Raw genomic sequence first — 115,343 nt, 5'->3', positions numbered from 1 at the left:
GTCGTTAACCACAATCCCAGCCAACGAGATAAAGCCCATTATGGACGGCATCGACATACTGTGCCCCAGCAAAAAATGCCCCCATAGCACACCAATTAAAGCCAAAGGAATAGCGGTCATGACCACAATGGGCTCTAAGTAACTTCTGAATTGAACACTGAGAATGGCAAACAAGCCAAACAAGCCAATAACAAAGCCTTTGCCTAGGCTGGAGCCTGTTTTCTGGCTTTCTTTAGCGGCGCCTTCAAAGTCAACTCTAAGTCCGGCATACTGTTGTTGCAGTTGTGGTAATAGCTCTCGAGTTAATTGTGCAAGCACCTCAGCGTTGTTGGTGGTGCCATAGTCCACATCTGCCATGACACTGACGCTGCGAAGACCATCTATCCGCTGAATACGAACGAAGGAGCGCTGGTGGTCAATGTTGGCAATGGCTGATAACGGTATCTGCTCGCCGTTCGGCAGTATAATAGGGAAATTTGCGAGTTCGGCGAGGCTGCCGGCTTGTTCTTTATTGAGCCTAACGTCTATTTCTAGGTTCTCTGGCCCGACTTGGATTTCATCGGCAATTCGTCCAAAATAGGCGCCCCGCAATTGCTCCGCAATGGTCTGGCCGTCAACGCCAAAGCTTTCAGCTCCACCTTTAAGGGTTACCAATACTTCCGGTTTACCCGGTCGCATGTCGTCCATGATCCCGTATACGCCATCAAACTGTGCTAAATACTTTTGTATGCTCAAAGACGCGCTTTTCAGTTCTTCTAAGTTGTCGTGCAACAGTCGCACTTCAATGTCGCGGCCAGCCGGCCCCATCGTTGGTTGTTTGAATACCAATGATAACGGCTCACTGAATTGGCCGCTGTTGGCTCGCCAGTCATTTATAAACTCATCAATGACCGTATTTCGGATCTCCGCCGATAATAGATCCAATCGCACCGTTGCGATGTGAGGCCCTTTTTCACCGGCGTCTGCATTGAAATTCGTCTGAGCGGTAATGTCTTGAATTAACGATTCTGGCTCTCCCATTCTTTGTTCATATTCGCGCCCTGTTTGCTCTGCGGCAGTAATGATCTTAGCCATAACCGCCTTGGTTTCAGCCAGCGTAGAACCGGGCGGTAAAATGATGCGAGCTTCAGCGATGTCGCCATCGAGTTCGGGAAAGGGGACAAACTTCAAGGCACCGCCGGCCAGCAAAGCAAAGGATGCTAATAACAACCCAAGGGTTCCGCCAATGGCGGCGTATCGCCATTTGACTACGAACGTCACCGCATCCACCAACTGCTTATCTCTAAAGCGTTCGAATCGCTCTAAAAAGGCCGCTTTAAAACGCCAAGCAGGGCGTTCGCTGCGAGCGTGACTTAAGGAGTGGTGCAAGTGGGCCGGCAAAATTAAAAAGGCTTCTATGAGGCTGATGGCAAGTACCAAAATAAGCACCATGGGCACCACTTTTAACACCGCACCCATTTGTCCATCGAGCCACAACAGACTACCCAATATGAATATTGTGGTCATAAACGAAGAAAGTACGCCCGGTGCGACCTTTTTAACGCCGTTAACCACCGCCTGATCAACGCTTTCACCTTTTTCAATATGAGATGCAATGGACTCGGCGATGACAATGGCGTCGTCCATCATAATGCCAATGGCCATGAGTAATCCCACCAGGCTCATGATGTTGATTGAGAGCCCGAGCAAGTTCATTAAGAAAATGCCACCCATAAAGGCCACCGGAAGCCCAGCAGAAACCCAGAAACTGTATCGCAGTGAGAAAAATAGCCACATGGCAAAGAACACTAAAACAATACCTTGCAGGCCATTCTTGACCATCATTTGCAAGCGGTCGCGAACCAATGACGACAAATCATTGGTTAATGTGAGCGTTACCCCATCGGGAGCTAACAGACGCTCTTTTTCCACAAAGGCTTCGACACGATCCTTAATGACCAGGGCGTCGTCAGCTTTGTTTTTCTGAACCTTCAAAATGGCTGCGGGCTGTCCATTAAAGCGAACGCGCTCCTCATCCAATTCAAAACGATCCTCTATGGTTGCTATGTCCTTAAGACGCACTAAGCTGCCATCGTTACTCGACGCAATAACAGTCTCGCCTAAGGCCTGCGGAGTGACTTTGCGTTCATCAAAACGGATCAATAGGTTCTTGTCGGATAACTCGATGTTCCCTGCAGGCATTTTGACATTTTGACGACCGAGTTTGTCGGATATCTCGGCGATGGTGAGACCGAGTCGACGCATGGCTTGTTGATCAACTTCTACCCGCAGCTGATGATCAGAGAACCCTGCAACGGTAACTAAATCGACACCAGCATCAATTTTTAAGCGACGCTTAACATCTTCTGCGTACGCCTTTAAATGAGGCCAACTGGCGTTTGCCGACAATGCGATGTCTACCACAGGTTCGGCCCAATCGAGCTCTTTTACAATGGGCGGCTCAATTTGCTGTGGAAAATCTTTAATGGCGTTAATTTGAGTTTGAACATCCAGAAGAATGCGGCCGATATCCGCTGCACTTTCCAACTTTAACGTCATGCTCGCAAGCCCTTCTTGAGCATCACACGTCACTTCTTCAATATTCGCCAAACCTTCAACCGCATCCTCCATGCGCAGACAAATGCTTTCCTCAACTTCTATTGGGGAAGCGCCGGGATATACCACAGAGGCATTAATGTAAGGCGGGGCATACTCGGGAAAGGTTTCCCGTTTTAACGATGAAATACTGGTAAGGCCGAGCAGCAGTAAACCCACCATCAGCATATTGGCTATGGTTGGGTGGCGCGCAAAGTAACTCAGCATTATTGCGTCTCCATCAATCGCAGCCCCATGCCCTCGATGGCCGGTATCAAGTCGTTGATTATTAGTTGCTGATCTTGTTCGAGCTCACCTGCTATGGCCACTCCACTTGCTGTTCGGTAAAGTACTTTTATCGGCACAATATTGAGCTTCTGCTGCTCATCTAAGAGGTAAATTTTATCTCCGTGCAAGGCTTTTTCTGGAATCACAAATTGAGGGCTAGGATAGCCGTCGATAATGGCAGTTAGAAACATGCCTTTGGTTAATGGTGGGCGGCTTGGTAGTTGCAACTCGCGGAAGTTTTGCTCAACTTCAAGATAGACGCCAATGGTGGCCTGCTCGGGATTCACTGTATCGGCGATGCGGGTTACTTTTGCTGGCCAGCTAAACTCGTCGCCAAAGCTTTGCAGTTTCAGGTGTGCGCTAAGCCCTAAAGATTCGAAAGACGGCAGCTGACCGTCACTGTTAAACCGACCAATGCTGTTGATTAACGCACGTAAATCGTCCAGCGAAAGCTCGGCTTTAACCTCTACGGTGCCAAGCTTTTGGGCTGTAAGCATCACCGAATTTAATCCAACGACTTGGTCGAGCTCCACATTAACTTCACCAATACGAGCATCAAATGGCAGGGTTAACTGGGTTTTATCCAGTTTACGTTGAGCGTCGTTTAGTTGCGCTTTAGCAATGTTTAATTGTGCCTCGGTGACCCGCCGGGTATCAGGCATAAGCTTAATGTTTGAGCTCATGTCTTGAACCAGCTTTTGCTGAGCAATCAAGGTTTGTTTTTGCGCTTCTACATCGGATTGAGCCACCAGGTTTTTGGCTAATAGATCTTGTTGGCGCTTATACTCTTGCTCAACCAGCGTTAATTTTTGCTGTTCCAGCTTATAGGTGGTTTGTAAGTTGGAAAATTCTTGGTCTAACTTATCCAGTTCAATCTCAGTGGAGCTCACATTCGCTTGAGCTTGAGCTAAGGCTAATTGGTACTCGAGGGGATCAATTTGTAGGAGAGGCGTTCCTTTCTCTAACAGTCTGCCGGGTTCGAGGTGTTCATTTTTTTCGATCAAACGACCGCTGACCTCAGCCACGGCCTGCCATTCATTTTTAGGGGCTACCCGACCATAACCGATTACCTGAGGCGCAGACTCTTGCATCACTAAAGGCTGAACACTCACCAAGCGGCGATTGTCATAGTCATCGAGCGCTTGAGGGTTTGGTTTCAACATTGTGGCGATGGCAATAAGGCCAACGCCCGCGATGACTCCTGGAATCAACAATCTTTTTCTTGGAATCATTTTATTATCCTTTATGGAACGCAATGTTTAACCACATTATGCCCCGATAAAATATTATCGCTAGTCGTTGCTGATTTCTTTGCGATTATTTACAACAGCTGGTGCCGTTTTGACAGGCTTTTGGCTGTGCCAACACAACCTGCACCTTGCTGACTAAGGCGGCAATTTTGGCAATTGTTGAAGGTACTTTTATGGGTGTTGTAGTAGCTTGCGACCAACGCCATAAGGTGTTCATAGTGTTCGCGAGTCAAGGGTGTTTGCCAGCGATAGAAGGACATGGTTTTGGATATGTGCCGATAAAAGGTTTCGGACAAAGACGATTTATGTTGGTTATTTAACAATTGGCTTTCTGTTTCGCTGATGGCGCCACTGAGTATAAAGTTAATGGCTTGAACAAGCTCTGTTACTTCCTTCGCCGACGCGTCAAGTTCACCCTCCTCTACCGCATTTGTAAGTGGAACAATGATTTCATCTCTAAATAGATTAACTCGAGATTTTATAAGCTTGATTTTTTCTTCACTGGCAAGCTGCCAAATTAATGGATTTATTGAGATCGAGCGCAATACATACAATGAACGATGGGATTTTATGGCGTGCAGGGTAAACAAAAACGGCAGCAGGGCTTGGTCTTGCTAGCTTAGGCTCTTATGTTGCTGGATAAATCTCGGCAGGTGAGAGGCAATACTGCTGCGCAGGAATAAGCAAACGAGAACGTCTTCTTTGTTTTTAAACCACTTATAGATGGTACCAGTAGAGCTGCCAACGTCTTGTGCTAACTGAGAAAATTTGAAAGAAATGATGCCTTGCGTATCAATTAAGTTTTCAGCTGCATCGAGAATTTGGTTGCAGCGAATAATTTCTAAGGGTTCTGTGGGACACTTCATGATGACAATAGCAAAAAACAAAAGAATACAGGTGAACAATACTTTCCAAATCCTGGCTAAATAAAATGGTTAAAAACATCAAACCTAGATAGCCATCACGAAACCCATGGCCCATTATGCAAGGTTGTGATCCACGTTAAACTTTTCATTAAACATCACATAAATTAATCGATTTCACACTTATTTCTTCATTTTTTGTGCTGCTAACTTTATGTTTTTATTGGCTAATGACTGTATTTGATCGCGATCACGAAGAACTTTACTCACCCTTTTCTTGCGTGATCTAACTCGATTTTTCAAGGTGCTCTCAGGACTATTGTTCAGCCTCAACTGAATTAACAGGCAGACCTATGAACGATAGACGTAGTTTCCTAAAACTGAGCGCAAATACAGCGTTAGCAGGTGTAGCCGCTGCAGCCATTCCTGGCACCGTAACAGCTAAAGAAAAGGGTATTGAATGGGACGAGTCCGCTGATGTGGTTGTGATTGGATCCGGGTTCTCTGGGTTATCCACGGCGTTAAACTGCGCTCGTCAAGGCGTTGAGAAAGTGCTGGTGCTTGAAAAAATGCAGGTCATTGGCGGTAATTCAGCGGTTAATGGCGGCTGGTTCGCTGTTCCGAAAAACCCCATTCAACTCGCCCAAGGCATCACAGACGACTCCCCTGAAGAGCTGGTAAAGGATCAAATTAAGTCAGGTCGCGGCATGCAAAATGAAGCAATGCTGCGCCAAATTGCTGAACATGCGCTCGACGCTTACCACATGTGCATTGATGCGGGTGTTAAATTTAAAGAAGGATTCAATATCCAAGTTGGCGGACACAACAAGGCACGTGCCATTCGGACCGAGCATGGTGTCGGTGGAGATATCACCACCAAACTGTTTAGAGCCGCGAAAGAGGCAGGTGTTGATTTTCGGATGCAACACTACATCGAAGATTTCGTCATGGATGGCAAAACCATTCTGGGCGTTAAAGTGCGCCAAAATTACCGTTTTCCAAACCTCAAGACCGGTAAAACCATTTACATCAAGGCCAATAAAGGGGTGGTGCTAGCCAACGGTGGCTTTGCGCGCAACATGGAATTGCGTCAAATTGTAGACCTTTCTTTGGACCCTACGCTTGATTGTACCAATGCTCTAGGAGCAACCGGCGAAGTCACGCTTACCGCAATGGCACATGGTGCCCTACCGGTACACATGAACATGATTCAAACCGGCCATTGGGGCTCCCCGGATGAAGGCGGCTTTGGTTGGTCTAATGCTCTGCTTTCCATTGGTTGGCATCAAGGCATTTCGGTCAGTGTGTTAACCGGCAAACGCTACATGGATGAACGAGCCGACCGCAAGACCTGCTCTGAAGCCATTATGAAAAATCGCTACGCAGATAATTCACCGGCGTATCCAGTGGTTCTCTTTAATTACGAACCTTACAAAGACGATCATAGGGTCACTCGTGCTTTGCGGGACAAAATGGCCTGGAAAGTCGATAGCTTAGATGCGCTTGCGCACCAGTTCAACATTCCCGCTGAGCAATTAAAAGCCACGGTAGCCAATTGGAATAAACGGGTAGGCGAGCGCCAAGATCCCGACTTTAATCGAAAAATGGATACCGCTGAGGTGCTCAAAGGGCCGTTCGTTGTGTCTCGCGTTTGGCCAAAAGTGCACTACTGCATGGGCGGTCTTAAGACGGATCTCGGCGGGCGGGTGCTCGAATCAACGTCCTTGCAAGCGTTTAACAACCTATACGCCGTCGGTGAGGTTACCGGAGGGGTGCACGGCGAGACTCGGTTGAGCTCTACGTCTTGTCTTGAATGCCTCGCTATGGGGATTGTCACCGCAAAAACCATCGTCAGTGATTTTAGAGGATAACATCATGAAGCACTTCATTCTTACGTTGTTGATTGGGTTAACTCTGTCGAGCACTGCGATGGCCGGCGATCTGGTCAAAATGAAAGGCAACCTCGAAGGACGCACTAACCACGAATTTCTTTATCAAGAAGGTTGTAATAGCTGTCACCAAGGATCCGGTCTAAAAAATGCCAATGACGAGGCGTGCGTGGCTTGTCATGGAGACATCAACTCCATTGAAACCGATGCCAGCAAATTACCCATTCCTGAGGCGGATCCTCATCAGTCCCTCCACTACAACGATGGCGCTAGTTGTTTAGCGTGTCATGCCGAGCACCAAAAGAAACAGCCCGCGTGTACCGAGTGTCATCGCTCGTGGTTCGAAAAAATGTAATTCAGAATTTTTGTTTTAGGCACGACTGTGCAAATAGGTAATGATATGAAACACACAAATAAGTTTATCTTGTCCTTGGTGGCGGGTGCTGTGGCGCTAGCAAGCGGTACCGCGTTTGCGGCCGATCAGCAACAAGATGGTATAAAAATTGGCGGCTCTGTACGCGTCAATTATGGTATGAAGCTTTACGACGATGCATCAAAGGATAAGGGCGGTGACCTAACGTTCGATACCGCAACGTTGAAGTTTGATGGTAAAAAAGGTAACTGGGGGCTTTCTTCCGAGTACCGTTTTACCTCATCAACCAACTACATTAAGTATGGATACGCGTACTACGACTACAACCCTGAATGGCAAATCCAGTTTGGTATCAACAAGGTACCTTTTGGGAATCGCGATTTTATTTCTAACAGCTGGTGGTTTGGTATTCCTTATTATCTTGGATTTGAAGACAACTATGATGTAGGTATTAAAGCCGTTCGTGAAAGCAACGGCTGGCATACAGACTTGGCTTTCTATAAAAACCCTGAATACGGTCCAACGGAAAACAAACGCTACGCAGCGGATTTGTATACCGGAACCATTGCCGCCAGTGGTGTTGAGTATCACAACGAAGAAACTAACCAGTTGAACCTTCGTCAAACCTACACCTTTGAGCATGAAGGCGGGTCTACAACGGTGGGCGCTTCTGCTCAATATGGCCAAATCGTCAACAATCAAACTCAAAACACGGGTGACCGTTACGCTGCTGCCGTTCACCTAGACAGTAAATACGAAGGCTGGAACTTGCAATTGCAAGCGATGCAGTACGAGTTTGATGCACCGGATGCGGCTGATCCAAACAAAATCGCTATGTCCGTAGTGGGTTGGCAGTATGAGGTGGCTTCAAAAGGGCAAATCTATAACGCCAATCTATCAAAAACCATTAAAACAGGGTTTGGTAGCGTTAAGTTCTACAACGACTTTGGGGTCATGACGCCAGATGTTGACGATAGCAGCTATGCCAACAGCTACCAAAACGTAACCGGTTGCGCGATATCTGCCGGTCCAACATACACCATGGTCGACTTTGTAATGGGTCGCAACATGACATTCTCAACCGCTAATAACGACCACGTTGGTTTGCCGGAAGTAGGTAGTGATTGGGATAAACGCATCAACATTAACTTTGGTTATTACTTCTAAATAGAGAAGTTAACAACAGATTCAATTTATGCAGCCATCAGCATGGCTGCACTGAAAATCGATAGGAAATTATTATGAACTCAAAAACTTTATTAAGCCTTGCCGGACTTGGCGTCGCCGCTGCTTTAGCTAGCAGTGCAGTATTGGCAGATAGCAATCAATACCCAAATGCTCAGCGTCCTTATCAACAAATGACGCCAGTGCCTTATGACAGTTCGCCTTACGCTCCGCAAGATACTATGCCTGAGCAGTGTCGCGATCCTCAAGTAGAGGCCTACATTGCCGACTGGGAAGCTGGAAAAGTTGACTTTAATAGCATCCAAGCCAACGAAAGCATTGACCCAAGCCAGCGTTTTTGTAAGACCATGGATGACGACGGCAATATTTTAGAAGCTAAAAACTGCGATCTAAAAAATGCGCCGGTGGGTTACTTATGGAAAGAGCTATCGGATAGCCCAGTGGTAATCGGTATTACTAACGGTGGCAAGTCGGATCATAACCCTCACTTCCACGGTCAGCCAGAGTGCTATTACGTGGTTAATGGTGAAGGCATGACTTTGGCACAGAATAAATTCTGGCCATTGAAAAAAGGTCAATATTTCTATATTCCTGGCGCGACGATTCACAATACCCCAATTATGAAAGATGAAGGTTTGGGTGTTATGTACTGGTATCCTAAGAATGCTCATTTTGATGGGTTTAAGTACTACTGGCGCAACGATGTTAAGTACTTAAAAGTTGCTGAAGATGCGTTCGACCGCGTAGACAAAATTCGTAAACGCGATCTTAATTTAGGGCCATACGGTACCAACCAAGACGTTTTTGGTAAGTAAGTTTATGAAGCCAGTTAGCGCTGCTAACTGGCTTTTTTTCAATGCCAAAATAAGCAACACCTTGTTAATGGTTTGTGCTCAGAAACAACGCATTGGCTACATTTTATCAACCAATTCGCCACCCCGAAAGCCAGCCTTGATCACAGTTTTTGCTTCTTTATAAGCTAGGTATCACTGCAATCCTATCAGGTCGATTCTTGCGCACACTCAAGCTTGTCTCCTTAATCATCTATCCCTAAACTCCCCGCCGCCGGATGCTAGTCACTCTCTATCGCAAATATTAACAGGCAGCATAGTCTGAGCTCCAAAGAGGCCTGCTAAGCGTCAAGGCAAAACTATAAAAGCATTATCATATTTGGGTGAGAGTAGGTTAAATCTATGAAACAAGCGAAACCATATTTGGTGCAAGCGCTGGCGGCTGCAATCGCGTTAACGGGTACAGCAACAATTGCCGCTGAAGGTAACAAAGACCAATTAAACTTTAACGGCTCGGTTCGAGTGAACTATGGCCTAGCATTATTTGACGAAGCATCAAAAGAAAAGGGCGGCGATCTAAAATTTGATACCGCAACCTTTGGTGTTGACGGAAAACACGGAGACTGGGGTCTTTCAGCCGAATACCGCGTTAAAGCGGATTCCCATTTCATTAAATTCGGTTACGCCAGCTATCAATTCGACCCTGAGTGGGAAGTACACTTTGGTATCCATCACGTGCCTTTTGGTAACCGTGACTACATCTCACACAGCTGGTTCTATGGCGTACCTTATTACCTAGGTTTCGAAGATAACTACGATAACGGCATTAAGTTTATTCGTAACGAAGGCAGCTGGCACACTGATTTGGCGTTTTACAAAAATGCTGAGTATGGCCCAACCGAAACCAAGGGTTTTGCGCCAAACTTGTTCACCGGTGAAATTAATGGCACTCAATATAATAACGAACAAACTAACCAGTTTAATTTAAGACAAACCTACACTTATGATCACAACGGTGGCTCGACTACTTTGGGTGGTTCAGCGATGTGGGGTCAAATCTTAAATAATGACACCAACAATTCTGGCGATCGCTATGCTATCGCTCTGCATGCAAATACCAACTACTTTGGTTGGGGTCTTCAGTTGCAAGCCATGCAATATGAATTTGATGCAGCAGATGCCGCGGACGCTAACAAGATTGGTATGGCCGTTATGGGCGGTACCTATGAAGTGGCAAGCAAAGGTCAAATCTACCAAGCTAACTTGTCTAAGACCTTTAATACCGACTTTGGTAGCGTGCAATGTTACAACGACTTTGGTGTGCTAACGCCTAACGTCTCTGACTCGAACTACGACAACAGCTACCAAAACGTTACCGGTTGTACCGTATCGGCCGGTCCTACCTTCTCGATGATCGACTTCGTTCTCGGTAAGAATATGGTGTGGGCAACCGAATTTGATGAGCACGTAGGTCTACCTGCAATTGGTAGCGGTTGGGATAAAACCATTAACCTTAACTTTGGCTACTACTTCTAATCAGCAACGCCGTTAGCATTTAGGTTTTAAAAGCCAGTCACTTTAAAGTTGACTGGCTTTTTTGTTTGAGAGCCAGCGGGCTCTCAAGCTGCTGTTGCTACCTTATAAGCATAGCGATTGTTGGGCTGTGTGCTCGAGTTCTTCCTCAATTTCCAGCAGCAGGTTACCTGCCGCTTGCTCTCCAGAGTATTGCAGTTCGTTAAAGTATGTTCGTGCCTGTTGTGCGCTCAATACTGGGTTGTTGAGGGTACTAAACGCTTTAGTTGCATTGGACATTAATGCGTCAGCTTTGGCCGCCATTTCATTAGCTTGAGCGAGTTCACCAGCATTCATGTGCAGCGTTTTTTGTAAGTTCATGCCAATTAAATTAGCAATAGCGGTGCCATTGGCCGACTCAAGACGTTCACCCATTTGTTGACAGGCGACTCGCGAGGCTGGAGAGCGCTCAGCACTTTTGCAGTAATCGACTAATAGGCGATAGTTTGGCAGAGGTAGATGAGCTTGAAAGAGAGTGACCGCCTGCAAAAAGTGTTCAGACATGCCTGATTGCTCAAATGCAGCATCAAAGTGCTGATGATGCTCTCCCCAATAGTCGTTATAGTGTGGAGCATTGGCTGCCGCTATCAATAACTGCTCACCGGCTTCATCGTCACCAAGCTTAAATTGGTTCATGGCCAAGAGTAATAGCGATGCACTGTTTTGTTCTTCAATGAGGGCGATATCGGCCAACATCTCTTTTGAGCATTCAGCACTAGGGTTGGTGCAGTAAGACAATAGATTATAAGCGGCTATTGGGCTGGTTTCTTGCGTGCTGTTTTGGTGCAGTACTGCCAGTTTATCCTGCACACTGTTGTTGCTTAGCAGTGAATGTACGATGCGGCTGTCGTCGGTATCGCTTTGGGATATGGCGTCGGTGACTTGTTGTTTAAATACGAGTGGGTCAATGCTTTGTTTTGGCGTTGCTTCAATGCATTCTTTTGGTGAATTAGCCGCTGTTACGCTTGGCTCGGCTAATGCGGCTTTTGCGCTTAATTCGGTTGCAGCTAGGGCGGTTTTGCTGGTTAACAGGTGCTCACTCGCGGTGGAGTTTGAAGCCTCAGAAGTAGAGGGGGGAGTTCGCAAAGAAGAGCCGTTAAAAAAGTACAGTGCGCCCGCAATCAGGGCGATACTGGTAATTAGCAAAATTGGTCGGTAATTTGCGCGAGAAGAATCGCCCATAATAAATTCCTTTTTAGGAGCGCCTTATCTGGCTATATTAACGTACTCCCAACCCACACGCCACAGCGCTGCTCCACGCCCACTGAAAGTTAAATCCGCCCAGCCAACCCGTTACATCCACCACTTCTCCAATGAAATATAAGCCGGCAACCTGCTTGGCTTCCATCGTTTTAGATGACAGCTCATCGGTATTTACTCCACCTAGGGTCACCTCGGCTGTGCGATAGCCCTCGGTGGCATTGGGTTTGAACTGAAAAGCATGCACGCATTGTTCTATCAGTGCTTTTTGCGCATTAGAGAGCTGATTCAATGCGGTGTCTTGCAAGGCGGAGTCGTCAATGATGGTTTCAACTAAGCGCTTTGGTAACACTCTCGCGAGCGCATTTTTTAAGCTTTGCTTAGGCTTTTTGATGCTCAGTTGCTCGAGCAGTGACAACGCATCGGTTTCGGGCAAAAAGTTAATGGATAGCGACTCCCCAGGTTGCCAATAATTGGATATTTGCAGTGCCGCGGGGCCCGATAAACCACGGTGGGTAAACAGCAGGTCGCGAACAAATTTCACCCCATTTTGAGCACTAACTTCTACCGGTAAACTCACTCCCGATAACGGCTCAAAGCGCTGTTTGTCATGATCGTGTAAGGTGAATGGCACCAGACCTGCTCGAGTTGGAGCAACCGAAATACCAAACTGCTCAGCAAGCTTATAGCCAAAAGGCGTGGCTCCAAGTTTTGGCATAGACAAACCGCCGCTGGCAATTACCAAACTGGCGCAGCTAAAATCCCCTTGGTTAGTGGCTAGGGTAAAGCCGCTGTTGTGGCGTTCAATCTCGATAATTTCATGGCGTAGTCGAATGTCGACTTGAGCCCACTCGCACTCGGTGAGCAACATATCGACGATGTCCTTCGCGGAATGCTGGCAAAATAATTGGCCGTGATCACGCTCTTCATAATCAATTCCATGACGCTCAACCAGTTCGATAAAGTCGCTGCTTGGATACCGAGCTAGAGCGGATTTTACGAAATGAGGGTTGTTACAAATGAAGTGCTGAGGCTCCACTTTAACGTTGGTGAAGTTACATTTTCCGCCCCCCGCTATCAAAATTTTTCGACCGGCTTTTTTGGCGTTATCCAAAACCAATACGCGCTTGCTGCGATAGCCGGCGGTGCTGGCACACATCAGTCCAGCGGCACCAGCGCCGATAATAATGACATCAAATTCTGTAGGTTGGGTTGAACGGGTCACAAACTAAATTCCTTGATAAAACCGCAGCCAGTATAACAGCCGGCTAGTTTAATGACTGTGATCCGTCTGTCTAGGGTAAATTTTGCACTGAGCATTGGGGTTGTTATGATGGGGTAACTGCTCAAGGGAATGGAATATCAATGTGTCTGGCAAATACAACCTGCGCAATGGATTAGTAAGCTTGCTATTGATCTGCTTAGTTGTGCTGCTGGTGGTGGATCACGTATACGAAAAAGAGCAGGCAAAAAATTTTTACATCAGTCAGCAGCAACAAATGCTTGAGCGCTACATTCATGGGTATACCGAAGAGCTGCGATCAGCCTTTAGCGAAATGGACGAGCAACGCATTCGCTGGGTGATCGAAGCGGTTGCTCAAGAAAAAGACGTCCGTCAAGTTTTGGTTATCAATGATAATGGCATGGTAAGCTACGGTAACCGCGCCATTTGGGAAGGCAATCAAGTTGAGTTAATTGCGCCTGCGTTTCAGCCGAAGAATCAATATTTCGCCTACCAACAAATCGGCTTTCTAAGCAGCTTTAACGATAAGCGTAACAGTCTACAAGTATATTATCCGTTAACACCTCTAACCGACAAGCAAGGCCCCATTTTGTTTGTTGAATATGACTTTAGTGCAGCCATGGACAGCGTAGCGGCCAATGCTTGGCAACGCTTGTTGCGTTTGTCGGTTATTGGCGTTTTGCTCATTGCGTTGGTAGCCTTCGTCGCCACACTTTTGGTGAGTCGACCACTGTCGATGATCGATCGCTTTTTACAAACACGCAGTCATGCCGAGCTAAAACCACGCCGCTGGTGGGCGGTGGATTTACAAAAATTAGCTGCGCTCTTGAATCGGCAAAAACGCCACTTGTCGTTGTTGCAAAAGGAAGTGGATGACCAACAGGATCGTTGGCAGTATTTGCTCGATGCCGGTGAGTTGGCACTCATCGATTGGCGATTAGGCAGTAACGACATGGTGTTGTCGCCTGGCTGCTACGAGATGTTGGGGGTGGGTGAACTCGAGTTATTGCCGCAAATTTCCAGTTTTAAGCAAAGGCTTCATCCGCAAGACATTGAGACCTTCGAGGCCGGCCTACTTGAGCTAAAAAACGTAGAGCAAGATCAACATCAATTGCATTATCGACTAAAGCACAAACACGGTCATTGGCTGCCCATACTTCAACGTAGCTTGGTTGTTGAACGCACGGGAGCTGGCGAAGCCAAACGCGTACTAGCCATCATTGCCGATTTGTCTCATACCAATAAATTGAAGCAAGCCTTGGCTCATCAAGCGCGACATGACGGGCTCACCAACTTGAGCAACCGAAGCGCTTTTCTGGCGGATTTAACAGCCCAATGTCGTTCGCTGCAGCAACCGCAACAGCGGCTAGCCTTAATGCTACTGGACATCGATAACTTTAAAGCTTGGAACGATGCACTAGGGCATGTGCAAGCCGATGAACTGCTGCTTAGAGTGACAGCTCGCCTCTCTGGTCACTTTCCTCAATATCAAGTGGGCCGGTTAAGCGGTAATGAATTTGGGATTTTAGTGGATGATTTGGATTCAGCGTCAAACATTGACCACCGCTTAGCCGGACTTGCAGAGCAAGTGCGACAACTGTTGGCGGATGAATACGAATACGGTGCATTTGAGCTGCATTTGACGGTATCAATTGGGGTCAGTGTCATTCAGGGTAACCATGGACTGGTTATGTCGGAATGGTTGCGCCAAACGGAAGTGGCCTTGCGCTACAGTCAGCAGCAAGGTGGCGATCAATACACGGTATTTTCGGACCAATTAGAGCAGACTCAGCAGCATCAACAATGGCTGCTGAGCCAATTGCGAGTCGCGCTGCGCCGCAATCAACTGAGTGTTTATTACCAACCTATATACAACCGCCATCGGCAGTTAGTTGCGGTGGAAGCTTTGGTGCGCTGGCAGCATCCTGAAATTGGAGACATCAGTCCTGCTCAGTTTATCCCTGTAGCGGAGCAATCAGGACTTATCAATGACCTTGGTGAATTTGTGGTGGAGCGCAGTTGCAAAATGCTGTCGCTATTAGCCGAACAAGGCATTCGTCAGCCCTTGGTTTCGATTAACGTGGGGGCAAAACAATTAGATATGGATGAGTTTTCGCAGCGAATGTTAAGCCAACTGCAGCATCACCAAGTCGATCCGTCGCTTATTCAGCTGGAGCTTACCGAATACGTATTGTTGCAAGAGAGCCAATCGTTGCAGCCACGCTTAAAAGCCTTAGTGGATGCCGGCATATCGATTGCAGTAGACGATTTTGGTACCGGTTACTCTGCTTTGAGTTATCTCACCGAGTTGCCCATCGATAAACTTAAAATTGATGGTAGCTTTGTTCAACAACTCGAGGGCAACAGTAAAGCCGAAGCTCTGCTTAAGTCGGTGATTGAATTGGGTCATAACTTGAGCCTAGAAGTGGTTGCGGAGGGCGTTAGTAATGACGCCCAATTGCGCTTGTTGACGCAATTAAACTGCGATTACTATCAAGGTTTTTGGTTGCAAAAGCCCTTGCCAAAAGTGGACTTAATGTTAGTGCTTAAGCGTGAGCAAGTGCCTGCTCAAAGTGAGCGGTAATCAATTCAATCGCTTGACTACGCTGAGGATCTTTTTCCATTAACAATTCGTGAAAAGCCCCGTCAATTTGTTGGTAATGGCAATGAACACTGTGCCGCGAAAATTGCTGAATCGACTTGGTATCCACTATGGTATCGAGTTCTGCACCAAGCAGTAACGTAGGAATCGAAACCCAGCTGGCTTGAGCTCTTAGTCGCTGACAGTGGCTAATGGCTTTTGCTAGCCAATGATTACTCGGTGAGCCCAACTGAACTTGAGGCACCTGTTGGTACCATTGACGGAACCTTGCGTAGCGTTCTGGACTGCGAGTTAAATGATTAAAGTCAAATGCTTCTGGCTCATAACCACCACCGCCTAGCACATAGCCGGGTTGCGCCATATTTCGTCGGTCCCAAATATTTAGCGCTTTGGCGAGCCCTTTTAACAGCGACTCTGGCGCTGGCAACTTAATCTTAAGCATAGGTGCGCTAGCGGCTATGGCCACAAAATCTTGTGGGTGCTTAATGGTGTATGCTAACCCGATGGCGCCTCCCATCGAATGACACAACAAAAGATTCGGAAGCGAACTTTTGTTTTTTACAATCCGATGCAGGAACAGCTTTAAATCAATAAGGTAATGATCAAAGTGTTCAACGTGCCCTATGTGGGGGTTGTCCGTTAGACGTTGCGATAAGCCTTGTCCGCGCTGGTCATATATAAACAGGTTGTATCCCTGCTTAGCTAGGTTAAACAGGGTTTCGTCGTACTTTAAATAGGACTCTATCCGCCCTGAGCTGATAACAATATTGGCCTTCGCGTTTTCTTGCATGTAGGTGGCGTAAGCGATTTGCAGGCCATCAAAGCTCTCAAAGGTTTGCTGGTCAAGCTGGTCAATAAAGGCATCAAGCTCTTTCGCGGCAATCATATTAATCCTTAGGTTTGTTTTGCTCAAAAGCGGCTAATTGCTCGGCGCTGGCTTCGCGCTGATACTTGGCCTTGTATTCTGAATACGGCATTCCATACACCAAATTGCGAGCATCATCATAGCTTAGCTCATGACCGCGTTGCTCTGCTTCAGCGCGATACCATTTGGACAAACAATTTCTGCAAAATCCCGCTAAATTCATCATGTCGATGTTTTGCACGTCTTTGCGACTGTCTAAGTGTTGCAATAATCGGCGAAAGGCCGCCGCCTCTATTTCTGTTTGAGTCTGTTTATCCACGATTTGTTCATCCTTTTGTTCAATCTTCAGGTAATATAACCGAGCGCTACTTATAACTAAAGGAAGCTTTCGTGTCGCTCTATCGTATCTCTGGCATAGAGACTCCTATGCAAGTATTTGAGAATACCCTTGATTTTAACCAAGTGGATCACTCCATTGTGTTTTGCAATGCAAACGGTTTCCCGCCTGGCAGCTATAAAAATCTATTAAGCAGACTGCATGTAAGCCGTATATACGCGCCCAAATTCCGCCCCCTGTGGCAACCTTGGAGCCCAGATACGGCCGGGCTGTGGCGAACGCTTAGTGATGATTTGATTGAGCTCATTGAAGCCTTGCAACAACAGTCGGATTTTGCTGGCAAGCCAGTGACTTTGGTGGGGCATAGTCTGGGTGCAACTGTGGCCTTGATCGCCGCCCATAAGCGCCCTGAGCTGTTTAAACGACTGATTCTCATGGAGCCGGTGCTGCTGTCTAAAAAGCTGTTAATACCGGCCAAACTCATGCCAAAGCGCATGATTCAAAAACGCTCGCCGTTGGCGGTTAAAACATTGCGCCGGCAAGACTTTTTCGACACGCAACAGCAGGCTTTCGAGTTTCATCGCAAAGCGAGAGTTTTTAATGATTATAGCGATGAAGCCTTGTGGGATTATATTGAAGCCGGCACAGAACCGGTGTCAGATGGGCAAGGCTTTAAACTCAGCTATTGCAAATATTGGGAAGCAGCGTTTTATCAAAAGCCGCCATGGCTGTGGCACATTCTTCACAGCATTAACGTTGATACGGTGGGCATTCGAGCGCAACGGTCGGATACCTTAACCCAAGGTTGTTGGCGTAAGTGGCAGCAATTACAAACTCGCGCACAGTACGTTGAAATGAAAGACTGCGGACATTTGATGGCGATGTCGCACCCTGAACAAACCGCCAAGGTGCTAAATCGCTATCTCACGGATTAGCTTTGCTGGCTAATCCGTAGTTTCTCAGCTTCAATAAAGGCTTGAATTTGCAGCTCTAATACTTGCAGTGGCACCGAGCCGTGGGCAAGTACCGCATCGTGAAAACGACGGATATCGAAATCGGTGCCTAGAGCCGCCTCGGCATCGGCCCGTAAGCGTTTTATGGTCAGTTCGCCAATTTTGTAAGACAAAGCTTGCCCTGGCCAGGAAATGTAGCGATCGATTTCAGTGGTTACGTTGTGCATAGACAGCGCTGTGTTTGAGGCCATAAAGTCCAAGGCTTGTTGGCGAGTCCAACCTTTGTAATGCATGCCGGTATCAACCACCAATCGAGCCGCTCGCCACATCTCGTAGGTGAGGCGGCCGAAATTGGAGTATGGGTCTTTATAAAAGCCGCCTTCTAAGCCTAAATATTCTGCGTATAAGCCCCAACCTTCTCCAAACGCCGAAATGTAACTATAGCGGCGGAAGTTCGGTAGATTATCCAGTTCTTGATTTAATGATATTTGCAAATGATGCCCTGGAACCGCTTCGTGCAAGGTGAGCGCCTCCATTTCATATAACGGGCGTTTATCCAGCGCGTAGGTATTCACCCAATAATAACCCGGTTGATCGGGACGAGAGGACCCCGAATAGCGTCCGGTGGTGTATTTCGGTGCAATTTCAGCGGGCACTTCCATAATGCCATAAGGGGTTCTTGGCAGTTTGCCAAACATGCTCGGCAGCATGGCGTCGGCTTTCTTAGATAGCCAAGCGGCGTAGCGCAATAATTCTTGTTCGGTCTTGGGATAAAACTGCGGATCGGTACGTAAAAAGTGTAAAAACTCAGCAAAGCTGCCTTCGAATTGGGTGTCAGCGATAACCTGATCCATTTCCGCGCGAATGCGTTTGACCTCTTTAAGACCCAGCTGATGAACCTCGTCAGGAGTCATATCTAAGGTGGTGTAGTAGCGAACTCGATTTTCGTAAAAGGCTTTGCCATTGGGCATAGCTGCCGCGGCAATGGTTTGGCGTGCCTTGGGAATGTATTGCGTAGTCATGAAGTCATAAAACGCTTGGTAGCTCGGCAATACTTGACCCGCTACCGCTGCTAACCCTTGCTGGGTAAACATTCGTTTTTGTTGTTCGCTAAAGTGCTCAGGATAGCTTTCAAAGGGCTTGAAAAAAGCACTTTTTTCAACATCGGTAATGTAGGCTTTAATGCTGTCTTCAAAGCCATTGAGCACCACCTGCGGTGGGGTGTTGCCTGTAACCAATCCTTGATTCAACCAATAGGTTTGTTGCTCGAATAAGCGCGGAACTTGAGACAGTCGCTGTAAATAATCTTGATAGTCTTGGGGGTCGTCGAAACGGCCTAAACGGGCGATGGATGGCAAGTAACTGTGAAAGCCGCCCTCTGCCGTTATGGGGGTGTAATGCATGTTAAAGCGGTAGCTGTCTAACTGCTCCTGAACTTGAGCGGTTAATATGCGCCAGTTAATGTCTTGCTCATTGGACATTTGCTCCGGGTCAAGTTGCTTTAGTTGCAGCATCAGAGCTTGGTAATCTTGATGCTTTTTCGCCAAGGTTTCAGGTGAATAGTCCGCCAGTTTTGCCGCAGCGCTGGTGTCCCCCATTCGGTATGCAAGCCCTGGGTTGTAGCTTAGGCGCAGCTGCCACTCTTTGTCGATGAGCTCAGCAAGAAGTACATCTTGGGAAGCCGTTTTGGTGATGGACGCAGGGGCAGAGGCGGTTGATGGCGAAGTTTGACAACCGCCAAGGCACACCAGCCCTAAGACTACTGTCGCTATGACGGTATGAGTGTGTCGCAACATGAGTTGTATCCTGTTGTAATTGTTATTAATGGTAAATGCTCAACGCTTATGCAGCTAAAGCATACCAGTGCAACAGGATTTGACCAAGTGACCTTAGTCTAGCTCGTTAATGTTTAGGATGCGTTGATTGGAGCTACCGCGAAATTGCAGGTTAGGATCTTTAAGTGCCTGTTCGAACTTGCCGTCTACTAAGGTATCAATTTGTTCTACCACTGCGCGTTGTTGAGGCGATAACTGCTCGTAAGTATAGCCACTCCAAATCCAGATATCTTTACCGGGTGCCCGTGCCTTAACTTGCTCAACAATGTGTTTGATCATGTTAAGGTTGGCAGGCAATAAGGGATCGCCACCACTTAAAGAAAGCCCGCGCCGACGAATCCGGGTATCGTTGAGATCGGCAATGATTTGATCCAGCATGCGCTCATCGAAACACTGGCCGGCGTCAGCCGACCAAGTAGACTGGTTATAGCAGCCTCGGCATTGGTGCTCACACCCAGAAACAAACAGGGTACAGCGGGTGCCGGGGCCGTTCAATACGTCAACAGGATAGTATTGGCTATAGTTCATTATTCGACATCACTTACAGGTGCTTAACGCGACGCTTAACTTCTTCTTGCTTGCCGAAGTTAAATGGGCGCGCATCTGGGCTGCCTAAATAGCCGCAAACACGACGAGTTACAGAGACTCTAGAGGTATCGTTGTTACCGCAACTTGGGCACACAAAGCCTTTCGAGGTGCAATCAAACTCACCTGTGAAGCCGCAATCGTAGCATTCGTCGATTGGGGTATTGGTTCCATAGTAAGGCACGTGCTTAAAGCTGTAATCCCAAACGTCTTCCAGCGCTTCTACGTTATGTTTCATGTTCGGGTATTCGCCGTAACAAATAAAACCGCCGGTGGTTAGCTCTGGGTAAGGCTTTTCGAAGTCAATTTTATCGAAAGGATTGACCTTCTTTTCAACATCTAAGTGGAAGCTGTTGGTGTAGTAGCCTTTGTCTGTAACCCCGTCAACAACACCAAATTCTTTCGCATCAATGGAACAAAAACGGGTACAAAGGTTTTCGCTTGGGGTTGAATACAAGCTGTAGCCATAGCCGGTTTCCGCCTTCCAAGCTTCGGTGGCTTTTTTCAGGTAGCGAATAATTTCGATGGCTTTTTCTCTTAAGGTTTCGCTGTCATACACGTGCTGCTCGGTGCCGTAGAGCGCATTGACGGTTTCATGCAAGCCAATATAACCCAACGAGATAGAGGCGCGGCCGTGCTTAAAGATGTCAGAAATGGGGTCATCGGCTTTTAAGCGCACACCGCAGGCACCTTCCATGTATAAGATGGGCGCTACCCGAGCGCGAACCCCATCTAAACGCTCAATGCGACTTTGCAGTCCACGCTTAGCAACGGCAAGGCGACCGTCTAAAATTTTATAGAAAGCCGTTTCATCGCCGCTCGCTTCCATAGCAACGCGAGGCAGGTTCAAGCTGACAACACCCAGGTTATTACGGCCTTCGTGTTTAAGCTCGCCGTTTTCTTCATAGGCCGATAGGAAGCTGCGGCATCCCATTGGGGTTTTGAACGAGCCGGTTATGCGCTCAACTTGTTCATAGTTAAGAATGTCTGGGTACATACGCTGAGTTGCACACTCAAGCGCCATTTGCTTAATGTCGTAATTGCAATCGCCAGCCTTATGGTTAACACCATTTTTAATAGCAAATACCAGTTTGGGGAAGACCGCTGTCTTTTTATTGGTTCCTAACCCTTCTTGACGAATTTGCAATATCGACTTTTGAATCAAGCGAGACTGCCAACTGGTACCCAAGCCAAAGCCAAAGGTAACAAACGGGGTTTGACCATTGGCGGTATGCAGAGTGTTGACTTCGTATTCCAATGACTGGAAGGCGTCGTGACACTCTTTTTCGGTTTGTGCCATTGCAAATGCTTTGGTGTCGGCAACTTGCCATTGCTCAGCTGTAGCAACATGTTTGTCATAAGATGCGGTGACGTAAGGCGCCAGCACTTCGTCGATGCGGTTGATGGTGGTGCCGCCGTATATGTGGCTGGCCACCTGAGCAATGATTTGCGCCGTTACTGCCGTCGCAGTCGAAATAGATTTTGGCGAGTCGATTTCGGCGTTACCCATTTTAAAGCCGCCGGTCAACATGCCTTCTAAGTCAATCAGCATGCAGTTAAACATTGGGAAAAACGGGGCGTAATCCAAGTCGTGGTAATGGATTTCACCCATTTCGTGGGCTCTAACCACATCCTTTGGCAGCATGTAGTTTTTCGCATAGTGCTTCGCGACGATGCCGGCGAGTAAATCCCGCTGAGTAGGAATCACCTTAGAGTCTTTATTGGCGTTCTCGTTAAGTAAGCTGGCATTGCTTTGCTCAACCAAGCCTTGAATCTCTTTACTGAGACGGCTGTTTTTCTCACGGGCTGTATCACGGTCGTGACGATATTCAATGTAGCTGCGAGCCACACGCTTGTCTTCGCCGTCCATGAGTTGGTTTTCAACCAGCAGCTGCAACTCATGAATGTGTATCTGTTCTTGGCCATCCACTTGAAGTTCAATGTTACGTGCGATTTGGTCAGCGTATCCATTGACTGAGGTTCCGGCCGATTTTGCTGCAGCAGCAACGGCATCTCGAATGCGGCTGGCATCGAAGGGAACCCGGTATCCATCTCTTTTAATCACAACCGGTTTCATTTTTTAACTCCGTAACAATAGGGTAAGAATGGCGTTTTGACACAATATATAGTTATCAATAGTTATCTAGTGTCTATATGTAGGGTTGTATTGGACACTTTCCTAAGAAAAATTAAATTGATCTGGATCAGATTTAGTGATGATCAAGCATTATTTTTTTGTTAGTTGAGCTTGCCCCAAATAACTAAAATCTTGACGAGTGCTTCATAGTTGAGGCGTATTTTTGAGATACGCCTCTATTATTGAAAATGGTTGCGCAGGTGACGGGTGAGCTCTATGGTTTCCAAGGGGGTTTTGCCCAGTGTGTAACGACCGGCTATGGCAAATTGTCGATTGTAGCGGGCTAGCCAGGCTTGCATATCAGACTCAAGCTCCGAAATGTGAAGATAGCGTTTCGATTTGAGTGACGGCTCGTAAAATTCGTCCCACATGAGTTTGTGAAAACGCGCCGCAAGACCATTAACAACCGGGCCGTTATAGGCACGTTTATGGAAGTGCTTGATGTTCAGATGCGCTACAGTCGATTGAAAGGATTGACTTGCGCTGCCAAAAAACTCCTTACCTTTATCCGTCAACAGTTGGTTAATAGTTAACTCTTGCTGATTCAGTTGATGAATCACTTGGTGCGAGAGAAAGTAAGCAGCGGTTGGTGCGTCTTTAAACAAAGAAATGGTGGCAACGGCAAACTGACTGTAACCGTCGAGAAAGGTGTGCTGATACAAAGCGCCTAAGCCGTCGATACTTCCCAACGAAAAGGTGTCTTGAATGCAGATATCACCGGGATAGCGACAGCCTAACTCCAGCGAGTCTTTTAAAAAGATATCGCTCTCGTCACTAGATTTCGACTGACTCAGTTGTTGTGCTGCGGCAACTTGCTGAGCAAATAGCCGCAGTTTCTTAGTCTCTAAGTTGTGGCGCTTCCAAATAGAACGAACGCCACTCGGGGAAATGGTGTTTCCGCGAGCGGTTAGTACATCAGCGGCTTTGGCTTGGCCGTAATCTGGGTAATCCAGAGCAATTTCTATCACCTGCTCTTCCAATTTACGGTCAACGCGATTTTTTATCGCCGGTTTGGTGCGGGATAAATTGTGCAGCCCAAGTTCACCTGCCGCTTCGTATTGCTTTTTGAATCGGTAATAGCTATCGCGACTGTAGCCCATAATGTCGCAGGCTTTACTGATGCTATTGAGCTCTTCTGCTAATTGCAGAAGAGCCAATTTATTACGAATGTCCGCTTTATTTCTTTTAGAGTTCATCAGTCAAAAATAACTAGTAGAATACGCCGTTCGGTACGTAGCCAAGCCACTTAAACCATGTTTCGCCAAACAATATACTGGTAAACCACGCAATGACCAACATCGTAAATCCGAACTTGAAGGTATCCGACAAACTGTAGTGGTCGGTGGAGTAACACAGCAGTGCAGGCTTACTATTAAACGGTAAAACGTAAACGTGTTCAATAAGCAATGCGACCGGCAGGGCTAAACTCATCATGGAGAAGCCAAAGCGATCGGCAATGCCGATGGCGATAGGAATAAACAGCATGGTTCGCATGGTTTTCGACTGGAATATCAATGAACTGAAAATCATGGCTCCGGTAAGGGCTACGTAAAAGACCCAAAACGGTGTATCCATGCTCAACCCAAAGTATTCGACTCCCGCGTTAACCGATAAACTCGGCAAATCAGTTTGACGGAAACCAGCGCCTAGGGTGTAAGCGCCCGCTGAGAAAATCAGTAGATGCCAAGGAATGTCTAAGTCGTTCCAGTTAACCACACCAATACGAGGAAATAACGCGACAATGGCGCCAATAAAGGCAACCGCAGTTGCGCTCACGCCGTGATATTTATCGGTTGCCCAAAAGGCTAGAATGGTCACAAAGATAACGATTGATTTGATTTCGTTAAATGAAATCTTACCCATCTTGTCCAGCTCTTGTTGCAAGCGCTCCATCCCACCTTCAATTTGCGGCAAGCGCTCTTCTTTGGCGAGCGGGAAGAAAATTCGAGTACCAAGCAGCCAACCGATAACAATCATACACACAACAATTGGGAAGGCGACCACCATCCAATCGGTGAAATATAACGCACCACCGGCACCAATGATTAAACTGGCAGCTAACAAGTTTGCGCCAGAACCGGTAACAAAAGCACCGGCACAGAGATTAATTTGCAGCAGGTTCTGCAAAACCAAGTTACGGCCAAAGTTGTTCTTATTGTCACCGCCTCGAGCACCATAAACGGCAGCAATAACCATAAAAATAGGCATTAAAATCGCGGCTTTGGCCGTGGTAGCTGAAATAAATGCTGACAACACCATATTCACTAACATGAAGCTGTAGAAAATCGGGGTCGCACTTTTACCGAAACGACAAATGAACCAAAGAGCGAAGCGCTTCGCTGCACCGCAGGCAACCAACATGGATGCCAGCACAAAGGACAAGATGTTAAGCCACATAATAGGATGGCCCAATTGAGCGTATGCTGTACGTTCTGGCAACACGCCCGTTAACACCATTGCAATAATTACGATCAAAGATGTTAAATAATTAGGAATGGCTTCCGATACCCATAACACCAGTGCCGCACAGAAAATGGCGAGCATGGCCACACCGTGTCGTGCAAACAGCTCGGAGCCAACTTCATTGAAGTGGGCCAGTGCATTCTTACCTAAATCATCTGGATTGATGTTAGTTAAGTAGCTGATTTCGGTACACATTATTGCTATGAATACCGCAAGGGCAATCCATAATCCAGATTTTGCCAACCATTGTTCGAAGGAGCTTTTTTGTCGAATCGGGAGGGTTTCCATCCGATGTTGGCTCATATCGAGCGGGTCGTAATTCTTAGTTGTCATTGTGTTACTTCCAGGAGCTATTTCATTTTTCTGAGGCAAATTTACCTGTATGCCAACAAAAAAAACCGGAGCTAGATCAACCTAATTGCGACAAGCGTTGACGTGATCGTAGGCGTGAAAATTTTTTCGCAACCAAATTTATTTGCTAATCTATTAAAAATCAAAACGTTATAACAATTAGTTGACGAGCCTATTGAGCGTGAATGTAAGATTAGGTAAAAACTTTTAGCTCGAAAACATGATCGAGATCCATTTTTTTTTATGATTGCATCCGTAAGATGAGCGGCAACTGAACACAACGATAATATTTTTTTAAGGATTTATGATGTCTGAGTTAAAAATTGGTGAAGTTTCCAAGCCGCGCTTTGAGTTCCGCAGTTTCGGTCAAAACTTTGATGAAGCCGCTGCCCGTATGGCTCGCCTGTCAGCCCCCGTTCCAGAGAAAGTTTGGCACCGTCAAAGTGATGAAATCTACATCATGTCTCGTACTAACGATTTAAATAATACCAAGATCCGTGACGGTAAAATGGACGTTAAAACCTACGTGACGACAGTTGATGGTCTCGAACAGTGGGATCCTAAACTAAAAGCTGAATTCCCTATCTCAAAAGCACAATTGGTTGATGAAGTATTCCCTGCATTCATGGTCGATATGCCTGAGCTAAACCAGGACAGCTACAGCTACGATGAGTTCATTGCACTGATTGACGCGCACCCTGACTTGCAAGCGGTTAGCGTTCATAAAGAACGTTTCGGTTATATGGTTAATAACACCATCTGTGAAGTTGCTAACGTCTTGATAAATGGGGCAAAAGTGGTTTCTATTAACAGCGAATCAACCGAACTGGAAGACATTCAAAAAACCATTAAAGACGTTAAACTTGAAGGTGTTGAAAACATCAATTACCTACAAGTAATCAAACGTGTTATCGGCATGAAATCAGCAAAGCTGGCAAACTAGGAGAACACCCATGGCACAAGAAATTGAACGCAAGTATTTAGTTCAGCCTACCGACTTTTCTGCGATTTCAAAAAAGTCCGTGCGTATCGTTCAAGGCTACCTAAGCAGCGTACCTGAAAGAACGGTTCGTGTTCGCATTAAAGGTGAGGCTGGTTTTTTAACCATTAAAGGTATTGGAAGCGCTTCTGGTGCGAGCCGTTACGAATGGGAAAAGCAAATCTCTGTAGAGGAAGCGAAGGAATTGCTGGCAATCTGCGAACCTGGCGTTATTGATAAAACTCGCTACCTAGTTGACTTTGAAGGTCACACCTTCGAGGTTGATGAGTTCTATGGTGATAACCAAGGACTGATTGTTGCCGAAGTGGAGTTAGAATCAGAAGAGCAAGCGGTTGCTAAGCCAGCTTGGTTAGCTGAAGAAGTAACCGGTGATGCTAAATACTATAACTCAATGTTAATGAAAGCACCTTATAGCACTTGGTGATTTCTTTAGTTTCTTTTAAGTAGTTCATCTGTTAAAAAAGCTCCTGTTAAGTTAATGGTTACCATTTCTTAACAGGGGTTTTTTTATTACCTATTTAAATCAATGCTTTAGGCGTGTTTAAACGTATGTTTGAGTTAGTTTGATCTAGGTCATCATTTTGTTTTTTTGAGGTGTAAATTGTCAGATGTGGTTGAAACTTGTTAGCTGGATCACATTTATTTGTTAACACTAGGGTTAGTCTTACTTCCGAACAAAAAAGGGGCCTAAAGCTTCGATTCAAACCATCGAACATGCAGTCCCCAATAAAAAGTTTTCTTTGGAGGATTAACATGAAAACAACCATTAGCACTATCGCATTAGCCGTTTCGGCCTCTCTATTTGCTGTGACTCCAGCAATGGCAGAAACATCCATCACTGAACTGGAAGAGCGTATTGATATGCTTGAGCGTGAAATGATTGACGCTCAAAGTGCTTCTCAACGCGTTGACCGCGTTCGCTTTAAGCCAAGCACTCCTTCTGGTGAATTAGTATCAGCCGACGGTCGCTCTACCACTCAACTGAAAGGTCGTATCCACATGGATATCACCAGCACCGACGACCAATTCAAGTACGACGGTTCTAAAGACGTTGATAATGGCAGCGTTGTAGAAGGATACGAAACTGTTAACTTACGTCGCTTGCGTTTAGGCGTTGAAGGTAAGTTTGCCCAAGTTTGGGAATACGAATTGCAAATGGACTTCGCAGAAAACGAAGTTGATCTAAAAGATGCGTTGGTAGCTTACCGCGCCATTCCAAACAACCGCATCACCTTCGGTTTCCAAAAATACGCCTTTGGTCTAGAAAGCACTAACAGCTCGGCGCACAACATGTTCCTAGAACGTTCAGCGCTTGACCAGTTTGCTCCAGACCGTAACGTGGGTATCGAATGGCGTTACGCCCCAGGTAAAGTTAACTTCCGTGCTGGTGCGAGCATCCTTGCAGATGACTTCATCGACGGTGGTGAAGTAGAAGGTGCAGTAGCAAACTTCCGCATTACCTCTCCTGTTTACCAAAGCAACAGCCAGTTGGTTCACTTAGGTGCAAGTGCCTTATACAACCACTTTAACGATGACAATCAAGAGTCCCGTTACCGTGCGCGCCCAGATCACAAATGGGGTGAGCGTATGGTTAACACAGGTAAGTTCGATTCTAAGTCTGAAATTAACTACGGCGTAGAAGCTGCATACCAATACCGCAACTTGTTAGTAATGGGTGAGTACGTTGGCTCTATGATCGACCGTATCGACGGCGATTCTGTAAACCTTGGCGGTTTCAACGTTCAAGCAGCATACACCTTCACTGGCGAATCTTGGACTTACCGTGCTCGTAACGGTGGCTTCCGTGCAGTTAGCCCAGACAACCCGATTTCTCAAGGTGGTTGGGGTGCATTCGAAGTGGCGGCTCGTTACAGCTACATCGATTTGAACTCTGCTGATGCGGATCCAATGAAAGACATCAAAGGTGGTGAGCAAACCACTATGGTTGTTGGTTTGAACTGGTACTTAGAGCACAACCTAAAAGCTCAATTCAACTACGTTCATGCTGAAGCTAAGTACCAAGACGTACAAACGGCTATCAATGCTGACAAGTTCGATACCAGCAGCTATCAGTTCCGTATGGCTTACTACTTCTAAGCATTTTTGCCGGTACAGCGAAAAACGCGCTGTACCGGCAAATCGATTACATATAATTAGAATTAAGGACTATCAATGAAATTAGCAAAACTCATGAGCGCTGTTGTAGGTTTGTGCCTAAGTTCAAGCGCATTAGCGTTAAGCGAAAGCGACTTTAACCGCATTGAGCACCACATCAACACCGGTGTTGGTAAAACCCTACCTTACGCAACTAACTCTCGTACTGCTGCGTTTGAAAATACTTTTGACTTCATGACCTACACCAGTAAGCAAGGTCACAAGCTAGTTACTTACTTGGATACGCCTGATATGGCGTTCGACAAAGCAGAGTTGATTATCCGTGTTCGTGAGAACGTGGCTAACCAAACCAAAACTAAAATTACCGTTAAGCTACGTGGTGCCAACCCTGAAGCTTTCGGTGCGGTAAGCAACTACCGTAAAGCAGAAATCGACATCACTGCCGGTAAAAACGCTTACGGCGTATCTTGGGACATCCCATACTCTTCAGCTGACATTGACGTGAAAAACGTTGACGTTGATAAAGTATTCGCCACCATCCGTGCTCACAACCGTGCCGCTTACAACTTGGTGAAAGACATCTACGAAGCCAACAAAGGCAAGATCATCCAAACTGAAGTGATGCGTGCTCTTGAGTGGGAAGGTCAGCTTAAAGACAGCCGCTTTGACAGCCTAGAAGTTGAGTTTGCTTACTGGACTCCATTGTACCGCAAACCTCGCATCTACTTCGGTGAGTTTAACTTCAAAGGCCACGCTTCTAACAGCAAGTTACTAGCAGAAGCAGCTGCTCACATTGAGCAAGAAGTTGAGCGCATCGGCCTACTAGAAGGCATGCACACTGGCTCTAAAACCGGCGCTACTTTCAAGTTAAGCAAAGGCTTCAATAAGTAAATCAATTGAGCCACTTCGGTGGCTTTTTTGACGAGCATGAGCAAATGAGGGCTTTCTCCCAAACTCTCTTTGCTCATGCTTTCAAGTCACTTTCCATTCATCGCTAATCATCATTTCATGGAGAAATGCCCGGAGAAAAACATGCTCTCTTTCAGCAAAATCAACAACCTATTATCTAAGAGCCACTCTACCGAGCGGTTACTATTTTCCTTTTTTGACCAAGTTACTCTGTCTCAACACAAGTTTTTTCAGCTGTGGCAAATCTACTTGCAAAGTGGCGCCGACAGCGAACGTTTTGCTGATACCCTTGAACACTTAAGACGAATTGAAAAAAAAGCCGACAAGCTTCGCCGTCAGATTGAAATGGATCTGTACAAGAAGACCCTAATCCCTGACATGCGTTCCGATGTCGCCAGCCTTGTGGAAAGCATCGACCGCGTTATTAATAAGCAAGAAACCATTGGTAATCATTTGCTTATAGAAAAGCCTGTGATACCAGAAGAAGCTCATGAGCAATTGCTGAGTTTTGTACAAGTTGTTGGCGATACCGTCGACCATACCTTACTGTGCACTCGCAGTTTCTTCTCGGATTTTCAGCGTGTTCACGAATACCACCTAAAGGTAATGGAGTTTGAAAGCGATTGCGACGATGCTTGTCAGCGCGTGAAAACCACCATTTTTAACACCGATTTACCGCTCACCAATAAGGTGCAGCTGCGATACTTTTGTGACCGTATAGAGCAAGTGGCCAATTTAGCCGAAGACATTAGTGACCGAGTGTCAATTTTCACTCTTAAACGCGCTCAGTAAGCGCAGGGGAACTAATGGATATTGCAACGCTCATATTTTTATCCAGTGGCCTGTTCTTAGGCTGGTCACTCGGAGCCAACGACGCCGCTAACGTGTTTGGTTCGGCGGTCGGCTCCAAAATGGTGCGCTTTAAAACCGCCGCTATCATCTGTTCGATTTTCGTAATTTTAGGTGCCGTTATTAGTGGTGCCGGCGCTTCTCATACGCTGGGAGCCTTAGGGAGCGTTTCAGCTATTGGTGGCGCATTTACCGTGGCACTATCCGCTGCGGTTACCGTGTTTGTGATGACCCGCGCTGGCATTCCTGTGTCCACAGGTCAAGCGATTGTAGGTGCTATTATTGGCTGGAACTTTTTCAGCAACCTAGTCACTGATTCATCCGTATTAACCAAAATTGTCAGTACTTGGGTTATTTGCCCCATTCTCAGTGCTTTTATTGCGGTTGGACTGTATAAAGCGGTTACCATTGGATTGGAAAAAGCGCGCCCTGGTTTGTTTCAGTTGGATAACTGGACCCGCATTGGCTTAATTGGTGCCGGTGCCTTTGGTGCATACAGCTTAGGCGCCAACAACATTGCCAACGTAATGGGGGTATTTGTAAGCTCAAGCCCGTTTGAAAGCTTTTCGACGATGGGCTTCTCAGTAACTTCAACCATGCAATTGTTTTTCTTAGGTGGTGTCGCCATTGCCGTGGGTGTATTTACATACTCTAAGAAAGTCATGATGACCGTAGGCTCCAGTTTGATTCCGATGACGCCGGTGACCGCTTGGGTTGTGGTGATGGCTCATTCAATTACCTTGTTTGTGTTCTCTTCGGTAACCTTATCAAACTTCGTCGCAAGCCTTGGTTTGCCAGCCATTCCATTGGTTCCGGTATCCAGCTCGCAAGCGGTTATTGGCGCTGTTATCGGTATCGGCTTATACCGCCGACTGAGCATTACTTGGAGTAATATTGGCCGCATTGTGGTGGGTTGGATTGTGACGCCGTTTATCTCTATGCTGATCTGCATTTTAGGCTTGTACTTAGTGCAAAACCTTTTCCATCAGGTGGTTAACTAGCGCTGTGAAGTTGCAACTCTTGATCGCTTTTGATTTCGGTTTACACTGTAACCTTAATCAATTGCTATCAAGGGCTTGCCGTGGAACACGAGTTACGAGAATTATTGATCGCTGGGCTTAATATGATGGGCATCAGCGAGACTCCACAAGACGCGGTGAGCTCTGGCGTCGTCATTGTTACTAGTCTGCTGTTGGCAATTATCGCGTACGTGTTTGTTCGACGCGGAGTGGTACAGGGACTCAATAAAATCATTGAGCGTTCAAAAGTTCGCTGGGACGATATTTTCATGGAGCACAAGGTGCTTGAGAAAATGTCGGTCGTGGTGCCATTGATCGTTATCGACGTCATGGTTCCGCTTTACTTTCCCAATGAACACTGGCTTGAAGGCGTTCTACAAACGACTCTGACACTGCTTATTATGCTGCAGGTTACTCGAGTGTTGTTTGCCGCATTAAATGCCAGCAATGATATGGCCGACTCTAATGATGTGGGTCGACGACTGCCGATTAACTCGGTGGTGCAGCTGTTTAAGCTTTTCTTATCCTTTGTATTCCTTATTCTTGCCGTCTCTTTGGTAACGGGTAACTCCCCCATTTACTTCCTTAGCGGTTTAGGGGTAGCAACCGGTTTAGTCATGCTGGTGTTTCGGGACACAATATTGGGGTTCGTGGCGGGCATTCAGCTTGCTGCAAACAATATGGTGAGCCGTGGCGATTGGATAGAAATGAGCAAGTACGGCGCTGATGGCGAAGTGGAGCAAGTCAGTTTGACCACGGTAAAGGTGCGTAATTGGGATAAGACCATCACCATGATTCCAGCCTATGCGTTGGTGTCTGATGCGTTTCGAAATTGGCGCGGCATGTCCGAGTCTGGAGGTCGTCGCATCAAACGAGCGGTAAATATTGACCTGAATACCGTACACTTCTTGGATGACGAGCAAATCGAATCACTCAAAGCATTTAAACTGATTGCCCCTTATTTAAGCGACAAGCAAGCACAGCTTAAAAATAACAGCGGAATTAATGGCCGCCGTTTAACTAACTTAGGCACGTTTCGAGCCTATCTAGAGGCGTATTTAAAAGCTAATCAGAACATCCACCCTCAGATGACCTTTTTAGTGCGTCAACTGGCCAGCACTCAAACCGGTGTTCCAATGGAGGTTTACGTCTTCAGTAATGACATTCGCTGGGCAAACTATGAGGCCATTCAGGCGGATATTTTTGACCACATCTTTGCGGTGTTACCTGAGTTTGGTCTTCGTGCTTACCAGCACCCATCGGGTCGAGACATGGAAGGCATTAGCCTTCATAGTCGGGAATCGTCTTAGGGTACTTTGGTGATACCGTGCGAAAATACTCAAGCAACTGCCGAATATCAGCCTGCATATCGTCGCTGCAATGAAACGGCGGCTGTATTTGTATCTGTTTGAGTTTGAAGTCTAAGCCTACACAAATAATGGGCACTCGAGCCTCTTTGGCAATGTGATAAAACCCCATCTTCCAACGTGTTACAGGGGAACGAGTGCCTTCAGGAGCCAAGGCTAAGCAAAACTCGGGGTTACTTCGATACAGCTCCACAGCCGTGCCCACTATTTTGTTATTTTTTTTGCGATTGACACCGTAGCCGCCTAACGCGCTAAATAACCAGCCCCAAGGCGGAATAAATAATTGATGTTTACCGATAAAATTGATTTTTCTGCCAACGGCAAAGCGAGCAATAATGCCGATGATAAAATCCCAATTACTGCTGTGTGGACCCACTATCATAATAAATTGCTGCGGTGGTATGCTGCCGGTAACCTGCCAGCCAATGCATTTTAATAGCCAATTGCAAAAACGTCGCATCATTGTGTGTTTCTATTTATACTAATTAAAATCAATAATTTATGTTTAAGGTGTTGCATGCGCACAGTTATCTCGTTGCTTATTCTATTGTTAGCTCAAAGTGCCGTCGCCGTTACTAAAGACCCTGAGCAGGCCATTCGAGAGGCGCTGCAACAACAGGTGGTCGCTTGGAATAAGGGTGATATTCCAGCCTACATGGCCGGTTATTGGCACGACCCTCGATTACGCTTTATTTCTCGTGGAGAGGTGCGCTATGGCTGGCAACCAACCCTTGAGGCTTACCAAAAAAACTACCCAGATAAAGCCACTATGGGCAAACTGAGCTTTGATGTCGAGCTTATCGATCTGCTACATGATGACACCGCAATTGTTGTGGGGCATTGGAAGCTTGTTCGAGAAAACGACGAGCCCAAAGGAAACTTTACCTTAATCTACCGCCGCTTTGAACAAGGCTGGCGCATCATTCAAGATCACAGCAGTTCAGAAGCATTGTGCCAATAAAAGCGGCTGTCGCCTGCCACCAGGCCGTGTTGATTGTAGCGACGCTCGTGAAAGGTCATGCGACCATTTTTGGCAACCAATAACACGCTGGTGCAGCGAGTGCCGTAATGCTCAGTTTGCACAAAAATACTGGCCAGTTTGCGCTCCCACTCAAGGCTCACACCGGTAGCGGGCAGTTGCTCATCCGGCGCAATGCTGGTGTCGGTCATTAACGCTAACAAGGCGTCAATGTTAATCGTCGCTTGGGTTGACAGCAGTGCTTCTAAAGCTCGTTCTCCCTGCGCCATTTTCGGCCATTTCTGCTCGATCGGGCCGTTGCATATGGCGTGGTAACCTGGTGCGAGTGAGAGTAACGCTCTGCTTTCGCTGTTAAAAAGCTTCAACCCCGATGCGTCGCCAAACATCAAATTAAAGCCGTTGTACTGATGAGCATGATGGGTGAGGTAGTCTTCAACCGTGGCCGGCTTGGTAATGGCTCTCAGCACTAAATCGCCACGGGATCGACCTTGTTTTTTTTCTTTAATACCATTGCGCAGATTGGTCAATGCAGCTACTCGCCCCTCTCTATCCACGCCAAGCCAGGTGCCTAATTGAAGCCTGTCTTGACCTGCCAGCAGCTGTCGCTCGGGCAACCAAAATTGTGCGTTGGCGCTGGGGCGAGTATAAAACTCATCGCGATTAGCCACCAGTACTAACGGGTATTCGGGATGGCATTGAAGCGCTGCAAATAAGATGCACATAGTTAGTGGTGATGGTGGTGTTTGTGAGCAAGGCTCACGGCGAATAGGTTCGCGATGAAGGCTCGCGGTCCAATGCGCAACAAGGTGCTGGCGAATAACAAAGCCAATATCACCAAGCTAATGGGCGATAGGTAGGGTATTGGTGCAGCATGCTGTTCGAAGCTTGGCAGACTTTGGCTGCCAATGACCACCAAGGCTAAAACCAACGCCATGGTAATGGCGCCTTGAGGGCCGCTCATCTTAGACAGTTGTTTAACGTTTAATAGTGGTGCGGCGAGCAGTGGAAGCATGACCGCGGCACTGCTCCAGCCGGTTAGCGCCAGGCTAATGCTTAAGACTGCGGCGCCAATAAAACAAAAACGCATCGGCAGCAGCAGTGCCACAATAAGCAGAAGTTGCAACCAAGGTTTGTCGGCGAGAATGTCAGGGTAGGTCATTAAGTTGGCCAACACTAAACTTAATAACACCCAAGGCGCTGACCGTTCGATTTGGTACTGCAAAGCGAATTGGCGTAGAGAAAAGCGCTCTATTTCGGTTCGACTGTCTAATGGCACGCTTTGATGGGATAGCCAAGCAACAATGACCGCAATTGCAACGAGCTGAAATGAGGCCAGTTGCCAGCCTAAAACAATCGCCACCAAAATTAAGCCCTCAGGCCCCATCAATCGCTGTATCCATGCTGCGGGACCGCTGGATTGGGTCGACAGCATCCCCAAGCCAAATCGAGCCGCACCAATGATGTAGGTTAGCACCACATAGGGAGCCAACGTCAGCATCAATTGCCATAACTGCTCAACACTCGAATGTTCGAGGTGTTCATGGCCGCCGTGAGAGTGGGTCGTGAATAATACAAAGAGTAGAGCCAAGCCCAACAAGCTGCCAATGCCCGCCATGGTGTCGTGGCTTGGCTGCGGATGATGGTTTTTGTCAACGTGCGGTTGGTGCAGAATGACGTGCAATATGCTGCCGGTTACGAATGCCTGCAACAGTACCGTGTTGTCGAACGCCAATTGATTTGCGTACAACTCGCCGACGCCAAACCCTGCTACGGTTGCCGTCAGCATGGCGGCAATGGCGACACTGGCCCAGCGATTACCAAATTGTGGTGACAGTAACCACCAAATAGCGAGCCCTTCCGGCAATCGATGTAAAATGATTCCAATGGGCAAATAAGCGCCAATGGCGTCATCATGAGTGGATATGGAAATGCTGGTGCCATCGATAAACGTGTGTAACAGCAAGCCAAAGAACGCCAATAACACGGTGATGTTATGGGTAAGCTGAGAATGTTTGGCAAAGGCGCGTTCACTCACGGTGGGGCCAAATAAACCCAGCAATATCATCGCCAAAGCAGCGATGCCACCGTGGTGTAGCATCTCGGGTAGAATGTGGGTCAGTAATAAACCACCGAGCGTGACAAATACAAAACCATCAATGGCTTTAGTAATGCCATTTTGCTGCCCGAAAAATCGATAAAACAACGGGCCGAGCAACAAGGACACACAGGTAGCGACTAGGTAAGTCATTCAATTACTCTTTTACGAGATAAAGTTGCAGCCACAGTATATCATCGCTTTTTCATGGAGATAGAAAGCCAACCGAATACCCCGAAGGCCATTAACGACAGTTTATCTTGATTGGAAAGCCCGTCTTTAAAACGCAGCCGAGCACCAATAAGTAGCAAGGTATGGCCGAGCAAGGTAATCACCAATGCAGCCTCAATAATTTCTTGCCACGGCGATTGAAACGGCACAACGGCATTGGTGATCATAACCAGCCAAGCCACCATCATGCCAAATTTAGCGATTGTCAGTAGTACGTTCATGAGTGTTTTTGCACCAAATAATAGGTTACCTGACCGGCGGTTTTTTGCTTAAGCGGTTGCCAATCGTCTGGGAAATTGGGAGTTAATTCTGACTCGCATTCAATATAAATCAATGCATTATCCGCCAGCCATGGCTGTTGTTGCAACAACTCTATGCAAGGTTGCAGCAAACCCTTGCGAAAAGGTGGGTCGATGAAAATGACATCAAATGGACGCGCCGGCGGTTGCCGCAACAGTTGTAAGGTATTGCCGTGGTAAACCTTCGCATGATCGCACTTCAAACTGGCTAAGTTGGCTTTTAAGGTTTTTACCACCTGAGCATCTTGCTCAAATAGGAGCGCACTGGCTGCGTAGCGCGACAAGCTTTCCATGGCCAGCGCTCCGCTACCACTGAATAAATCCAACACGTGAGCACTGTGCACATCCGCCATTAGCCAATTGAACAGCGTTTCTCGAACCCTATCTGTGGTTGGACGCAACCCCTCAACATTGGCGACAGGAAGGCGGCGACCACGCCATTGGCCACTGATGATGCGCACTTGGCCCGATTTGCCTTGAGATTTTGTTTGAGTTCGCTTAACCATCGATTCTCCACTAGTGTCGGCTGTGGTAAACTGTGCCACCATGTGGCCGTTCGCCAATTGGCGCTAGTTTAACAGGCTTGAAATTAAAAGCGTAATACACGCATCACTGATTCGCAGAGAACCGTAAATGGCAAAGAAAGGCATGTTTTCTTGGTTTCGTCGTAACGAAGAGCGCAAAGACGAAGAAAACACTAATGACGCGCAACTTGGCACAGAGCCCGTGCAATCACAACCCGAAGATCTGCCTTCGGTGGAGGCCTCCGACAGCGCTGACAGCTTGCAAGAAACTCCTCAAGACATCTCGCAAGAAACCGCACCCGAAGTTAAGCCAACGCCAGAGCACGTTGCCGAGAATGTTGCAGAAAGTGAGACTTCAGAAGCGAACGAAAAGGTTGCACAAAAAGCCAGCTCAAGCGGCTTCTTCGCCCGTTTAAAAGCGGGGTTAAAACGCACATCAGAAAATCTTGGTGCCGGCTTTAGCAGCATCTTTACCGGTAAGAAAATTGATGATGAGCTGTTTGAAGAGCTCGAAGAACAATTGCTGGTGGCCGATGTGGGTGTGGAAACCACCACCAAACTCATCGACGAACTTACCGATGCCGCTGAGTATCGTCAGCTAAAAGATGGTGAAGCCCTCTATGAGTTAATGCAAAACAAGATGCAAGCCATGTTGGAAGGGGTAGAAGCTCCTTTAATTCCAAACTGTCAAAATGGGCCTTTTGTTATTTTGATGGTTGGGGTTAACGGTGTCGGTAAAACCACCACCATCGGCAAACTCGCTCGACAATTTCAAAGCCAAGGTAAGTCGGTCATGTTGGCCGCTGGCGATACCTTTAGAGCCGCAGCTGTAGAGCAACTGCAAGTTTGGGGAGAGCGCAATGACATCCCTGTGGTTGCGCAGCATACCGGGGCAGACAGCGCCTCGGTGCTGTTTGACGCGTTGCAATCGGCAAAATCAAAAGGTGTCGATGTGCTAATAGCCGACACCGCAGGGCGATTGCAAAACAAGGCGCACTTAATGGAAGAGCTTAAAAAAATCGTGCGGGTGATGAAAAAGCTCGATATGGAAGCCCCCCATGAAGTGATGCTGACCCTCGATGCAGGCACAGGGCAAAATGCGATTTCCCAAACCCAATTATTCCACGAAGCGGTAGGGTTAACGGGAATCACCCTAACCAAACTCGATGGTACCGCCAAAGGCGGGGTTATTTTCGCTTTAGCCGATAAGTTTGCCATTCCAATTCGATACATTGGGGTGGGTGAGCAACTTGAAGATTTGCGAAGTTTCCATGCAAAAGACTTTATTAAGGCCTTGTTTCAAAGGCAAGATACTGACTAAATAACAATCTAGAACTTATAACAACGAGAAATCATAGATGATTCGCTTCGAGCAGGTATCCAAGATTTATCCCGGCGGCCAAAAAGCGCTTTCTGGGGTGAACTTTCATCTTAAAAAAGGGGAAATGGCCTTTCTTACGGGCCATTCCGGCGCAGGTAAAAGTACCTTACTGAAGCTTATCAGTGTGATTGAACGAGCCAATGCCGGTCGGGTTCACATTAATGGCCACGATATCGCTAAGGTGCCACCCAGCCAAGTGCCGTATTTGCGACGAGACATTGGCATTATATTTCAAAACCACCAATTACTGATGGATCGCAGTGTCCATGAAAACGTGGCACTGCCCTTGGTCATTGAAGGCTTTAGTCAGGCTGAGATCAACAAACGGGTGAGCGGGGCGCTGGATATGGTGGGCCTGCATGGCAAAGAGAAGCATAACCCCATTATGCTTTCAGGAGGCGAACAGCAACGAGTAGGAATTGCCCGCGCCATCGTGAACAAGCCGCCACTCATTCTCGCCGATGAGCCCACCGGCAACTTAGACCCCAAGTTGTCGATGGATATTATGAAGCTGTTTGAACTGCTAAATGACGCCGGTAGTTCGGTACTCATTGCGACCCACGATCTGGGCTTAATCGCACGAATGAAATATCGCACCTTAACGCTAAAGCATGGCCGCATGCTTTATGCCGAGGAGCACAGCTAATGGCAAAGAATATCGCATTTTCCAGAAATAAGGTGCCACTGTATCGCCAGTTGATAATGTGGTTTGTGCGCCATTTGCAAAACGCCACCGCCACCTTAGGTGAAATTTGGCGAGCGCCGATTTCTGCAGGCATGACCATTGCGGTACTGGCGGTCAGTTTAAGCCTGCCAGCGGCACTGCAGGTGTTAGTAAAAAATGCTGAGGAAATTACGTCATCGTGGCAGCAAGCGGCAGAAATCAGCCTGTTTTTGCATGATAACGTGCAAGAACGAGCGGTTACCAACCTAGTCACCCGTATTGAAAGCTACCCAGAAGTAGAGCGTGTCGATTACATCGACAAAACTCAGGCGCTTAAAGAATTTAAGCAAGTATCGGGCTTTGGAGAAGCCTTATCTTTGCTTGACTCAAATCCGTTACCGGCGGTGATAATGGTTACGCCAACCGAGCAATATACCAGCCCAAATAATGCCAAACGATTACTGGAAAAGTTGCAACAGCAAAAAGAAGTGGATTTCGGTCGCTTGGACATTGAGTGGTTGCAAAAGCTGGCGGCCATAATCGACATGCTAGAGCGAACTGTGCTGGCGTTGGCCTTGTTGCTCATTCTGGCGGTGCTGTTGGTGATAGGTAATACCGTGCGCTTAGCCATCATGAATCGTCGCAGTGAGATTGAAGTCATGAAGTTAGTGGGGGCCACCGAAGCTTTTATTCAACGGCCTTTTTTGTATACCGGCGTTTGGTATGGCGTGATTGCCGGAGCACTGGCATGGTTACTGGTGCAATTGTTAGTCATGTGGCTTAATCAAGCCGTTCAACCTCTGCTCGGCTTATACCAAAGTGAATTCGAAATGCAGACGCTTGGATTAAGCGAATTCATATTACTGATAGTGTGCGCATCAGGCCTGGGTTGGTTGGGCAGTTACCTGTCGGTGCGACAGCACATTAAAGCGATTGAACCTTGCTAGTTACTGACTGTCGAACACATGCAACTGGCGATTGTTGGATAGTTTGATATAATCGAGTGTCCGTTAAATCGCGGATTATTGGTAAGACTTTGATTTAAAATCAATTTGGTAGGAGCGTGCATGACTCATCAAGCGCAATCAATGGCATTAATGGTTCCAGAAACGAGCGGCAGTATTGAAGCCTACGTTCGTTCGGTCAACAGTATCCCGATGTTGGATGCTGAAGAGGAGCACCGTTTAGCCAGCGAACTGCATGAGACGGGCGACTTGCAGTCCGCAAAACAATTGATTATGTCTCATTTACGCTTTGTGGTGCATATTGCTAAAGGCTACTCAGGCTATGGCTTACCTCAAGCGGATTTAATCCAAGAAGGTAACGTAGGCCTGATGAAAGCGGTAAAACGTTTTGATCCGGGCGTAGGCGTTCGCTTGGTGTCCTTTGCCGTGCATTGGATCAAAGCTGAAATTCATGAATATGTGCTTAAAAACTGGCGCATTGTTAAAGTCGCGACCACTAAGGCGCAACGCAAACTGTTCTTCAATTTACGTAAAGCCAAAAAGCGTTTGGGCTGGTTTTCTCACGACGAAGTTAAGATGGTGGCGGATAACCTTGGTGTATCGACCTCAGAAGTCAGTGAGATGGAGTCTCGCCTCGCTGCACAAGATGCCGCTTACGATCTCACTGTGGCTGATGACGATGACAACAGCACTTGGGCACCGGCATTGTACTTAGAAGACCACTCTTCTGATCATGCTCAGCAAATTGAAAAAGCCAATTGGGAAGAGAGCGCCAACAATAAGCTAGTGGCAGCGATGAATACGCTTGATGAGCGCAGCCAACACATTATCCAGACCCGTTGGTTGGCGGATGAAAAATCCACCTTGCATGAGCTAGCCGACCATTATGGCGTTTCCGCTGAACGAATTCGTCAACTGGAGAAAAACGCCATGAAGAAATTAAAAGCGGCGATGGACCTCTAACCGGCCAATCCTCTTTCACAGAAAGCCCAGCAATGCTGGGCTTTTTTGTGGTTAATGTTCAACATTGAGCGCTCGTAACACCTGCCGTCGGTTAAATTTGATGCCGACACTGGTGAGACGTTGCGGCCAAGCTAGATAACTTCTTGGGCGCATGAATCGTGGCAGTTTATCCGCTAGAAATGCATCGAGTTGTTGTTGAGTCAATTCTGTTTGTGCGTCAATGACGGCGTGAGGCAGTTGCCCAAAGCGCTCATCAGGCAAGGGATAGACCATGGCTCGTTGAATCTGTGGGTGTCGCAGCAGCAGGGCTTCTATGGTTTCCGGCTGAATGTTTTCTCCACCGCTGACAAAGCGATTGTCGGCTCGACCAACAATCTTAAGCTGATTTTGCTGCCATTGACCGAGGTCTTTGCTGTCGAACCATTGATGTTGAGGTAAAACCGTGAGTTGGCCGCGCTCTAAATAGCCTAGAAATCGGCATGGCCCACGCATTAAGATGTGGCCATTTTCAATTGTTAATTCTCGCCCCGGTAACGGGCTGCCAACCAAACCTTGGCGATTAACCGGAGCGGTAGCCACTTGAGAGCTCATTTCCGTTAAGCCATAACTGATAAAGGCACAAATATTATGCTGCTCCAGCATGGTTAAGGTGGTGTCTGAAATGGCACTGCCGCCGAGCAACAGAGCTTTGCAGCGGGTTAACGCGTCGACGAACTGCGGCTGCTGCCACAGTGGAAGCAACTGAGCGTCGACACAAGATACATGGCTTGGGCGCAAGCTCTGCAGCTGTTCAATGAGAGGTTGAGAGTTAACTGGAGCCACAACACAGGCGGCGGCCAAAGCACAGCGTATGGTGGTCGCCAATCCGCCAATATGAAACAAAGGTAAATTAAGCAGCCAGCTATCTTGGTTACTCAAAGCTATCATGCTGGCAGAGCCCTGTGCGCTGGCTACGTGATTGGCGAAGCTGTGCACCGCCGCTTTGGGGAAACCACTGGAACCTGAGGTTAAAATGACATTGCAAGGCGCGTCCCGTTCAATGTCTATAGAAACACAAGGCTGATTAGCCGCCGTTTCACTGGCGCAATCATTGTCCGCGCTATTCGCTAAGCTCAACGTCGAAAGCGATGGGTAAACCGAACTGATGACGTGGCGAATGTTGTGCTCAGCGAGCAAATTAACCACTTGCGATTGCGTCCACTTTGGCGACAAGGGACAAAAGATAAACCCTTGCCGAGCACAGGCCCAAAACAGCGCCAGCATCGTTGGGCTATTGTTGCCTTGATACGCAATAAGCTCTCCACGTTGCACCGACAGCCTTAACAATTGCCGTTGCAGTTGAAGCACTTGCTCATGAAACTGATCGTAACGATAGGATTGCTCGATGCTGTGCCAAGCCAGTGCTGCGCCATGAGTGCGAGCAGCAACAGCAACGGGGCAGGCTACCTTAGTCATATCAAGCTTAACTCGTTTAGGGTTAATAAGGGCTTTGCTGGGCTTTCAGGTGAGCCATACAAGGATGGTTGCAACAGATCAGCTTGATGATGATTAAGCGTATCAAGCCCTGGATAGCCTAGCGGGGCATAGTGGTTAGCCAAACAGGCTAAATCATGAATGCCAAAGCTGGATTCAAAAGCGCTGCTGATAACCACTTCAACACCCTCTGCTTGGGCTTGCTCGGCGAACTTCTCAAGCACCTCGATAGAGCCAAGCAAGCTGGGTTTTAGCACCACAGCGGCGAGTCCAGGGTGCGGCTGATAATCCTCGGTTTGCAACAGCGACTCGTCTTGGGCGTAGCGAATGCCGTACTCTTGGTACAGTTGCTGCGCGTCCTCTACTCGAGCGCAGGGCTCTTCGACGTAATCAATGTTGGCCTTAGGGATCATGGCATAAAGCACTTGGGCTTGCTCTAAACTCAGGCTTTGATTGGCGTCTAGCCTTAGTTTGAGTTGCGGTCTGGCTTCTATGACTTGGTAGATGTTGGCCACTGAGCCATGGATATCGGGCCCTACTTTTAACTTAACTATTTTTGTCTCTTCAGGCAGCTGCGATAATTGTTGCGCCAACTGCTCGGTCTCGCCAAACAGCAAAGGTTGGCGGTTTCTGTTGGGTCGGGCTGGCAACAAGTCGTTGCACTTTAGCCACAACAAGCTCAAGCCAAATTGCACTGAGTTCGGTGCCGATTTAAACGGGGCCATCCATTGCGCTAGGTTTTGTGAAGAGCTTTGCGAAAGGGCTTCTAGGGGCACAGTGCTCAGCAGTTGCTGTAGGCTGTTGATGCAATCGTCTAGCGACTCCTTGGAAAAGCTCGGCAACGGGGCGATCTCCACAGACTGTTGCAAGGCATCAATGTGTAAAATCAGGCCTTCACGACTGTGGATACGTTGCTGTCCCAATGGCAATGGTTGGGCCAATGGAAGTTGGTAATGATATAAGGAAAAACCCATGCCGGTGTCTTGCGTGGTCATCATGGCTCCAATTGATGCTGTACTGCTTGTGAAAATGCGTGGCTTTGGGCTCTGTGGACATTGTGCCCTGCGTCAGCAATCACTTGATAACTGAGTTTAGGAGAGTGTTGCTGCCACTGATGCGCTAACCCTAAAAATTTACTGTCTAAAGCGCCTACTAAATAGTGCACCGAATAGTTTAGAGATTGCGGCAAATCCCAGAAGTTCGGTTGATTGGCAAGGGACATAATGGTCATCATATTGGCCAGTGCCTCACCATTATTGGTTAAGCGAGCTTCAATTAAGGTTTGTCGTTGCTGGGGTGTGAGCTCGGCAAAGACGGGCTGTAAATACCAATCATTAAGCACGGTTTCTAAAGGCTCGTTAGCAAATCTCTTTGCCCAACCTTGGTCGGATTGCCAGCGCTGAGTTTGTTGCTGTGAGTCGGTTAAACCGGGATGACAGGCTTCAAGGGTTAAACTCAATATATCGTCGACGTTATGCTGGTGGCAAAAGTTGGCGTAATGCAGTGCTAACCGGCCTCCCATGGAGTAGCCCAGTAAATGATATGGCCCCGACACATTAGCACCAATGCTTAAATGCAGCAGCTTTAGCAGCTGTTGTAGGTCGTTAACCGATACATGGCCACTGTCACCATGCCCCGGTAGATCCACAAGGTAAACATCGAACCCTTGTGAAAGTGAATTTAAAACCTGACTCCAGTCGCGATGATTGCCTAAAAAGCCGTGCAGCAATAACAGTTTTGGCTTGCTAGGAGTCGTAAATACCTGATGTATAGTAAGCATTTGCCTCTCCTAGGGTTGGTTGTCAGTTAGTGTTGTTGCAGTTGCGCCGCTAACGCTTTGATTTGCTCACTGGCTTGTGTTGAGCTTACGGTCACCTCGATGATGCTAGGCCCCTTAGTTTGCAGCGCCTTATCATAGACCGATTTAAAGTCATCAAGACTGGAACAATTGCGGTAGGGTAAATGGAACATGTCGGCGACACCGCTGAAACTTAAGCCATGTTGCAGTCGATAATATTGCTGACGTAATTGCTCGGTTGGGACTGGCAGTAAATTAAAAATGTTGCCGCCATCGTTGTTGATGATGACCACCACTAAAGGCTGCTCAGAGCTGGTGGTTAGCGCAAAAGAGTTGAGATCGTGCAGCTGTGATAGGTCACCAATGACCAGAGTCATCGGACGTTGTCGCTGGCGACTAATACCGCAGCTGGTGGCCAGTAGGCCATCGATGCCAGAGGCGCCACGATTGCTGAATACCGCTTCGGTGAGCTTGTTTACCTGAGTGTATTGATCGAACAGGCGTATCGGCAAACTGTTGCCGATAAACAGATCTTGCTTAACCACAGTTTGGCCAGCAATGGCGCGTATTACCTGCGCTTCACCAAATTCGCCGTCGTCTATTTGGCGCTGCCAATGCTGCTCCAGCTGTTCGCTCCATTCCGTCAGTGATTGCGCCCATTGATAGTTGGGGCTGTACTGTGGCCAGGCAAGCGCGCTTAACTGTGCAGCGGATACGTGCCAAATTTGTTTGGCAACATGATCCGGCTCGAGACGCTGAGGTTTGGCTAAGCATTGCCACACTTGCTGCCAAGGGTGGCTGGCGATGTAGGCTTGAATGCGCTTTGATACCAGCCGGCCGCCTATTAATAATAAATGTTCCGCATCACCTAGTAAGGCTAAAGCCGGTTCGCTGTGCAGCAGTTGATCCGCTTGTAAAACCAAGGCGCTATCGTCGTGTTGGCGTAATTGAGATTGCGCATCAGCAATGACGGGCCAGCCTAAGGTGTTAGCGAGCGTAAGCAACTTAGCGGGGTTATCGTGGGGTGACAGCTGCCCAACCACAATAACGCCCTTTGCTTGGCCAAAGGCTTCCAGCTGAGTTCTCGACGGCGGGCTTAAATACTGTTGTTTGGGGTAGCGAGAATAGGGTTTATCCGATTGTCGCCATTGCTCAACACCTGCCAACCAGCTCGACGCTTGTTGTAATGGCTGCTCAATCTGCTCGGATTCTGGATAAAACGGCTCGCGAAACATGCAGTTAATATGCACAGGTTGCGCATTAGCACCACTGCTTTGCGCCATCACTTGATCAATCTGAGTGAGTAAGCTGGCCGCAGGGATGCTGTCATTGGCGGCACTGAGGTTAATACTATTGACATAATCGCCAAAGATACCCACCTGATTAATGGCTTGATTAGCACCGCAGTTGAGCAGCTCCTCGGGTCTGTCGCCGCTCAGCACAATCAGTTGAACGCCGGTTTGGTAGGCTTCAATAATGGCGGGGTATAAATTGGCGACGGCGGTACCGGATGTGGTGATAATGGCCACGGCTTCATTGCCGGCTTTGGCCAATCCGAGCGCTAAAAAACCGAGGCCTCGTTCGTCGAAATGGCTATGACAGTGCAGCTTATCATGGTTGGCCGCTGCTAAAGTTAATGGCGTGGATCGTGATCCCGGCGCCAAACAAATGTGATTGACCCCTAAGCGAGACAGCTCTTCGATGATAATGCTTGCCCACAGCAAATTGAACTGGGCCGGATTCCCTTGACTCATAATTCCAACAATAACGATAAAATGGTAGCCAGTTTGTTTTCTAATTCATTCCATTCAGCATCGGCGTTCGAGCCTTGAACGATGCCGGCGCCAGCGAACAGGCTGATCTTGCTATTGGCGATAAGTGCGCTGCGAATGGCAACACTGAATTCACTGTGATCTTTGCCAAAATAGCCGCATGCGCCAGCGTACCAGCCGCGACGATAGCCTTCTTGCTGTCGAATATAACTCATGGCCGAGGCTCTGGGTAGCCCGCCAACCGCTGGCGTGGGATGCAAGGCCAGTAATAGCTGTAAATCGTTCACTTGCGGTTTGATTTCCGCGGTAATGCTGCGGTGCAGATGCTGAATCCGATTCAGTTTGAACAAACTGGGGGTTTCGTCGGCACCTATGTATTGGCTAAGAGGCGTGAGCGAATCAATGATGTGTTGCGCCACCAATTGATTTTCGTGGCTGTTTTTACTGTCTTTAAGTAAGGCCTCTGCCAATGCTTTGTCTTCTTCGTCGCTATTGCCGCGAGTGGTAGTGCCCGCCAGTGCTTCGGTGCTTAATTCATTAATGCGACGCTTAAACAGCCGCTCTGGAGAGCAACTAATAAAGCAATTGTTGTCAGCAAACTGAAAGGCAAATTGATAACTGTTGGGATTGCGACCCTGCCAAAGTGCCAGAAGAGACCAAGGATCGACGGCTTCTGCCAGTTGCAATTGACTGATGCGAGACAGCACAACCTTAGGGGTGTTGCTAACGAACTCGGGATGAGTGACTTGTGCCACTAGCTCGCACCAACGGCTATAATTTGGTAGGTCACTGCGTCCCAGTAAGGGGTACTTCTTTGGCGCTGGCAGTGGTCGTGCAGGTTGAATTTGGTTAATGGCTTGCGAAGCTTGTTTAAGCTCGTGAGACCAGTCGTTCGTGAGCCCGTCAAGATTCAACAGTAATCGATATTCTTGGCCATTGCGACGCACCTCTAAACGTGGCAACACGAAGCGAGCGCGGCCAAAATCGTCCCAACTTGGCACGCTTAAATCAAAGGCGCAGCCGCCGTAATAACGAGTATCTTGGCCGTGGGATTGATTGCGCAACTCTTGATAAACCGCATCTAATTGCTCTGGCGATACCGGACCGGTGAACACGTATTGACGGCACTCGCCAATGGCGGCGCATTCTTCATTGTGACCACGACTTTGCCAGTAAACCTTGGGCAGTTGCGTTTGACAGGCAAGCCAAGCAAGGGGAGGCACCCCAGTGAATGCTTCGCTGAGTTGGATCACGCCATTGTGGGGAGGCGCATGAGTGAGCAATTGTAATTTGCTGTGCAAATTATTCAGCGCTAGCGTTAGCGTCGCTGCGGTCAAAGAAGTCTCTCCGCTGTACGGATGGCTTAGAAAAGTTAGTCGAAATAAGCTAAACCCAATGTATTTTACAGTCAAGCCAAGGACTTGCATAGCGTGATCTAAAGAGATGCACAGCGCCTTATGTTTAAGGTATCCTATGGCGTTTAAACCTTACGTTGTTGGTACTTTATTTATGTCTGTATCGGTGATCCTAACCGAAGCGCTTAATTTCTTTCGAAGCCAAGGTAAAGCCTTATTTTTGGTGTGTTTTCCGTTATTGCTTGTGCAAAACGGCCTGCAAATGTGGGTGAACAGTCAGCTACCCACCGCTGAAGAAACGCAAGGGTTAGAGGTGCAACTGGAAGCGACTCATTACATTGCTGTACTTCTGTTGCTATTGGTGCTGTTCCATATGTACGCCTGCGTTACCTTGTTCTTACATACGCGCTCGCAAGGACAACAGCTCAATGCATCGCAAATTTGGCTGGGTGGTTTGCACTATGTGCCTTCTATGATGTTGGCCGGTGTTATCTCCGCGGTAGCGGTTATGATGGCTATGATGCCAGCCATTATTAGCGGCTTCTTCCCGTTGGCGATATTAGCGTTGTGGGTTGGGGTACGGCTTGCTTACGTCAACTTCATGGTGGTGGTTGAAGGTGCGACGCCACTGGCATCGGTTACCGAATGCTTTAAATTCAGCGGTGCTATTTTCTGGCAAACCTTAATGGTATTGGGGTTGCTCATCCCTATCTCACTGGTGACCGCGGTAGCCGACACCGCTGTTGCACAGGGCCCCATGGTGTTGCGCATCGTTGTAAACGCACTGTTTGCCTACGTTGGTTTGTTCATTACGGTGGCCTTATTCAGGTTGTACATGGTGAACCGTCAGCCGACTGTTACTACGCAATCTGAACAACAAGGATAATGACAATGGCAAATCCGATAACCGACAAGCAATTGGTACAAGCCATAGTACCTGAGCTGCAAGACGATTATCGGGTTGCCAAATCTTATGTGCGCGATGTGCCTACGCAGTCTTTGCTCCATTTACGCAGTTTATTATTCAAGCTGACCGACAAGATTGCTTCCGCACTGGGTAAGGCCATTACCACGCCAAATTTGTATGATCGCATCGAAGAGCTTAATAACCAGCGACTCATAAATGTACGGCTGACTCGTCGCATGCACAAAATTCGCGCCGATGGTAACCGCGGCGCCCATCCAGAGAAGTATCGTTTGGCGTTCGATGATCTGGTTAAGATTGCCGAACGCTCGGTGGAGCGCTGCGCTCAACTGTTGGCTGAACTGTATCCGGTATTGTTGAAACAGCCGGTTCCGGACTATCAATTCGTGGACTTTGATTCGCTAGCCGGAAGAGAGATTTGCTACAAAGCAATTATGGAAAATCATCCAGAGTCGCAGCTGTTGGTGGGGTTAAGCCTCAAAACCAAAGCACTGGAGCAACGTAAACAAGAATTCAGCCGCGCAGAGCTTGCCAAAGAGAATGTGGTGGAGCATCAAGCTTCCTCGTCCACTTTAAAGCAAGCCGGTCACTATTTCGAACTTGCGCATACGCACTTAGTGGCGGCCAAACATGAGTATGGCGTGGCGCTAATAAACGGCTACCTAGGCGAGACACAGCTAAGCAAAGGTTGCGAGCTCATAAAGCAAGCAGCTCAAAGCGAGCACTCCGAGGCCATGGCGCTTTACGGTTTTTTCTTGCTCACCGGTAATGACGCGGTCGACATCGATTTGACTGAAGCCCAGCGCTACCTGTCGAAGGCCGCCGAATCCGGCCAACCGGAAGCCATGGCCAATTTAGGAGTGCTGTATTACCAAAGCGGGCACGCCGCGAGCAATCTAGAAAAAGCGTTTCAATACACCGAACAAGCGGCGCAAGCGGGCTACCCCCAAGGCCAATACAATCTGTATTTAATGCTGGTGAATGGCGATGGCTGCGATGCGGATGCGCAAGCCGGCGAACGTTGGCTGGCGGAGGCTGCTGAGCAAGGGCATTTTGATGCCATGCTGGCCCGAGCTCAGCATATGCTTTCCAGTGATGATCTTGGCCATGATAAAGAGTTGGCGGAGCGCTATTTAAGGGAAGTGATTCGATACGGGCACTCAGTTACCGCCATGTTGGAGTTATCCCTTGGTTTGGCCAATGGCGCGTTTGGTGACGTGGATTTTGTCAAAGCTTGCGCTTGGTTATTAGAAGCGGAGCATCGTAGCCAAGATGACGCCAGCCGATTAGCCTCTATCACCGCATTGAAGCAAGAATACGCCAATCACATTCAGCAGTTGTTGGCGCAAGATCAAGCGGATGAGCAGTTACAGCTAGCGTTGAAGGGATTAAGCCGCGGCTAAGGTTAATCGGCAGCCTTGCTATTATTGCTGTCTGGTTGATGCTCAAAGGTTCTACCAGAGTATTCATCGCCATTGCTGTTGGGCGTGTGATAACGGCGGCGATTGGTCGCCCCAGGAAAAACGCTGAGGTCGTGGTAATGGTTCCACATCTTTTGATGCTGTTTTGTCACCGATTTGCCCATGACCAGTGTCAGTATCAAGCCAATCAGGCCTAACAGCAGTAACAAAGGTAACAGCACTAAGAAGCCTAATATCAGCATAAAGGTTACCGCAATCGCGACAAACTTAGGCAAACCACGTCGTTGAAATTGAAAGTGGCCTTGCTTCATGCGGCTTAGAAAGCTTGCAACCATGGTGTACTGCTCCAAAGTGGACTAATGTGGGCTGAATGCTAGTTACTGATTATTGGAATCGCTAGCTCTACGAAAGTTCAGTATAGCCATCATAAACCAAGAAGTATTTTAACCAAAAGTATTAAAAGTTATGTCGAGACCCTGTTGCAGTCGTTGCCACTATCCTACTTTTACCTGTGTCTGCGGTGCACTCACTCAGGTAAATAACGCCATTCAGGTGGTGGTACTGCAACACCCAAGCGAAGTCAAAGTGGCTAAGGGGACGGCTCGCTTGCTTTCGTTGGCGCTAAATAACATGCAGTTGTTTGTTGGCGAGCAGGCGCAGGACTTTGAGCAAGCTCGACGCTATTTGGCCGACTTTGAAGGTCAAATTATGCTGCTGTATCCCAGTGATGACAGTGTCGCCATTGCTCAGTCAAGCCGGGACGGTGGCCAAAGAACCTTATTGCTGGTCATCGATGCGACTTGGAAAAAGGCTTACAAAATTTGGCAATCCAACCCTTGGTTAGCCCAATACCCTCAATTGCGATTATCTGGCATCGATGGCCAATATCGGATCCGTAAAGCGGCTTCGGCCAATGCCCTCTCTACGCTCGAGGCCACCGCGTATGCTCTGAACGAATTGGATGGCAGCGACCCAAAACCGTTACTGCACTTGTTCGATTATTTTATTGACCGGCAAATGGCGGCCATGCCTCATCAAGTAAAGCAACGCTATCCCAGCAAAGGTGAATAGCCTAGTTACAATTTAGTCAGTGCTTTTCGCTTGATTTCCAACCACTTTTCTATTGTTATGAAGCGTGAATCTTGTCGATATTGGAAGTCTATTATGAAGTCTTTACTGTGGGCTGCTTTGCTAAGCTTTGCGCTGGTAGGTCAGGCTCAGGCGATTACCGCCAAGCAAGTCAAAACTTTTACCCTGGAAAATGGTATGAAAATCATGGTGATTGAGGATGACTCCATCCCCAACGCCAACATGTATACCTTCTGGAAAGTGGGATCGCGCAATGAGTATCCTGGCATTACTGGGTTAAGCCATTTCTTTGAGCACATGATGTTTAATGGCTCTAAGAATTACGGCCCCAAGATGTTTGATCGCACCATGGAAGCCGCCGGTGGTGCCAACAACGCTTACACCACCTCTGATCTCACCGTTTACACCAACTGGTTTCCTGCCGATGCCATTGAAACCATTTTTAAGCTAGAAGCGGATCGCATTCAGTATTTAGACATTGACCCAGATATGGTCGAAAGCGAGCGTGGCGTAGTCACCTCTGAGCGTTCTACCGGCCTTGAAAATTCTAACTTTAGAGCCTTGTATTCTCAGGTATTAGGCACCGCCTTTTTAGCCCACCCCTACAGCTGGCCTGTGATTGGCCACGAGTCGGATATTGCCGCTTGGACCTTGCAAGATTTAAAGGATTATCACAAAACTTATTATGCGCCGAATAATGCGGTGGTGGTGATAGCCGGCGCGGTCACCGAGGCGCAAGTGAAGCGCTTAGCCAAGCAATACTTTGAGCCAATTCCAGCGCAAACGCCACCACGAGAGGTGCGCACGGTGGAGCCTTTACAACAAGGTGAGCGCACGGTCTATGTGCAAAAGCCGTCGGTAACCCTGCCTTGGGTGATGATGTCTTATCATGTACCGGCCACCTCCAATCAAGATTTCTATGCCTTAGATTTGTTGCAGACCATATTGACCCAAGGTAACAGCTCTCGTTTACATCAAGGTCTGGTTGAACAGCAGCAGGCGGTGCAGGTAGACAGCTACATGCCGAAAAGCTTGGACCCTAATTTGTTCAACATCATAGGCATTGCAGCACCTGGCGTGGCCCCCACCACACTACGAGACGCCATGATAGCTGAAGTGAAGCGGGTAGCTGACGAAGGTGTCACCCAGCAAGAGTTAGAAAAAGCTAAAAATATGAAGCTAATGGGCTTCTATCAAAGCATAAGCACGATAAACGGTAAAGCTAATACCGTCGGTAGTTACGAACTTTACTTTGGCGATTTTAACAAACTGTTCGACGCGCCGGAGCAGTACGCCAAAGTAACACCGGCCGATATTCAGCGGGTGGCTCAAGTATATTTGAAAAAGGCTAATCGCACCGTAGGAATATTGGCGGCTCAAGAGGACAGAGACTAATGAAAAGCATCGTTGCAATACTTGCCAGCGCGCTGGTTGTTATGAGTGGGTGCGCCAGTCAGGACACCAACCCACCCAGCAATCTGCAATCCACAGCCAGCACAAGCAAAGGCTTTAGCCTACCGGCTTATCAACAAACTAGGCTGGATAACGGCCTTACCGTGTACCTGATGCCCGACGCTGAAGTACCCCTTGTGAACGTGAAAGCGGTCATTCGCGCCGGCGCGGTTAATGATACTAACCCGGGACTGGCTGATATGACGGCTGCATCGTTAAGTTTTGGTGCCGGTGAGCGTTCAAAACAGGACATCGAACAAGCGGTAGATTTTGTCGGAGCCAGTATTGATGCCTATGCCGGCCTTGAGGGGACTGTGGTTGAATCCAGCTTTCTTAAGCAAAATGACGCCCTAATTTTACCCATTATTGCCGACATGGTGATCGATCCAAGTTTCGATGCGCAAGAGTTTGAAAAAGCGAAAAACCGCAAAAAAGCGGCATTGCAGCAAGCTAAAGAGAGCCCAAGAGCTGTTATTAATCAATATTTTATGGCCAGCATGTACGGTCAGCACCCCTACGGCAACGCCATCGCTGGGGAAGTGAATCGCATTGATGACATTAACGTTTCTCTTCTGCGAGCGTTCCATCAAGGATTCTATCAGCCGCAAAACAGTGCCATCGTGGTCACGGGAGACTTTGATAGCAACACCATGCTGGCGCAAATTACCCAATTGTTTGGCAGTTGGAAAAATGAGGCCGACATTAATCAGCCTGAGTTAAGCGGAGGCTTAAAAACCCTGAACAGCAATCAAGTGCTGTTGGTGGATAAACCGGACGCACGGGAAACTACGTTTTTGATTGGTGGGGTGGGTGTTGCTAAAGACAACCCAGACTCTGTTGGGCTGAGCGTTATTAATACCGTGTTGGGCGGGCGCTTCACGTCTTGGCTAAATGATGAACTTCGAGTGAATTCCGGGCTTACTTATGGTGCCCGCTCAGCCTTTGTGAGCAATGGTGAAAGTGGTGTTTTTCGCATCAGCACCTTCACTGCAACCGCCACCACCAAAGAGGCCATCGATTTGGCGCTATCAACCTATCAAAGGTTATGGAGCAAAGGTTTAGATCAAGCCACGCTGGACTCAGCCAAAGCTTATGTTAAAGGGCAATTCCCACCGCGCTATGAAACGGCGGCTCAGCGAGGCGCCTTCTTGGCGAATATGTATTTATACGGTTACGACGAAGGCTACATTAACGACTTTGAAGCCAAGGTGAATGCGCTCACCCTTGAGAACGCCAATCAGCTGATTGCTAAGTACTTCCCTAAGGACAACTATCAATTTGTATTGATAGGCAAAGCGGATGACATACGCGACTTGGCCAAGAGTTACGGCGAAGTCACTGAGGTATCTATTGCCACCTCGGGCTTTGCTCGTTAGTCGAGTAAATAGACGGCGGACTGTGGCTAAAGTCCGCCTTAATTTGGCCATTTATTTTGTGCACTAAAAGCCAAAAAGTCGTATCATGCATAGTAACTGATAGGTCGTTGTGGCCACGTTGGCCGCATGTTGTCGAATTTCCTACAAAGCGGAGCTTCTATGTTTTCTCAAAAACTGCATCCTGGTGATGACTTTCCACAACTGGTAGCACTCACCGGCGATGATCAACCGTTAGAGCTGGCGGATCCTTCTCGTGAAACCCCTTGGCGTCTTATCGTGGTCTACCGCGGTCGTCATTGTCCGTTATGCACCAAGTATCTCAATCAAGTTGAAACTTACCGTGAACGCTTATTAGAGTTGGGCGTTGATATTATTGCGGTTTCTGGCGACAGCAAAGAGCAATTGGCGGAGCACAGTTCTCGTTTAGAGGTTAATTTCCCATTGGGTTACGGCCTTAATATTGCCCAAATGCAGCACTTGGGGCTGTACGTTTCCCACCCTCGCTCCGAGCAAGAGACGGATCACCCCTTTGCCGAGCCGGGCTTGTTTGTGGTGAATCAAGACGGCAACTTGCATGTGGTGGATATCTCCAATAACCCATTCGTGCGTCCCGAGCTTGAAGCCTTGGTTAACGGCATTGCTTGGATTAAAAACCCAGATAATCACTATCCGATCCGCGGGACCTTTCGCTAACCACTGATGTCATCTTCTGCAAATGGAATTGGACGCTGGCAAGGGGCGGGCCTTATGGCCACCACCTTGCTTGGCACCGGAGTCTTCATACTGCCGCAAATGACCATTGCCATTGCTCAACAGCAAGCACTGTTGGCGTGGGCGCTGCTCACGGCAATGATGCTGCCAGTAGCCCTGGTGTTTGGTCGCTTATCTGGGGTGCTGCCCCATGCGGCCGGCCCTGCCTATTTCGTTGAAAAGGCCTTTGGCCTGAACGCCGGTCGCAGCATCGGCCTCATCTTTTTATTGGTGGTTCCCATTGGTGCGCCGGCGGCGCTGTTAATGACCTTTGAGTTTGTTACTTCGGTCATTCCGTTGTCGGGCATTGGTTTGCTCGTTGGCCAAGGACTTGCGCTGCTGAGCCTGTGGCTTTTGAATCGCAAAGGCTTACAGATTTCCGCCAAGCTTCAATTTGCTCTGACGTTAGCCATTGTTGCTGTGGTGGTGACGATGTTGTTGGCCTTGTCGGCAACGCCTTTGCCGCAAGTCACCTCTCATGATATAGAATGGCGCAATTTATCGCCGATGCTGCAAGCGGCGGGTGTGGCGTTTTGGTCTTTCTTGGGCATTGAAGCCATGACTCATTTGTCGAAGGAGTTTAAGGATCCTAAGCGAGACATGCTGCCCGCCATGAGCCTTGGGGTGTTGCTGGTGGGCGTACTGTACTTGTGCTGCTGTTACTTGCTTATCGACATTAAGCCCGGCGACGGCTTGGCCATGGTGGTGGCGTTTGACCGACTCTTTGGTGGTTATGGCGCGCTGGTGATTGGCGTACTGGGCAGCGCCAGCGGCTTGGCCACGGTCAACGTATACGCGGCCAGCACCTCTCGGTTAATGGCCAGTTTTGCCGAACAAGGTATTTTGCCAACCGTTTTGGCGCGTAAAAACCGCTACGGGGTGCCCATGTTGGCGTTAACCCTATTGTTAAGCGTAAATGGGCTGGTGTTGCTGTTCGCGTATTTATCAAACCAATCGCTGCACGACTTAATAAGCTGGTCTAACGGCGTGTTTGTGCTCATCTATGGCGCCAGTATGCTGGCCGCGACACGGCTACTGGGGCGCCGTTTTCGCAGGCTTGCCTGGCTGGGGTTGCTGCCTTGTTTTGCGCTGGCTTGGGGGCTGGGTTGGCAAATGCTGTATGCACTGGCGGTGCTGGCTATCGCAGTGCTGTTCCTTTCTCGAAAAAGACTCATAAACACAGGTTAACGAGCGGCTATTGTGCAAGGGAACGATATCGTTTGTGACCAAATTATAAATAAGGAGCCTCACTGATGAGATTACAAATCATGAAATGCACAAAAGTTCTCGTCTTGTTTATTTTGGTGCAGTTGGCGTATTTTATGTCAGTAGACTTGGCATTTACCTATATCGCTCCTGTCATACAGGAGTTTAATTTCCTTAAAGCAGCCTATTCTGAAACTTCTTCGGTGATTAGAAACGTCTTTTCACTCAATATATTGCTACTTTTCCCGTCATTGTTAGCCGCGCTAGTCGTCTACTATAGTAACGTTGTTTATCCATATATCTTTCTGTTTATGCTGAATATTTTAGCTCTCAGAGGTCTCACACTTTTGAGTAGTGAGCAAAGCCTTAGTATAAATGTCGGGGTTTTAGCTAATATTTTGGTGCCGATAGTTTTGCCTATCATCTGTTTCGCATTATTGGCGCGAATTTTTGCCAACCGAAATTGTAGAACTTTAGAAGTTTGAATAGTCAATAAACGATAGTCGTGCTGCTTTTACGGCTTGTTTACCTTATACTCCCCAACGCAAGGTGCCTTTAATCGGGCATAACAGGGAATGAGGTGAAAATCCTCAGCTGTACCTGCAACTGTAAGCAGAGCGAAGCGCAAAGCCCACTGACTAACGTCGGGAAGGGGCGTTTCTAGAAGCTGTGAGCCAGGAGACCTACCTTGTGTACATAAATCTGATTACAAGCGGGTATACTTGATCATTCAGATAATCGTGTTGAGCTCATGAAGAGCTTGACCGTGAACATTTGATGGTTTTCTCCCGCGTTTTAAACACGAACAAGGAATAATTACTATGTGTTTTAAAATGCGTCTCAGCCTAGCAGCGGTTGCTGTTACGGCCGCGTTTGCTGTGCAAGCAGAGCAACAAATTGACGAAGTCATTGTAGTGACCGGCGATCGCTTTGGCGGCGCTCCAGAGCAGCAATTTCAAGTTATTAATGTGATTGAACGAAGCGACATTGAACGCTTTAATCCCAAGTCTGTGGTGGATATTTTAGAAACCTTGCCGGCGGTGAGTGTGATCCGCAATGGCGGTCCGGCACAAGCGGCAACCGTGAGTATCCGTGGTGCAAACTCTAACAATACCTTGGTGCTGGTGGATGGCTTACGAGTCAGCTCCGCCACCTTGGGGCTAGTGAACTTTGGCGCCTTAATGCCCGAACAAATTGAGCGAGTCGAGGTGGTTAAAGGGCCCAGAGCTGCAGTATGGGGCAGTGACGCCATTGGCGGTGTCATTCAAATCTTTACCCGTAAGCTCGACGGTGGCGAGGGCTATGTCACCGCCGAGGGCGGTTCTAACGCCTACGGCCGTTTGAGCGGTGGTTATGGCGTCAGCCACGGTGACGGTCATACCGGCATTAATCTCAGTTACGATAAAGGCGATGGCTTTGATGTCAAAGCCGACAGCGAAACCGATGACGACGGTTTTAAGCGTGGCGGCATTGGCATCAGCGGTACCCAGCAACTGAGCCAGCAATGGCAAGCCAATTGGCTGGGGCAATACAATAAGGGTTCTTTCGAATTTGATAGCGGTGCGCCGTTTGCCAATGAAACCGATTATGCCAATTACTTTTGGAGCCTTGGCGGCGCTTATCAAGGCGAGCGTTTGCAATCTCAGCTAACCGTGGGACAAGCGCGGGATAACAATGAGAACTATCGCCAAGAAAGCAAAGACAATAAGGATTTGTTTCAAACCGACCGTAATCAAGTGAGCTTTTCTAACCAATACGTGCTTTCTAGCAACAGCCGAATTGTGGCGGGCCTAGACTGGCAAAACGAATCCGTTAAGGGAGATTTTGCCGTAGACAGCCGCGACTTGTTCGGTGGCTATGGCCTTTACAGTGTCGATGTCGATGGTTTTTCCGCAGAAGCGGCGCTGCGCTACGACAAAGTGGACAAGGTCGACAGCGAAACCACCTACAACCTGAGCGCGGGATATCGCTTTAACGCCAATTGGCGAGTGGTTGCCACCTATGGCACCGGCTTTAAGGCACCAAGCTTTAACGATTTATATTACCCATCTCTGGGAAATCCAGATTTGAAGTCGGAACGTTCACGCAGTTACGACCTATCGCTGCACGGCAGTTTCGGCGATTTTAGCGGTTATGTCAGCGTTTATAACACCGATGTGGATGATCTGATTGAGTGGGCACCTACAGGCGAGGTTGATGACAATGGCTGGGCCATTTGGAAGCCGGCCAACGTTGCTAACGCCACCTTAAAAGGTGCGGAAGCCTCTATCAGTCATCAATGGGATGCGTTGTTTCAACAGCTAAGCTATCACTATTTGGACGCCAAAGACGGCGATGCCATGCCGCTAACCGGCCGCAGCCGTCATGAGTTGGATTATCGCATTGGCTATCAGTGGCAAGCTTTTGATGCTCAATTCGATTATCACTACCAAGGTAAGCGCAGCGGCAGCGCGTTTACTGCGGATATGGACAGCTACCATAACCTTGGATTATCCGCGGGCTATCAAGTGACTCAATCGCTCGCGACTCGAGTTAAGCTCACCAATTTATTGGATGAAAAGCTGGTGTCGGCCTCTGGCTTTAACAGCCCGGGGCGCGAGTTCTATGTTACCGTGAACTATCAGTTTTAACGGCAATTAACCAATAAAGGTGGCAACGATGAAACTCATGGTTCAGGGCACCACCAGTGATGCCGGTAAAAGCATTACGGTGACAGCACTTGCCCGTATTCTAGCCAATCGTGGTTATCGCGTTGCCCCTTTTAAACCGCAAAACATGGCGCTTAACAGCGCCGTTACCAACGACGGTGGCGAAATTGGCCGTGCCCAAGCTTTGCAAGCGCTGGCGGCGAGGGTCGAGCCAACGGTTGATATGAATCCTGTACTGCTAAAGCCCAACTCTGACACCGGTGCTCAGGTGATTGTCCATGGCAAGGTGGTGGCCAACATGGAGGCGCACTACTATCACCAGCACAAGCCCATGCTGTTGGACAAAGTACTGCAAAGCTTTGACAAATTGCAGTCCTTGAATCAAGTGGTGTTGGTGGAAGGAGCCGGCAGTCCCGCTGAAATTAATTTGCGCGACCGCGACATCGCCAATATGGGGTTCGCGTTACCGGCCAAATGCCCAGTGGTGATTGTGGCTGACATTGACAAGGGCGGGGTGTTCGCCTCGCTGCTGGGTACATACCAGCTGCTGTCTGACGACGAGCAAGCGTTGGTGAAAGGCTTTATTATTAACCGCTTTCGTGGCGACATTAGCTTGCTGGAGTCGGGCTTACGTTGGCTAACCGAGCAAACTGGGGTGCCGGTACTTGGGGTTATTCCCTACGTGCAAGGACTGCAACTGGCGGCGGAAGACGCCATTGACACCGAGCAAGTATTGCAACAGGCACGGTTGCGGGTTGTGGTGCCTGTGCTGCCTCGCATTAGTAATCACACCGACTTCGACAGTTTACGGCTGCACCCGCAAGTGGAGCTTATATACGGCGCTCCCGAGCAGTCGTTGCCCGCGGCGGATCTGATCATTATTCCCGGCTCTAAAAGCGTGCGCGCGGATTTAGCAGCATTACGGCGCTGGGGTTGGGACAAGCAAATTGCGCGGCATTTGCGTTATGGCGGCAAGGTCATGGGCGTGTGCGGTGGTTTGCAAATGTTAGGGCAGCGCATTGCCGATCCCTTGGGCATAGAAGGGCAAGCCGGGGAGAGTGACGGCTTGGGTTATCTGAATCTTGATAGCGAGCTTAAGCCCCACAAACGTTTGAAAAAAGTAAGTGGTCACTTGCAATTAAATGGCATAAAAACAGAGGTTGAGGGTTACGAAATCCATGCTGGCATAAGCCGCGTCAGTGAACATCAGCCTTTTGTTATTGAAGGCTGCGCGGCAGGCGCATTAAGCGACGATGGGCAAGTGCTTGCCAGTTATGTGCACGGCCTATTTGACCAACCTAAAACGCTGCAAGCCTTGTTGGCATGGGCGGGTGCCGACACCGATTTACAGCCAAGCAGCGCCGAGCAGCAACAAGCTGAGCTGGAGCGATTGGCCCGCGCCTTCGAGGCTAACCTCGACATGGATGCGCTTCTGGCCATTATGGCCGCCGATTAAGCACCTTGATAGCCGATTTGACGCCAAGCTTCGTAGCTAATAATGGCCACCGCGTTGCTGAGGTTTAAGCTGCGACTTGACGCCATCATGGGAATGCGCAGTTTTTGGCTAGGCGCTACCGCGTTTAGGATTTCATCGGGCAAACCGCGGGTTTCAGGGCCAAACAGCAGCACATCGTCGGCTTGGTAGTTCAGCTCTGAGTGCGGCCGCGAGCCTTTGGTGGTGCAGGCGAAAATGCGCTTGCCCGCCATGGCTTGGCTAAACGCTTGGTAGTTCGGGTAGCGATGCACCCGCGCTAAGTCGCCGTAATCCAGCCCCGCACGACGTAGTTTTTTCTCTTCTAAATCAAATCCTAACGGTTCAATTAAATGCAGCTGACAGCCGTTGTTGGCGCACAAGCGAATGATGTTGCCTGTATTAGGTGCAATTTCCGGTTCGTAAAGGGCAATGTGAAACATGACACGCTCATGGGTCGCTTAATAATGGCGCTATTATAGCGATAAAGTTATCCGGTATTCACTAAGGTTTCAGCGTAAAGTGGAGGATCCCATCTTTCTCCTCCATGTGAATGTCCGCTTCTGCGTCGCTTGGGCGTTGCGGGCAACCATTAGGGTTACATTGAGGCGCAATGGGAAAAATAGGGGTATGCCAAAGCCGACCATCAGAGCTAAGGGAATCGGCGCCTGGGGTGTAGTTAAGCAAATCGCCGCAATAGCGACACACGTAACCTGCGCAACGAGCGCACACCCAAGGGCGCTGGGATTGTGCTTGGCATAACCAAGATTGCAGAGCTTTACCAAGATCCGTTAGCGGTGCTTTGGCATACTTCACCAGCGCAATGGTGTTATCAAATGTACGATTAATTTGTATGCTTGCACCGGCTTGTAGCTGCTTTGTCATTAAAGGTATGGCATTAAGCAAATCGGCTTGGTTGTTAATGTAGTGGTCAAAAATAATGGCATGATTTGGCAACTCGCCATCCACGGCGCGTTGGCTGCGCTCAACAAACGACACCCCGCCAGGGGCGGCAGCAATGCATTTACTGGTGGCCGCGTCGGTGCCGCAAGCAACACAGCAAGGTTGGACGTTAGCGTGGGCGTTTGGCATGTTGGGCAATCCTTTTCACAGCTTAAACAACGCTGAGCATTTTAGCCGTCTAGACGGCTAAAAGTCAATAAGAGAATTATTGCCCTTTTATCGGTAAGCGAATACATACTAATAACCCGCCTTGTTCGCGGTTGCTCGCGTCAATGCTGCCGCCGTGGCCTGTGATGGCTGCGGCGCTAATGGCTAAGCCTAGTCCTGCACCGCCGCTGTCGCGATCCCGAGCTTCATTGGGGCGGTAGAATGGCCGAAAAATTTGGCTGAGCTGGTCGTCATCGATACCCGGGCCGTCGTCTTTAATGCTAATGATAAGTGTGTTTTGCTCGATACGCTGCTGCACGCTCACTTTTGATTTGGCGTAGCGAATGGCATTGCGCAGTACGTTTTCCACCGCGCGACCGATAAGCTTAGGCTCAAGCAGCATCGACGGGACGTCGATGAGCTGGGTAGCTAATTGAATATCATGCTGTGAGGCTTCAAATTGGGCGTCGCTGAATATCGGCGCCAGTACCTGATTAATGTCTAAGGTTTGGCGAGATTCGGTGGCACTGACATTGGCCCGAGATAGCTCTAATAACTCTTGGATCATGGCTTCAATTTGCTGGGCTTCGTAGCCCATGCGGTTAAGCTCTTTGCTGTCTTGGCCCTTTTTGTTGGCAATGGCCAACGCCAATTGCAGCCGCGTAAGCGGGGTTCTCAGCTCATGGGAAATGTCGCTCATTAGTCGTCGTTGATTGTCTAACATCGACTGAACCGCCTCGCCCATTTGGTCAAACGCTTGCGCCAATTGGCCAATTTCATCGCCTCGCTCGCTAACATCTCTAGCGGTGCGCTGCGATAAATCGCCGTTGGCTATGCATTTGGCGCTGCGTTGTAGAGAGCGAATGCCGCGGCTTAGGTGCCACGCCAGTGCGCCATATATGACCCCGGATAACACCAGTGCCAACGCCAGCATCAGCCACTTTTGCTCCAGCAGTCGGTGTAACCAAGGCTTTTGTGCGGTTACTTTAACTCGACCGTATAGCTGCAATTGACGATCCCCAAGCTCGATTAATTGCGGCCCAAAAACGCGCTCGTGGCGAAATTGGTAGCTGAAAGCTTGCTTAAGTTCTTGGTCTTCGCGAATCAGCAGATAATGGCGAACCGTACGCGGTACTTTTTGCCCAGTTACCGACTCACCTTGCTGGTTTAACAGTATTAGCCTGGGTTCACCGGGGCGGCGTTGATGGTTGTCGAATTCCCGATTAAAGCGTCGCTCACCAATACGGCCAGCGGGCAGAGATTGAATGCGCTGAGCCACTCTATCTAATACTTGTTGCTCCATCGGCGAGATACTTTGTAGCGGGTTGGGCTCCACTAATTGCTGTACTAACAGCACCGAGCCAATGGTGAGCCCACTGATGAGCCAAAAGCACAAAATCAGCTTAGCAAACAAGTTGTTGGGCACCAGTCGGGTCAGAGTTAGTCCAGCCATAGATAACCTTTGCCTCGAATGGTTTTTATGCGCGGTCTGTCGTCGCTGCGGGGAGGCAGCTTTTTACGCAAATTAGACAGATGCATATCGATGCTGCGGTCAAACGGCATTAGGCGTTTGCCTAACACCTCTAAGCTCAATTGCTCTTTCGTTACTAGCTGAGCCTTGTTGTCGATGAGCAGTGCTAACATGCCAAATTCGGTATCGGTCAATTCCAACAACTGTCCCTGACAGTGGGCTTCTTGGCGTCCAAGAAACAGCTCTATGTCTTGGTCGCTCACGCTCTGGTTGGGTTGTTGAGTGAGTTGGGAGCGGCGCAATAACGCTTTAACTCGAGCAATTAGCTCATGCTCGTTAAAAGGTTTCGCTAAATAATCATCGGCACCAATTTCGAGTCCTAACACCTTGTCGATGGGGTCACCTTTTGCGGTGAGCATCAGAACTGGCGTTTGCTTGTGGATGCGCAGTTGTTTGAGCGCTTCGAAGCCGTTTAATTGCGGCATCATAACGTCCAGCAAAATTGCGTCAAAGTCTTGTGCTAACGCCAACTCGAGACCGCTCTGACCATCGCCGGCACTGCTGACTTCAAACCCTTCCAACTGCAAAAGTTCGGCTAACAGTTCCGATAAACCCTTATCGTCGTCGATAACTAGAATGTGCGCCATTAGCAAAGGCCTCTTGTTGAATGCTCACTGTGGTGACTAATTGTGGTGACTCATTATGGTGACTATGATAACGGTTACTTTACCCGTGTTGGCCATGGCTTTACAAAGTTTTACGCTGGCATTCCTCTGCTTTACGTTGCCAAGGTTACTATGAAAACCCTGTTAGGTTGTTATCCTTTGATTGAGGTCATTATGAAAAAAGTAAACCAGTTAGTAAGTGCCATCGCTCTATCCACGTCTTTGTTGTTAGTGCCCATCACTCATGCCCAGACAGAGCAGGCTAATGCTCAGGTGAGTATGGATCGCAAAGGCGGTCACAGCATGCATGGCATGAAGCGCATGTTGCGAGGACTTGGCTTAAGCGAGTCACAGAAGCAAGAAATCAGCGCCATTAGCGAGCGCTATAAAGAGCAACTCAAGGCTGATCGCCAAGCATCGCCGGAAAACTCCCATGAGCAAATGCTGCAATTCATTAGTGCTGATAGTTTTGATGAGCAAGCGGTTCGCGATGTTATCCGCGGTAATCAAGCGAAACGCATTGATACCATGGTGCAACTGGTGGCGATGCAACACGACATCTACCAAGTGTTGACCCCTGAACAGCAACAGAAATATCAAGAAAACTTGAGCAAAGCCAAAAAGCGTGGCCATAAACGCCGCTAACTCGTTTATAATCTCGGAAATGTTTTTAGATAGTGCGAGTTATGAGTACATCAGATAATTACGATTTCTGGGTTAAGCTGGCCAGCCGAGCGGCGGTGGCCACCGCGCTTATCTTAGTACTGAGCAAGCTGGTGGTGTGGATATTCTCCGGATCCGCCAGTATGCTCGCTTCCCTTACCGACTCTTTTGCCGATGGCATGGTGTCACTCATCAACTTTATGGCCATTCGTTACGCCATTATTCCGCCAGATGAAGACCACAGATACGGTCACGGCAAAGCCGAGCCATTAGCGGCGTTAGCTCAGGCGGTGTTCATTCTTGGCGCTTGCGTGTTCTTAGCGGTTTATGGCGGCCAGCGATTGATAAACCCGGTGCCATTGACCCATACCGGCTGGGGCATCGGCGTGTCGATATTGGCGATAGTGTTAACGTTTGCATTGGTGCAACTGCAGAAAAAAGCGGTGGCGGAAACCCAAAGCACCGTCATTGAAGCCGATGCCATGCATTATCGCTCTGACCTGCTATTAAACGCCTCGGTGCTGTTGGCGTTAGTGTTGGCGCAGTTTGGAGTGTGGTGGGCTGATGGACTGTTTGCCATTGCCATTGCGATATACATTGGTGGCCAGTCGATAGGATTAGGCTATCGCAGTATTCAAGGTCTGTTAGATCGCGAACTCGATGAGCAAACTCGAGACCAGATTCGTCGCTTAATCGAAGACGATACGGCCATTATTGACAGTCATGACTTGCGCACCAGAGAAGCCGGCAAGTATACCTTTGTGCAAGTACACATTACTCTAGACAGTCAATTGCCATTGAAACAGGCGCACCAAATAGGCGATGCCGCCATGCATCGAGTTCAGGCTCAGTATCCGCACATGGAAGTTTTGGTGCACTTGGACCCGGCCGATGTTAATAAAGGCGCGATTCTATAAATCCAGCTCTTTAAGCTTGCGGGTTAAGGTGTTGCGGCCCCAGCCCAAGCGTCGAGCAGCTTCCTGCTTATGACCTTGGGTGTGACTGAGTGCTACTTGCAACAAGATGCGCTCAAACTCCGGTTGGGCTTGTTGCAGTATCTGATCGTCGCCGGCTTCTAGACGAGCGTTAACCCAGCTTTTCAATAAGGCTTGCCAGCTGGTATTGCTGGTGCTTGGCGGGTTGATTAAGCCGCCGTCGGCAAACGCCGTGTCACTCATCAACTCCGGCGGCATATCGCTAAGCAGTATTTCTTGGCCACTGGCCATAACGGTTAACCAACGACAGGTGTTCTCTAATTGGCGCACGTTGCCAGGCCACGGCAGGCTGGTCATAAATTCAATGGCTTCTACGCTTAGCGATTTTGGCTCTACGGCCAACTCTTGAGCTGCGTTGGCTAGAAAATGCTGGCTAAGCTTGGCGATGTCTTCTCTGCGCTCCGATAAGCTTGGTAAATGCACTCGAATCACGTTAAGGCGGTGGAACAAGTCTTCACGAAATTCACCGGCTTCAACTTGCGATTCAAGGTTTTGGTGAGTTGCAGCGATAATGCGCACATCCACTTCAATTGGGGTGTGGCCGCCTACTCGATAGAACTGACCGTCGGCGAGCACTCGCAACAGTCGGGTTTGCACAGCCAGAGGCATGTCGCCAATTTCATCGAGGAACAAGGTGCCGCCATCGGCTTGCTCAAAGCGTCCTTTGCGATTGCCGCCGGCACCGGTAAAGGCGCCTTTTTCGTGGCCGAACAGTTCTGACTCAATTAAATCGTGGGGGATCGCCGCCATATTTAGGGCGATGAAAGGTTTGCCAGAGCGTGGGCTGTGTTTATGCAAAGCGTTGGCAACTAGCTCTTTACCTGTGCCGGACTGGCCGTTGATGAGCACGCTAATGGACGACTTTGACAAGCGGCCAATGGCGCGAAAAACTTCTTGCATGGCTGGCGCTTCGCCAATGATCTCGGAAACGGTTTGTTGCGCCTGTACCTGCTGTTGGCTGCTTTGTTCTTCGCTATGAGCTATGGCACGCTGAGCGAGCGCCACTGCCTCATCAATATCAAAAGGTTTGGGTAAATACTCGAACGCGCCGGCTTGATATGCATTCACGGCACTGTCGAGGTCGGAATGTGCAGTAATTATGATGACCGGGATGTTGGGGTATTGTGATTGCAACTGCTCCAGTAAGCTTAATCCATCGATACCGGGCATGCGGATATCAGAAATGATCACTTGCGGCTGCTGGCTTTGCAGAGCTTCTAATAAGGATTCGGCAGCGGCGAAACAGGCACAGCTTAAGTCGGCGGATTTGAACGCTCTTTCCAGTACCCAGCGAATGCTGTTGTCATCATCGAGAATCCAGATTTGTTCGCTCATGAGTGGTAATCCTTTTGGTGTTCGTTCTGGATGGCTGGGGTTAATGGCAGCCAAATGGTGAACTCAGTACAGCCGTGGCTAGTGTCGCAATCAATGCGTCCTTGATGTTGCGCAATAATGGTGTGAGCAATGGAAAGGCCAAGCCCGGACCCTTCCGGTTTATTGGTAACCATGGGGTAAAACAAGGTGTCAACCAAGGCAGCATCGATGCCGGGGCCGTTATCTATAATGGCAATTTCCACCGCCATCTTATGGGTGTGTAAGCCAATGCTCACTTGATGCTTGGTGCGAGTGCGCAGGGTAATGGTATCGCCACTTTTCTCTAATGCTTGCTGAGCATTTTGCACAATATTGAGAATGGCTTGCTGCATTTGATCCGGCTCCATGACCACTTCCGGAATAGACGGGTCATAGTCCCGAATAATGTGAATCTTCCCTGGCGGCAAGGTGACTTCCACCAGTTGCAGCGCTTTTTCTATGGGCTCGTGCACATTAAACGGTGCTCTTGGCGAGGGGTGTTGTGGCCCCAAAAGCTTATCGACAATGGCCTTTAAACGGTCCGCTTGTTCGATGATCATGGTAGTAAATTCTTGCTGCTCAGGCTGGTCTAGCTCTCGATCAAGCAATTGTGCTGCGCCCCGTAAGCCGCCGAGAGGGTTCTTAATTTCGTGGGCTAATCCTCTGACCAAAAGCTGTGCCGCTTGCTGTTGATTCTTGCTCACCAGCGCTTGATGGATCTTTAGCTGTTGTTCGACGCTTCTTAGCTCGATTAGCGCGCACAAACGACGTTGTTGTGTTTCATAGGGCGTAATGCTGACGTCAACAACATGGGCTTGATTTTCAAGAGTGATAAGAGGTACTCGACTGATGCTTAACGAGTTTTGCTGAGATACCGTGCGACCTAACAAATCTTCATCAAGGGCAAGCGATAGGTAATGGTGAGGAAGCGAGTGCTCAGTTAGGCGAGAGCGGCTTATGCCCAGCAGTTGCTCCGCTGACGCATTGGCATAAAGAGGTACGAGTGTCTCGTCAATGACGATCACCGCGGTAGATAAGCTATCGAGTACCAGTTCTGTTTGCATTGGGCTGCCTTGCTTCGCTTGCGTATTTGCTACGGTAGCACGTTGCACCATTATGGTGCAACGAAAGCGCTAGCAGCTTCCAAAAAGGGGGCCTGGCCCCTTTTTTGGGGGCTAACCGCCGCCTAGCATGCTGGCTCGATGCAAATACACGGTTGTTTCTTGAGACGATGCAAGTACTTTGCCGTTTTGATCAATAATGCGTACAGAAAGTTTATGTTCGCCACGGTCGATGTTAACCAGCCGAAATAAATTGGTGCGCTGGGGCACCGAGTAAGTGTTTCCGTTCAGCGACAGCGCCATTTTCAGGCTCGAATCGAGTTTAGGTTCAACCTCAACCTGCACACTGAAGTTACCGTTGTTTTCACGAATGGTGGCTTGGTTCTCCGGCGACACAATGGCTATTTTGTACTCCACCGGTTGTGCGGGCGTTTCTGTGGTGGCTGTATCGGCCGCTGAAGGCGGCGGGGAAAGCTGAATTGAGCTGTTAGGCTTGAGCTGCACTTGCTCTGCGTTGGTGCCTTCTTTAGGCTCATCCGAATAATGGACTTTGCCATTCTCGTCGACCCAGCGATACACAGTAGCGCTGCTAAAAAAACTAAAAAATAATAGTAAAACTATAAGGTTACGCATAGTCGCTTTCCATTTAGAGTTCCTAGCTAGAGTAACCAGTTCTGACCAAAAAATCATCATAAAAAAGCCCGCTATCAAAGCGGGCCTTAGTTTCAAGCGTTAAATTAAACGCTGTAGTACATTTCAAACTCAACTGGGTGAGTGGTCATGTTTAACTTCTCAACATCGGCACTCTTAAGCGCAATGTAGCTGTCAATGAAGTCATCTGAGAACACGCCGCCTTCGGTTAAGAAGCTGCGATCCGCATCCAAGCACTCCAAGGCTTGCTGCAAGCTCTCTGCAACGGTTGGGATTTGCAACGCTTCTTCTGCCGGCAAGTCGTACAAATCTTTATCCATGGCATCGCCAGGGTGGATCTTGTTCTTAATGCCGTCTAGGCCCGCCATCAGCATGGCAGAGAAGGCTAAATAAGGGTTAGCCGTTGGATCTGGGAAGCGAACTTCGATACGACGCGCCTTGGCACTCGGTACCACAGGAATACGAATCGAGGCTGAACGGTTACGGGCTGAATAGGCCAGCATCACAGGTGCTTCAAAGCCTGGAACCAAACGCTTATAAGAGTTGGTTGAGGCGTTAGCAAACGCGTTAATTGCGCGAGCATGCTTAATGATACCGCCAATGTAGTAAAGCGCGGTGTCGGATAAACCACCGTATTTATCACCGGCAAACAGGTTAACACCATCTTTCGCAAGTGATTGGTGAACGTGCATACCGGAACCGTTATCGCCAACCACAGGCTTAGGCATAAAGGTTGCGGTTTTGCCATAAGCGTGGGCTACGTTATGCACAACATACTTGTAGATTTGAATCTCGTCAGCTTTATTAACCATGGTGTTAAAACGACAAGCAATCTCGTTTTGACCTGCGGTGGCAACTTCATGGTGATGCGCTTCTACAACCAAGCCCATCTCTTCCATAACCAAACACATGGCGCTACGCAGATCTTGTGATGAATCCACTGGTGCAACAGGGAAGTAACCGCCTTTAACACCAGGTCGGTGGCCAGTGTTGCCATCTTCGTAGGCTTTGTCTGAGTTCCAACAGGCTTCTTCGGCATCAATCTTGTACATAGAGCCGGACATGTCGGTTTTGTACTTAACGTCGTCAAATAAGAAGAACTCTGGCTCAGGACCAATTAACACGGTATCGGCGATGCCAGTGGCGCGCATGTATTCTTCAGCACGGCGAGCAACAGAGCGTGGATCGCGATCATAACCTTGCATGGTAGAAGGCTCTAGAATGTCGCAAGTAATATTAAGAGTGGCTTCTTCGGTGAACGGGTCAAGTACTGCACGACTTGGATCCGGCATCAGCACCATGTCAGATTCGTTAATGCCTTTCCAGCCTTGAATCGAAGAGCCGTCAAACATTTTGCCTTCTTCGAAAAAGTCTTCATCGATTTGATGGCTAGGAATAGAGACATGCTGCTCTTTACCTTTGGTATCGGTAAAGCGCAAGTCGACAAACTTTACTTCGTGCTCTTCAATTAGGCTTAGTACACTCTCAACTGACATATTTTCTTCTCCAGAATGATAATATGATTGCGCCAACCGTTCGGTTAGGCAGAACAAGTTAGTTATTCAAATTCAACGTATGAAATCGCTATGGCCAAACGTTATGGCCAAAACTAAGCGAAACCCATGCCAACTTTTTAACGACGGTTCCATGCACTGTTTAGAAACATTGGCGGTCGTTATCATTTAATTTTGCACCAAATTAGTGCGAAAGACGATCCATATTGGTGCAGATAATCAGTAACTTCTTTGATGCACGTCATTGATGGTGCAGATGGTGCAAAAAAGTGATCCTAGCTAAGGCTTGTGATATCTTGCTCGGCCAAATAAGAACATCTCAATAAAAAGAGGGCTTAATGAATACTGCTGCATCAACCTCTTCTACAGCGAACAAAGGATGGTTTAACCGCTTTCTAGCGGGCGTAGAATTTCTAGGAAACCTGTTACCTCATCCCATCACTTTATTTGCTACTTTCGCCGTTGCTGTGGTGATTTTCAGTGGTGTTGCCGATTATTTCGGTTTAAGTGCCATCGACCCTCGCCCCGTTGGCGCTCCCGGTCGAGCTGAAGATGGCGTTATCGAAGTGGTGAGCTTGTTAAGTGCCGAAGGCTTGCAGCGTATCGTTACCGGGCTGGTAACCAACTTCACCGGTTTTGCGCCTCTAGGAACCGTATTGGTGGCCTTGCTCGGTGTGAGTGTGGCCGAGCACTCCGGCCTGTTATCGGCGGCTATGCGCGGTATGGTAATGGGTGCTTCGAAGCGTTTAGTCACCTTTATGGTGGTGTTCGCTGCTATTCTTTCAAACACCGCTTCTGAGCTGGGTTACGTGGTGTTGATTCCATTAGCGGCAATGATTTTCCACAGCTTAGGACGTCACCCCTTAGCCGGGTTAGCGGCGGCCTTTGCCGGCGTCTCCGGCGGCTACAGCGCTAACTTGTTACTGGGTACCATTGACCCGCTGCTTGCCGGTATTACCACACCGGCGGCGCAAATGATTGATCCCACCTATCAAGTAGGGCCTGAGGCAAACTGGTACTTCATGATGGTGTCGGTTTTCTTGGTGGCGTTTCTGGGCACCTGGGTGACCGAAAAAATCGTAGAGCCGCGTCTGGGCACATACGACCCCAGTGAAGCGTCTGAAGATTTGTCGTCGAATCAAGTGCAGCATCTTACTGACAACGAAGTGCGCGGATTAAAGTGGGCCGGCGTTGCGTTTTTAGCCACCTGCTCGGTATTGGCTCTGACAATCGTTCCAGAAAATGGTGTGTTGCGTCATCCAGAAACCGGCGCGGTAGCAGGATCGCCATTCCTTAAAGGGATCGTGGTGTTTATTTTTGTGACCTTCGCTATTCCCGGATACGTGTATGGTCGCGTTGTGGGTACCATGAAAACCGATCGCGACGTGATTGACGCCATGTCCAAGAGCATGAGCTCTCTGGGCATGTACATAGTATTGGTATTCTTTGCCGCTCAGTTTGTGGCCTTTTTTAGCTGGACTAACCTAGGCACCATTTTAGCCATTAACGGCGCGGCCTTATTAGAGGCGCTGCACCTGACGGGGCCTGAAGTCTTCGTTGGCTTTATCTTCTTATGCGCTTTGGTGAATCTAAGCTTAGGATCGTCGTCTGCGCAATGGGCGGTCACGGCACCGATATTTGTGCCTATGTTGATGTTGATTGGCTATGCCCCTGAGACCATTCAAGCGGCTTATCGTATTGGTGATTCGGTGACCAACCTAATCACGCCGATGATGAGCTATTTTGGACTGATATTGGCAGTGGCTACTAAATATAAGAAAGACATGGGCATTGGTACCTTGGTGGCAACCATGTTGCCGTACTCCATGATCTTCTTTGTTGGTTGGGTCGCCTTGTTCTATATCTGGGTGTTTGGCTTTGGTTTGCCAGTAGGCCCTAATTCACCGATTTACTACCAGCCGTAAAACGCTGCGCTATAATTCTCAGCAAAATGAATTCAGGGTAAGGGTCTAGGCTCTTACTCTGAAGTTATCTTTTTCAGCCGTAATCGGCTATACTCTGCGCAAATTTTGACAGCCGTCAGCCAATTTCCCTTGAAATTGGGTTCCACTACTCATTGCAGAGGCCACTTTGACAAGTATTAACAATAGCGATATCAGCAAGTTACGCAATATCGCCATCATCGCTCACGTTGACCATGGTAAAACAACTTTGGTTGATAAATTGTTGCAACAATCCGGTACTTTAGACGCGCGCGCCGATATTGACGAGCGGGTTATGGATTCCAACGATCTCGAAAAAGAGCGTGGCATTACCATCTTGGCCAAAAATACCGCCATTAACTGGAACGACTACCGCATTAATATCGTGGATACCCCAGGACACGCCGACTTCGGTGGTGAAGTAGAGCGGGTTATGTCGATGGTTGACTCGGTACTTCTGATTGTTGATGCGCAAGAAGGGCCAATGCCGCAAACCCGCTTTGTGACCCAAAAAGCATTCGCTCAAGGGCTAAAGCCAATCGTTGTTATCAACAAAATTGACAAGCCAGGCGCTCGCCCAGATTGGGTGATGGATCAAGTGTTCGATTTGTTCGACAACTTGGGTGCTACCGATGAACAGTTGGATTTCCAAGTGGTTTATGCCTCGGCCATTAACGGTTGGGCTTCTCACGAAGAAGGCGTTGAAACGGATAACATGAACGCCTTGTTTGAAACCATTGTTGAGCAAGTGCCGGCGCCAAGTGGCGACGTCGAAGGTGCTTTCCAAATGCAGATTTCGCAGTTGGACTACAACTCATACGTAGGTGTTATCGGTGTTGGTCGTGTTACCCGTGGTAGCGTTAAGCCTAACCAGCAAGTCACCATTAACTGTGCTAATGGTAATACCCGCAACGGTAAAGTGGGCACGGTACTGGGCTACTTAGGGCTCGAGCGCCACGAAGTGGACAGCGCCAAAGCCGGTGACATTATTGCCATCACCGGGCTTGGTGAGCTTAAGATTTCCGACACCATTTGCTGTCCAAGCGAAATTGAGCCATTACCGGCCTTGTCGGTTGATGAGCCAACGGTCACTATGACCTTCCAAGTAAACACCTCACCTTTCTGTGGTCAGGAAGGTAAATACGTGACGTCTCGTAATATTCTTGAGCGTTTAGAGCAAGAGTTGGTGCACAACGTGGCCTTGCGCGTGGAAGAGACCGACGACCCAGATAAGTTCCGTGTATCCGGGCGTGGTGAGCTGCACTTAGGCATTTTGATTGAAAACATGCGCCGTGAAGGCTACGAGCTAGCAGTTTCGCGTCCTGAAGTGATCATGCGTGAAATCGACGGCGAAATGCACGAACCTTATGAAACCGTCACCATTGATGTGGAAGAAGAGCATCAAGGTTCCGTGATGGAGAAAATGGGTATCCGTAAAGCCGAGTTAACCGACATGGCGCCGGATGGCAAAGGCCGTATTCGTATGGACTTCATCATGCCAAGTCGTGGTTTGATTGGCTTCCAAACCGAGTTCATGACGCTGACCTCGGGTTCCGGTTTGATTTACCATACCTTCTTGCAATACGGCCCCCATAAAGGTGGTGAAATTGGCCAACGCCTAAACGGTGTGTTGATTGCTAATGCCACCGGTAAAGCCTTGACCAACGCCTTGTTTAACCTGCAAGAGCGCGGTCGTTTGATGATTGGTCACGGTGTTGAAGTATACGAAGGCATGATCATCGGTATTCACAGTCGTGACAACGATTTAACCGTGAACGCCCTAAAAGGTAAGCAACTGACCAACGTTCGTGCCTCGGGTACCGACGATGCGCAGGTGCTAACGCCGCCAATTAAAATGAGCCTTGAGCAAGCGCTTGAGTTCATTGATAACGATGAATTGGTGGAAGTGACCCCAGAAAGCATTCGCATTCGTAAGAAGTTATTGACTGAAAACGAACGCAAACGCGCTGGTCGTGAAGCTAAAAAACTCAGCTAACGAGCGAGTTGCTTAGCGCTAAAAAGGCTGTCGGTGGACAGCCTTTTTTTGTTGCTGGGCTTATTAGTTGACCCTAATAATACTCGAGTGTAACCTTAGCGGCGTATGACTCACTCAACTGCAGGTGACGCTCGCTCACCGACTTTAGCATTCATCTTGATGTTAGGTGCCCTTGGTGCCTTGACGCCCCTAGCCATTGATATCTATTTGCCGGCCATGCCCATGATTGCCGATAGCCTCGGCGCGGCGGCGGGCACTATTCAGATGACCTTAACCGCCTATGTCACTGGCTTTGCTATTGGGCAGCTGTTTTACGGCCCCATTAGCGATGCACTGGGGCGACGACCGGTGTTAATGCTAGGACTGGTGGGCTTTATTGCAACATCGCTGCTGTGCGCCTTGGTTAACGACGCCCAGTGGCTGGTGCTGGTGCGAGTACTTCAGGGGCTATCCGGCGCGGCCGTGTCGGTGATCATCATGGCCTTGGTTAGGGACTTGTATGAGCGGGAAGACTTTGCCCGCACCATGTCGTTCATTACCTTGGTGGTGACGCTAGCACCCTTAATTGCCCCCATTTTGGGAGGCTACATTTCGGTTTGGTTGGGGTGGCGCGCCATTTTTTGGCTGCTGATGCTGGTGGCCATGATCATCATGCTGGTATCGTGGTGGCGAGTTCCGGAAACCTTAGCGCCGCAAAATCGACAACCCTTGCAGTTTCGCGCAACCCTTAAAAACTATTCCCGCTTACTGGGCAGTCCTGCGCCCATGGCCTTGGTGTTTTCCGGCGCCTTGTCGTTCAGTGGCATGTTTACCTTTTTAACCGCCGGCCCTTTTGTTTACATCAATTTGTTCGGGGTGTCGGTAGAGAACTTCGGTTACTTTTTTGGCGCCAACATCGCCTGCATGATGCTGATTACCAGTGCCAATGGCAAATTGGTGAAACGCTTGGGCATTCACGCCATGCTCAGGTTTGCTTTGACCCTTAAAATCATCGCCGGCTTTGGCTTATTTAGCGCATGGGCCTTTGATTGGGGGCTGTGGGGCGTGGCGCCCTTTGTTACCTTATACATAGGCACCATATCTGTGATTGGCAGCAATTCCATGGGAATCATTCTTAGCGACTTTCCTAACATGGCGGGCACCGCTTCGTCGGTCACTGGAACCTTGCGATTTGGCACCGCCGCCGCCATTAGCGCTTTAGTTGCGGCCTTGCCACAAGCGGCGTGGCCCATGATCTTAGTGATGGCGCTGTGCAGCTGGCTTGCCGCTATTTTGTATTGGCTGTCGTGCTACTTGTACCGCTATCAAAAGCAACCCAGCTAAGTTCAGTCAGCGCTGTTGGACTGGGCTTTATGACGCGCCGAGGCACCTTTAGGCGGCTTGGCTGGCACCGGACGTCGCTCAGCCAGCAAATGGCGAATGGCCATAACCGGATGATGAATCAACATCCGCGGCCCGGCAAAACGCATGATGGTTTTTGCTTTGGCGCGCATGTCGGGTTTATAGCAATGAATTGGGCACTTGGCGCAGGTGGGTTTGTCTTCGCCATAAGGACAGCGCACCAACTTCTTGTGCGCAAACGCCAAGAATTGCTGGCACTCTTCACAAGGCTGGCTGGAGTGATGAGCCTTGCAATAAATGGCCACCATGGCTTCTATGGTTTTATATTCCTTAGCTAAAACGCCGTCTAAACTTGGTTCGTTGGCCATGATAAATCCTACAAAACTGCTCGGGTATTGCTGAATTTCACCACGCATTGATAACGGATGCCAATTTAGCTCGACAAACTATGAGCTAAAGCACAAATTTTTTCGCAGTTCACTGTGACGGTTAGGTACCACAAAAGGTTTGAAAACCTTGTTCCGCCAAGGCATCCGTTGCTTGTACGAAATGGGCGGGATGCTCGCTGTCATAAGGCGCTTTCACTGCTGCTAGCAGTGTTTGGAAGGCTTGCAAATCGCCCTCATCCACCGCACTTTGCAGCGCTTGCTCCAGCAAATGGTTGCGGGGGATCATCACAGGGTTTTGCCGCCGCATGAATTGATAAACCTCGGCTGGCGTCAGGCTTTGCTGCAAAGATAATCGTTGTTGCCATGAAGCTAACCACGGCCGCAGCGCTTCATTGACGGTTGCAGCAGGATCCTTCGTGTCAGTGCGGTCAGGGTTAATGAATTCGGTTAACTGGTTAAAGCTGTTGGTAAAGTCCAGTTCATGGGTTTGCATGGTGTCGAGCAGGGTTTTAATCAAATCAGCATCAGCATCAGCCTCGGTGGCCGCCTGCAAGCCAATTTTGTGGGCGAAGGTCTCTAAAAATGCCGTTTCAAAGCGCTTGGCGAACTGCGCTAACAGGGCTTGCGCTTTCTCAAGGGCTAGCTCGGGTGATGCGTCGAGTATCGGTAATAGGGTTTCGGCTAAGCGAGCCATGTTCCATTGGGTGATTGCCGGCTGATTGGCGTAGGCATAGCGCCCTTGTTGGTCAATGGAGCTAAATACCCGCTGCATATTAAGGCTGCCCATCATGGCGCAGGGGCCATAATCAATGGTTTCGCCGCTAATGGCACAATTGTCGGTATTCATCACCCCATGAATAAAACCAACCCTCATCCAATGACTGACGGTGTTGAGCTGGCGTTCCATTACTGCTTCAAGAAACTGCAGGGCTCGCTGTTCAACATCGCCTTGTATGTGGGGGTAGTGGCGTTCAATGGCGAAGTCCAGCAGTTGAATCAGTGCCGCTTGGTCAAGATGAGCGGCGGCAAATTGGAAGGTGCCGACCCGCAAGTGGCTGCTGGCCAGCCGAGTCACCACGGCACCGGGCAAGGCTTGCTCTCGATATACTGCCTCGCCGGTGGCTACTACACTTAGGCAGCGACTGCTGGGGACGCCTAAAGCCGCCAGTGCCTCGCTCATCAGATATTCCCTAAGTGCCGGCCCTAGGGCGCAACGACCGTCGCCGCGTCTGGAATAGCGGGTCGTACCTGAGCCTTTAAGCTGTACGTCCATCAAGCCGAGTTGGCTGTCTACGGTGCCCAGCAGATGAGCGCGCCCGTCGCCTAGGTTGGGATTAAAATGGCCAAATTGATGGCCGCAATAGGCTTGCGCTATCGGCTCACAATCGTCAGCCAGTTGATTGCCACTAAAAAGGTTAGCCTTTTCAGGAGAGCTTAAGCCGCTAAATGGGTCGTTATCGAACATGTGTTCAACCAAGGATTGGTTCCACAGCAGCAACTGAGGAGCGCTGACCGGCGTCGGCGCGACCCGCTGGAAAAATGCGGAATCAAGTTTGGTGTAGCTTTGACTGAAAGACAACATAGTGTACTAAGGCATTCCTGTTAATCATGAAACTCGCTTATAAAACGCTTGCCAGAGTGATTTCGACCACCTTATGATGCAAAACAATTTTTGAAAGCGCTTCGCTGTCAGTATTGAACAAAGGCTGGGTATTAGGCAATGGCTATTAGCGGTCACATCGATAACGACCACGGTGTTCTTATTTTAAGCGGCAACTTGCCGGATTTTGATGGCTTCGACGACTTTGCACAGCGCTTGTTGGCAGCCCTTGATATTCGCATAGTGAGCAAAGCCTTTGGTGCCGATAGGCATCAGTGGCAGCTGGAGTTTGAGGGCACAGAGCTTACCTTGCACTTTGAGCTATACAGCGGCAGTATTTGGTTTGAGCTTAAGGATAGCTCAGAGCCACAACTGCTATCCTATTTCGCCACTATCATCCAACAAAGTGAGCTGTAATGATTGAATCCGCCAGTGACTACGGTGAACTCACCCCCGATCTCATTATTAACGCCATTGAGTCGCTGCAGATCTATCCAGAAACCGGCTTGCTGCCGCTCAATAGCTATGAAAACCGTGTTTACCAATTTCGTTGCGACCGCCAACACAGATACGTGGTCAAGTTTTATCGTCCCCAGCGCTGGAGCGACGCTCAAATCCAAGAAGAGTTGGATTACGCCATAGAGCTCGCTGAATTTGAGGTGCCGGTGGCGACACCGGAGCGCCATCAAGGCCAATTGTTGCATCATTATCAGGGCTATCGCTTTGCGTTGTTCAACTCCATGGGTGGGCGCACTTTTGAGGTGGATAACTTTGACCAGCTGGAAGCGGTCGGGCGCTTTATTGGTCGCATTCATCAGCTTGGGCGCAAACAGGCGTTTAAGCATCGGCATTCGGTGAACCTTGACGAGTTGGTGCTGTCTCCCTGCCAATGGCTGCGCCAAAGTAAGCGGGTGCCCACGACCCTTGAAACCGCCTATTTTACTGCGCTTGATATACTGCAAGAGCAAACGGTGGCGGCTTGGCAACAGTGGCATAAAGAGCACGCGGTTGAGACTGTGCGGCTACACGGTGACCTGCACCCGAGCAACATTCTGTGGACGGACGACGGTCCGGGGTTTGTGGATTTAGACGACGCGCGACAAGGTCCGGCGATTCAAGACCTGTGGATGATGCTAAGTGGAGATCGAACTCAGCAGCAAATTCAGTTAGATATTCTCGCCGAAAGCTATGACGAGTTTAGCGATTTTCCCAAACATCAACTGGCGTTAATCGAGCCACTTCGAGCCATGCGCATGATGCATTATACGGCGTGGTTGGGTAAACGTTGGCAGGATCCGGCCTTTCCACGGAACTTTCCATGGTTTGCCGAGGACAAATACTGGGAACAACAAATTTTAGCGATAAAAGAGCAAATCGCTGCATTAAATGAAGATCCGATAAGGTTACCGGGGCAATTCTAACTGAGCTCAAGTTGTGGTAGCCTGACACACACTATTGATGATGCTTTGAAATCGAACGAAGGAAGATACATGAAAAAGCTAATGGCGTGCTTAGTTGCACTGATGATGGTTCCTATGGCTGCGTTTGCAGACTTTAAGGAAGGCGTTAACTACGACATTATTAATCAAGGCAAAGCGACCGCAACCCCAGAAGTTCGGGAGTTCTTTTCGTTTTACTGCCCGCACTGTTACACCTTTGACAAAGGTTACATTCCAACCCTAAAAGCTAAGCTTAAAGAAAGCAGCGTTCCATTGAAGCAAAACCACGTTGACTTCATTGGCCGTGAAATGGGTGTAGAAATGAGCAAGGCGTTTGCAATCGCCGAGCAGCTTGGTGTGTTAGAGCGCATTAAGCCTGCGATGTTTGCCGCCATCCACGATTACAAGCGCCCGCCAGCGACTGCAAAGCAAATTCGCGATTTGTTCATCGCCAATGACGTCAAACCTGAAGATTACGACAAAGCCGCTTCAAGCTTCATGGTGCAAACGCAACTGGCGCAAATGGAACAGCGCACTAAGAACGCTAAAATCTCAGGCGTACCAACTTTTGTAGTAAACGGTAAGTACCGCGTTAACACCCAATCCATCAAAAGCTTTGAAGAGCTGACTGACTTGATTATGTATTTAACCAAGAAAGATTAGTTCTAATGTTGAGTTGAAAAACGCGCTGTTAAGCGCGTTTTTTGTTTTTGTAACTAAAAATGTACTAACAGAATATTTTGGAATAGTTGCGCATTTCTTATATCAAAATAATTTAAAAAAGTGGGGAGCATCCGACCAGTTTCGAGGTCTGAATAGAGGACAATAATGTCTCTAATAATGAATGAGCTGGGAGGGCCCTTTGAGAAAGTTTCCTGTATTTGCGCCTAAACTCATTGCCAAGCACGCTAAGATCTTTTTAAACGGCGTGATTTGGGTAAAGCATCTGGGATTGCTGCGATTTGAGCAAGGACGATTTTTAGTTAAGGCCAATGATTCGCTGAAAATTAAACAAGCCGTGCGGGTGCTTAACCAACAACTTCAACCGGATTAAGCACACAGACAGTCACATAATGAAAGAGGCACTTTACAGTGCCTCTTTTACTTCTTGGTTAATGCGGTCGAGCATGGTATTCACTTTGGAATTCCACTGCTGCAATTGCTGCTCTAATTCTTGTTTTTGTTCAACCAACTGTTGCTGCTCTTGCTTAAGCTGCGCGTTGTTTTGACGTTCTTCGTCTAGCTCCATTTTAAGAAGCTCTATGGTGTCTAACGCCGCTTGCACTTTTGACTCGAGTTGGCTTAGTAATTCTAGGCTCATGGGTTCTCACATTGGGTTACTGTCGTATGTGCCCATTCTAACAACAAGGCTTGCCAATAAAAGCCTTATTTTCGGTGTTCGCTTAATTAACCAGCGATTTGTGCCAGTGCTTGCGCCGTTTGGCGCTCGCTGTAGCCGCTCAGCTTCCAGTGATCGGGGCTCCAGCCTTTTAAAAAGCGGCAAAAATCCGCCCAAGCAAAGCAATACAGTGCCCGCCAATTGGCCTCTATGGGAGTAGGTGATAGTTGCGGATGATAGTGCTTTAAGCGTTGCCCGAAGGTGGTGAAGTAATGCTCCAGTATTAACGCTTCCAGCGCCTCGCATTGCTCATCGTTCAAAACGCTGCTAATAAAATAGGCCAAATCCACCACGCCCACGCCTTGTCCCACGTACTGAAAATCCACGGCAGCGGCTCGGGTGCCGGAGGGCGTAAAGCAAAAGTTGGCCAGTTTGGCATCGCCATGGATCAGCGTTTGATAAGGGCTTTGTATGAGGGTGTTGGCAATGGCTTGGGCATGCTGCTTAAGTGGCGAGTCGGCCATGGCTTGATGTTCATCGGGGCGAGTGGCTAAATGCCAGTAGCTGCCTTGCGTCCATAACCCTTCACCGCTGTTATTGAAAAACTTGGCGTGAAAGCTGGCCAACCATTCGATCACCGCCAGCACATGCACCAGCTCGGCGTCGCTAATTACTTGGCTGAAACCCAAATTATTAAGATCCTCTAGTACTAACAGCAATTGCTCTGGGCTCGATTGTGCCAGTAGGCATTGTGGCACCGGGCAGTGGTTATCGGTGAGCGCTGCAAACTGCTGATACCAATGGGTTTCGATTTGGTAAGAGGTTAATTTGCGCTGATGGGAGCGTTGTGAGCTCCAGCCTCGCGGGTGTTGTGGCAACTGTTGCGGAAGTTGCTGCCAGTTGACCTGCTTAACGATAACGCTGGGCAAGGTAGCGCCGTCTAAGCGCACCCGCAACAAGGCGCCGTAACCGCTCCACAGCGACTGTAGGGTGCTGATGTCGCTAATGGAGCGGGCTTGAGTTAGCTCAAGCAACGCCTGTTGATGGGCCGCTACCAGCATTTTGGGACGCGCACCCAGCCTTCCATAAGCACCCGTGCAGAGCGGCTCATGATGGCTTTATCAATGTGCCAACCGCTGGTTGACTCATGGGCTTTGGCGCCCACTTTAAGGGTGCCGGAAGGGTGGCCAAATACAATGCTGTTGTCTGCTTTATTGCTCGCAGAATTAGCAGCTTGGTGCACCAGAGTGCCCGGCACGGCTGCTGCAGCGGCAATGGCCACGGCGGCGGTGCCCATCATGGCGTGATGCAGCTGCCCCATGGACATGGCTCTTACCAGCAAATCAACGTCATGGGCGTTAACGGCTTTGCCACTGGAGGCTTGATAGTCTTGTGGAGCTGCCACCCAAGCAAGCTTAGGGGTATGCTGGCGGGTTTTCGCTTCCTCCAAGCTGCTGATCAAGCCCATTTGCAGGGCGCCTTGGGCTCGCAAACGCTCAAGCTTTGCTAGGGTGTCGCGGTTGCTATTAATCTCCCCTTGTAACTCGCAACCGCTAAAGCCCAGCTCGGCGGCGTTAACGAATATGGTGGGTATGCCGGCGTTAATAAAGGTTGCGTTTATTTCGCCAAAATCGTCGCTGTGAATGCGGTCCACTAAGTTTCCGCTGGGAAACAAGCGCGCATCGGCGGCTGAAGGCGATACAAACTCCACCTGCACCTCGGCGGCTGGGAAGGTAACCCCATCCAGCTCAAAATCCCCCAACTCCTGCACCAGCCCATCACGCATTGGCACCTTAGCTATGATGGTTTTAGCAATGTTGGCTTGCCAAATGCGCACCTCGGCAATGCCGTTGCGAGGCAGCTTACCTGAGCTTATAAGCCCTTGGGCGATGGCAAAAGCCCCCACCGCGGCGGTTAAATTGCCGCAGTTGCCGCTCCAATCGACAAAGGCTCTGTCGATGGCCACTTGGCCGAACAAATAGTCGACATCGTGGTCTGGCTGTTGGCTCTTTGAGACTATCACGGTTTTGCTGGTGCTGGAGGTAGCTCCTCCCATGCCATCGGTTTGTTTGCCGTAGGGATCGGGGCTGCCAATAACGCGCAGCAGCAAGGCATCTCGTGCCGGACCTGGTTGTTGCGCTTCAACAGGCAAATCGTCCAGGGCAAAAAATACCCCTTTACTGGTGCCGCCCCGCATGTAGGTTGCGGCAATTTTCAGTTGGCTTTGCAGCGCCTGTGTCATGAGCTTACCCCGCATTCGCTTCTAAAAAGTCTTGGGCAAAGCGCTGTAGCACGCCACCGGCCTCGTAAATGGCCACCTCTTCGGCGGTATCCAGTCGACAATGGGCGTTAATGCTCAGTACTTCGCCCGTTTTGCGAGTAATCTGGACTTGAAGGCTGGCACCGGGGGCGCGCTCGCCAATCACATCGAAGCATTCGCTGCCATCAAGGCCTAGGGTGTTGCGATTAACGCCTGCTTCAAATTGCAAGGGTAACACACCCATACCGACCAAGTTGGTGCGGTGGATGCGCTCAAAGCCTTCCGCCAAAATCGCTTGCACGCCGGCAAGGCGCACGCCTTTAGCGGCCCAATCTCGCGATGAGCCTTGGCCGTAATCGGCGCCGGCGACAATGATTAACGGCTGGCCGCGGTCCATATAGGTTTCAATGGCTTCCCACATGCGAGTCACTTGCCCTTCAGGCTCTACTCGAGCTAATGAGCCTTGCTTAACTTGGCCATTCTCTTTCACCATTTCGTTAAACAGCTTAGGGTTGGCAAAGGTGGCCCGTTGTGCGGTTAAGTGATCGCCGCGATGGGTGGCGTAGGAGTTAAAGTCTTCTTCCGGCAAGCCCATTTTGGCCAAGTATTCGCCGGCGGCACTGCTGGCTAAAATGGCGTTGGATGGCGAGAGGTGATCGGTGGTGATGTTGTCACCTAAAACCGCTAAAGGTCGCATGCCTTTGAGGCTGCGCTCACCTGCCAATGCCCCTTCCCAATAGGGTGGGCGGCGTATGTAGGTGCTTTGCTCGCGCCAGTTATACAAAGGTGAAGTATTGTTGCCATAGTCGACTTTTAAATCGAACATGGGCTCATACACCTGTCTAAATTGCTCCGGTTTAACTGCGTCGTTAATAATGGCGTCGATGGCTTCATCGCTTGGCCACAGATCTTTAAGGGTAATCGGCTTGCCTTGGCTGTCGTGGCCCAGCACGTCCTGCTCAATATCAAAGCGAATGCTGCCGGCAATGGCGTAGGCAACCACCAGTGGCGGTGACGCTAAGAACGCCTGTTTGGCGTAGGGGTGAATGCGGCCATCGAAATTGCGATTGCCTGACAATACAGCGGTGGAATACAGGTCGCGATCCACAATTTGCTGCTGAATGTCGGCATCTAAGGCGCCACTCATGCCGTTACAGGTGGTGCAGGCGTAGCCGACAATGCCAAAGCCTAGGGCTTCGAGCTCGGTGAGCAGCCCGGCTTGCTCTAGGTATAAACGCGCCACTTTAGAGCCCGGTGCAAAGGAGGTTTTAACCCAAGGTTTGCGAGACAGGCCGAGTTCGTTGGCTTTCTTTGCCACTAACGCCGCCGCAATCACGTTGCGCGGATTTGAGGTGTTGGTACAGCTGGTAATGGCGGCAATGATCACCGCACCGTCTGGCATGTTATCCCGGGAATCGTTATCGCTGTTGCGAGCTTGGGCGACGCCTTTGTCGCTCAATTGCGCCGTGGCGAGTCGGCGATGCGGGTTGGATGGACCGGCCATGTTGCGACAAACGCTGGATAAATCAAAGTCCAGCACTCGTTCGTATTGCGCTTCGTTAAGGGCATCGGCCCACAGCCCAGTTTGCTTAGCATATTGCTCCACCAAAGCCACTTGCTCAGGCTCGCGCCCGGTGAGGGTTAAATAATCGATGGTTTGCTCATCAATGTAGAACATGCCGGCACTGGCGCCGTATTCTGGGGTCATGTTGGAAATGGTGGCTCTGTCGCCAATGGTGAGGCTTCTGGCGCCGTCACCGAAAAATTCCAAATAGGCAGACACCACTTTTTGCTCTCGTAAGAACTCGGTGATGGCCAGCACGATATCGGTGGCGGTAATGCCCGGTTGACGCTCGCCACTAAGCTTTACCCCCACAATGTCAGGCAGGCGCATCATCGAGGCCCGTCCCAGCATCACGCTTTCCGCTTCTAAGCCGCCCACGCCAATGGCGATAACGCCTAGGGCATCAACGTGCGGTGTGTGACTGTCGGTGCCCACACAGGTATCGGGAAAGGCAACACCGTCGCGCGCTTGAATGACCGGCGACATTTTTTCGAGGTTAATTTGATGCATAATTCCGTTGCCAGCAGGAATCACATCAACGTTTTTAAAGGCCGTTTTTGTCCACTCAATGAAATGGAATCGGTCTTCATTACGGCGATCTTCAATGGCTCGGTTTTTGGCAAACGCCTGTGCATCATAGCCACCGTGTTCCACCGCTAGAGAATGATCCACAATTAACTGAGTCGGCACCACAGGGTTCACTTGCGCTGGATCACCGCCTTTATCGGCAATGGCATCGCGCAAACCGGCCAAATCCACCAGTGCGGTTTGGCCTAAAATGTCGTGACACACCACCCGCGCTGGGTACCAAGGAAAATCCAAATCCCGCTTGCGATACACCAGTTGCGCTAACGCATCGTTTAGTTGATTCGGTTGGCAGCGTCTTACTAAGTTTTCCGCCAGCACCTTGGCGGTATAGGGCAGCTTAGCGTAGGCGTTGGCTTCAATGGCATTAACCGCCTGTTCAGCATCAAAGTAGTCTAAGCCACTGTTGCCCAGCGGCTTTCTATAAAGGGTATTGTTCATGTTGTCGCCCTACTGCTAGCGTTGTTCGATAGGCGTTACCGTGCGCGGCTCTACACCCACGTAGTCGGCGCTCGGGCGGATAATGCGGTTATTAGCCCGTTGCTCAAACACGTGAGCGGCCCATCCGGTTAAGCGCGAACAAACGAATATCGGGGTAAACAACTTGGTTGGAATACCCATGTAGTGATAGGCCGAAGCGTGGAAGAAGTCGGCGTTACAGAACAGCTTTTTCTGCTCCCACATAAAGGCTTCACAGGCGACCGATACGTCGTATAAACGGCTGCTGTCGGCCTGTTGCGATAGTTGTTGCGACCACTGTTTAATGATGGCGTTGCGCGGATCCGACTCGCGATATACCGCGTGTCCAAAGCCCATGATTTTATCTTTGTTGGCCAGCTTTTGGGCCAATACGCTGCGGGCGTGGTCGGGATCGGTAAGATCTTGAATCAGCTCCATTGCCGCTTCGTTTGCGCCGCCGTGCAAAGGGCCACGCAGTGAGCCAATGGCGCCGGTAATGCAAGAGTGCAAGTCGGACAAGGTCGAGGCACACACCCGAGCGGTGAAGGTTGAGGCATTGAATTCATGTTCAGCGTATAAAATGAGCGATACGTCCATGACCCGGGCATGCAGCTCAGAAGGCTTTTTACCGTGCAATAAATGCAGAAAATATGCGCCTAATTGATCGTCATCGGTTTCGGTAATAATGCGATCGCCAAAGTGGCTAAAGCGATACCAATAGCAAATGATGGCTGGAAAAGTAGCCAGTAAGCGATCCGCCGCGTCTTTTTGTTCGCTGAAGTCTTTTTCCGTTTCTAGGTTGCCCAGCATGGAAGCGGCGGTGCGCATAACGTCCATAGGGTGCGCGTCCGCCGGAATGCGTTCTAATACCTCTTTTAACGCCCGGGGCAAGCAACGCAGTGATTTTAACTTTTGCTTATAGGCGTCTAACTGGGTTTGATTGGGCAGCTCGCCATGAAACAGTAAGTATGCTACTTCTTCAAAGGTAACGTTTTCCGCTAAATCGGTAACGTCATAACCGCAATAGGTGAGGCCGGTGCCCGATTGGCCAACGGTGCTTAATGAGGTTTCTCCTGCGCTTTGACCACGAAGGCCGGCGCCGCCAAGTTTTTTATCTACCATGATATGACTTCCTATTTACAGCTGGTTTTTGATTGCTTGAAAAGGGTGTCGAGCTTGTCTTCGTAGGCGTGGTATCCCAAAAAGTCGTACAGCTCGGCTCTGGTTTGCATGTGTTCGACGACGGCGCGCTGATGGCCATCTTGTTTTAGGGCGCGCATTACGTTCAAAGCGGCGGCATTAGCGGCGCGGAAAGTGCTGAGTGGGTAAAGCACCATGTCGGCTCCGGCTTCTGCTAGTTCTGACACGCTGAACAGTTCGGTTTTACCGAATTCGGTCATGTTCGCCAAAATGGGGGCGTTAACTTGGGAGCGAAATTGACGGTAATGGTCAAGCTCGGTTAAGGCTTCTGCAAAAATCATGTCGGCGCCGGCTTCTAGGTAAGCGTTGGCGCGATCAATACCGGCTTGAATGCCTTCGCCGGCCACTGCGTCAGTGCGGGCCATGATGACAAAATCATTGTCGCTGCGCGCATCAACTGCGGCTTTAATGCGATCCACCATTTCTTCGGTGCTCACCACTTCTTTATTAGGGCGATGACCACAACGCTTTTGAGAAACCTGATCTTCCATGTGCACCGCCGCTACGCCAGCGCGCTCAAACTCTTTGATGGTGCGGGCAATGTTAAAAGCGCCGCCCCAACCGGTGTCGATATCAACCAACAACGGCAGCTCTGAGGCTGCGGTGATGCGACTGGCATCGGTGACCACGTCGTTCATTGAGGTCATGCCAAGGTCCGGCAATCCAAACGAGGCATTGGCAACGCCAGCGCCAGATAGATACAAAGCTTCGAAGCCGCTTTGCTCGGCCATTAGCGCGAAATAGGCATTAACTGTGCCCACAATTTGCAGCGGGTCGTTGTTTTTTACGGCTTGGCGAAAACGCACGCCAGGGCTTAATTTAGTCATGACTGAGTTCCTGTTCGATTTTATTTTTTAGTTTTGAAGCGGTATTGGTTAATCCGGTGTGAATGTGGCGGCGCATCAACAAGCTGGCAAGCTCACCATCGCCACTGATAATGGCGTTGGCAATGGCGGCATGTTCTTCGATGGCTTTGGTGGGGCGTTGTTCGCCGGTGCATTGAAAGCGATACATGCGCACCAGATGATAAAGGCCGCCGGTTAAACTGTCTTGCAAGTAGCGGTTGTTGCTGGCTTTAATGATGCAATAGTGGAAATCAACGTCGGCACCCACGTGAAAATCGGCGCCCTTGGTTAACTGCTCGCGTTGCTGCTGAATAAGCTGTTGCAGTTGCTGAGTGAGCTCGGGCGTCACATTTTCTGCGGCCAACTGGCAAGCCATGCCCTCCAGTACGGCTCGCAGTTCATACAGCTCATGCAGCTCTTCTAAGCTCATGCGCGCCACCCGAGCACCTACGTGCGGCAATCGCACCACCAAGCGTTGACGTTGCAGCGATTGCAGCGCTTCACGAAGCGGTCCTCGGGAAATGCCGTACTTAGCCGCAAGTGCTTGCTCATTGATTTTACTGCCCGCCTCGAGCTCACCGGTGATGATGGCTTGTTGCAGCGATGCGGTGGCTTTATCGGCAAGCGTTATCGGCGAATTGTTGACAATAATTTGCGACATAAGGCGTAAAATAGGGTTTATGTTGTGATTTTGGTCACAAATAGTAGGGTTTGCTGGTTATTTTGTCAACAATCGCTGTAAAGGTTCGGTTAGGTAAATACATTTAATCTTGTTTCATGTTGTTAGTGTGATGTTGACAAAATGTTGCTCCTGACTTTTCTTAACCTTGCCTGCAGCGATAATCATTAATATTAGTGAAAGTTGAAGAAGTAGAGTTAAAGGGCTTTGCAAAACAGTCGTAAAGTTTACCCACGATAGTTTTGATCTAAATCAATGAGTTGATTTAAAAAACAACCAATTATCCGTTCTAAACATCAAATGATGAATGGAGTCACAATGATTATTGCGGGAATATTTTTTGATAGCTCTAAAAGAGATGATGTAGTAGCCGAGCTACTGCATCTTCCTGAGCCAATAAAGCCTGTTATATATAGTGCAGATGAAGAAAAGAAACCTAAAGGGAACGTAGTTACTAATGAAAAAAAATTCGATCTGTTTATGGGAAAGAATGCCGTAGGTTTTTTTCTTCACTCAGAAAAAGCGTTATTTGATCTTTCCTTTCCACAGATTGGTAAATCATCAGTATTTATAGAGTTAGCAGACGACTCTCTTTTTATCTTACTTACTGACTACTTGGAAGGCTTCGCTCAGCTAGGTATTGACTTTGGTTTTGCGGCTGAACATACAGAATATACGCATAGAAATAGCCATTTTATAATCCAGGGAGTTAACAAAATTGAAACCTGGGTTGGTCGCGATCTTTATAAGTATTTGCCAGGGTTTTATTGGTTGACCTTTATTTCAAATGCAGTTGCTAAGCAGCATGGTATTGATATTTCTTCAGTTAGCGAGTCAGCAGAGTACATTAGTAATTGCAATGGTGTTTTAATGCGCTTCTTTGATGATCCTCGGAGCTGGCAGAACTATGCGGATCTATTAGATGATTTCTGTGAATCATCTAATGGAGTTTTTACCATCAAAGATGTAGAAAAATCAGTTTCAAATGATATGAACTTCCTTGAGCTTAACGCTGTTCTTGCCCAATGGAAGTGAGGGCGTTCATAATTCTGGGTCAGCCTACAGAGCTCAAAGCTCAAGGTAGTCATCTAAGCGCCTTGGAAAATGGATGGCAATCTGCGATAGCGTGAGATTCCAGTTTTGTATAGGGTGAGTCCAGCGCTCTTGAGCTTTGAGTATACCGGCATACAGCAGCTTTAGTAAGCTGTCGCTCCCAAAGCGTGCATCATCGCTATTATTACGACACCCAAGGTCGATTGTTGTCCCAATGGCGTGGCCACCGATGAATACGGCTACGTAGCTTGGCAGGCAGCCAACAGCGCCTTTGACAGGCTGGTAACCATAGACCACATCAATGGCTTAGCCATCGGCTATCCGGGTCAATACTACGACGATGAAACCCAAACTTGGAATAACGGCCCTCGAGAATACGATGCGCTAACGGGGCGCTTTTTACAAAGCGACCCGCTGGGACTGGTGGACGGCCCTAATACCTGCCTGTATGCTGGGGGCAACCCTAATGCGTATGTGGACCCAAGTGGTCTTGCGGCGCATAGCTACTTAAATCGTCCCCTAGGGATGAGCGTAGAAACGTTCCAAAACGCGGAGCGCGATGGCGCTGAGAAAGGACTGCACTGGTCGGCCGAGTTTTTAACCGTCATCTCGCCTGTGGGGTGGGCTGCCCTTGGTGATTAAGCCCATAATCTTGGAGGCTCTTTCCAAGGAAAAGGTAAAATTGAACACTACAATGTCCAGATCCAGAGTGCTAAAGGTAAAACATTAGAAAACCTGCATATTGTTCCTGATGGTAAAGGAGGTTTTGTTCGGTGGGGAAAAGATGGTGTCGTTAAGTAGTAAAAAACTTAGTCCTGTTGTAAAGCTGACAGTTGATGGAGAGGATATTCCATCCGATGAAAATTTTGAAAATGAGGCCCATAATTTGTCTGCAAAGGTAGACAAGGATAATGGTGATATTTATTTAGAGTTTTCATCACGCCTTGCTATGTATGACTTCGCTCGAAGTCTTATGCATGAGGCTTTATTCAATGAAAGTGATACAACCGAGTTATACCCATTAAGGTTTGAAGGAAGCTTGCAAGTGGTTAATGGAGTTAGGCTTACATTAGATAGCTCAAGAATCTTTGTGAATTATCCTTACTCAGATCCAAATGGTTAATTGTTAAAGCCCGCACTTTGAAGTGTCCAACTTTATGGGGTCACTTCACCTTAGCCAGCCTGAAACCATGTTTTGACTTGTTGGGTACCACACCTAGCCCTACTTAGGCTGCGGATAGATGGTTTGAGTATTGCTGGTAGCCGCCAATTGCTCAGCGATGATCGCATCTTTTTCAGCCCAAATGTCATTTAGCCAGCGCTGAAATTCGGCGCGATAGCTGCCATCCACCATATAACGTTCACCGTCAATTTTAGGCATATCGATGCTGCGAATGTGAATTCGAATTTCTTTTACATCGCCTTTAAGCACGGCTTTTAGCGCTTCGTTAGGGGCGTCAGGATAAACCAGGGTGACGTCTAACATTTTGTCAAACTGAGTGCCTAGGGTCGACAGCGCGTAGGCAATGCCGCCCGCTTTAGGCTTGAGTAGATATTGATATGGCGATTTCTGGCGAGCGTGTTTGTTAGCATCAAAGCGCGAACCTTCCACAAAGTTCATGATGCTGGTGGGCAAATGGCGAAATTTCTCGCAGGCTTTACGGGTAGCTTCCATGTCTTTGTTTTTGAGCTTTGGGTTCTTTTTAAGCTGGGCTGGAGTGAAGCGTCGCATAAAGGGCATGTTAAGCGCCCAGCAACCCAATCCCAAAAACGGCACATATAGCAGCTCCCGCTTTAAGAAAAACTTAAGCATGGGAATGCGATGGCGAAATACGTAGCACAATGCGGCAATATCAAACCCGCTCACATGATTCGAAATCACTAAGTACCAAGACTGTCGGCTAAGCTGGGTATCGCCGCTAATGCTCCACTTAAGTTTACAGGTTAGCTTAAGAATGAGGCCATTGGTTATGGCCCAACCGCGCATGAACTCGGTGGCAACGAAAGCGAACCAATTTTCAACCCGCTGCAAAGGTAGCAGTAACTTAACAACACCGCAGATAAAAATGAGTGTTGAGAAAACCACGGTATTCAGACACACCAAGGTTAAGTTAATTAAGTACAGTAAGGGTGCAGGCAAAAAATTTAGCATTTATGGGCCTCTTGCGCCGACTGAGCCAGCTGGGTTAAGTGGGCGTCTTTCTCACGCCAAACTTGGTTTATCCATTGTTGAAAAAATTGCTTATATTGACGGTCGTTGGCGTAATCACCCCGTAATTTGGCGTCAATTGGGCGTTGCTGAATATCAATGATCACCTGATCGACCTGACCACTGATAAACTGCCAAAAGCTCGGTCGGCCTTGTGGGTAATAAATGGTAACGTCCAGCAGTTTATCCATTTGTTCCCCTATCGACGAAATCGCAAAGGCTAATCCGCCGGCTTTTGGGCGCAGCAAGTGGGTAAATTCGCCACCTTGTTGGCTGTGTTTGTGCTCGGTAAAGCGAGTGCCTTCCACAAAATTCATGACACTGACTGGCAGGTGTTTAAATTTGCGACAGGCTTTTTGGGTTGTTTTGATGTCTTTGCCTTTTAGCTGTGGTTTGCGTCGCAATTGAGCGGCGCTGTATCGTCGCATAAACGGAAAGTCCAGCGCCCACCATGCTAACCCCAGCACAGGCACATAAAGCAGTTCTTTTTTTAAGAAAAATTTTAGAAAGGGTACTTTGCCCGATAAGGCTCGTTGCAGAACTAAAATGTCGACCCAAGACTGATGGTTAGCGATAACCATATACCATTGATTATTGTTTAAGTGCACATCGCCACGAATGTCCAACTGATAACCGTGAGTAACCCGTTGATTGACGCTGTTGAGCTTAACCCAAGCAGATGCACAGGCATCAGCAATCGCACCACACCGCTTTTGTAGCATGGCGAGCGGCACCAGTTTAACGATGCCGAGTACTAAAATTGGAATCACCCAAAATAAGGTATTTATGACGTATAAGCTGAACGACACGCTGGCGATCATCAGCCGCAACAAGGCGGACATGCATTACTCCCTTTTTCTTTTGCGCCTCATTTTAATCGCCACGAGATGCTTTTCCAAGTTCCCGCTCATCAAATATCGAATAATGCGAGATGCGCCTAATCCTTGGCTTTAATGACCGCTATCGCCGTTAACTTTTGGCCGGTAATACCGTGCTTTCTACCTGACCAAAGCCAATGCGAACAAAGCCTTGTCGTTCGCAATGTCCACGGAAGGTTATGGTGTCACCGTCAGCAAGGAAGCTGCGCTGTTCGCCGTTGGCTAGGGTGATGGCTTGTTTGCCCCCTTTGCTCAGCTCCAGCAGTGACCCCGCTTCTTCGGCTTCAGGGCCCGACTGAGTGCCGGAACCCAGTAAGTCACCGGCGCGCAGGTTACAGCCGTTAACACTGTGGTGAGCTACCATTTGAGCTATGGTCCAATAGCTGTGGCGGAAGTTTGAGCGAGACAGTCGTTGCGGCGCTTCACCGGCGGCGCGCATGGTCTCGGTTTGAATAAAACACTCCAGCTCGATGTCCATTGAGCCAAATTCGTCGTTGTTATCAGAGCACAGGTATGGCAATGGCGTTGGGTCTGACTCGGGGCGCAAATATTGACTGCGATAAGGCGCCAACGCTTCCATGGTGACTATCCAAGGTGAAATGGTAGAGGCAAAGCTTTTTGACAAAAATGGCCCCAGCGGCTGATATTCCCACGCCTGAATGTCTCGGGCTGACCAATCGTTAAATAGGCACATGCCGAATACATGTTGGTGGCTGTCATCGATGTCGATGGGGTGGCCAAACTCATTGCCTTGGCCAATAAAAATGCCCATTTCCAGTTCGTAGTCTAAGCGTTTACAGGGGCCAAAACTCGGCGTGCTTGCATCCGGCGCTTTGGTTTGTCCGCTTGGGCGATGAAACGCCTGACCGCTGACGTCTAAAGACGATGCGCGGCCATGGTAGCCAATGGGCACCCATTTATAGTTGGGCAGCAATGGGTTATCGGGGCGAAACAAACTGCCCACTGCTGTGGCGTGGTGGATTGAGGTGTAAAAATCGGTATAGTCGCCCACGTGGCAAGGCATCTGGTAGTGTGCTTGAGATTGCAGCTGCAGGCAGTGTGCTGGCAGGCGCTCGCTGTTGTCGCTGCTAAGCAGTTGCGACAGCGCCGCGCGCAAGGCTGACCACGCTGGTTGGCCCATTTGCATAAATTCGTTTAGTTGAGGCTTAGCCGCGGCTTCGGCTGCTTGTTGGGCCAACCCAGACAATAGCGAGGTGCTGGCGAGAGCGGCCAGGTCGACAATGGAATCGCCAATGGCTACACCGCCTCGAAAAGCTTCATTGCTGTGGATTCTAAAGCTGGCAAATGGCAAGTTTTGAATGGGAAAGTCGCTGTGGCCATTCGCGCTGGTTACCCAGCTGGTTAGGTTGGCATCGTGGGTACTATTCAACGTGATCATGAGGATTCCTTGTCGCTTAGCGCTGTGTTGAATTAAAAAGTTTGGGTAAATTGTGCCAGCAATGGGCGTAATCGCTTTGCAGTGCTGTGCTGGATAAGGCGTTATCGGTTGGGATAAACGGGTAACGGCTTTCAAACATAAACGCCATGGTATCTTGATAGCGTTGCGGTGCCAGCTCGGCATTGGACGCTTTTTCAAATACGTCGGCCTCTGGGCCATGTGGGGTCATGCAGTTGTGCAAGCTCATTCCGCCGGGCACAAAACCTTTTTCTTTGGCGTCGTATACCCCTTCAATTAATCCCATAAACTCGCTCATTAAGTTGCGATGATACCAAGGCGGGCGGAAGGTATGCTCGGCCACCATCCAGCGTGGCGGGAAGATAACGAAGTCTAAGTTGGCGGTTCCTTCGGAATCGGATGGCGAGGTCAGTACGGTGAAAATGGACGGATCGGGATGATCATAGGTCACCGTATTCATAGCATTAAAACGGCTTAAATCGTACTTATAGGGAGCGCTGCGTCCGACCCAGGCGACAACATCTAACGGTGAATGCTTGATATCCGCCTGAAACAGTGTGCCGGCGAATTTACACAGTAATTTAAAGTCACCTTCACGCTCTTCAAACCAAGCGCTGGGGTATAGAAAATCGCGATCATTGGCGTAACCGTTGGCGCCAACCGGCCCTCGTTCAGGCAGTTGCAGCGGCGCACCGTAGTTTTCGCAAACGTAGCCGCGAATAGGGCCATCAACCAGTTTAATTTGAAACTTTACGCCTCGGGGAATCACCAGTATTTCGCCCGGCTGCACCTGTAATCGCCCCATTTCGGTATGGGCAAGCAAGGCATTTTGTTGCGGCACGATAAGCAGCTCGCCATCGGCGTTGTAAAAATACTCGTCTTCCATGGAGCGATTGGCGTGATAATAATGAGTGGCTACGCCCACTTGAGTGGCGGCATCGCCATTGGCGGCCACCGTTTGCATGCCTTCGATGAAATGAGTGGGGGCAGTAGGCTCTGGCAATGGGTCCCAGCGCAGCGGATCGGGAGTGACTCCTTGGCTGCGAATTGGCGCGGTTTGCCATTGCGACTGCGGCCATGGCTGGAACTTGCCAACCAATGCCGATGGTCGAATGCGATAGAGCCAAGTGCGTCGGTTTTGCGCTCTAGGCGCTGTAAAAGCAGTGCTGTTGAATTGCTCTGCATAAAGCCCATAGCTGCATTGCTGCGGAGAAAACTGCCCTTGTGGCAGGGCGTTAGGCAGCGCTTGTGACTCGTGTTCGTTATTAAATCCGGTCAAATAAGTCAGTGACATTCGACTCGCCTCTTTTTCTTTTAATTGTTCTCATTTGCAACTATATTAGAAGCGCTGAGTGCAAATAACAAGCTTATTTAATAAAGGAGTTGGCCGTGTCTAACCGCAGTTTTCAGTTGAGCCGCTTTTTACCTTATCGACTGGCGCAATTATCGAAACTGGTGAGCGATGATTTTTCTGAGCTATACAAAGCATCGGAAGGTTTAACCGTTGCCCAGTGGCGTTTGTTGGCGAACTTGTCGGAGCGCTATCCGTTGACTGCGCAAGATCTTGTGGAAACTGCGCAGCTGGATAAATCTAAGGTGAGTCGCGCCTTATCTGGGCTGTTACAGCGGCAACTGATTGTGCGGGAGAAACACCCCCAGGATACCCGAGCTAATATGCACCGCCCCACCGAACAAGGCTTAGCCATGTATGCCCGAATTTGTCAGCGAGCCCAAGATTGGGAGCAGCAGAGCTTGGCACATTTATCGAGCCAAGAGTATGAACAGCTGTTACAGTTGATGGACAAAGTCAGCAAAGGCATTAAGCAACGCGATGGAATTATTTAGTAGCATTTATGAACGAGCCTGCGAGCGCAAAGGCGGCGAAACAAATTTGCTGGCGCTCATGCCAACCCCTTTATCAAACCGAGAATTTGGCCAATACTCCGACGCCGATTTACTCAGTGAATTCGCCAAAAAAATCTTCCAATCGGGGTTCGTTTGGCGAGTGGTGGAGAATAAGTGGGACAACTTCGAACAGGCCTTTTTTGGCTTTGAGCCGTTTAAAGTGGCCATGTTGTCGCCCGAGCAAATTGCTAAGCGCAGCGTTGACCCGGCGTTAATTCGTCACGCAAAGAAAATGCAGGCGGTGTACGACAATGCCATTTTTATTCTCGATATACAGGCCAAACACGGCAAAGCAATTGACTGGATTAACCAATGGCCCAGCGATGACATTATTGGGCTGTGGAAAGAGCTGAAGAAAAACGGCAGCCGGCTGGGCGGTAACACTGGCCCCTATGCCCTTAGAGCTCTGGGCAAAGACAGCTTTTTGGTGACGCAAGATATTGCCAGCTATTTTGTGGCTCATAAGCTGTTGGATGCTAACCCGGGCAGCCAAAAAGCACTGCAGCAAATGCAACAGGCGTTTAATGAATGGCAGCAGCAGTCGGGCTTACCTTATTCGCACCTATCGCGAATTCTAGCCTGCAGTCTGGGTGATAACTTCTTGTAGTGTATTGCTGTGTTGTTGTGTTGGCGTGTTGCAGATAAAAAAATGCCCAAGCGAGGGGCCTGGGCGAAAATAAGGGTAGTAGGAAGTCAAAACTGGTCCAGTTCATGTCTTCTTGGGATTAACAATAGCAGCGCTTAGCTGAACCCTTGCTGAATCGTATTTCGATGCCCAAATTTTTCGCAAAAAAAACCAGCAATCAAAGATTGCTGGTTAACTAATAATGATGAAACTATGCAGGGAGCAGTTTAACTTAATGAAGTTCACTGTTAACAGTTAGAGGCAGCTGCTTCACTTTAGTTCAAATTAATTTTAAAAAAACTCAAATTATTTTTTAATGCTCTAAGTTTCAGTTAGTTAGTGAGCTCCATCCCAGCTGTCCGCCGAGTCAGCCTCCGCCAATAGCGGTACATCGAGGTTGGCTGCCGAGGCCATGATGGCGGTGACTTTTTCGGTATGCTCAGCCAACTTGTCTTCCCTCACTTCAAACACCAACTCATCGTGCACTTGCATGATCACTCGAATGGAGTCGTCGTTTAGGCTGGTTATCCATTCATCCACCAAAATCATGGCTTTCTTAATGATGTCGGCTGCGGTGCCTTGCATGGGCGCATTAATGGCTGCTCGCTCCGCGGCTTGGCGACGCATGCCGTTGCGGGCGTTGATTTCTGGCAGGTACAAACGGCGGCCAAACAAGGTTTCCACATAGCCATCTTCGGCGGCCTTTGCTCGGGTTCTATCCATGTAGGCTTGAACACCGGGGTAGCGCTCAAAATAGACGTCGATGTATTGTTGGGCTTCAAAGCGAGGAATGTCGAGCTGACGAGCCAAGCCAAACGCTGACATGCCGTAGATCAAGCCAAAATTAACCGCTTTAGCTCGTCGACGTTGCTCACTGCTCACCTGTTCAAAGTCAACCCCAAACACTTCAGCGGCGGTGGCTCTGTGAATGTCTTTACCGTGGGCGAACGCTTCTAGTAAGCCTTTGTCTTGGGAGAGGTGCGCCATAATTCTGAGTTCGACTTGGCTGTAATCGGCGGCCATGATTTTATAGCCTTGTGGTGCGATAAAGGCTTGTCGAATGCGGCGTCCCTGTTCGCTGCGAATGGGGATGTTTTGCAGGTTTGGATCGGTACTTGATAGACGACCTGTGGCGGCTACGGCTTGATGGTAGCTGGTATGCACGCGCCCGGTTTCCGGGTTTACCATCAATGGCAGCTTGTCGGTGTAGGTGCTTTTCAGCTTAGATAAGCTGCGATGCTCAAGAATGATTTTGGGCAAGGGATAATCCAGTGCCAGCTCAACCAAGACCTCTTCCGCGGTTGACGGAGCGCCTTTCGGGGTTTTCTTGATAATCGGGTAGCCCAGCTTCTCAAAAAAGATGTGCTGCAGTTGCTTAGGTGAGCCGAGGTTAAATTTCTCGCCGGCAATTTCATACGCTTTTTGTTCAAGCGAATCTAAGGACTGGGCAATCTCAGAGCTTTGATTGGCCAGCATCATGCTGTCGATGAGCACACCGGTGCGCTCTATTTTCGACAAAATGCTAACCAGAGGTAGCTCATAGTCAGTGAAAATGCCTTGCAACGAGGCCTCTTTTGCAATTTGTGGCCACAGCTTTTGATGCAACCTTAGGGTAATGTCGGCGTCTTCAGCGGCATACGGCCCGGCTTGTTCTAAGGCAATTTGGTTAAAGGTGAGCTGCTTGGCTCCTTTGCCGGCAATGCTTTCAAAGCTGATGGTTTTCATGCCTAGGTACTTGAGCGCCAAATCGTCCATATTGTGTCGCGAGGCTACCGAATTAAAGACGTAGGACTCCAGCATGGTGTCAAAGGCAACCCCTTGCAGCGTTACCCCGTGGCGAGCCAATACGCTCATGTCGTACTTAATGTTTTGCCCGACTTTTAAGTGGGTTGGGCTCTCGAGAATGGGCTTTAACTGTTCGATGACAGCGCTTGCTTCAAGCTGCTGAGGGGCTCCGGGGTAGTCATGAGCAATGGGTAAATAGGCGGCTTCGCCCGCTTCAACGGCAAAGCTCAGCCCCACTAATTTTGCCTGCATGTAGTCAAGACTGGTGGTTTCGGTATCCACAGCAATGAGGTCGGCGTCGTTGAGCTTGCTGAGCCATTCATCTAATTGAGCTTGATTTAAGATGGTGGTGTAGCGGGTTTCAATGGCGGCAGTTGCGTCGTCTTCGGTGCTTGCTATGCTATCACCGGCCTCCAGTTGTTCATTGAGGAAGCGTCTAAATTCCAGCTCGCCATACAGCTTAATAAGCGCGTCGCGATCCGCTTGTTTGACATCCAGCGCCTGCGCGTCAATGTCCAGCTCTACGTCCAACTTGATGGTGGCCAATTGATACGACAGTCGCAACATGTCTTCGTGCTCAACGAACTTGTTGGCGATGGTTTTGGAGCCTCGAAAGCTCAAGTTGGCGATGTTCTCAAGGTTTTGATAAATATCATCGATGCCGCCAAGGCCTTGAATGAGCGCGGTTGCGGTTTTGTCACCGACCCCAGGCAGGCCGGGGATGTTATCCGCTTTGTCGCCCATTAACGCTAGGTAGTCAATAATCAGCTCGGGTTTTACTCCGAACTTTTGCTCTACCTCGGCCGGCCCCATCACGGTGTCGGTCATGGTGTTGATTAAGGTGGTGTGTTGGTCCACCAATTGTGCCATGTCTTTATCGCCGGTGCTGATTAAGGTGGCAATGCCTTGTTTGCTGGCTTGGTGGGCCAAGGTGCCAATCACATCGTCGGCCTCAACGCCAGGCACGCATATTAGCGGCAGCCCCATGGCTTTAATGACTTGATGCAATGGCTCTATTTGGCTGCGTAAGTCATCCGGCATGGGGGGGCGATGCGCTTTATAGTCGCTGTACATGTCGTTACGAAAGGTTTTGCCTTTGGCATCAAACACCACCGCCATTCGTGTTGGTTTGTATTGGCGCTGCAGGCTTTTAAGCATGTTGATAACGCCATAAACCGCACCGGTGGCTTCGCCTTTGGAGTTGGTTAAATGAGGTGGCGAATGATAGGCGCGAAAGAGATACGATGAGCCATCGACAAGAATTAACGGGTTGTTCGGTACCGTGACCATAAAGTGATAACCATTGGCTGTTTTTAATCTGGCCATAGCATGCCACACAAAGCGAGGAATTTCAGCCAAAGGATTGCAGTGAAAGCTGTGGATAAGTCTGTGAATTAAAAAAGCTTGATGATCTTTGAGGGGTAAAATTATTCCAGCAAGAAAAGACGGTAACCCTTGCTGCTAAAGGTTCCGCGAGTGGCGCACTAAAAATTTTGAGTATGTCAAATTCGCTTATTCTATTGTGGATTTCCGTCCATGGTACAACTACGGCAGTTGAGAAATCAGTAAGCGTTTGTACATTTTTGAGACAACTAAATTAGCACAATAAAAAATCCTGTAAAGCGATAATCGCTAAAAAATTATTCAATTTGAGGTAGGAGAGTTTCCAGATAAATTCCGAACTGGCTAATAGTGAAAATTATCTTGCTGAATTAAAAGAAAAAAGCCAGGTCATAAGACCTGGCTGAAACATCGTTGTGAGCAATGTGAAGTCAATCAAAATTGTTGTTTCTGCAGGAAGTCGACCGCTAACATCGGTCTAAACAAACTTGATTGTTTTGGAACGCATGTAAATAGTAGTCATTCTCATTTTCATTTGCAAGGGCTTTTTTGAAAAAAGTTTAAATGACCTTGCTCAATTGAATTTGATTACCTTTAGAGGCGTCATTGCGTGCGTTTAAATCAGTGACTAAAAAGCCTTGTTTAATGAGCAGACTTAGCAATTCACTTTGGTCATCATTGGTGCTAATTGCCAGTGATTGCGCTTGCTCGCTAAATGCGCGTTCGCTAATGGCGTTGAGGAGGGCTTCTTCTACGCCCAGTTCAACAAAATCGCTATCGACCCAAGCCGGCTTTATGGTGAGCTGAAACTCATCGATCGGTTGGCTGATCTGTGCTCCGGCAAGTTCGCCTTCGATAAAGGCTACCGCGATTGAGCTTTCCATCGCGGGGCTTAAGGGCGCGAGAACAGCATCTAACTCTGGCATTTGCTGCAGCGCGTTCGATAATGGGTAGTGCTTAACGGTTAGCTGATACATATTGACTCCAAAGCGGATAAGTGACTGGTATGGCGCAAATTATAGCAGGTCATACCAGTCGAGCAAACACGCTTTAGTGTGATTTCAGCGCTAGGACTGTGATGAAGTTAGGTAGGTTTGTAACGCCTCGCCAGGAATAGAACTGGCGGTTTTAAGGGCGCATTGTGCCCACTCACAGGCAATTTCGAGAGCTTGCGGCAAGGGTTGTTGTGCTATCAGAGAGTGGATGAATCCGGCGGCAAAGGTATCACCGGCACCGGTTGTATCAACCACTTCACAGTCAATGGCTTGGCAGTGATGCTGGGTGGTTTCAGTGTACAAGGTAGCACCCTTGCAGCCGTCGGTTAATACCAGCGCCTGTAACGACTCACCAGCATACTGTTTAGCAAAGGCCCAATGGTCGTGCTGCGGCGCTAAGTTCATGTCGCTTTTGGAAGCCACTAGATAATGGCAAGGTAACTGCGATTGCTGAGCATTGTACTGGCCTACTACTGTGGTTTTCGACAAGGCCAATTGTGCCCATTGCGCTTGATTGCTGGCTTGGCTATTAAAGTAAACGGCTTGGAAGTGTTCGAAGTTGGGGGCATCACCCAGTTTATAAGGGGCGACAACTGGGCGGACGATGGTGCGCTCGCCACTGGGATCCAGCAGCAGTAACAGCTCGCCGCCTGCGTCTGAGTGGCGTGTTATCTGGTGAAACTCAAGACCGTACTCACCCGCTTGTTGCAGTGCCCAGTCGGATGCTTGATCATTGCCAAGTTGGCAAACCAGTTGAACTTGGTGTCCCGCCCAAACCAGCCCTATGCCGGTGTTGGCCGCACCACCTCCGAGGCGTCGAGCGCTTTGTTGAAAACGATGGCGACCGCCATTTGTTAGGGCTGAGTCCAGTTTAATGACTCTATCGCAGTTTAAATTTGCTACCACTAACAACGACGCCATAGACTCTCCTTAGCCATGATCTGGGTTGGCTAAGCCTTTGCGCAATTGGGCGCGGACGTTATCCATTCCAGAATAGAATTCTTTCATCATCAACAAGCCCATCATTTTACCATTATCGGTCACGATTATCTGCTCTGGGTCGGCAGGGTCATTTTTAATCGCGCCCATGAGCTTCATGCTGGTCATTTCTTTAAACAAGGCGGTGTCTAAGTTAACGCCAAAGGTTTCTCGGAAGTATTTGCGAGAAAGACGTCCAGAAAACATACCTAATAAGAAGCGGTATTGCATAACGGCTTTCTTGTCGTAGGTTTTCTTTTGATCCACACCCATACGACCCGATGCAATCTTGCCCGCATACTCTTTCAAGGAGAAGCTATTCACATAGAGGGTGTCGTCTAAGAAGCTGAATGAGCCAGAGCCAACACCTAAGTACTCATCATAATCGATAACGTACTCATCGAAGCCTTCGTTATTGCTTTGGCCAAATGCCCATGCGGAAAGCTGAGTATATTGACCGTTTAGCGAATTAAGAATTTGGCGGTATTGACCCACCATGTCGTGATGACTGGCCGCCAATTTGCCTTTAACACTCTTACGGGTTTGATGAGTGATCATCAGCGGGTAGGTGGTGATTTGCCGCGGGTCCAGCTTGGCCGCCATGGCCAAATCGTTGGCGATCACTTCGTCGGTTTGACCGCGGAAACCAAAGATCAAGTCGACATTAATAATAGGGAACAACTCTTTGGCGGAGGCGATTTTGTCGAACGTCTCTTGGCCAGTACCGAATTTTTCAATGCGGTCGGTCATGGTGAGAATTTTATCGTCGAAGCTTTGTACGCCAACGGACATGCGATCAACAAGCCCTTTCAGTTGCTTAATAGCATCGTCGCCAAGGTGCTGAGGATCCGATTCGCAAGATACTTCTTTAATGCTTGGGAATAAGTTCTTGGCGTGTTCAATGGTACGAGCGAGTTCGTCTTCCAATACAGTAGTGGTACCACCACCTATGTACATGGACTCAAAGTCATAGCCAAGATCTTTGGCCATGTTCATTTCTTTTCTTAAGTTAATGAAATACTCGCGGGCCTTGTTTTCTTTAAACAAGAAGCGATGGAAGGTACAGAAGCTGCACAAGGTGTGGCAAAACGGTACGTGCGCATAAAGCATGTATTTTTTGCCCGGTTGCGGAGCCGGCATCATGTCAGCTGCTTTGGTGTCTAAGCGTAAGTTACGCTCAACATAAAAGCCCATCACGCGTTCCATTGCGCCAATCGTCCATGCCGGAACCGTAATGTCCGCTTGGTAAGGAGTGACAATGCCATTGTTTGGCGATGTGATGATGGATGACATATCTGTTCCTATTTGCAGTGTGGACTAACCTTTGTCAGACCATTGAACCAATACCAGAGTTCGCTAGTATGGTATTTTTATTTTAATTTGGCATTCCCAAATCATTTTTCTGTTAAGGCGATCAAAAAAAATACCCCACCAAAAGGCAGGGTATTCATTGAGAACTAATAACGCTCAGTAATTAGTCTTTGTACTTTAGCGTACCGTCTGCTTTGATTTCGTCATACCAAACGTTGTGGTGCTGTTTAGCCCAGTTTTCGTCACAGTATCCAGAAACCATACATTCCATACCGCCTTCAGACATTACCGTTGCCATAAAGATGTGCACGATAGAGAAGGCCGCAATGATAATGGCAGCAACACCGTGAACAACAACAGCCAGTAAGCTTAGGCTGCGGCTTGGCTCAACCCAGTTCGGGAACAACAACACGATGCCAGATAGCACCACTAAGGCGCCAACAAAGGCAAAGGTCCAGAACCACAGTTTTTCACCGGCGTTGGCAAAACCTGCATCAGGGTGCTTACCTTTGAAAGGTCCAAAGTTGATGTAACCACCAACCACCATGAACCAAGCGATGTCGTATTTAGCTGGCATTTGGTTTTTCGCCCAAAGCACAGTCATTACTAACCAACCAACAATAAACGGAATCGCCATGATGTCGTGAATTTGCTTGGATGCATAGATAATGCTTCCCCAAGCGCCTTCACCAATGTATGGCTGCACAAAGAAGCGTCCGGCTAGAATCAGCAGTCCAGTAATGATGAGTAGCAAGCAGGGGATTGCGCCAATCCAGTGGATGGCAACGTCAAACTTGCTCCAACGATGAACCATTTTGCCACTAAAGCCACCATGCAGTTTAGAGATGCCGTTCACCGCGATGAACAGAATAAATACTGCAATCATACCGAAAGTGGCCAGCATGATGCCGGGCGCTAGGTAATCTTCGCGGGCTGGAATCAAACGCGGGTCATTGACGTTTATCAATTGATCAGCGAATGCCGACTTTGAGGTGGTAACCCCTTGCTCGCCAGCTTTAATATCGTGCCACAGTTGAGCGCCTGTTTGTTGTGCTGGCTCAGCATCGCCATTGGCGAGAGCTAAACCACTAAACATCATCAGGGCAACCATAGCGAGTACGTTGAACATTTTGTTCATATCAAAACCTCTAATGAGAGGGAAGGCGGGCCTTCCCTCTTAGGTTGCTTTACTCAGCGGTCGCGCCAAACTGTGCTTTAACCGAGCCACGGTAGGCAACACGCTCACGGAAGATGGCTGAAACTACGTCAGCATCACCGCCAAGAAGCGCTTTGGTTGCACAAAGCTCAGCACACATAGGTAGCTTGCCTTCAGCGATTCGGTTAGCACCGTATTTCGCTTTCTCAGCTTCTGAGTGATCTTCTTCTGGGCCTCCGGCACAGAAAGTACACTTATCCATAGTTCCACGAGCACCGAAGGCACCGTTTTTAGGGAACTGAGGCGCGCCGAATGGGCAAGCATATAGGCAGTAACCACAACCGATACAGGTATCTTTGCTGTGCAATACAATGCCGTCTTCAGTTTTGTAGAAGCAGTTTGCAGGACAAACTGCCATGCAAGGTGCATCAGCACAGTGCATACACGCAACCGATAGACTTGCTTCACCACGTTCACCATCGTTAATGGTAACTACGCGACGACGATTGATGCCCCACTCTAGAGCAGAGTCGTTTTCGTTTTTACAAGCGGTGACACAGCCGTTACATTCGATACAACGCTTGCTATCACACAAAAATTTCATTGTAGCCATTTTGGCATTTCTCCTAACTTACGTTGTCCGATTATGCTTTAACGATTTGACAAATGGATGACTTAGTTTCCTGCATTTGGGTAACTGGGTCATAACCATAGGTCAACGCTGTGTTTGCAGATTCGCCTATAATGTAAGGAACTGTACCTTCTGGGTAGTTCGCTTCTAAGCTTTCGCCGCTCATCACACCTGCGAAGTGGTAAGGCATAAAGGTAACGCCAGGCTGAACACGAGGGGTAACCATAGCTTTAATTTTAATTCGTCCGCCTTCTGCACCTTCTAACCATACGTCGTCGCCATCGCGGATTAAGCGCTCAGCGGCGTCAGCTGGGTTGATTTCAACAAACATTTCTTGCTGAAGTTCCGCCAACCAAGGGTTAGAACGAGTCTCTTCACCACCACCTTCATACTCAACCAGACGGCCAGAAGTCAGTGCTAATGGGTACTTACCGGACAAGTCTTTATCTTGAATTGACTTGTATAGAGTCGGTAGACGGTGCACTTGGCGATCTTCGTAAGTTGGGTACTTAGCAATCAAGTCACGGCGAGTGGTGTACAACGGCTCACGGTGAACAGGTGCTGGATCTGGGAAGGTCCAAACGATTGAGCGAGCTTTTGCGTTACCGAAAGGAATACAACCGTGCTTCATAGCAACGCGTTGGATACCCCCGGATAGGTCAGTTTTCCAGTTCTTACCTTCAGCTGATGCTTTTTCGTCTGCAGTTAGGTCGTCCCACCAACCCAATTGCTTAAGCATCTTGTCGGTGAACTCTGGGTAACCGTCTTGGATCTCGGCGCCTTTCGAGTAAGAGCCTTCCGCAAGAATGTTGGTACCGTTGTGCTCAACACCATAACGTGCACGGAAGTTACCGCCACCTTCTAGTACGTGACGACCGGTACGGTATAGGATTTGCGTACCAGGGTGCTTCTGCTCTGGAGTACCCCAACACGGCCAAGGCAGACCGTAGGTTTCGCCTTTCAGCTTACCGCCAGGTGCTTCAAGGGTCTTGAAGTCAAACACGCCCCAGTTTTCAGTGTGCTCACGTAGACGTTGGGCTGACTGACCTGTCATACCAATGGTCCACATACCGCGGTTAATTTCGTCTTGGATGTCGTCTAGGTTAACGATGTTACCGTCAACGCGCATACGCTTAGTGAATTGCTCTGCCATGCCCACTTTCTTGGCTAGTAGGTACATGATCTCAAGGTCAGTCTTAGACTCGAACAATGGTTGAACAACTTGTTGACGCCATTGTTGTGAACGACCTGAGTTAGATACTGCTCCTTCAGTTTCGAATACAGTACATGCTGGCAGGATGTATATGCCATCTGGGCGGTCACTTAGTACGCCAGCCATGGTTGGGAATGGGTCTACTACAACTACGGTGTCTAGCTTGTCTAGTGCATCGCGAACGTCGTTTTGACGAGTCTCGGTGTTAACCGATTGACCCCAGAAGAACGCCATTTTAACTTGGTCTTTTTGAGCAAGTTTTTCAGCAGACTCAAGCACACCATCGTGCCACCGAGAACAAGGAATACCAGGAGTATTCATTGGTACGCGACCTAGGTATTCGTTGTTGTCGAAACGGCCTTTAACCCAGTCAAAGTCCAATTCCCAAACGTTAGACCAGTGTTTCCACGCGCCAGTGCTTAGGCCGTAGTAACCCGGTAGGGTGTCGAACAACAAACCTAAATCGGTTGCGCCCTGTACGTTATCGTGACCACGGAAAATGTTAGTACCGCCACCTTCAACGCCCATGTTACCAAGCGCAAGTTGAAGCAAGCAGTATGCACGGGTGTTGGCGTTACCAACGTGGTGCTGAGTACCACCCATACACCAAACAACGGTGCCAGGACGGTTTTCTGCCATTAGTTTAGCAGCCATGTAAACGTCTTTTTCGGCAACACCGGTAACGTCTTCAACTTCTTTAGGTGGGAACTTAGCCACTTCTTTGCGAATTTCGTCCATCGCGTATACGCGAGAGTCGATGAAGGCTTGATCTTCCCAACCGTTTTCAAAGATGTGCCATAGCATACCGTAGATGAAAGGAATATCGGTACCTGGGCGAATTGCACAGTGCAGGTCAGAGTGGGCAGCGGTGCGAGAGAAACGTGGATCAACAACGATGATCTTAGCGTTTTTGCGTTCTTTCGCGATTAAGATGTGCTGCATCGCTACCGGGTGAGCTTCTGCAGGGTTAGAACCAATGAAGAAGATCGCGTTAGCGTTTTGAATGTCGTTAAACGAGTTAGTTTGCGCACCGTAGCCCCAAGTGTTAGCAACACCGGCTACCGTGGTAGAGTGACAAATACGCGCCGAGTGGTCGACGTTGTTGGTTCCCCACATGGCCGCAAACTTACGATACATATAACATGCTTGGTTAGAGAACTTAGCCGAACCCATGAAGAATAGAGAATCTGGGCCAGACTTCTCGCGGTGCTCAAGCATTTTGTCACCAACTTCGTTGATGGCTTGATCCCAAGATATTTTTTGCCATTTTCCAGCGACTTTTTTTAACGGGTATTTCACACGTTTTTCACCGTGGCCGTGCTCACGCAAGGCTGCGCCTTTGGCACAGTGACCGCCTTGGTTGAACGGATGGTCGAACGCTGGCTCTTGGCCGGTCCAAACACCGTTTTGTACCTCAGCGTAGATACCGCAACCCACAGCACAGTGAGAACAGATAGTACGCTTAATTTCGGTTGGAGTGTTGTGTGGGATGTAGTCAGCAGCTTCAGCTTTACGCATCATGCCATTGCCTAAAATAGTGGCGGCTGCGATACCACCGGTTGCGCCTGCAGCGCCTTTCATAAACTGACGACGGTTAATACCTAACGTCGGCTTGCTGTCAGTACTGACAGTCTTCGCTTTGCGAGTAAGTTGCATTGATTATTGCTCCTAAAATTAGCCGCGTAAACTTTGGTAGTAAGCTTTAACGTGATCAGTTTCCTGATAACCGTGTTGCTTAGCCTTGGTGGCTTGGGTAGGGGTAGCGGCAACGGCGCTTCCGGTGGCAGCAATTGCTGCTCCCGCTGCAGAGCCTAGGGTAACCGCTTTCAGCAATGACCGACGCGAAGTGTCAGGCTGTTGGTTCTTCATTTGTACTCCTTAATGTCAGATCTGACGGCTTGTACTTCCTGAAACCCGATCTGCTCTACTATGACTTAAACCGTAACTATTTTGTTGGTAAGTCGACTGCGTTTCGCTGTCCGTCCGTATTGGACATGCGTATCAATAGATAGCGTGTGCAATTATCATTATTGGCGGCGATAAAACTTTGATTTAGACCCATATTTTGGATTAATTAGACAATGGTTGATGGGATTGTGATCCACTTCTCAATCGGGAAGTTGAGGCTGTGATTTTCTTCAAATTCAGCTGGACTCGGCTGTTTAAATTTGGTTTGAGCATGAAATTGCCGGCTTCTGTAAGCTATTGATTAATATCGCTATTATTAAATGAAAACGACTATCAATTGTCAGTTATGTTGCGCTTTTGTGAATCTTGTTGTGGAATTTATTTTGACTGATTTTTGGGCAAAAAAACGTCCGGAACAGGCCGGACGTTTTCGTGAGTGATGGACGATGAGTTAGCTACGATATTCTAACTTTTGCTCGCGAGCGAGATCGTCATACCAAACATTATGGTGCTGTTTGGCCCAGTTTTCATCGCAGTAGCCAGAAACCATACATTCCATGCCGCCTTCAGACATTACCGTTGCCATAAAGATATGCACAACCGTAAACGCTGCAATTAACACAGCACAGGCACCGTGAACTAACACAGCTAGTAGGCTCAGACTGCGAGATGGCTCTACCCAATTCGGGAACAGCATAATGATGCCGCTTGCGACAATCAATCCACCGGCAATGGCAAAGGTCCAAAACCATAACTTCTCACCGGCGTTGGCAAAGCCTGCGTCCGGATGCTTGCCTTTAAATGGGCCGAAGTTTAGGTAACCACCTACCACTAAGAACCATTTAAAATCGTATGAAGCTAGGAATTGGTTTTTCATCCATAGAATGGTCATTAGGAACCAACCTACGATGAATGGAATTGCCATGATATCGTGAGCTTCCTTACTGAAACCAACCAATCCAGCCCATGCTGCTTCACCGAGCCAAGGTTCGATGAAGTAGCGGCCACCTAATAAGGTGAGGCCGGTTAGGATGAGAATCAAACAAGGAATCGCGCCGATCCAGTGCAGCCAAACATCGAAGCGGCTCCAGCGTTTAATTTCTACGCCTGAGAAGCCTTTTTCGAGTCGCGATGGGCCGTTTACGGCCACAAACGCTGCAAACACTAGAATCATACCGAATACCGACAGCATAATTGCTGGTGCCAAATAATCGCTACGATATACCAACCGTTCCGCTGGGTATTGATTTATCAAAGCCCCGTGAAACGGTGACTGCGAGCTGGTAGTGCCCTCCGCCCCCATGCGGGCGGCTCGCCATAAATCGGCGATTCCCGCTGGAGAAGGATTAGCACTAACCTGCTGTGAACTTGTTTGGTTTTCATCTGCGCTGGCAACGTTAACCATTGCCAACCCAGAACCGTACAAGAGTCCGCAGACAATAACGGCGGTTATCAGGCGAGTGACTAATTCTTTCATAGTACTCTCCTGTTACCTATGAACGCGTTGCGTCATAGCCCCAAATGGTGTTTTCGGCACCACGGCCTGACATGCGTTCACGGAAAATGGCTGAAACCACATCGGCGTCACCGGCAAGCAATGCTTTGGTTGAGCATAGCTCGGCACACATAGGTAGTTTCCCTTCTGCGATACGGTTAGCACCGTACTTGAGGCGTTCCGCTTCGGAGAAATCTTCTTCTGGGCCACCGGCACAGAAGGTACATTTATCCATTTTTCCGCGAGCGCCAAAGGCGCCATCTTTCGGAAATTGCGGTGCACCAAACGGGCATGCATACAAGCAGTAACCGCAACCAATACAGGTGTCCTTGTTGTGCAACACCACACCATCGTCGGTGTAGTAGAAGCAATTAGCAGGACAAACTGCCTTACATGGTGCATCGGTACAATGCATACAGGCGACTGATATTGACGCTTCTCCAGCCACACCATCGTTTAAAGTTACAACTCGGCGGCGGCTAATGCCCCATTCCATTGCCGAATCATTCTCGTTCTTACACGCGACTACGCAACCGTTACACTCGATGCAGCGCTTGGTGTCACATAAAAATTTCATGACTGCCATAATGGCTTATCTCCTCATCAAGTTAGGCTTTGCTGATCTGACACAAGGTAGACTTAGTCTCTTGCATCTGAGTTACGACGTCGTAACCGTAGGTCATTACGGTATTGGCGGCTTCACCAATCACGTGTGGTACGGTTCCTTCTGGATAGTTCTTGGTGAGATCTTCACCTTCGAATACCCCAGCAAAGTGGTATGGCATAAAGGCTTCACCTTTAATTACCCGCTCGGTTACCATGGCTTTCACACCAATAATTGGCCCCTCTGGACTGTGAACTTTCACGTCATCACCATCAAGGATTCCGCGATCCGCGGCATCACCTGGGTTAATTTCAATGAACATTTCTTGTTGCAGTTCAGCTAACCAAGGGTTGGAGCGAGTTTCTTCACCACCACCTTCATACTCAACCAGACGACCGGTAGTGACTACTAGCGGGAAGTCTTTAGAGAAGTCTTGATCTTGAATCGACTTGTACAAGGTTGGTAGTCGCGCCACCATTCTATCTTCATAGGTTGGGTACTTAGCTACCAAGTCGCGGCGAGGTGTATACAACGGCTCACGGTGTACCGGAATTTGGTCTGGGAAGTTCCAGACGATACAACGCGCTTTGGCGTTTCCGTACGGAATACAACCATGGTTAATGGCAACGCGCTGGATACCACCGGAAATATCGGTTTTCCAGTTTTTGCCTTCCGCTGCTTTCTTCTCATCGTCGGTTAAATCGTCCCACCAACCAAGCTGCTTAAGCATCTTATCGGTGAACTCAGGATAACCGTCTTGAATTTCTGCACCTTTTGACCATGAGCCTTCGGCAAGAATGTTGTTGCCATTGTGCTCTACACCATAACGAGCACGGAAGTTACCACCACCGTATTTCACCTCTCTACCGGTACGGTAAAGAATTTGAGTACCTGGGTGTTTGTTTTCCGGAGTGCCCCAACATGGCCATGGTAAACCATAGGTTTCACCTTCGGCGGGGCCACCGGTTGCTTCTAACGAATCAAAGTCAAAAGTAGCCCAATTTTCTTGGTGCATTTTCAAGCGCTCAGGGCTTTGACCTGTGTAACCAATGGTCCACATGCCGCGGTTAAATTCGCGGGTGAGGTCTTCAACTAAAGGCTCGGTTCCGTTGACCTTAATGTTTTTAAACATTTGGTCGGCCAATCCCAGTTTCTTGGCTAGCAAGTACATGATTTCATGGTCTGGCTTAGACTCAAACAAAGGCTCGATAACCTTAGAGCGCCATTGCAATGAACGGTTTGAAGCTGACACTGACCCATAGGTTTCAAACTGAGTACAGGCGGGTAATAAATACACGCCATCAGTGCGGTTGTGCATAACACCCGCCATGGTTGGGTGTGGATCCACAACCACTACGGTATCCATTTTGTCTAAGGCTTCGCGTACGTCGCGACCACGGGTTTCGGTGTTCACCGATTGACCCCAGAAGAAACTCATACGGATGTTATCGCGTTGAGCAATCTTGTCTTTCGGCTGCAGTACACCATCGTGCCAACGACTACACGGAATACCGGTAGAGGTCATTGGTTTTTGGCCGAGATACTCACCTTGGTCGAATTGGCCTTCAATCCATTCGAAATCTAAATCCCAAACGTTGGCCCAGTGTTTCCATGAACCGGTTTTTAGACCGTAATAACCTGGTAATGTGTCGAACAACAAGCCAAAGTCGGTGGCGCCTTGAACGTTATCGTGACCACGGAAAATGTTAGTACCGCCACCAGGAATACCCATGTTGCCCAATGCTAACTGTAAGATACAGTAGGCACGGGTATTGGCATTACCAATGGTGTGCTGAGTACCACCCATACACCAAACAATAGTGCCTGGTTTGTGGGTCGCCATCATTTTCGCGGTGCGATGCATTTGCGCTTCGGTTACGCCAATGATGTTGGTGACTTCAGCCGGATCGTATTTCTTAACTTCTTCGCGAATAGACTCCATGCCGTATACGCGTTGTTTAATAAATTCTGGATCTTCCCAGCCGTTTTCAAAGATGTGCCACAACAGGCCATAAATGAATGGGATGTCGGTACCAGGACGAATGTGAACAAACTCATCGGCGTGGGCCGCGGTACGAGTGAATCGAGGATCCACCACAATGATTTTACCGCCGCGCTCTTTACCCGTAAGAATGTGCTGCATGGCAACTGGGTGAGCTTCGGATGGGTTTGAACCAATGAACATCATGCACTTAGAATTGTGCATGTCATTGAATGAGTTGGTTTGCGCACCGTAACCCCAGGTATTCGCTACCCCAGCTACCGTGGTTGAGTGACAAATACGGGCTGAGTGGTCGATGTTATTCGTACCCCACATGGCCGCGAACTTGCGGTATAAATAGGCTTGTTCGTTAGAGAACTTAGCCGAACCCATGAAAAAGATGGAATCTGGTCCAGATTCTTGGCGAATCTTAAGCATTTGGTCGCCGACTTCTTCAATGGCTTGCTCCCACTTCAAGCGGGTCCATTTGCCATTTACTAATTTCATCGGGTATTTAGAACGTAATTCGCCGTGTCCGTGCTCGCGTACAGAGGCGCCTTTCGCACAGTGGCCACCGCGGTTAAATGGGTGATCGTGTGCTGGCTCTTGGCCCGTCCAAACGCCATCCTGCACTTCGGCATAAATACCGCAACCTACAGAACAGTGTGAGCAGACAGTGCGTTTGACTTCAATGGGAGCGCCTGAAGCTACAGCTTTGGCTTGGGCTTTTTTCATCATGCCCGAACCAATCATGGATGCCGCCGCAATTCCCCCGGTTGTGACACCGGCTGATTTTAGGAATTGACGTCTGTTCAATCCAAGACTGTGCTTTTCAGTTTTGCTCACCTGGTTTGATGTGCGTGTTAGTCGCATCATAAACTCCTTGGTGTGATTAGTGTGTTGTTATTTTAAGGTGTCGTAGTAACGGCGTACGTGCTCGGTTTCCCGATAGCCGCTATGAGCTGAAACATCTTTGCTTTCGCTACGATCGCCGGCGAGCGCTTGACTGCTTGCACCCGCAAGGGCACCGAGAGCACTACCGGTTGCCAATGCACGAAGTGTTGTGCGCTTGGCTTTATCGGTGGATGACTTATCCATACTTCCTCCTATATATCCGCTGTTTTTGGGGACAGCGGGGTTAAGTAATGGGACGACAGACTCCGCCGTCGTCCCTTGGCGGGGGTTAGCTCGCCTTTGGTTGCGTGGCAACCCCCGTATCTTGAGCAACCGGTGTCGCTAGACTCAGTTCCTCATAGATTACTGCTTCGCGAGCAAAGAACTGCCCTGCGAGTTGGCCTACTGTGGCATAAAATACCGCTGATTTGGCGGTAGCCACGTCGTTACAAAAACGCTCTATCCAACCGCTAATGTGACGTTGGAAAAAGCCCAATTGTTGATGTTTCGGTGCATCGAGCAGTAACGCTCCCATCACTTCACACAGTGCTGCAATGTGATCTTCTGGCTCTTTTACTTCTTCTTCGCGCTCATAGCCAAGCTGGCTAAGATCTTGCCGCAATAGCGCCAGAGGCTTATCCATCAGTGAGCCGGTAATGTAGTAACTGCCGTAAGGTAAAATTTCGCCACGACCGACGCCAATGAACAGGTCAAAATATTCATCTTCCAAGGTATCGGTTGACGAGTTTTGAGCAGCCAGCTTAACGGCATTCCAAGACTGTGCGATGTCGGTACCGTCTTGCTCAACTTCGATGCCGCTTAAAAAATCCAGCAAATCTTGAGAAGGGTGAGCACGAAACAAGGCGGCGATAATTTGGTAAATGTCCGCTCTGAGTTGATCGTTCTCGGTAATCATAGGTTGCGCTTGTTGTGTCATTTGTTAATTCTCGTTATCTCAGTTGGCGTTCAGGATCTTGCAAAATGTCTTGGAATAAGTCTTTGGTTCGACAGTCTTCGCACATTTGCAGTCGGTCGGAGTGACCTTCAAAGGCACTGTGGGTGCCAACTAATTTCATGATCTTAGAAACCATTGCTTGAGTGGCAAAAGGCTTGCCGCATTTGATGCAATCGAACGGTTGTTCTTCCTTGAGAATCTGGGTTTGCTGACGCGCTGCGGCGTCAAAAGTAACCTGTGGCGTTAAGCTAATCACTTGCTCGGGACACGCGGTTTGGCAAAGCCCGCATTGAATGCAATCTTGTTCGGTAAACTTAAGTTGCGGTTTATCGCCGCCATCTTTAAGGGCACCGGTGGGGCAGGTAGAAACGCATGACAAACACAGGGTACAGTCGGCTTGATTCACTGCGACTTGGCCATAGGGAATGTTGGCAATGGCGAGTGTTTCAGCGGTTTGCTTGTTAGCGTTGTTGATTGCATCGAGCCCTTGATAAAGGCGCGCGCGTTTGTTGTCGGATACTGCCTCTGTCAACGCCGGAGCGAAGGCGATCGCATCTGGCCACTGATAAGTTAAGAGGGAGTCGAGAGCGACGATAGCAACCGATTGAGTATTCGTTGCTGCGCTAAGCATGGTGTTGGCTAAAGCCACTTCGCCGGCCAAATACTGCTGCAAGGTATCGGGTGTATTTGCGCTGGTAAGCAGCGCTATCTGTTGAGCGCCATTGGCCAGTGCCGCAAACCAGTGATCGATACCGGCTACGGTTATTTCTTCCAGCGCTACTGGCAAAATGTGCGCCGGTAATTGCTGCACAACATCACTGTCTAAATCAACGTCGTGCAATAGAATGGAAGGCGACGCCTGACTTTGATTACCAAAGTGAGCAATTAATCCTGCAAGGTACTTGTGTAGAGCCTCAGGTGCAGGGGCGTCATAAGCCAATGCTCCAGTCGGGCAGGCGTTGGAGCAACTGCCGGCACCGTGGCATAAATAAGGGTCAATTTCGATGGTTTGCTCGCTGCTACTAATGGCATCGGCAGGGCAGAAATTTAAGCAGCGATTACAACCGTTGTTGCCGTTGCGGTAATGAGCGCAAATGTCGCTATTAACTTTAATGTATCTTGGCTTGCTAAATTCGCCGACTAAGTCCGGCAACTGCGCAATGGCGTCGTCCAATAAGGCTTGATCTTGACCTACGAAGAAATAGCCTGGGGGTAGCATTTCAAGAGTAATTACAGGCTCGCTGGATAAGTCCAATACGATGTCGAAATGCGGTTTGCGAATCGCGACTTGGCTTAGCTCCGCTGCGTCACCATTCTCAAGCGTTACTTGTGCTTGGAATTGCCCTAAAAAGCCTTTGAGCTTATCAAGCTTGGCGTAAAAGGTAGGTACATCTTCGGCAGCATTCATCACCGCTTCTAAATGCTCGGCATCTTGACTGGTAATGGACTCAGTGGCCAAAATCGCCACTCGACCCATTGCACTGAGGCGATCCGCTGCTAATCGAGCCAAATCTTCAGCTCCGATGACCAGTACGTTACCTTGGGTCGTATAACTGACCGTGGGCGGTATTAGATTCTGCAGCAACTGAACCTGCGTCAATGCCGATTGTTTTGCTTGTGTAAGCGTTTCTACTTGTATTGTCACTAATGTGTTCCTGAACTCTCTCGGGCCTTATGGTTGCGTTCCTGGCCTTTACTATTTGATTCAGCTATTGGTAATACAGCAATTGTTGTACCACAACAATGAAAGCTATATCTCAATAACACTGTAAAAAAAACGGTTATTGACTGTTAACACCTTCCATAGGGTCTTTTTGTCCCACTTTTTGGGCACTTGATTCGTTTGTGTCCAAATTGTCCGATTGACTTAAGTCTTGCTCAAGTGGCGTGTCGATGCCGTTGTTGGCGGTGACCTGGTCGATTTGTTCAAGCGGTTGTTGCTCGGTACCGTCGTCCAGTGTGTCGGTATCAGCGAGCGCTTGCTCTGCGTCTTCTTCTAGCTCTTCTTCTAGCTCTTCTTCATCTTCAACAACGTATTTGAAGACTTTCTCCACTAGTTGAGCGGAGACTTCGGCGGACAACAACGGTTGGTCGGAGTAATCGAGTGCGTATTCAGCGAGACCGTCGACTTCGTTGAAGTGAGGTTGCTGCCAAAGCTTGCGCAGTGCCGCTGTTCGCGTTTCTGGATCGACCTTGTCTCCCATAAAGGCTGCAAATGAGCCTCCTTCTTCAATACTGTCGGGGTCGGGTAAAGGTTCAATTACCTCATCTGTTTGGGGATCGCCATCGACCGCGGGTTGCGCTGCGGTTGCTGTTGATGGTTCTTGCTCCATTTGATGCTGCAGTTCAGCTTGTTGTTGCTCAGCTTGCTGCTGTTGTTGCAACTGCTGCTCTTCTTCTTCAACTCGTTCGCGACGCTTGCTCCAGCGAGACAGGAAGCCTTGTGATTCACTCATGCTTGGCTCCGAGTGTTAGTGCCTTTACCTTCGTTGGCATCTTGCGCTTCTTTGCGTCGGTTAACGTGCTTGCGGCGGTGGGCGCGAATTTCAACTTCACCGTGGCGCGTGATAAAGGCTTCTATCCAACAGGCGATGGCGGTTGGCATCGGGACATTGAGCACAGGCATATCACTTTCAAGACAACCGGCAGCGACATTTTGGTCAGCGCTGACCGATAATGGGATCCATACGTCATCGCCAACATCGTCGCAAACAATGAACAGGGTTGGATTTTCTAAGTCTAAATTCAACCGATAGCTAGCACGTTCATCTTTGTGCAGTTCTAGGCTGATTAGGCGAGCGCCCTCAGGAGCGGGTTGGTCGCCCGGTCCTATATAGTCGAGCTCCCATTCGAGAGCGGTCCATCGGCCACTTTGTTTTTCGACTTGCTTTAGCTTTACAAAGAGTGGCCAGATTTTGTCGGAGTGCTTCATATTTTCCCCATAAATTTTGCCAACAGTTGGGCACTAAACATACCCATGCAAACTACAGGCCAATTCCTAGTATCTAATTTTACCGATGTGATCACTGCTTACCATTTAGTTTGAGACATTTTGTCCAAAAGCTTAATGGTGGTGGGTCAAAAAGCTCCTAATTCGTGACTTTCGTGAACCATGGCTAACACCAACCCCAGAAATCTGTGAAGTAACTCAGGTTAACTTATTGTTAAAGCGCTACCCTTGTCACTGTTGGTGTTATGCAGATTGCTAAGTTTGAGGCATCGCTCTCATTTCCAGTGTTGCAACAGCCTCAGATCTCAGTTGGGAATGAATATTGCTTAGAGGCTGCTATTACCTCTGTTGAATGGGTGTGCACTAGGACCATTAGCAGACTATCCCAGATAGCTACAGTGAATCGAGAACAACATGGCAGAACAATCGAATAAGGTGTCATTAATTAAAACCAGTAATTCAAATGAGCTTACTCAAGCGGTTAC

The 115,343-nt window shown here is 48.8% G+C and carries 105 protein-coding genes, 1 pseudogene and 1 riboswitch (2 of these 107 cut by a window edge); of the genes and pseudogenes, 44 read left to right on the top strand and 62 right to left on the bottom strand.

Going from position 1 to position 115,343, the window contains the following annotated elements; genetic code table 11:
- The 4 genes from CLC91_RS06515 to CLC91_RS06500 all read right to left on the bottom strand — a co-directional run.
- Window positions 1–2,802, bottom strand: partial view of an efflux RND transporter permease subunit gene (locus CLC91_RS06515; RefSeq protein ID WP_095500170.1) — the 5' portion only. Its footprint begins 324 nt before the window's first position; the window shows 2,802 of its 3,126 coding nt (coding positions 1–2,802); it begins with the start codon at window positions 2,800–2,802; its stop codon lies off the left edge, out of view.
- Window positions 2,802–4,094, bottom strand: a complete 1,293-nt coding sequence (locus CLC91_RS06510) for an efflux RND transporter periplasmic adaptor subunit (protein ID WP_095500169.1) — start codon at window positions 4,092–4,094, stop codon at window positions 2,802–2,804. Before CLC91_RS06510 ends, CLC91_RS06515 begins: the two co-directional genes overlap by 1 nt.
- Before the next feature lie 89 nt (window positions 4,095–4,183).
- Complete coding sequence (locus CLC91_RS06505) at window positions 4,184–4,657, bottom strand: hypothetical protein (RefSeq protein WP_125828473.1); 474 nt, start codon at window positions 4,655–4,657, stop codon at window positions 4,184–4,186.
- A 69-nt stretch (window positions 4,658–4,726) separates the two neighbouring features.
- Window positions 4,727–4,978, bottom strand: coding sequence for a TetR/AcrR family transcriptional regulator (locus tag CLC91_RS06500; RefSeq protein WP_125828474.1), 252 nt, complete (start codon window positions 4,976–4,978; stop codon window positions 4,727–4,729).
- 350 nt (window positions 4,979–5,328) lie between these two features.
- Between CLC91_RS06500 and CLC91_RS06495 the strand changes: the two genes are divergently transcribed.
- The 5 genes from CLC91_RS06495 (at window position 5,329) to CLC91_RS06475 (ending at window position 10,749) form a co-directional block, all read left to right on the top strand.
- Complete coding sequence (locus CLC91_RS06495) at window positions 5,329–6,846, top strand: flavocytochrome c (protein ID WP_095497624.1); 1,518 nt, start codon at window positions 5,329–5,331, stop codon at window positions 6,844–6,846.
- Window positions 6,847–6,850: 4 nt separating this feature from the next.
- On the top strand, window positions 6,851–7,219 hold the full coding sequence (locus tag CLC91_RS06490; protein WP_095497625.1) for a cytochrome c3 family protein: 369 nt from the start codon (window positions 6,851–6,853) through the stop codon (window positions 7,217–7,219).
- Window positions 7,220–7,264: 45 nt separating this feature from the next.
- Window positions 7,265–8,404, top strand: coding sequence for a porin family protein (locus CLC91_RS06485; RefSeq protein WP_095497626.1), 1,140 nt, complete (start codon window positions 7,265–7,267; stop codon window positions 8,402–8,404).
- Window positions 8,405–8,478: 74 nt separating this feature from the next.
- On the top strand, window positions 8,479–9,237 hold the full coding sequence (locus CLC91_RS06480; RefSeq protein ID WP_095497627.1) for a cupin domain-containing protein: 759 nt from the start codon (window positions 8,479–8,481) through the stop codon (window positions 9,235–9,237).
- Between the two features lie 378 nt (window positions 9,238–9,615).
- Window positions 9,616–10,749, top strand: a complete 1,134-nt coding sequence (locus tag CLC91_RS06475) for a hypothetical protein (protein WP_095500168.1) — start codon at window positions 9,616–9,618, stop codon at window positions 10,747–10,749.
- A 102-nt stretch (window positions 10,750–10,851) separates the two neighbouring features.
- Here the strand turns inward: CLC91_RS06475 and CLC91_RS06470 are convergent, their stop codons facing one another.
- Entirely contained in the window at window positions 10,852–11,967 is a 1,116-nt protein-coding gene (locus CLC91_RS06470) for a hypothetical protein (RefSeq protein ID WP_095500167.1), read from the bottom strand.
- 37 nt (window positions 11,968–12,004) lie between these two features.
- A complete protein-coding gene (locus tag CLC91_RS06465; protein ID WP_269844421.1) occupies window positions 12,005–13,210 on the bottom strand; it encodes a BaiN/RdsA family NAD(P)/FAD-dependent oxidoreductase in 1,206 nt (401 codons plus the stop codon).
- Between the two features lie 142 nt (window positions 13,211–13,352).
- Between CLC91_RS06465 and CLC91_RS06460 the strand changes: the two genes are divergently transcribed.
- Complete coding sequence (locus CLC91_RS06460; RefSeq protein WP_095497630.1) at window positions 13,353–15,812, top strand: putative bifunctional diguanylate cyclase/phosphodiesterase; 2,460 nt, start codon at window positions 13,353–13,355, stop codon at window positions 15,810–15,812.
- Here CLC91_RS06460 and CLC91_RS06455 read toward each other — a convergent pair.
- Together CLC91_RS06455 and CLC91_RS06450 are read right to left on the bottom strand one after the other, a co-directional pair.
- On the bottom strand, window positions 15,775–16,716 hold the full coding sequence (locus tag CLC91_RS06455) for an alpha/beta fold hydrolase (RefSeq protein ID WP_095500166.1): 942 nt from the start codon (window positions 16,714–16,716) through the stop codon (window positions 15,775–15,777). The genes CLC91_RS06460 and CLC91_RS06455 overlap by 38 nt on opposite strands.
- A gap of 1 nt (window position 16,717) precedes the next feature.
- Window positions 16,718–17,014: a DUF1244 domain-containing protein gene (locus CLC91_RS06450; protein ID WP_095497632.1), complete on the bottom strand. Its 297-nt coding sequence runs from the start codon at window positions 17,012–17,014 to the stop codon at window positions 16,718–16,720.
- Between the two features lie 71 nt (window positions 17,015–17,085).
- On the opposite strand from CLC91_RS06450, the gene CLC91_RS06445 reads away from it, so the two are divergent.
- The gene (locus CLC91_RS06445; RefSeq protein ID WP_125828475.1) at window positions 17,086–17,967 is read left to right on the top strand and encodes an alpha/beta fold hydrolase; all 882 of its coding nucleotides are present in this window, start codon (window positions 17,086–17,088) and stop codon (window positions 17,965–17,967) included.
- Here CLC91_RS06445 and CLC91_RS06440 read toward each other — a convergent pair.
- From CLC91_RS06440 to CLC91_RS06420, 5 genes are all read right to left on the bottom strand, one after another.
- Window positions 17,964–19,781 (bottom strand): DUF885 domain-containing protein, encoded by a 1,818-nt coding sequence (locus CLC91_RS06440; protein WP_095497634.1) that lies wholly within the window; start codon window positions 19,779–19,781, stop codon window positions 17,964–17,966. The genes CLC91_RS06445 and CLC91_RS06440 overlap by 4 nt on opposite strands.
- Window positions 19,782–19,874: 93 nt before the next feature.
- The gene (gene nrdG, locus CLC91_RS06435; protein ID WP_095497635.1) at window positions 19,875–20,348 is read right to left on the bottom strand and encodes an anaerobic ribonucleoside-triphosphate reductase-activating protein; all 474 of its coding nucleotides are present in this window, start codon (window positions 20,346–20,348) and stop codon (window positions 19,875–19,877) included.
- A 13-nt stretch (window positions 20,349–20,361) separates the two neighbouring features.
- Complete coding sequence (nrdD, locus tag CLC91_RS06430; protein ID WP_095497636.1) at window positions 20,362–22,482, bottom strand: anaerobic ribonucleoside-triphosphate reductase; 2,121 nt, start codon at window positions 22,480–22,482, stop codon at window positions 20,362–20,364.
- 239 nt (window positions 22,483–22,721) lie between these two features.
- Window positions 22,722–23,738 (bottom strand): helix-turn-helix domain-containing protein, encoded by a 1,017-nt coding sequence (locus CLC91_RS06425; protein ID WP_095497637.1) that lies wholly within the window; start codon window positions 23,736–23,738, stop codon window positions 22,722–22,724.
- A 13-nt stretch (window positions 23,739–23,751) separates the two neighbouring features.
- On the bottom strand, window positions 23,752–25,338 hold the full coding sequence (locus CLC91_RS06420; protein ID WP_095497638.1) for an SLC13 family permease: 1,587 nt from the start codon (window positions 25,336–25,338) through the stop codon (window positions 23,752–23,754).
- Window positions 25,339–25,663: 325 nt separating this feature from the next.
- Here CLC91_RS06420 and CLC91_RS06415 point away from each other — a divergent pair, with 325 nt between their 5' ends.
- From CLC91_RS06415 to CLC91_RS06385, 7 genes are all read left to right on the top strand, one after another.
- A complete protein-coding gene (locus tag CLC91_RS06415; protein ID WP_095497639.1) occupies window positions 25,664–26,299 on the top strand; it encodes a hypothetical protein in 636 nt (211 codons plus the stop codon).
- A gap of 10 nt (window positions 26,300–26,309) precedes the next feature.
- Entirely contained in the window at window positions 26,310–26,780 is a 471-nt protein-coding gene (locus CLC91_RS06410; RefSeq protein ID WP_095497640.1) for a CYTH domain-containing protein, read from the top strand.
- Window positions 26,781–27,109: 329 nt separating this feature from the next.
- On the top strand, window positions 27,110–28,453 hold the full coding sequence (locus tag CLC91_RS06405; protein ID WP_158220708.1) for an OprO/OprP family phosphate-selective porin: 1,344 nt from the start codon (window positions 27,110–27,112) through the stop codon (window positions 28,451–28,453).
- 75 nt (window positions 28,454–28,528) lie between these two features.
- A complete protein-coding gene (locus CLC91_RS06400; protein WP_095497642.1) occupies window positions 28,529–29,362 on the top strand; it encodes a hypothetical protein in 834 nt (277 codons plus the stop codon).
- Between the two features lie 141 nt (window positions 29,363–29,503).
- Window positions 29,504–30,172: a DUF47 domain-containing protein gene (locus CLC91_RS06395; protein WP_095497643.1), complete on the top strand. Its 669-nt coding sequence runs from the start codon at window positions 29,504–29,506 to the stop codon at window positions 30,170–30,172.
- Between the two features lie 14 nt (window positions 30,173–30,186).
- The gene (locus CLC91_RS06390; protein WP_095497644.1) at window positions 30,187–31,230 is read left to right on the top strand and encodes an inorganic phosphate transporter; all 1,044 of its coding nucleotides are present in this window, start codon (window positions 30,187–30,189) and stop codon (window positions 31,228–31,230) included.
- A gap of 80 nt (window positions 31,231–31,310) precedes the next feature.
- A complete protein-coding gene (locus CLC91_RS06385) occupies window positions 31,311–32,558 on the top strand; it encodes a mechanosensitive ion channel family protein (RefSeq protein ID WP_408634213.1) in 1,248 nt (415 codons plus the stop codon).
- On the opposite strand, the gene CLC91_RS06380 is transcribed toward CLC91_RS06385, so the two are convergent.
- A complete protein-coding gene (locus CLC91_RS06380; protein ID WP_095497645.1) occupies window positions 32,530–33,078 on the bottom strand; it encodes a 1-acyl-sn-glycerol-3-phosphate acyltransferase in 549 nt (182 codons plus the stop codon). The two genes, CLC91_RS06385 and CLC91_RS06380, sit on opposite strands and share 29 nt — an antisense overlap.
- Window positions 33,079–33,132: 54 nt before the next feature.
- Here CLC91_RS06380 and CLC91_RS06375 point away from each other — a divergent pair, with 54 nt between their 5' ends.
- Entirely contained in the window at window positions 33,133–33,576 is a 444-nt protein-coding gene (locus tag CLC91_RS06375; RefSeq protein ID WP_095497646.1) for a YybH family protein, read from the top strand.
- Here CLC91_RS06375 and CLC91_RS06370 read toward each other — a convergent pair.
- Genes CLC91_RS06370 through rsmD form a run of 4 tightly spaced genes read right to left on the bottom strand, consistent with a single transcriptional unit; the run spans window position 33,546 to window position 36,725 of the window.
- A complete protein-coding gene (locus CLC91_RS06370) occupies window positions 33,546–34,316 on the bottom strand; it encodes an NRDE family protein (protein ID WP_095497647.1) in 771 nt (256 codons plus the stop codon). The genes CLC91_RS06375 and CLC91_RS06370 overlap by 31 nt on opposite strands.
- A gap of 2 nt (window positions 34,317–34,318) precedes the next feature.
- Complete coding sequence (locus CLC91_RS06365) at window positions 34,319–35,842, bottom strand: ZIP family metal transporter (RefSeq protein WP_095497648.1); 1,524 nt, start codon at window positions 35,840–35,842, stop codon at window positions 34,319–34,321.
- A 41-nt stretch (window positions 35,843–35,883) separates the two neighbouring features.
- Window positions 35,884–36,141 carry a DUF1145 domain-containing protein gene (locus CLC91_RS06360; protein ID WP_095497649.1) on the bottom strand — a complete coding sequence of 86 codons (258 nt, stop codon included), beginning with the start codon at window positions 36,139–36,141 and terminating at the stop codon, window positions 35,884–35,886.
- Entirely contained in the window at window positions 36,138–36,725 is a 588-nt protein-coding gene (rsmD, locus tag CLC91_RS06355; RefSeq protein ID WP_095498123.1) for a 16S rRNA (guanine(966)-N(2))-methyltransferase RsmD, read from the bottom strand. Before rsmD ends, CLC91_RS06360 begins: the two co-directional genes overlap by 4 nt.
- Window positions 36,726–36,852: 127 nt before the next feature.
- Here rsmD and ftsY point away from each other — a divergent pair, with 127 nt between their 5' ends.
- The 4 genes from ftsY (at window position 36,853) to rpoH (ending at window position 40,716) form a co-directional block, all read left to right on the top strand.
- Window positions 36,853–38,064 (top strand): signal recognition particle-docking protein FtsY, encoded by a 1,212-nt coding sequence (gene ftsY / locus CLC91_RS06350; RefSeq protein WP_095497650.1) that lies wholly within the window; start codon window positions 36,853–36,855, stop codon window positions 38,062–38,064.
- Window positions 38,065–38,101: 37 nt separating this feature from the next.
- Window positions 38,102–38,770, top strand: a complete 669-nt coding sequence (ftsE, locus tag CLC91_RS06345) for a cell division ATP-binding protein FtsE (RefSeq protein ID WP_095497651.1) — start codon at window positions 38,102–38,104, stop codon at window positions 38,768–38,770.
- Window positions 38,770–39,735, top strand: coding sequence for a permease-like cell division protein FtsX (ftsX, locus tag CLC91_RS06340; protein WP_095497652.1), 966 nt, complete (start codon window positions 38,770–38,772; stop codon window positions 39,733–39,735). Before ftsE ends, ftsX begins: the two co-directional genes overlap by 1 nt.
- 120 nt (window positions 39,736–39,855) lie before the next feature.
- Window positions 39,856–40,716, top strand: coding sequence for an RNA polymerase sigma factor RpoH (gene rpoH, locus CLC91_RS06335; protein WP_095497653.1), 861 nt, complete (start codon window positions 39,856–39,858; stop codon window positions 40,714–40,716).
- Between the two features lie 51 nt (window positions 40,717–40,767).
- Here the strand turns inward: rpoH and CLC91_RS06330 are convergent, their stop codons facing one another.
- Genes CLC91_RS06330 through CLC91_RS06310 form a run of 5 tightly spaced genes read right to left on the bottom strand, consistent with a single transcriptional unit; the run spans window position 40,768 to window position 47,096 of the window.
- Complete coding sequence (locus tag CLC91_RS06330) at window positions 40,768–42,171, bottom strand: AMP-binding protein (protein ID WP_095500165.1); 1,404 nt, start codon at window positions 42,169–42,171, stop codon at window positions 40,768–40,770.
- A complete protein-coding gene (gene menC / locus CLC91_RS06325) occupies window positions 42,168–43,184 on the bottom strand; it encodes an o-succinylbenzoate synthase (RefSeq protein ID WP_158220707.1) in 1,017 nt (338 codons plus the stop codon). Before menC ends, CLC91_RS06330 begins: the two co-directional genes overlap by 4 nt.
- Entirely contained in the window at window positions 43,184–43,969 is a 786-nt protein-coding gene (gene menH / locus CLC91_RS06320; protein ID WP_095500163.1) for a 2-succinyl-6-hydroxy-2,4-cyclohexadiene-1-carboxylate synthase, read from the bottom strand. Before menH ends, menC begins: the two co-directional genes overlap by 1 nt.
- Window positions 43,970–43,995: 26 nt before the next feature.
- Window positions 43,996–45,741 (bottom strand): 2-succinyl-5-enolpyruvyl-6-hydroxy-3-cyclohexene-1-carboxylic-acid synthase, encoded by a 1,746-nt coding sequence (gene menD, locus CLC91_RS06315; protein WP_095497657.1) that lies wholly within the window; start codon window positions 45,739–45,741, stop codon window positions 43,996–43,998.
- Window positions 45,738–47,096, bottom strand: a complete 1,359-nt coding sequence (locus CLC91_RS06310; RefSeq protein WP_408634212.1) for an isochorismate synthase — start codon at window positions 47,094–47,096, stop codon at window positions 45,738–45,740. The genes menD and CLC91_RS06310 overlap by 4 nt, the downstream gene beginning before the upstream one ends.
- A gap of 136 nt (window positions 47,097–47,232) precedes the next feature.
- Between CLC91_RS06310 and CLC91_RS06305 the strand changes: the two genes are divergently transcribed.
- Together CLC91_RS06305 and CLC91_RS06300 are read left to right on the top strand one after the other, a co-directional pair.
- Complete coding sequence (locus tag CLC91_RS06305; RefSeq protein WP_095497659.1) at window positions 47,233–48,000, top strand: hypothetical protein; 768 nt, start codon at window positions 47,233–47,235, stop codon at window positions 47,998–48,000.
- Between the two features lie 5 nt (window positions 48,001–48,005).
- A complete protein-coding gene (locus CLC91_RS06300) occupies window positions 48,006–49,442 on the top strand; it encodes a DUF4145 domain-containing protein (protein ID WP_095497660.1) in 1,437 nt (478 codons plus the stop codon).
- Between the two features lie 2 nt (window positions 49,443–49,444).
- Here CLC91_RS06300 and CLC91_RS06295 read toward each other — a convergent pair whose 3' ends face one another.
- Window positions 49,445–49,795 carry a hypothetical protein gene (locus CLC91_RS06295; protein ID WP_095497661.1) on the bottom strand — a complete coding sequence of 117 codons (351 nt, stop codon included), beginning with the start codon at window positions 49,793–49,795 and terminating at the stop codon, window positions 49,445–49,447.
- A gap of 130 nt (window positions 49,796–49,925) precedes the next feature.
- On the opposite strand from CLC91_RS06295, the gene CLC91_RS06290 reads away from it, so the two are divergent.
- The 8 genes from CLC91_RS06290 to CLC91_RS06255 all read left to right on the top strand — a co-directional run bounded on the left by CLC91_RS06290 (window position 49,926) and on the right by CLC91_RS06255 (window position 59,437).
- On the top strand, window positions 49,926–50,531 hold the full coding sequence (locus CLC91_RS06290; protein WP_095497662.1) for a tRNA-uridine aminocarboxypropyltransferase: 606 nt from the start codon (window positions 49,926–49,928) through the stop codon (window positions 50,529–50,531).
- A gap of 93 nt (window positions 50,532–50,624) precedes the next feature.
- Window positions 50,625–51,944: a M16 family metallopeptidase gene (locus CLC91_RS06285; RefSeq protein WP_095497663.1), complete on the top strand. Its 1,320-nt coding sequence runs from the start codon at window positions 50,625–50,627 to the stop codon at window positions 51,942–51,944.
- The gene (locus CLC91_RS06280; RefSeq protein WP_095497664.1) at window positions 51,944–53,377 is read left to right on the top strand and encodes a M16 family metallopeptidase; all 1,434 of its coding nucleotides are present in this window, start codon (window positions 51,944–51,946) and stop codon (window positions 53,375–53,377) included. The genes CLC91_RS06285 and CLC91_RS06280 overlap by 1 nt, the downstream gene beginning before the upstream one ends.
- A 159-nt stretch (window positions 53,378–53,536) precedes the next feature.
- A complete protein-coding gene (locus tag CLC91_RS06275) occupies window positions 53,537–54,070 on the top strand; it encodes a redoxin domain-containing protein (RefSeq protein ID WP_095497665.1) in 534 nt (177 codons plus the stop codon).
- A 6-nt stretch (window positions 54,071–54,076) separates the two neighbouring features.
- Window positions 54,077–55,315, top strand: coding sequence for an L-methionine/branched-chain amino acid transporter (gene yjeH, locus CLC91_RS06270; protein WP_095497666.1), 1,239 nt, complete (start codon window positions 54,077–54,079; stop codon window positions 55,313–55,315).
- 65 nt (window positions 55,316–55,380) lie between these two features.
- Window positions 55,381–55,818 (top strand): hypothetical protein, encoded by a 438-nt coding sequence (locus CLC91_RS06265; RefSeq protein ID WP_095497667.1) that lies wholly within the window; start codon window positions 55,381–55,383, stop codon window positions 55,816–55,818.
- A gap of 45 nt (window positions 55,819–55,863) precedes the next feature.
- A riboswitch (cobalamin riboswitch) is annotated at window positions 55,864–56,038 on the top strand.
- 116 nt (window positions 56,039–56,154) lie between these two features.
- Window positions 56,155–57,963: a TonB-dependent receptor domain-containing protein gene (locus tag CLC91_RS06260; protein ID WP_095497668.1), complete on the top strand. Its 1,809-nt coding sequence runs from the start codon at window positions 56,155–56,157 to the stop codon at window positions 57,961–57,963.
- Between the two features lie 28 nt (window positions 57,964–57,991).
- Window positions 57,992–59,437, top strand: a complete 1,446-nt coding sequence (locus CLC91_RS06255; protein ID WP_198950909.1) for a cobyric acid synthase — start codon at window positions 57,992–57,994, stop codon at window positions 59,435–59,437.
- Here CLC91_RS06255 and CLC91_RS06250 read toward each other — a convergent pair.
- The 4 genes from CLC91_RS06250 to CLC91_RS06235 all read right to left on the bottom strand — a co-directional run bounded on the left by CLC91_RS06250 (window position 59,434) and on the right by CLC91_RS06235 (window position 62,680).
- A complete protein-coding gene (locus CLC91_RS06250) occupies window positions 59,434–59,895 on the bottom strand; it encodes a tRNA (cytidine(34)-2'-O)-methyltransferase (RefSeq protein WP_095497669.1) in 462 nt (153 codons plus the stop codon). The two genes, CLC91_RS06255 and CLC91_RS06250, sit on opposite strands and share 4 nt — an antisense overlap.
- Window positions 59,896–59,956: 61 nt before the next feature.
- A complete protein-coding gene (locus CLC91_RS06245; RefSeq protein WP_095497670.1) occupies window positions 59,957–60,544 on the bottom strand; it encodes a hypothetical protein in 588 nt (195 codons plus the stop codon).
- 76 nt (window positions 60,545–60,620) lie between these two features.
- Window positions 60,621–62,015: an ATP-binding protein gene (locus CLC91_RS06240; protein ID WP_095497671.1), complete on the bottom strand. Its 1,395-nt coding sequence runs from the start codon at window positions 62,013–62,015 to the stop codon at window positions 60,621–60,623.
- Window positions 62,003–62,680, bottom strand: a complete 678-nt coding sequence (locus CLC91_RS06235; RefSeq protein WP_095497672.1) for a response regulator — start codon at window positions 62,678–62,680, stop codon at window positions 62,003–62,005. Before CLC91_RS06235 ends, CLC91_RS06240 begins: the two co-directional genes overlap by 13 nt.
- A gap of 42 nt (window positions 62,681–62,722) precedes the next feature.
- Here CLC91_RS06235 and CLC91_RS06230 point away from each other — a divergent pair, with 42 nt between their 5' ends.
- Together CLC91_RS06230 and fieF are read left to right on the top strand one after the other, a co-directional pair.
- Entirely contained in the window at window positions 62,723–63,343 is a 621-nt protein-coding gene (locus CLC91_RS06230; protein WP_095497673.1) for a Spy/CpxP family protein refolding chaperone, read from the top strand.
- Between the two features lie 41 nt (window positions 63,344–63,384).
- On the top strand, window positions 63,385–64,278 hold the full coding sequence (fieF, locus tag CLC91_RS06225; RefSeq protein WP_095497674.1) for a cation efflux pump FieF: 894 nt from the start codon (window positions 63,385–63,387) through the stop codon (window positions 64,276–64,278).
- On the opposite strand, the gene glnG is transcribed toward fieF, so the two are convergent.
- The 4 genes from glnG to glnA all read right to left on the bottom strand — a co-directional run bounded on the left by glnG (window position 64,273) and on the right by glnA (window position 68,917).
- Window positions 64,273–65,691, bottom strand: a complete 1,419-nt coding sequence (gene glnG, locus CLC91_RS06220; RefSeq protein ID WP_095500162.1) for a nitrogen regulation protein NR(I) — start codon at window positions 65,689–65,691, stop codon at window positions 64,273–64,275. The genes fieF and glnG overlap by 6 nt on opposite strands.
- Entirely contained in the window at window positions 65,688–66,773 is a 1,086-nt protein-coding gene (glnL, locus tag CLC91_RS06215; protein WP_095500177.1) for a nitrogen regulation protein NR(II), read from the bottom strand. Before glnL ends, glnG begins: the two co-directional genes overlap by 4 nt.
- 111 nt (window positions 66,774–66,884) lie before the next feature.
- The gene (locus tag CLC91_RS06210) at window positions 66,885–67,403 is read right to left on the bottom strand and encodes a DUF4124 domain-containing protein (RefSeq protein ID WP_269844420.1); all 519 of its coding nucleotides are present in this window, start codon (window positions 67,401–67,403) and stop codon (window positions 66,885–66,887) included.
- Window positions 67,404–67,507: 104 nt separating this feature from the next.
- Window positions 67,508–68,917: a glutamate--ammonia ligase gene (gene glnA / locus CLC91_RS06205; protein WP_095497677.1), complete on the bottom strand. Its 1,410-nt coding sequence runs from the start codon at window positions 68,915–68,917 to the stop codon at window positions 67,508–67,510.
- Window positions 68,918–69,273: 356 nt separating this feature from the next.
- On the opposite strand from glnA, the gene CLC91_RS06200 reads away from it, so the two are divergent.
- From CLC91_RS06200 to CLC91_RS06190, 3 genes are all read left to right on the top strand, one after another.
- Window positions 69,274–70,860, top strand: a complete 1,587-nt coding sequence (locus CLC91_RS06200) for an AbgT family transporter (protein WP_095500160.1) — start codon at window positions 69,274–69,276, stop codon at window positions 70,858–70,860.
- Between the two features lie 175 nt (window positions 70,861–71,035).
- A complete protein-coding gene (gene typA, locus CLC91_RS06195) occupies window positions 71,036–72,874 on the top strand; it encodes a translational GTPase TypA (protein WP_095498126.1) in 1,839 nt (612 codons plus the stop codon).
- Between the two features lie 105 nt (window positions 72,875–72,979).
- Window positions 72,980–74,197, top strand: coding sequence for a Bcr/CflA family multidrug efflux MFS transporter (locus CLC91_RS06190; protein WP_095500159.1), 1,218 nt, complete (start codon window positions 72,980–72,982; stop codon window positions 74,195–74,197).
- Between the two features lie 2 nt (window positions 74,198–74,199).
- Here CLC91_RS06190 and CLC91_RS06185 read toward each other — a convergent pair whose 3' ends face one another.
- Window positions 74,200–74,583 (bottom strand): nitrous oxide-stimulated promoter family protein, encoded by a 384-nt coding sequence (locus CLC91_RS06185; protein ID WP_095500176.1) that lies wholly within the window; start codon window positions 74,581–74,583, stop codon window positions 74,200–74,202.
- Window positions 74,584–74,704: 121 nt separating this feature from the next.
- Complete coding sequence (locus tag CLC91_RS06180) at window positions 74,705–76,186, bottom strand: protein adenylyltransferase SelO (RefSeq protein WP_095500158.1); 1,482 nt, start codon at window positions 76,184–76,186, stop codon at window positions 74,705–74,707.
- Window positions 76,187–76,324: 138 nt separating this feature from the next.
- On the opposite strand from CLC91_RS06180, the gene CLC91_RS06175 reads away from it, so the two are divergent.
- From CLC91_RS06175 to CLC91_RS06160, 4 genes are all read left to right on the top strand, one after another.
- Complete coding sequence (locus CLC91_RS06175) at window positions 76,325–76,621, top strand: DUF3630 family protein (RefSeq protein WP_095497680.1); 297 nt, start codon at window positions 76,325–76,327, stop codon at window positions 76,619–76,621.
- On the top strand, window positions 76,621–77,625 hold the full coding sequence (locus CLC91_RS06170; protein ID WP_095497681.1) for a serine/threonine protein kinase: 1,005 nt from the start codon (window positions 76,621–76,623) through the stop codon (window positions 77,623–77,625). Before CLC91_RS06175 ends, CLC91_RS06170 begins: the two co-directional genes overlap by 1 nt.
- Window positions 77,626–77,694: 69 nt before the next feature.
- A complete protein-coding gene (locus CLC91_RS06165; protein ID WP_095497682.1) occupies window positions 77,695–78,306 on the top strand; it encodes a thiol:disulfide interchange protein DsbA/DsbL in 612 nt (203 codons plus the stop codon).
- Between the two features lie 199 nt (window positions 78,307–78,505).
- Window positions 78,506–78,697: a DUF1107 family protein gene (locus tag CLC91_RS06160; RefSeq protein ID WP_095498129.1), complete on the top strand. Its 192-nt coding sequence runs from the start codon at window positions 78,506–78,508 to the stop codon at window positions 78,695–78,697.
- Window positions 78,698–78,730: 33 nt separating this feature from the next.
- Here the strand turns inward: CLC91_RS06160 and CLC91_RS06155 are convergent, their stop codons facing one another.
- The 7 genes from CLC91_RS06155 to CLC91_RS06125 form a co-directional block, all read right to left on the bottom strand.
- Window positions 78,731–78,964, bottom strand: coding sequence for a cell division protein ZapB (locus CLC91_RS06155; RefSeq protein ID WP_095497683.1), 234 nt, complete (start codon window positions 78,962–78,964; stop codon window positions 78,731–78,733).
- Window positions 78,965–79,050: 86 nt separating this feature from the next.
- A complete protein-coding gene (locus tag CLC91_RS06150) occupies window positions 79,051–80,043 on the bottom strand; it encodes a phosphotransferase (protein WP_095500157.1) in 993 nt (330 codons plus the stop codon).
- Entirely contained in the window at window positions 80,034–81,224 is a 1,191-nt protein-coding gene (prpF, locus tag CLC91_RS06145) for a 2-methylaconitate cis-trans isomerase PrpF (protein WP_095500175.1), read from the bottom strand. The genes CLC91_RS06150 and prpF overlap by 10 nt, the downstream gene beginning before the upstream one ends.
- Before the next feature lie 4 nt (window positions 81,225–81,228).
- Window positions 81,229–83,832 (bottom strand): Fe/S-dependent 2-methylisocitrate dehydratase AcnD, encoded by a 2,604-nt coding sequence (gene acnD / locus CLC91_RS06140; RefSeq protein ID WP_095500156.1) that lies wholly within the window; start codon window positions 83,830–83,832, stop codon window positions 81,229–81,231.
- A gap of 15 nt (window positions 83,833–83,847) precedes the next feature.
- On the bottom strand, window positions 83,848–84,972 hold the full coding sequence (prpC, locus tag CLC91_RS06135) for a bifunctional 2-methylcitrate synthase/citrate synthase (protein ID WP_095497686.1): 1,125 nt from the start codon (window positions 84,970–84,972) through the stop codon (window positions 83,848–83,850).
- Between the two features lie 11 nt (window positions 84,973–84,983).
- Entirely contained in the window at window positions 84,984–85,877 is an 894-nt protein-coding gene (prpB, locus tag CLC91_RS06130) for a methylisocitrate lyase (RefSeq protein ID WP_095497687.1), read from the bottom strand.
- Complete coding sequence (locus CLC91_RS06125; protein WP_095497688.1) at window positions 85,870–86,556, bottom strand: GntR family transcriptional regulator; 687 nt, start codon at window positions 86,554–86,556, stop codon at window positions 85,870–85,872. The genes prpB and CLC91_RS06125 overlap by 8 nt, the downstream gene beginning before the upstream one ends.
- A 336-nt stretch (window positions 86,557–86,892) precedes the next feature.
- On the opposite strand from CLC91_RS06125, the gene CLC91_RS06120 reads away from it, so the two are divergent.
- A complete protein-coding gene (locus CLC91_RS06120) occupies window positions 86,893–87,609 on the top strand; it encodes a hypothetical protein (protein ID WP_095497689.1) in 717 nt (238 codons plus the stop codon).
- Between the two features lie 33 nt (window positions 87,610–87,642).
- Here CLC91_RS06120 and CLC91_RS06115 read toward each other — a convergent pair.
- A pseudogene (locus CLC91_RS06115) lies at window positions 87,643–87,783 on the bottom strand (IS256 family transposase); the annotation flags it as partial.
- A 63-nt stretch (window positions 87,784–87,846) separates the two neighbouring features.
- Between CLC91_RS06115 and CLC91_RS06110 the strand changes: the two are divergent.
- Both CLC91_RS06110 and CLC91_RS06105 read left to right on the top strand, forming a co-directional pair.
- Window positions 87,847–88,269, top strand: a complete 423-nt coding sequence (locus CLC91_RS06110; RefSeq protein WP_158220705.1) for an RHS repeat-associated core domain-containing protein — start codon at window positions 87,847–87,849, stop codon at window positions 88,267–88,269.
- 142 nt (window positions 88,270–88,411) lie between these two features.
- On the top strand, window positions 88,412–88,750 hold the full coding sequence (locus CLC91_RS06105; RefSeq protein WP_125828476.1) for a hypothetical protein: 339 nt from the start codon (window positions 88,412–88,414) through the stop codon (window positions 88,748–88,750).
- 99 nt (window positions 88,751–88,849) lie between these two features.
- Here CLC91_RS06105 and CLC91_RS06100 read toward each other — a convergent pair whose 3' ends face one another.
- From CLC91_RS06100 to hmgA, 4 genes are all read right to left on the bottom strand, one after another.
- Window positions 88,850–89,779: an acyltransferase gene (locus CLC91_RS06100; protein WP_095497692.1), complete on the bottom strand. Its 930-nt coding sequence runs from the start codon at window positions 89,777–89,779 to the stop codon at window positions 88,850–88,852.
- Window positions 89,773–90,678 (bottom strand): acyltransferase, encoded by a 906-nt coding sequence (locus CLC91_RS06095; RefSeq protein ID WP_095497693.1) that lies wholly within the window; start codon window positions 90,676–90,678, stop codon window positions 89,773–89,775. The genes CLC91_RS06100 and CLC91_RS06095 overlap by 7 nt, the downstream gene beginning before the upstream one ends.
- Before the next feature lie 127 nt (window positions 90,679–90,805).
- The gene (gene fahA, locus CLC91_RS06090) at window positions 90,806–92,113 is read right to left on the bottom strand and encodes a fumarylacetoacetase (protein WP_095497694.1); all 1,308 of its coding nucleotides are present in this window, start codon (window positions 92,111–92,113) and stop codon (window positions 90,806–90,808) included.
- Window positions 92,114–92,129: 16 nt separating this feature from the next.
- Window positions 92,130–93,425, bottom strand: coding sequence for a homogentisate 1,2-dioxygenase (hmgA, locus tag CLC91_RS06085; RefSeq protein WP_095497695.1), 1,296 nt, complete (start codon window positions 93,423–93,425; stop codon window positions 92,130–92,132).
- A 95-nt stretch (window positions 93,426–93,520) separates the two neighbouring features.
- On the opposite strand from hmgA, the gene CLC91_RS06080 reads away from it, so the two are divergent.
- Window positions 93,521–93,976 carry a MarR family winged helix-turn-helix transcriptional regulator gene (locus CLC91_RS06080; RefSeq protein ID WP_158220704.1) on the top strand — a complete coding sequence of 152 codons (456 nt, stop codon included), beginning with the start codon at window positions 93,521–93,523 and terminating at the stop codon, window positions 93,974–93,976.
- Entirely contained in the window at window positions 93,963–94,643 is a 681-nt protein-coding gene (locus tag CLC91_RS06075) for a DNA-3-methyladenine glycosylase I (protein ID WP_095497697.1), read from the top strand. The genes CLC91_RS06080 and CLC91_RS06075 overlap by 14 nt, the downstream gene beginning before the upstream one ends.
- A gap of 354 nt (window positions 94,644–94,997) precedes the next feature.
- On the opposite strand, the gene polA is transcribed toward CLC91_RS06075, so the two are convergent.
- From polA to CLC91_RS05995, 16 genes are all read right to left on the bottom strand, one after another.
- Window positions 94,998–97,736, bottom strand: a complete 2,739-nt coding sequence (polA, locus tag CLC91_RS06070) for a DNA polymerase I (RefSeq protein WP_095500174.1) — start codon at window positions 97,734–97,736, stop codon at window positions 94,998–95,000.
- 611 nt (window positions 97,737–98,347) lie between these two features.
- Window positions 98,348–98,764 (bottom strand): hypothetical protein, encoded by a 417-nt coding sequence (locus CLC91_RS06065; RefSeq protein ID WP_095497698.1) that lies wholly within the window; start codon window positions 98,762–98,764, stop codon window positions 98,348–98,350.
- Between the two features lie 90 nt (window positions 98,765–98,854).
- Window positions 98,855–99,703, bottom strand: coding sequence for a PfkB family carbohydrate kinase (locus CLC91_RS06060; protein ID WP_095500155.1), 849 nt, complete (start codon window positions 99,701–99,703; stop codon window positions 98,855–98,857).
- 9 nt (window positions 99,704–99,712) lie between these two features.
- Window positions 99,713–101,053: a coproporphyrinogen III oxidase family protein gene (locus CLC91_RS06055; protein ID WP_095497700.1), complete on the bottom strand. Its 1,341-nt coding sequence runs from the start codon at window positions 101,051–101,053 to the stop codon at window positions 99,713–99,715.
- A gap of 181 nt (window positions 101,054–101,234) precedes the next feature.
- Complete coding sequence (locus CLC91_RS06050; RefSeq protein ID WP_095500154.1) at window positions 101,235–102,209, bottom strand: formate dehydrogenase subunit gamma; 975 nt, start codon at window positions 102,207–102,209, stop codon at window positions 101,235–101,237.
- A 49-nt stretch (window positions 102,210–102,258) separates the two neighbouring features.
- Window positions 102,259–102,840 carry a formate dehydrogenase FDH3 subunit beta gene (fdh3B, locus tag CLC91_RS06045; protein ID WP_095497702.1) on the bottom strand — a complete coding sequence of 194 codons (582 nt, stop codon included), beginning with the start codon at window positions 102,838–102,840 and terminating at the stop codon, window positions 102,259–102,261.
- A gap of 31 nt (window positions 102,841–102,871) precedes the next feature.
- Entirely contained in the window at window positions 102,872–105,727 is a 2,856-nt protein-coding gene (locus tag CLC91_RS06040) for a formate dehydrogenase subunit alpha (RefSeq protein WP_095497703.1), read from the bottom strand.
- An 18-nt stretch (window positions 105,728–105,745) separates the two neighbouring features.
- Complete coding sequence (locus CLC91_RS06035; protein ID WP_095497704.1) at window positions 105,746–105,940, bottom strand: formate dehydrogenase; 195 nt, start codon at window positions 105,938–105,940, stop codon at window positions 105,746–105,748.
- Between the two features lie 490 nt (window positions 105,941–106,430).
- Window positions 106,431–107,384: a formate dehydrogenase subunit gamma gene (locus CLC91_RS06030; RefSeq protein WP_095498132.1), complete on the bottom strand. Its 954-nt coding sequence runs from the start codon at window positions 107,382–107,384 to the stop codon at window positions 106,431–106,433.
- Window positions 107,385–107,472: 88 nt separating this feature from the next.
- Window positions 107,473–108,060 (bottom strand): formate dehydrogenase FDH3 subunit beta, encoded by a 588-nt coding sequence (fdh3B, locus tag CLC91_RS06025; RefSeq protein WP_095497705.1) that lies wholly within the window; start codon window positions 108,058–108,060, stop codon window positions 107,473–107,475.
- A gap of 22 nt (window positions 108,061–108,082) precedes the next feature.
- Window positions 108,083–110,932, bottom strand: coding sequence for a molybdopterin-dependent oxidoreductase (locus CLC91_RS06020; protein ID WP_095497706.1), 2,850 nt, complete (start codon window positions 110,930–110,932; stop codon window positions 108,083–108,085).
- A gap of 30 nt (window positions 110,933–110,962) precedes the next feature.
- Complete coding sequence (locus tag CLC91_RS06015) at window positions 110,963–111,157, bottom strand: formate dehydrogenase (RefSeq protein WP_095497707.1); 195 nt, start codon at window positions 111,155–111,157, stop codon at window positions 110,963–110,965.
- Between the two features lie 85 nt (window positions 111,158–111,242).
- Window positions 111,243–111,890: a TorD/DmsD family molecular chaperone gene (locus CLC91_RS06010; RefSeq protein ID WP_095497708.1), complete on the bottom strand. Its 648-nt coding sequence runs from the start codon at window positions 111,888–111,890 to the stop codon at window positions 111,243–111,245.
- A 13-nt stretch (window positions 111,891–111,903) separates the two neighbouring features.
- The gene (locus CLC91_RS06005) at window positions 111,904–113,553 is read right to left on the bottom strand and encodes a 4Fe-4S binding protein (protein WP_095500153.1); all 1,650 of its coding nucleotides are present in this window, start codon (window positions 113,551–113,553) and stop codon (window positions 111,904–111,906) included.
- Window positions 113,554–113,689: 136 nt separating this feature from the next.
- Window positions 113,690–114,364 carry a DUF3306 domain-containing protein gene (locus CLC91_RS06000; RefSeq protein WP_095500152.1) on the bottom strand — a complete coding sequence of 225 codons (675 nt, stop codon included), beginning with the start codon at window positions 114,362–114,364 and terminating at the stop codon, window positions 113,690–113,692.
- Window positions 114,361–114,840, bottom strand: a complete 480-nt coding sequence (locus CLC91_RS05995; RefSeq protein ID WP_095497711.1) for a DUF3305 domain-containing protein — start codon at window positions 114,838–114,840, stop codon at window positions 114,361–114,363. The genes CLC91_RS06000 and CLC91_RS05995 overlap by 4 nt, the downstream gene beginning before the upstream one ends.
- 432 nt (window positions 114,841–115,272) lie before the next feature.
- Here CLC91_RS05995 and CLC91_RS05990 point away from each other — a divergent pair, with 432 nt between their 5' ends.
- Window positions 115,273–115,343: the 5' end (the start) of a formate dehydrogenase accessory sulfurtransferase FdhD gene (locus CLC91_RS05990; RefSeq protein WP_095497712.1), read on the top strand. Its footprint extends 763 nt past the window's final position; the window shows 71 of its 834 coding nt (coding positions 1–71); it begins with the start codon at window positions 115,273–115,275; the stop codon falls past the right edge of the window.

This window comes from Paraferrimonas haliotis (assembly GCF_002282895.1).
In the GTDB taxonomy this organism is placed as follows: Bacteria; Pseudomonadota; Gammaproteobacteria; order Enterobacterales; family Shewanellaceae; genus Paraferrimonas; species Paraferrimonas haliotis.
This window is presented reverse-complemented; position numbering and strand designations above follow the sequence as displayed.

Excerpts from the sequence above, each read along its gene's own strand:
- CLC91_RS06510 (WP_095500169.1), bottom strand. The coding sequence starts at position 4,094 with ATGATTCCAAGAAAAAGATTGTTGATTCCAGGAGTCATCGCGGGCGTT.
- CLC91_RS06500 (WP_125828474.1), bottom strand. The coding sequence starts at position 4,978 with ATGAAGTGTCCCACAGAACCCTTAGAAATTATTCGCTGCAACCAAATT.
- CLC91_RS06495 (WP_095497624.1), top strand. The coding sequence starts at position 5,329 with ATGAACGATAGACGTAGTTTCCTAAAACTGAGCGCAAATACAGCGTTA.
- CLC91_RS06490 (WP_095497625.1), top strand. The coding sequence starts at position 6,851 with ATGAAGCACTTCATTCTTACGTTGTTGATTGGGTTAACTCTGTCGAGC.
- CLC91_RS06485 (WP_095497626.1), top strand. The coding sequence starts at position 7,265 with ATGAAACACACAAATAAGTTTATCTTGTCCTTGGTGGCGGGTGCTGTG.
- CLC91_RS06480 (WP_095497627.1), top strand. The coding sequence starts at position 8,479 with ATGAACTCAAAAACTTTATTAAGCCTTGCCGGACTTGGCGTCGCCGCT.
- CLC91_RS06475 (WP_095500168.1), top strand. The coding sequence starts at position 9,616 with ATGAAACAAGCGAAACCATATTTGGTGCAAGCGCTGGCGGCTGCAATC.
- CLC91_RS06470 (WP_095500167.1), bottom strand. The coding sequence starts at position 11,967 with ATGGGCGATTCTTCTCGCGCAAATTACCGACCAATTTTGCTAATTACC.
- CLC91_RS06455 (WP_095500166.1), bottom strand. The coding sequence starts at position 16,716 with ATGATTGCCGCGAAAGAGCTTGATGCCTTTATTGACCAGCTTGACCAG.
- CLC91_RS06440 (WP_095497634.1), bottom strand. The coding sequence starts at position 19,781 with ATGTTGCGACACACTCATACCGTCATAGCGACAGTAGTCTTAGGGCTG.
- nrdG (WP_095497635.1), bottom strand. The coding sequence starts at position 20,348 with ATGAACTATAGCCAATACTATCCTGTTGACGTATTGAACGGCCCCGGC.
- nrdD (WP_095497636.1), bottom strand. The coding sequence starts at position 22,482 with ATGAAACCGGTTGTGATTAAAAGAGATGGATACCGGGTTCCCTTCGAT.
- CLC91_RS06425 (WP_095497637.1), bottom strand. The coding sequence starts at position 23,738 with ATGAACTCTAAAAGAAATAAAGCGGACATTCGTAATAAATTGGCTCTT.
- CLC91_RS06420 (WP_095497638.1), bottom strand. The coding sequence starts at position 25,338 with ATGACAACTAAGAATTACGACCCGCTCGATATGAGCCAACATCGGATG.
- CLC91_RS06415 (WP_095497639.1), top strand. The coding sequence starts at position 25,664 with ATGTCTGAGTTAAAAATTGGTGAAGTTTCCAAGCCGCGCTTTGAGTTC.
- CLC91_RS06410 (WP_095497640.1), top strand. The coding sequence starts at position 26,310 with ATGGCACAAGAAATTGAACGCAAGTATTTAGTTCAGCCTACCGACTTT.
- CLC91_RS06405 (WP_158220708.1), top strand. The coding sequence starts at position 27,110 with ATGAAAACAACCATTAGCACTATCGCATTAGCCGTTTCGGCCTCTCTA.
- CLC91_RS06400 (WP_095497642.1), top strand. The coding sequence starts at position 28,529 with ATGAAATTAGCAAAACTCATGAGCGCTGTTGTAGGTTTGTGCCTAAGT.
- CLC91_RS06395 (WP_095497643.1), top strand. The coding sequence starts at position 29,504 with ATGCTCTCTTTCAGCAAAATCAACAACCTATTATCTAAGAGCCACTCT.
- CLC91_RS06390 (WP_095497644.1), top strand. The coding sequence starts at position 30,187 with ATGGATATTGCAACGCTCATATTTTTATCCAGTGGCCTGTTCTTAGGC.
- CLC91_RS06380 (WP_095497645.1), bottom strand. The coding sequence starts at position 33,078 with ATGATGCGACGTTTTTGCAATTGGCTATTAAAATGCATTGGCTGGCAG.
- CLC91_RS06375 (WP_095497646.1), top strand. The coding sequence starts at position 33,133 with ATGCGCACAGTTATCTCGTTGCTTATTCTATTGTTAGCTCAAAGTGCC.
- CLC91_RS06370 (WP_095497647.1), bottom strand. The coding sequence starts at position 34,316 with ATGTGCATCTTATTTGCAGCGCTTCAATGCCATCCCGAATACCCGTTA.
- CLC91_RS06365 (WP_095497648.1), bottom strand. The coding sequence starts at position 35,842 with ATGACTTACCTAGTCGCTACCTGTGTGTCCTTGTTGCTCGGCCCGTTG.
- CLC91_RS06360 (WP_095497649.1), bottom strand. The coding sequence starts at position 36,141 with ATGAACGTACTACTGACAATCGCTAAATTTGGCATGATGGTGGCTTGG.
- rsmD (WP_095498123.1), bottom strand. The coding sequence starts at position 36,725 with ATGGTTAAGCGAACTCAAACAAAATCTCAAGGCAAATCGGGCCAAGTG.
- ftsY (WP_095497650.1), top strand. The coding sequence starts at position 36,853 with ATGGCAAAGAAAGGCATGTTTTCTTGGTTTCGTCGTAACGAAGAGCGC.
- ftsE (WP_095497651.1), top strand. The coding sequence starts at position 38,102 with ATGATTCGCTTCGAGCAGGTATCCAAGATTTATCCCGGCGGCCAAAAA.
- ftsX (WP_095497652.1), top strand. The coding sequence starts at position 38,770 with ATGGCAAAGAATATCGCATTTTCCAGAAATAAGGTGCCACTGTATCGC.
- rpoH (WP_095497653.1), top strand. The coding sequence starts at position 39,856 with ATGACTCATCAAGCGCAATCAATGGCATTAATGGTTCCAGAAACGAGC.
- CLC91_RS06330 (WP_095500165.1), bottom strand. The coding sequence starts at position 42,171 with ATGACTAAGGTAGCCTGCCCCGTTGCTGTTGCTGCTCGCACTCATGGC.
- menC (WP_158220707.1), bottom strand. The coding sequence starts at position 43,184 with ATGACCACGCAAGACACCGGCATGGGTTTTTCCTTATATCATTACCAA.
- menH (WP_095500163.1), bottom strand. The coding sequence starts at position 43,969 with ATGCTTACTATACATCAGGTATTTACGACTCCTAGCAAGCCAAAACTG.
- menD (WP_095497657.1), bottom strand. The coding sequence starts at position 45,741 with ATGAGTCAAGGGAATCCGGCCCAGTTCAATTTGCTGTGGGCAAGCATT.
- CLC91_RS06305 (WP_095497659.1), top strand. The coding sequence starts at position 47,233 with ATGGCGTTTAAACCTTACGTTGTTGGTACTTTATTTATGTCTGTATCG.
- CLC91_RS06300 (WP_095497660.1), top strand. The coding sequence starts at position 48,006 with ATGGCAAATCCGATAACCGACAAGCAATTGGTACAAGCCATAGTACCT.
- CLC91_RS06295 (WP_095497661.1), bottom strand. The coding sequence starts at position 49,795 with ATGGTTGCAAGCTTTCTAAGCCGCATGAAGCAAGGCCACTTTCAATTT.
- CLC91_RS06290 (WP_095497662.1), top strand. The coding sequence starts at position 49,926 with ATGTCGAGACCCTGTTGCAGTCGTTGCCACTATCCTACTTTTACCTGT.
- CLC91_RS06285 (WP_095497663.1), top strand. The coding sequence starts at position 50,625 with ATGAAGTCTTTACTGTGGGCTGCTTTGCTAAGCTTTGCGCTGGTAGGT.
- CLC91_RS06280 (WP_095497664.1), top strand. The coding sequence starts at position 51,944 with ATGAAAAGCATCGTTGCAATACTTGCCAGCGCGCTGGTTGTTATGAGT.
- CLC91_RS06275 (WP_095497665.1), top strand. The coding sequence starts at position 53,537 with ATGTTTTCTCAAAAACTGCATCCTGGTGATGACTTTCCACAACTGGTA.
- yjeH (WP_095497666.1), top strand. The coding sequence starts at position 54,077 with ATGTCATCTTCTGCAAATGGAATTGGACGCTGGCAAGGGGCGGGCCTT.
- CLC91_RS06265 (WP_095497667.1), top strand. The coding sequence starts at position 55,381 with ATGAGATTACAAATCATGAAATGCACAAAAGTTCTCGTCTTGTTTATT.
- CLC91_RS06260 (WP_095497668.1), top strand. The coding sequence starts at position 56,155 with ATGTGTTTTAAAATGCGTCTCAGCCTAGCAGCGGTTGCTGTTACGGCC.
- CLC91_RS06255 (WP_198950909.1), top strand. The coding sequence starts at position 57,992 with ATGAAACTCATGGTTCAGGGCACCACCAGTGATGCCGGTAAAAGCATT.
- CLC91_RS06250 (WP_095497669.1), bottom strand. The coding sequence starts at position 59,895 with ATGTTTCACATTGCCCTTTACGAACCGGAAATTGCACCTAATACAGGC.
- CLC91_RS06245 (WP_095497670.1), bottom strand. The coding sequence starts at position 60,544 with ATGCCAAACGCCCACGCTAACGTCCAACCTTGCTGTGTTGCTTGCGGC.
- CLC91_RS06240 (WP_095497671.1), bottom strand. The coding sequence starts at position 62,015 with ATGGCTGGACTAACTCTGACCCGACTGGTGCCCAACAACTTGTTTGCT.
- CLC91_RS06235 (WP_095497672.1), bottom strand. The coding sequence starts at position 62,680 with ATGGCGCACATTCTAGTTATCGACGACGATAAGGGTTTATCGGAACTG.
- fieF (WP_095497674.1), top strand. The coding sequence starts at position 63,385 with ATGAGTACATCAGATAATTACGATTTCTGGGTTAAGCTGGCCAGCCGA.
- glnG (WP_095500162.1), bottom strand. The coding sequence starts at position 65,691 with ATGAGCGAACAAATCTGGATTCTCGATGATGACAACAGCATTCGCTGG.
- glnL (WP_095500177.1), bottom strand. The coding sequence starts at position 66,773 with ATGCAAACAGAACTGGTACTCGATAGCTTATCTACCGCGGTGATCGTC.
- CLC91_RS06210 (WP_269844420.1), bottom strand. The coding sequence starts at position 67,403 with ATGCGTAACCTTATAGTTTTACTATTATTTTTTAGTTTTTTTAGCAGC.
- glnA (WP_095497677.1), bottom strand. The coding sequence starts at position 68,917 with ATGTCAGTTGAGAGTGTACTAAGCCTAATTGAAGAGCACGAAGTAAAG.
- CLC91_RS06200 (WP_095500160.1), top strand. The coding sequence starts at position 69,274 with ATGAATACTGCTGCATCAACCTCTTCTACAGCGAACAAAGGATGGTTT.
- CLC91_RS06190 (WP_095500159.1), top strand. The coding sequence starts at position 72,980 with ATGACTCACTCAACTGCAGGTGACGCTCGCTCACCGACTTTAGCATTC.
- CLC91_RS06185 (WP_095500176.1), bottom strand. The coding sequence starts at position 74,583 with ATGGCCAACGAACCAAGTTTAGACGGCGTTTTAGCTAAGGAATATAAA.
- CLC91_RS06180 (WP_095500158.1), bottom strand. The coding sequence starts at position 76,186 with ATGTTGTCTTTCAGTCAAAGCTACACCAAACTTGATTCCGCATTTTTC.
- CLC91_RS06175 (WP_095497680.1), top strand. The coding sequence starts at position 76,325 with ATGGCTATTAGCGGTCACATCGATAACGACCACGGTGTTCTTATTTTA.
- CLC91_RS06170 (WP_095497681.1), top strand. The coding sequence starts at position 76,621 with ATGATTGAATCCGCCAGTGACTACGGTGAACTCACCCCCGATCTCATT.
- CLC91_RS06165 (WP_095497682.1), top strand. The coding sequence starts at position 77,695 with ATGAAAAAGCTAATGGCGTGCTTAGTTGCACTGATGATGGTTCCTATG.
- CLC91_RS06155 (WP_095497683.1), bottom strand. The coding sequence starts at position 78,964 with ATGAGCCTAGAATTACTAAGCCAACTCGAGTCAAAAGTGCAAGCGGCG.
- CLC91_RS06150 (WP_095500157.1), bottom strand. The coding sequence starts at position 80,043 with ATGCTGGTAGCGGCCCATCAACAGGCGTTGCTTGAGCTAACTCAAGCC.
- prpF (WP_095500175.1), bottom strand. The coding sequence starts at position 81,224 with ATGACACAGGCGCTGCAAAGCCAACTGAAAATTGCCGCAACCTACATG.
- acnD (WP_095500156.1), bottom strand. The coding sequence starts at position 83,832 with ATGAACAATACCCTTTATAGAAAGCCGCTGGGCAACAGTGGCTTAGAC.
- prpC (WP_095497686.1), bottom strand. The coding sequence starts at position 84,972 with ATGGTAGATAAAAAACTTGGCGGCGCCGGCCTTCGTGGTCAAAGCGCA.
- prpB (WP_095497687.1), bottom strand. The coding sequence starts at position 85,877 with ATGACTAAATTAAGCCCTGGCGTGCGTTTTCGCCAAGCCGTAAAAAAC.
- CLC91_RS06125 (WP_095497688.1), bottom strand. The coding sequence starts at position 86,556 with ATGTCGCAAATTATTGTCAACAATTCGCCGATAACGCTTGCCGATAAA.
- CLC91_RS06120 (WP_095497689.1), top strand. The coding sequence starts at position 86,893 with ATGATTATTGCGGGAATATTTTTTGATAGCTCTAAAAGAGATGATGTA.
- CLC91_RS06105 (WP_125828476.1), top strand. The coding sequence starts at position 88,412 with ATGGTGTCGTTAAGTAGTAAAAAACTTAGTCCTGTTGTAAAGCTGACA.
- CLC91_RS06100 (WP_095497692.1), bottom strand. The coding sequence starts at position 89,779 with ATGCTAAATTTTTTGCCTGCACCCTTACTGTACTTAATTAACTTAACC.
- CLC91_RS06095 (WP_095497693.1), bottom strand. The coding sequence starts at position 90,678 with ATGTCCGCCTTGTTGCGGCTGATGATCGCCAGCGTGTCGTTCAGCTTA.
- fahA (WP_095497694.1), bottom strand. The coding sequence starts at position 92,113 with ATGATCACGTTGAATAGTACCCACGATGCCAACCTAACCAGCTGGGTA.
- hmgA (WP_095497695.1), bottom strand. The coding sequence starts at position 93,425 with ATGTCACTGACTTATTTGACCGGATTTAATAACGAACACGAGTCACAA.
- CLC91_RS06075 (WP_095497697.1), top strand. The coding sequence starts at position 93,963 with ATGGAATTATTTAGTAGCATTTATGAACGAGCCTGCGAGCGCAAAGGC.
- polA (WP_095500174.1), bottom strand. The coding sequence starts at position 97,736 with ATGGTCACGGTACCGAACAACCCGTTAATTCTTGTCGATGGCTCATCG.
- CLC91_RS06065 (WP_095497698.1), bottom strand. The coding sequence starts at position 98,764 with ATGTATCAGCTAACCGTTAAGCACTACCCATTATCGAACGCGCTGCAG.
- CLC91_RS06060 (WP_095500155.1), bottom strand. The coding sequence starts at position 99,703 with ATGGCGTCGTTGTTAGTGGTAGCAAATTTAAACTGCGATAGAGTCATT.
- CLC91_RS06055 (WP_095497700.1), bottom strand. The coding sequence starts at position 101,053 with ATGTCATCCATCATCACATCGCCAAACAATGGCATTGTCACTCCTTAC.
- CLC91_RS06050 (WP_095500154.1), bottom strand. The coding sequence starts at position 102,209 with ATGAACAAAATGTTCAACGTACTCGCTATGGTTGCCCTGATGATGTTT.
- fdh3B (WP_095497702.1), bottom strand. The coding sequence starts at position 102,840 with ATGGCTACAATGAAATTTTTGTGTGATAGCAAGCGTTGTATCGAATGT.
- CLC91_RS06040 (WP_095497703.1), bottom strand. The coding sequence starts at position 105,727 with ATGCAACTTACTCGCAAAGCGAAGACTGTCAGTACTGACAGCAAGCCG.
- CLC91_RS06035 (WP_095497704.1), bottom strand. The coding sequence starts at position 105,940 with ATGAAGAACCAACAGCCTGACACTTCGCGTCGGTCATTGCTGAAAGCG.
- CLC91_RS06030 (WP_095498132.1), bottom strand. The coding sequence starts at position 107,384 with ATGGTTAACGTTGCCAGCGCAGATGAAAACCAAACAAGTTCACAGCAG.
- fdh3B (WP_095497705.1), bottom strand. The coding sequence starts at position 108,060 with ATGGCAGTCATGAAATTTTTATGTGACACCAAGCGCTGCATCGAGTGT.
- CLC91_RS06020 (WP_095497706.1), bottom strand. The coding sequence starts at position 110,932 with ATGCGACTAACACGCACATCAAACCAGGTGAGCAAAACTGAAAAGCAC.
- CLC91_RS06015 (WP_095497707.1), bottom strand. The coding sequence starts at position 111,157 with ATGGATAAGTCATCCACCGATAAAGCCAAGCGCACAACACTTCGTGCA.
- CLC91_RS06010 (WP_095497708.1), bottom strand. The coding sequence starts at position 111,890 with ATGACACAACAAGCGCAACCTATGATTACCGAGAACGATCAACTCAGA.
- CLC91_RS06000 (WP_095500152.1), bottom strand. The coding sequence starts at position 114,364 with ATGAGTGAATCACAAGGCTTCCTGTCTCGCTGGAGCAAGCGTCGCGAA.
- CLC91_RS05995 (WP_095497711.1), bottom strand. The coding sequence starts at position 114,840 with ATGAAGCACTCCGACAAAATCTGGCCACTCTTTGTAAAGCTAAAGCAA.